At 40.2% G+C, this 115,343-nt stretch carries 110 protein-coding genes, 2 pseudogenes, 1 riboswitch and 1 other annotated feature (2 of these 114 running past the window's edge); of the genes and pseudogenes, 75 read left to right on the top strand and 37 right to left on the bottom strand.

The features are described 5' to 3' along the window. From EL081_RS05625 to EL081_RS05500, 26 genes and pseudogenes are all read left to right on the top strand, one after another. Positions 1-456 carry the 3' portion of an ABC-F family ATP-binding cassette domain-containing protein gene (locus EL081_RS05625; protein WP_126404291.1) on the top strand. 1,416 nt of this gene lie to the left of the window's left edge, so 456 of the gene's 1,872 nt are visible here — the last part of the coding sequence; its start codon lies beyond the left edge, outside the window; the stop codon is at positions 454-456. Positions 457-466: 10 nt separating this feature from the next. Then, a complete protein-coding gene (locus EL081_RS05620; protein ID WP_126404290.1) occupies positions 467-997 on the top strand; it encodes a DUF308 domain-containing protein in 531 nt (176 codons plus the stop codon). 135 nt (positions 998-1,132) lie between these two features. Further along, complete coding sequence (locus tag EL081_RS05615; protein ID WP_126404289.1) at positions 1,133-2,092, top strand: ROK family glucokinase; 960 nt, start codon at positions 1,133-1,135, stop codon at positions 2,090-2,092. Positions 2,093-2,186: 94 nt separating this feature from the next. Then, positions 2,187-3,026, top strand: coding sequence for a thymidylate synthase (locus EL081_RS05610; RefSeq protein WP_126404288.1), 840 nt, complete (start codon positions 2,187-2,189; stop codon positions 3,024-3,026). A gap of 238 nt (positions 3,027-3,264) precedes the next feature. Next, positions 3,265-10,638, top strand: a complete 7,374-nt coding sequence (locus EL081_RS05605) for a CshA/CshB family fibrillar adhesin-related protein (protein ID WP_126404287.1) — start codon at positions 3,265-3,267, stop codon at positions 10,636-10,638. 149 nt (positions 10,639-10,787) lie between these two features. Further along, positions 10,788-11,300 carry a dihydrofolate reductase gene (locus tag EL081_RS05600; RefSeq protein WP_023023315.1) on the top strand — a complete coding sequence of 171 codons (513 nt, stop codon included), beginning with the start codon at positions 10,788-10,790 and terminating at the stop codon, positions 11,298-11,300. Positions 11,301-11,510: 210 nt separating this feature from the next. Then, entirely contained in the window at positions 11,511-12,743 is a 1,233-nt protein-coding gene (gene clpX, locus EL081_RS05590) for an ATP-dependent Clp protease ATP-binding subunit ClpX (RefSeq protein ID WP_023023314.1), read from the top strand. 11 nt (positions 12,744-12,754) lie between these two features. After that, a complete protein-coding gene (gene yihA, locus EL081_RS05585) occupies positions 12,755-13,351 on the top strand; it encodes a ribosome biogenesis GTP-binding protein YihA/YsxC (protein ID WP_023023313.1) in 597 nt (198 codons plus the stop codon). A 146-nt stretch (positions 13,352-13,497) separates the two neighbouring features. Beyond that, complete coding sequence (locus tag EL081_RS05580; RefSeq protein ID WP_126404286.1) at positions 13,498-14,196, top strand: glucosaminidase domain-containing protein; 699 nt, start codon at positions 13,498-13,500, stop codon at positions 14,194-14,196. Between the two features lie 191 nt (positions 14,197-14,387). Continuing rightward, on the top strand, positions 14,388-15,185 hold the full coding sequence (locus EL081_RS05575; RefSeq protein WP_126404285.1) for a formate/nitrite transporter family protein: 798 nt from the start codon (positions 14,388-14,390) through the stop codon (positions 15,183-15,185). 62 nt (positions 15,186-15,247) lie between these two features. Next, positions 15,248-15,382, top strand: a sequence feature (ribosomal protein L10 leader region). Positions 15,383-15,420: 38 nt separating this feature from the next. After that, positions 15,421-15,921 carry a 50S ribosomal protein L10 gene (rplJ, locus tag EL081_RS05570; protein ID WP_126404284.1) on the top strand — a complete coding sequence of 167 codons (501 nt, stop codon included), beginning with the start codon at positions 15,421-15,423 and terminating at the stop codon, positions 15,919-15,921. Between the two features lie 76 nt (positions 15,922-15,997). Then, positions 15,998-16,366, top strand: coding sequence for a 50S ribosomal protein L7/L12 (rplL, locus tag EL081_RS05565; protein WP_061564003.1), 369 nt, complete (start codon positions 15,998-16,000; stop codon positions 16,364-16,366). Between the two features lie 29 nt (positions 16,367-16,395). Beyond that, positions 16,396-16,647: a hypothetical protein gene (locus EL081_RS05560; protein WP_126404283.1), complete on the top strand. Its 252-nt coding sequence runs from the start codon at positions 16,396-16,398 to the stop codon at positions 16,645-16,647. A 59-nt stretch (positions 16,648-16,706) separates the two neighbouring features. Continuing rightward, entirely contained in the window at positions 16,707-16,829 is a 123-nt protein-coding gene (locus EL081_RS10220) for a hypothetical protein (protein ID WP_126404282.1), read from the top strand. Positions 16,830-16,837: 8 nt separating this feature from the next. Continuing rightward, a complete protein-coding gene (locus EL081_RS10100; RefSeq protein ID WP_431355026.1) occupies positions 16,838-17,962 on the top strand; it encodes a CHAP domain-containing protein in 1,125 nt (374 codons plus the stop codon). Between the two features lie 58 nt (positions 17,963-18,020). Further along, on the top strand, positions 18,021-18,614 hold the full coding sequence (locus EL081_RS05545) for a type IV toxin-antitoxin system AbiEi family antitoxin domain-containing protein (protein ID WP_126404281.1): 594 nt from the start codon (positions 18,021-18,023) through the stop codon (positions 18,612-18,614). Continuing rightward, positions 18,611-18,676, top strand: a pseudogene (locus tag EL081_RS10260) (nucleotidyl transferase AbiEii/AbiGii toxin family protein); the annotation flags it as partial. The gene EL081_RS05545 and the pseudogene EL081_RS10260, both read left to right, overlap by 4 nt. A gap of 165 nt (positions 18,677-18,841) precedes the next feature. After that, positions 18,842-20,395, top strand: a complete 1,554-nt coding sequence (locus tag EL081_RS05540) for a BCCT family transporter (protein WP_126404280.1) — start codon at positions 18,842-18,844, stop codon at positions 20,393-20,395. 9 nt (positions 20,396-20,404) lie between these two features. Further along, entirely contained in the window at positions 20,405-20,566 is a 162-nt protein-coding gene (locus tag EL081_RS10255; RefSeq protein ID WP_126404279.1) for a LysR family transcriptional regulator, read from the top strand. Positions 20,567-21,021: 455 nt separating this feature from the next. Beyond that, positions 21,022-21,474, top strand: a complete 453-nt coding sequence (locus tag EL081_RS05530) for a hypothetical protein (protein ID WP_126404278.1) — start codon at positions 21,022-21,024, stop codon at positions 21,472-21,474. 185 nt (positions 21,475-21,659) lie between these two features. Further along, positions 21,660-23,396: an ABC transporter ATP-binding protein gene (locus tag EL081_RS05525; protein WP_126404277.1), complete on the top strand. Its 1,737-nt coding sequence runs from the start codon at positions 21,660-21,662 to the stop codon at positions 23,394-23,396. A gap of 12 nt (positions 23,397-23,408) precedes the next feature. Further along, on the top strand, positions 23,409-25,190 hold the full coding sequence (locus EL081_RS05520) for an ABC transporter ATP-binding protein (RefSeq protein ID WP_126404276.1): 1,782 nt from the start codon (positions 23,409-23,411) through the stop codon (positions 25,188-25,190). 120 nt (positions 25,191-25,310) lie between these two features. Next, entirely contained in the window at positions 25,311-25,865 is a 555-nt protein-coding gene (locus EL081_RS05515; protein WP_126404275.1) for a GNAT family N-acetyltransferase, read from the top strand. A gap of 195 nt (positions 25,866-26,060) precedes the next feature. Then, the gene (gene brnQ / locus EL081_RS05510) at positions 26,061-27,377 is read left to right on the top strand and encodes a branched-chain amino acid transport system II carrier protein (RefSeq protein ID WP_126404274.1); all 1,317 of its coding nucleotides are present in this window, start codon (positions 26,061-26,063) and stop codon (positions 27,375-27,377) included. Between the two features lie 162 nt (positions 27,378-27,539). Next, positions 27,540-28,247 carry a thiol-disulfide oxidoreductase-associated membrane protein CcdA2 gene (ccdA2, locus tag EL081_RS05505; RefSeq protein ID WP_023023299.1) on the top strand — a complete coding sequence of 236 codons (708 nt, stop codon included), beginning with the start codon at positions 27,540-27,542 and terminating at the stop codon, positions 28,245-28,247. A gap of 22 nt (positions 28,248-28,269) precedes the next feature. Then, positions 28,270-28,842: a TlpA family protein disulfide reductase gene (locus EL081_RS05500; protein WP_126404273.1), complete on the top strand. Its 573-nt coding sequence runs from the start codon at positions 28,270-28,272 to the stop codon at positions 28,840-28,842. 30 nt (positions 28,843-28,872) lie between these two features. Here the strand turns inward: EL081_RS05500 and EL081_RS05495 are convergent, their stop codons facing one another. From EL081_RS05495 to EL081_RS05485, 3 genes are read right to left on the bottom strand one after another with little or no spacing between them, the layout of a single operon-like run. Further along, positions 28,873-30,108: an NAD(P)H-dependent oxidoreductase gene (locus tag EL081_RS05495; RefSeq protein WP_126404272.1), complete on the bottom strand. Its 1,236-nt coding sequence runs from the start codon at positions 30,106-30,108 to the stop codon at positions 28,873-28,875. Positions 30,109-30,126: 18 nt separating this feature from the next. After that, positions 30,127-30,732 (bottom strand): NADPH-dependent FMN reductase, encoded by a 606-nt coding sequence (locus EL081_RS05490; RefSeq protein ID WP_006596326.1) that lies wholly within the window; start codon positions 30,730-30,732, stop codon positions 30,127-30,129. A 24-nt stretch (positions 30,733-30,756) separates the two neighbouring features. Continuing rightward, positions 30,757-31,650 carry an FAD:protein FMN transferase gene (locus EL081_RS05485; protein ID WP_414485342.1) on the bottom strand — a complete coding sequence of 298 codons (894 nt, stop codon included), beginning with the start codon at positions 31,648-31,650 and terminating at the stop codon, positions 30,757-30,759. A 245-nt stretch (positions 31,651-31,895) separates the two neighbouring features. Here EL081_RS05485 and nox point away from each other — a divergent pair, with 245 nt between their 5' ends. From nox to EL081_RS05420, 14 genes are all read left to right on the top strand, one after another. Next, positions 31,896-33,272, top strand: coding sequence for a H2O-forming NADH oxidase (gene nox, locus EL081_RS05480; RefSeq protein WP_126404270.1), 1,377 nt, complete (start codon positions 31,896-31,898; stop codon positions 33,270-33,272). A 107-nt stretch (positions 33,273-33,379) separates the two neighbouring features. Beyond that, positions 33,380-34,921, top strand: coding sequence for a ClC family H(+)/Cl(-) exchange transporter (locus tag EL081_RS05475; protein WP_126404269.1), 1,542 nt, complete (start codon positions 33,380-33,382; stop codon positions 34,919-34,921). 93 nt (positions 34,922-35,014) lie between these two features. Further along, positions 35,015-35,884 carry an iron uptake system protein EfeO gene (gene efeO, locus EL081_RS05470; RefSeq protein WP_126404268.1) on the top strand — a complete coding sequence of 290 codons (870 nt, stop codon included), beginning with the start codon at positions 35,015-35,017 and terminating at the stop codon, positions 35,882-35,884. 2 nt (positions 35,885-35,886) lie between these two features. After that, positions 35,887-37,095, top strand: a complete 1,209-nt coding sequence (gene efeB / locus EL081_RS05465) for an iron uptake transporter deferrochelatase/peroxidase subunit (protein WP_048691247.1) — start codon at positions 35,887-35,889, stop codon at positions 37,093-37,095. Next, complete coding sequence (locus EL081_RS05460; RefSeq protein ID WP_126404267.1) at positions 37,073-38,755, top strand: FTR1 family iron permease; 1,683 nt, start codon at positions 37,073-37,075, stop codon at positions 38,753-38,755. Before efeB ends, EL081_RS05460 begins: the two co-directional genes overlap by 23 nt. Next, the gene (gene tatC / locus EL081_RS05455; protein ID WP_126404266.1) at positions 38,745-39,464 is read left to right on the top strand and encodes a twin-arginine translocase subunit TatC; all 720 of its coding nucleotides are present in this window, start codon (positions 38,745-38,747) and stop codon (positions 39,462-39,464) included. The genes EL081_RS05460 and tatC overlap by 11 nt, the downstream gene beginning before the upstream one ends. Before the next feature lie 3 nt (positions 39,465-39,467). After that, positions 39,468-39,665, top strand: coding sequence for a twin-arginine translocase TatA/TatE family subunit (locus tag EL081_RS05450; protein WP_126404265.1), 198 nt, complete (start codon positions 39,468-39,470; stop codon positions 39,663-39,665). 254 nt (positions 39,666-39,919) lie between these two features. Further along, positions 39,920-40,045 carry a hypothetical protein gene (locus EL081_RS10215; protein WP_023023285.1) on the top strand — a complete coding sequence of 42 codons (126 nt, stop codon included), beginning with the start codon at positions 39,920-39,922 and terminating at the stop codon, positions 40,043-40,045. A 56-nt stretch (positions 40,046-40,101) separates the two neighbouring features. Then, complete coding sequence (locus tag EL081_RS05445) at positions 40,102-40,662, top strand: sugar O-acetyltransferase (RefSeq protein ID WP_126404264.1); 561 nt, start codon at positions 40,102-40,104, stop codon at positions 40,660-40,662. Beyond that, positions 40,659-41,369 (top strand): alpha/beta fold hydrolase, encoded by a 711-nt coding sequence (locus EL081_RS05440; RefSeq protein WP_126404263.1) that lies wholly within the window; start codon positions 40,659-40,661, stop codon positions 41,367-41,369. Before EL081_RS05445 ends, EL081_RS05440 begins: the two co-directional genes overlap by 4 nt. Before the next feature lie 191 nt (positions 41,370-41,560). Continuing rightward, on the top strand, positions 41,561-42,544 hold the full coding sequence (gene guaC, locus EL081_RS05435) for a GMP reductase (protein WP_048691233.1): 984 nt from the start codon (positions 41,561-41,563) through the stop codon (positions 42,542-42,544). Continuing rightward, a riboswitch (purine riboswitch) is annotated at positions 42,537-42,632 on the top strand. Its footprint overlaps the gene before it by 8 nt. 75 nt (positions 42,633-42,707) lie before the next feature. Then, positions 42,708-43,289, top strand: coding sequence for a xanthine phosphoribosyltransferase (locus EL081_RS05430; RefSeq protein WP_126404262.1), 582 nt, complete (start codon positions 42,708-42,710; stop codon positions 43,287-43,289). Beyond that, complete coding sequence (locus tag EL081_RS05425) at positions 43,289-44,551, top strand: nucleobase:cation symporter-2 family protein (RefSeq protein ID WP_126404261.1); 1,263 nt, start codon at positions 43,289-43,291, stop codon at positions 44,549-44,551. The genes EL081_RS05430 and EL081_RS05425 overlap by 1 nt, the downstream gene beginning before the upstream one ends. Before the next feature lie 116 nt (positions 44,552-44,667). Further along, positions 44,668-46,014 (top strand): MATE family efflux transporter, encoded by a 1,347-nt coding sequence (locus EL081_RS05420; RefSeq protein WP_126404260.1) that lies wholly within the window; start codon positions 44,668-44,670, stop codon positions 46,012-46,014. Positions 46,015-46,191: 177 nt separating this feature from the next. On the opposite strand, the gene EL081_RS05415 is transcribed toward EL081_RS05420, so the two are convergent. After that, positions 46,192-46,374 carry a 4-oxalocrotonate tautomerase gene (locus tag EL081_RS05415; protein WP_001117401.1) on the bottom strand — a complete coding sequence of 61 codons (183 nt, stop codon included), beginning with the start codon at positions 46,372-46,374 and terminating at the stop codon, positions 46,192-46,194. Positions 46,375-46,793: 419 nt separating this feature from the next. Between EL081_RS05415 and EL081_RS05410 the strand changes: the two genes are divergently transcribed. The 9 genes from EL081_RS05410 (at position 46,794) to EL081_RS05370 (ending at position 54,387) form a co-directional block, all read left to right on the top strand. After that, the gene (locus EL081_RS05410; protein WP_126404259.1) at positions 46,794-47,381 is read left to right on the top strand and encodes a thymidine kinase; all 588 of its coding nucleotides are present in this window, start codon (positions 46,794-46,796) and stop codon (positions 47,379-47,381) included. 9 nt (positions 47,382-47,390) lie between these two features. Continuing rightward, complete coding sequence (prfA, locus tag EL081_RS05405; RefSeq protein WP_126404258.1) at positions 47,391-48,470, top strand: peptide chain release factor 1; 1,080 nt, start codon at positions 47,391-47,393, stop codon at positions 48,468-48,470. Beyond that, on the top strand, positions 48,470-49,306 hold the full coding sequence (prmC, locus tag EL081_RS05400; RefSeq protein ID WP_126404257.1) for a peptide chain release factor N(5)-glutamine methyltransferase: 837 nt from the start codon (positions 48,470-48,472) through the stop codon (positions 49,304-49,306). Before prfA ends, prmC begins: the two co-directional genes overlap by 1 nt. Beyond that, on the top strand, positions 49,293-49,883 hold the full coding sequence (locus tag EL081_RS05395) for an L-threonylcarbamoyladenylate synthase (RefSeq protein ID WP_126404256.1): 591 nt from the start codon (positions 49,293-49,295) through the stop codon (positions 49,881-49,883). Before prmC ends, EL081_RS05395 begins: the two co-directional genes overlap by 14 nt. A 10-nt stretch (positions 49,884-49,893) precedes the next feature. Beyond that, complete coding sequence (locus tag EL081_RS05390) at positions 49,894-50,325, top strand: GNAT family N-acetyltransferase (RefSeq protein WP_126404255.1); 432 nt, start codon at positions 49,894-49,896, stop codon at positions 50,323-50,325. Positions 50,326-50,337: 12 nt separating this feature from the next. Then, entirely contained in the window at positions 50,338-51,594 is a 1,257-nt protein-coding gene (gene glyA, locus EL081_RS05385; RefSeq protein WP_126404254.1) for a serine hydroxymethyltransferase, read from the top strand. An 8-nt stretch (positions 51,595-51,602) separates the two neighbouring features. Further along, on the top strand, positions 51,603-52,577 hold the full coding sequence (locus tag EL081_RS05380; protein WP_126404253.1) for a nucleoid-associated protein: 975 nt from the start codon (positions 51,603-51,605) through the stop codon (positions 52,575-52,577). Then, complete coding sequence (locus tag EL081_RS05375) at positions 52,577-53,179, top strand: lysozyme family protein (protein ID WP_023026820.1); 603 nt, start codon at positions 52,577-52,579, stop codon at positions 53,177-53,179. Before EL081_RS05380 ends, EL081_RS05375 begins: the two co-directional genes overlap by 1 nt. 194 nt (positions 53,180-53,373) lie before the next feature. Then, positions 53,374-54,387, top strand: a complete 1,014-nt coding sequence (locus EL081_RS05370; RefSeq protein ID WP_126404252.1) for a DUF1002 domain-containing protein — start codon at positions 53,374-53,376, stop codon at positions 54,385-54,387. Positions 54,388-54,575: 188 nt separating this feature from the next. Here EL081_RS05370 and EL081_RS05365 read toward each other — a convergent pair whose 3' ends face one another. After that, positions 54,576-54,881, bottom strand: coding sequence for a hypothetical protein (locus EL081_RS05365; protein WP_126404251.1), 306 nt, complete (start codon positions 54,879-54,881; stop codon positions 54,576-54,578). Between the two features lie 181 nt (positions 54,882-55,062). Further along, the gene (gene guaA, locus EL081_RS05360) at positions 55,063-56,628 is read right to left on the bottom strand and encodes a glutamine-hydrolyzing GMP synthase (protein ID WP_006596353.1); all 1,566 of its coding nucleotides are present in this window, start codon (positions 56,626-56,628) and stop codon (positions 55,063-55,065) included. Positions 56,629-56,766: 138 nt separating this feature from the next. Here guaA and EL081_RS05355 point away from each other — a divergent pair, with 138 nt between their 5' ends. The 19 genes and pseudogenes from EL081_RS05355 to EL081_RS05260 all read left to right on the top strand — a co-directional run bounded on the left by EL081_RS05355 (position 56,767) and on the right by EL081_RS05260 (position 76,339). Further along, positions 56,767-57,465, top strand: coding sequence for a GntR family transcriptional regulator (locus EL081_RS05355; protein ID WP_126404250.1), 699 nt, complete (start codon positions 56,767-56,769; stop codon positions 57,463-57,465). 43 nt (positions 57,466-57,508) lie between these two features. Next, positions 57,509-58,777 (top strand): annotated as a pseudogene (locus EL081_RS05350) (glycosyltransferase). Further along, positions 58,774-59,751 (top strand): NAD-dependent epimerase/dehydratase family protein, encoded by a 978-nt coding sequence (locus EL081_RS05345; protein ID WP_126404249.1) that lies wholly within the window; start codon positions 58,774-58,776, stop codon positions 59,749-59,751. Before EL081_RS05350 ends, EL081_RS05345 begins: the two are co-directional and overlap by 4 nt. Then, positions 59,726-60,541: an MBL fold metallo-hydrolase gene (locus tag EL081_RS05340; RefSeq protein ID WP_126404248.1), complete on the top strand. Its 816-nt coding sequence runs from the start codon at positions 59,726-59,728 to the stop codon at positions 60,539-60,541. Before EL081_RS05345 ends, EL081_RS05340 begins: the two co-directional genes overlap by 26 nt. Further along, positions 60,519-61,787, top strand: coding sequence for a F390 synthetase-related protein (locus EL081_RS05335; RefSeq protein WP_126404247.1), 1,269 nt, complete (start codon positions 60,519-60,521; stop codon positions 61,785-61,787). The genes EL081_RS05340 and EL081_RS05335 overlap by 23 nt, the downstream gene beginning before the upstream one ends. A gap of 11 nt (positions 61,788-61,798) precedes the next feature. After that, on the top strand, positions 61,799-62,743 hold the full coding sequence (locus tag EL081_RS05330) for a 3-oxoacyl-[acyl-carrier-protein] synthase III C-terminal domain-containing protein (protein ID WP_126404246.1): 945 nt from the start codon (positions 61,799-61,801) through the stop codon (positions 62,741-62,743). 79 nt (positions 62,744-62,822) lie between these two features. Continuing rightward, positions 62,823-63,155 carry a putative DNA-binding protein gene (locus EL081_RS05325; RefSeq protein ID WP_126404245.1) on the top strand — a complete coding sequence of 111 codons (333 nt, stop codon included), beginning with the start codon at positions 62,823-62,825 and terminating at the stop codon, positions 63,153-63,155. A 2-nt stretch (positions 63,156-63,157) separates the two neighbouring features. Further along, positions 63,158-63,373 (top strand): hypothetical protein, encoded by a 216-nt coding sequence (locus tag EL081_RS10145; RefSeq protein WP_049514330.1) that lies wholly within the window; start codon positions 63,158-63,160, stop codon positions 63,371-63,373. A 17-nt stretch (positions 63,374-63,390) separates the two neighbouring features. Continuing rightward, entirely contained in the window at positions 63,391-64,962 is a 1,572-nt protein-coding gene (gene ffh / locus EL081_RS05315; RefSeq protein WP_126404244.1) for a signal recognition particle protein, read from the top strand. A gap of 66 nt (positions 64,963-65,028) precedes the next feature. Further along, positions 65,029-65,796 (top strand): alpha/beta hydrolase, encoded by a 768-nt coding sequence (locus EL081_RS05310; protein ID WP_126404243.1) that lies wholly within the window; start codon positions 65,029-65,031, stop codon positions 65,794-65,796. A 105-nt stretch (positions 65,797-65,901) separates the two neighbouring features. After that, positions 65,902-66,885, top strand: coding sequence for an acetylxylan esterase (locus tag EL081_RS05305; RefSeq protein WP_126404242.1), 984 nt, complete (start codon positions 65,902-65,904; stop codon positions 66,883-66,885). Between the two features lie 377 nt (positions 66,886-67,262). After that, positions 67,263-69,020, top strand: coding sequence for a DUF4365 domain-containing protein (locus EL081_RS05300; protein WP_126404241.1), 1,758 nt, complete (start codon positions 67,263-67,265; stop codon positions 69,018-69,020). A 133-nt stretch (positions 69,021-69,153) separates the two neighbouring features. Beyond that, positions 69,154-70,635, top strand: coding sequence for an LA2681 family HEPN domain-containing protein (locus tag EL081_RS05295; RefSeq protein ID WP_126404240.1), 1,482 nt, complete (start codon positions 69,154-69,156; stop codon positions 70,633-70,635). A 540-nt stretch (positions 70,636-71,175) separates the two neighbouring features. Beyond that, positions 71,176-71,775 carry a hypothetical protein gene (locus tag EL081_RS05285; RefSeq protein ID WP_126404239.1) on the top strand — a complete coding sequence of 200 codons (600 nt, stop codon included), beginning with the start codon at positions 71,176-71,178 and terminating at the stop codon, positions 71,773-71,775. A gap of 287 nt (positions 71,776-72,062) precedes the next feature. Continuing rightward, positions 72,063-72,764: a lantibiotic protection ABC transporter ATP-binding protein PcfF gene (gene pcfF, locus EL081_RS05280; protein ID WP_037606813.1), complete on the top strand. Its 702-nt coding sequence runs from the start codon at positions 72,063-72,065 to the stop codon at positions 72,762-72,764. 4 nt (positions 72,765-72,768) lie between these two features. Beyond that, positions 72,769-73,509 carry a lantibiotic protection ABC transporter permease PcfE gene (gene pcfE / locus EL081_RS05275; RefSeq protein ID WP_126404238.1) on the top strand — a complete coding sequence of 247 codons (741 nt, stop codon included), beginning with the start codon at positions 72,769-72,771 and terminating at the stop codon, positions 73,507-73,509. Then, positions 73,509-74,249, top strand: a complete 741-nt coding sequence (gene pcfG / locus EL081_RS05270; RefSeq protein ID WP_037606809.1) for a lantibiotic protection ABC transporter permease PcfG — start codon at positions 73,509-73,511, stop codon at positions 74,247-74,249. The genes pcfE and pcfG overlap by 1 nt, the downstream gene beginning before the upstream one ends. A gap of 72 nt (positions 74,250-74,321) precedes the next feature. Next, positions 74,322-74,981, top strand: coding sequence for a response regulator transcription factor (locus tag EL081_RS05265; RefSeq protein ID WP_126404237.1), 660 nt, complete (start codon positions 74,322-74,324; stop codon positions 74,979-74,981). Further along, positions 74,972-76,339, top strand: coding sequence for a sensor histidine kinase (locus EL081_RS05260; RefSeq protein ID WP_126404236.1), 1,368 nt, complete (start codon positions 74,972-74,974; stop codon positions 76,337-76,339). The genes EL081_RS05265 and EL081_RS05260 overlap by 10 nt, the downstream gene beginning before the upstream one ends. A 966-nt stretch (positions 76,340-77,305) precedes the next feature. Here the strand turns inward: EL081_RS05260 and EL081_RS05250 are convergent. Continuing rightward, on the bottom strand, positions 77,306-77,962 hold the full coding sequence (locus EL081_RS05250; RefSeq protein ID WP_126404235.1) for a hypothetical protein: 657 nt from the start codon (positions 77,960-77,962) through the stop codon (positions 77,306-77,308). Between the two features lie 126 nt (positions 77,963-78,088). Between EL081_RS05250 and EL081_RS10055 the strand changes: the two genes are divergently transcribed. From EL081_RS10055 to xerS, 4 genes are all read left to right on the top strand, one after another. Beyond that, positions 78,089-78,271 (top strand): hypothetical protein, encoded by a 183-nt coding sequence (locus EL081_RS10055; RefSeq protein WP_206749951.1) that lies wholly within the window; start codon positions 78,089-78,091, stop codon positions 78,269-78,271. After that, positions 78,271-78,402, top strand: coding sequence for a hypothetical protein (locus EL081_RS10210; RefSeq protein ID WP_269148387.1), 132 nt, complete (start codon positions 78,271-78,273; stop codon positions 78,400-78,402). Before EL081_RS10055 ends, EL081_RS10210 begins: the two co-directional genes overlap by 1 nt. A 103-nt stretch (positions 78,403-78,505) precedes the next feature. Continuing rightward, positions 78,506-79,030 carry a zinc-ribbon domain-containing protein gene (locus EL081_RS05240; protein WP_347231946.1) on the top strand — a complete coding sequence of 175 codons (525 nt, stop codon included), beginning with the start codon at positions 78,506-78,508 and terminating at the stop codon, positions 79,028-79,030. Positions 79,031-79,356: 326 nt separating this feature from the next. Further along, the gene (gene xerS / locus EL081_RS05235) at positions 79,357-80,427 is read left to right on the top strand and encodes a tyrosine recombinase XerS (protein ID WP_070465915.1); all 1,071 of its coding nucleotides are present in this window, start codon (positions 79,357-79,359) and stop codon (positions 80,425-80,427) included. Between the two features lie 174 nt (positions 80,428-80,601). On the opposite strand, the gene EL081_RS05230 is transcribed toward xerS, so the two are convergent. The 30 genes from EL081_RS05230 to EL081_RS05080 form a co-directional block, all read right to left on the bottom strand. After that, positions 80,602-81,363: an ABC transporter permease gene (locus EL081_RS05230; RefSeq protein ID WP_126404233.1), complete on the bottom strand. Its 762-nt coding sequence runs from the start codon at positions 81,361-81,363 to the stop codon at positions 80,602-80,604. A 1-nt stretch (position 81,364) separates the two neighbouring features. Continuing rightward, positions 81,365-82,291, bottom strand: coding sequence for an ABC transporter ATP-binding protein (locus EL081_RS05225; protein ID WP_126404232.1), 927 nt, complete (start codon positions 82,289-82,291; stop codon positions 81,365-81,367). Positions 82,292-82,521: 230 nt separating this feature from the next. Then, positions 82,522-83,655: a hypothetical protein gene (locus EL081_RS05220; protein WP_126404231.1), complete on the bottom strand. Its 1,134-nt coding sequence runs from the start codon at positions 83,653-83,655 to the stop codon at positions 82,522-82,524. Positions 83,656-83,725: 70 nt separating this feature from the next. Further along, entirely contained in the window at positions 83,726-84,352 is a 627-nt protein-coding gene (locus EL081_RS05215; protein WP_126404230.1) for a putative bacteriocin export ABC transporter, read from the bottom strand. Between the two features lies 1 nt (position 84,353). Continuing rightward, positions 84,354-86,363 carry a DUF1430 domain-containing protein gene (locus tag EL081_RS05210; protein ID WP_126404229.1) on the bottom strand — a complete coding sequence of 670 codons (2,010 nt, stop codon included), beginning with the start codon at positions 86,361-86,363 and terminating at the stop codon, positions 84,354-84,356. 373 nt (positions 86,364-86,736) lie between these two features. Beyond that, positions 86,737-87,726, bottom strand: coding sequence for a lipoate--protein ligase (locus tag EL081_RS05200; RefSeq protein ID WP_006596373.1), 990 nt, complete (start codon positions 87,724-87,726; stop codon positions 86,737-86,739). Between the two features lie 58 nt (positions 87,727-87,784). Beyond that, positions 87,785-89,491: a dihydrolipoyl dehydrogenase gene (gene lpdA / locus EL081_RS05195; protein WP_126404228.1), complete on the bottom strand. Its 1,707-nt coding sequence runs from the start codon at positions 89,489-89,491 to the stop codon at positions 87,785-87,787. A gap of 41 nt (positions 89,492-89,532) precedes the next feature. Further along, complete coding sequence (locus EL081_RS05190) at positions 89,533-90,576, bottom strand: dihydrolipoamide acetyltransferase (RefSeq protein ID WP_023918161.1); 1,044 nt, start codon at positions 90,574-90,576, stop codon at positions 89,533-89,535. 109 nt (positions 90,577-90,685) lie between these two features. Beyond that, on the bottom strand, positions 90,686-91,678 hold the full coding sequence (locus EL081_RS05185) for an alpha-ketoacid dehydrogenase subunit beta (RefSeq protein WP_023026810.1): 993 nt from the start codon (positions 91,676-91,678) through the stop codon (positions 90,686-90,688). A 16-nt stretch (positions 91,679-91,694) separates the two neighbouring features. Further along, positions 91,695-92,663: a thiamine pyrophosphate-dependent dehydrogenase E1 component subunit alpha gene (locus tag EL081_RS05180; RefSeq protein ID WP_049514824.1), complete on the bottom strand. Its 969-nt coding sequence runs from the start codon at positions 92,661-92,663 to the stop codon at positions 91,695-91,697. A gap of 310 nt (positions 92,664-92,973) precedes the next feature. Then, a complete protein-coding gene (locus EL081_RS05175) occupies positions 92,974-94,140 on the bottom strand; it encodes an ATP-grasp domain-containing protein (protein WP_126404227.1) in 1,167 nt (388 codons plus the stop codon). Between the two features lie 22 nt (positions 94,141-94,162). Continuing rightward, a complete protein-coding gene (locus EL081_RS05170) occupies positions 94,163-94,903 on the bottom strand; it encodes an esterase family protein (protein ID WP_126404226.1) in 741 nt (246 codons plus the stop codon). A 39-nt stretch (positions 94,904-94,942) separates the two neighbouring features. Next, positions 94,943-95,770, bottom strand: coding sequence for an alpha/beta hydrolase (locus EL081_RS05165; protein ID WP_126404225.1), 828 nt, complete (start codon positions 95,768-95,770; stop codon positions 94,943-94,945). Between the two features lie 94 nt (positions 95,771-95,864). Then, the gene (gene trmFO, locus EL081_RS05160; RefSeq protein ID WP_164555433.1) at positions 95,865-97,199 is read right to left on the bottom strand and encodes a methylenetetrahydrofolate--tRNA-(uracil(54)-C(5))-methyltransferase (FADH(2)-oxidizing) TrmFO; all 1,335 of its coding nucleotides are present in this window, start codon (positions 97,197-97,199) and stop codon (positions 95,865-95,867) included. 173 nt (positions 97,200-97,372) lie between these two features. Continuing rightward, positions 97,373-98,077 (bottom strand): DUF3307 domain-containing protein, encoded by a 705-nt coding sequence (locus EL081_RS05155; RefSeq protein WP_126404224.1) that lies wholly within the window; start codon positions 98,075-98,077, stop codon positions 97,373-97,375. Continuing rightward, complete coding sequence (locus EL081_RS05150; RefSeq protein ID WP_126404223.1) at positions 98,061-98,738, bottom strand: SatD family protein; 678 nt, start codon at positions 98,736-98,738, stop codon at positions 98,061-98,063. Before EL081_RS05150 ends, EL081_RS05155 begins: the two co-directional genes overlap by 17 nt. Positions 98,739-98,845: 107 nt before the next feature. Then, positions 98,846-100,933: a type I DNA topoisomerase gene (gene topA / locus EL081_RS05145; RefSeq protein ID WP_126404222.1), complete on the bottom strand. Its 2,088-nt coding sequence runs from the start codon at positions 100,931-100,933 to the stop codon at positions 98,846-98,848. A gap of 92 nt (positions 100,934-101,025) precedes the next feature. Next, positions 101,026-101,868: a DNA-processing protein DprA gene (gene dprA / locus EL081_RS05140; RefSeq protein ID WP_126404221.1), complete on the bottom strand. Its 843-nt coding sequence runs from the start codon at positions 101,866-101,868 to the stop codon at positions 101,026-101,028. 76 nt (positions 101,869-101,944) lie between these two features. Next, a complete protein-coding gene (locus tag EL081_RS05135; protein WP_126404220.1) occupies positions 101,945-102,871 on the bottom strand; it encodes an ROK family protein in 927 nt (308 codons plus the stop codon). A gap of 11 nt (positions 102,872-102,882) precedes the next feature. Next, positions 102,883-103,653, bottom strand: coding sequence for a ribonuclease HII (locus EL081_RS05130; RefSeq protein WP_126404219.1), 771 nt, complete (start codon positions 103,651-103,653; stop codon positions 102,883-102,885). Continuing rightward, positions 103,640-104,491, bottom strand: coding sequence for a ribosome biogenesis GTPase YlqF (gene ylqF, locus EL081_RS05125; protein ID WP_126404218.1), 852 nt, complete (start codon positions 104,489-104,491; stop codon positions 103,640-103,642). Before ylqF ends, EL081_RS05130 begins: the two co-directional genes overlap by 14 nt. A gap of 124 nt (positions 104,492-104,615) precedes the next feature. Further along, positions 104,616-104,954 (bottom strand): ATP cone domain-containing protein, encoded by a 339-nt coding sequence (locus tag EL081_RS05120; protein WP_006597242.1) that lies wholly within the window; start codon positions 104,952-104,954, stop codon positions 104,616-104,618. 71 nt (positions 104,955-105,025) lie between these two features. Continuing rightward, entirely contained in the window at positions 105,026-105,961 is a 936-nt protein-coding gene (gene dapA, locus EL081_RS05115; protein WP_126404217.1) for a 4-hydroxy-tetrahydrodipicolinate synthase, read from the bottom strand. Between the two features lie 88 nt (positions 105,962-106,049). Continuing rightward, positions 106,050-107,126, bottom strand: a complete 1,077-nt coding sequence (locus EL081_RS05110; protein ID WP_126404216.1) for an aspartate-semialdehyde dehydrogenase — start codon at positions 107,124-107,126, stop codon at positions 106,050-106,052. A 156-nt stretch (positions 107,127-107,282) separates the two neighbouring features. Then, on the bottom strand, positions 107,283-107,837 hold the full coding sequence (locus EL081_RS05105; protein ID WP_126404215.1) for a LemA family protein: 555 nt from the start codon (positions 107,835-107,837) through the stop codon (positions 107,283-107,285). Positions 107,838-107,839: 2 nt separating this feature from the next. Further along, complete coding sequence (locus EL081_RS05100; RefSeq protein ID WP_126404214.1) at positions 107,840-108,850, bottom strand: DUF3137 domain-containing protein; 1,011 nt, start codon at positions 108,848-108,850, stop codon at positions 107,840-107,842. Positions 108,851-109,148: 298 nt separating this feature from the next. Further along, entirely contained in the window at positions 109,149-109,802 is a 654-nt protein-coding gene (locus EL081_RS05095; protein WP_126404213.1) for a DNA alkylation repair protein, read from the bottom strand. 15 nt (positions 109,803-109,817) lie between these two features. Then, positions 109,818-111,392: a cardiolipin synthase gene (gene cls, locus EL081_RS05090; RefSeq protein ID WP_126404212.1), complete on the bottom strand. Its 1,575-nt coding sequence runs from the start codon at positions 111,390-111,392 to the stop codon at positions 109,818-109,820. 128 nt (positions 111,393-111,520) lie between these two features. Then, positions 111,521-112,033, bottom strand: a complete 513-nt coding sequence (locus EL081_RS05085) for a GNAT family N-acetyltransferase (protein ID WP_126404211.1) — start codon at positions 112,031-112,033, stop codon at positions 111,521-111,523. A gap of 79 nt (positions 112,034-112,112) precedes the next feature. Continuing rightward, entirely contained in the window at positions 112,113-113,783 is a 1,671-nt protein-coding gene (locus EL081_RS05080; RefSeq protein ID WP_126404210.1) for a formate--tetrahydrofolate ligase, read from the bottom strand. Between the two features lie 267 nt (positions 113,784-114,050). Between EL081_RS05080 and EL081_RS05075 the strand changes: the two genes are divergently transcribed. The 3 genes in view from EL081_RS05075 to EL081_RS05065 are tightly spaced (at most 5 nt apart) and all read left to right on the top strand, a layout consistent with a single transcriptional unit that may run on beyond the window. Then, complete coding sequence (locus EL081_RS05075) at positions 114,051-114,737, top strand: phosphopantothenate--cysteine ligase (protein ID WP_126404209.1); 687 nt, start codon at positions 114,051-114,053, stop codon at positions 114,735-114,737. A gap of 5 nt (positions 114,738-114,742) precedes the next feature. After that, positions 114,743-115,282 (top strand): phosphopantothenoylcysteine decarboxylase, encoded by a 540-nt coding sequence (gene coaC, locus EL081_RS05070; protein WP_126404208.1) that lies wholly within the window; start codon positions 114,743-114,745, stop codon positions 115,280-115,282. Beyond that, on the top strand, positions 115,279-115,343 hold the beginning of the coding sequence (locus EL081_RS05065; RefSeq protein ID WP_125329433.1) for an ECF transporter S component. 508 nt of this gene lie beyond the right edge of the window; 65 of the gene's 573 nt are visible here — the first part of the coding sequence; the start codon lies at positions 115,279-115,281; its stop codon lies off the right edge, out of view. Before coaC ends, EL081_RS05065 begins: the two co-directional genes overlap by 4 nt.

Genomic DNA, 115,343 nt, shown 5'->3' with positions numbered 1-115,343 from the left:
TTGACAGTGTTAGAGAACTTCCTACAAGGCTTTGGTGGACCAGTCATTACCGTTAGCCACGATCGTTATTTTCTAGATAAGGTTGCTTCAAAAATTTTAGCTTTTGAAAATGGTGGCATCCGCGAATTCTTTGGAAATTATACGGATTACTTAGATGAGAAAAAGTTTGAGTTAGAAATGGTTGCTGAAAGTAGCAAACCTGAAAAAGAAAAGGTAGTCAAAGTCCGGGAAGAAAAGAAACGGATGAGCTACCAGGAAAAGCAGGAGTGGGCGACCATTGAGAGTGAGATCGAAGAGATCGAAAACAAGATTGCAACCATCGAGGATGAGATGAATGAGAATGGTTCTGACTTCGGTAAGTTGGCTAGTCTCCAACGTCAGATGGATGAAGAAAACGAGCGGCTCTTAGCCAAGTATGAACGGTATGAGTACTTGAGTGAGTTGGCAGAAAACTAAAGGAGGAAGAATGCATCATATTAGCAAATACAGTCTGTTATTGTCATCATTTTTATTTTGTGGCATTGGTTTTATTCTCTTTGTGAATCCAATCGAAAAAATTGCCACCTTTAGTTGGTTGATTTCTCTGGGCTTTTTCTTGATTTCAGTTTCGCGCTTATCACGTTACTATCGTCTACGGGCTCAAGCGACCTTGTCGGATCCCTATTTATTTCAAAGTGTGGTCTCGCTAGTCTTTGCAGTCTATCTCTTGCTATATGGCTACAAGACCTTGCCGATTGTCTTTCCGATCACACTTGGAATTTGGCTCTTATATAAGTCTGCTTTGAGTTTGCGTAAGGCTCACTATCTTTCCAAACGATCTGAAGAATTATCCAAGAAGTTTACTTTTTGGGGGTTGATTCAACTGTTTACAGGATTGTTTCTCATTGTTAGTCCTCTATCTATTAGTGTCTTCTTGTTACATATTTTGGGATTGTTCTTTTTCATAATTGGCGTTCAATCCTTGAGACTCTTTTTAAAACTACATAACGAAGAGTAAAGAAATCTGTCTGTGTTTTTGCAGACAGGGTTCTTTTTTTGCAAATGAAATTGAGAGAATTCTTGAAAAACAATTGAAACCCTTTTCACATTTTGGTATACTAGTGTCAAGAGAATAGGAACAAAGGAGTATAAAATGTCCAAAAAAATTATTGGTATTGACTTAGGTGGAACATCTGTCAAATTTGCCATTTTAACGCAAGAAGGAGAGATTCAAGAGAAGTGGTCTATCAAGACCAACATCCTTGACGAAGGAAGCCACATCGTTCCTGATATCATCGCTTCCATTCAACACCACTTGGAGTTGTTAAACTTATCCGCAGAAGATTTTATTGGAATTGGGATGGGATCTCCTGGTGCAGTGGATCGCTTCGAAGGAACTGTCGTTGGAGCATACAACCTCAACTGGAAAACCGTACAACCCATCAAGAAAGATATTGAATCTGCCTTGGGAATTCCTTTCTTCATCGATAATGATGCCAACGTAGCTGCCCTTGGAGAACGCTGGAAAGGTGCTGGTGAAAATCAACCAGATGTCGTCTTCATGACACTTGGAACTGGTGTTGGTGGCGGTATCGTTGCGGAAGGAAAACTCTTGCACGGTGCCGGTGGTGTAGCTGGTGAGCTTGGCCATATCACAGTAGACTTCGATCGTCCATTTGATTGTACCTGTGGTAAAAAAGGTTGCTTGGAGACCGTAGCTTCAGCAACCGGGATTGTCAATTTGACTCGTCGCTATGCAGATGAATATGCAGGAGATGCGACCTTGAAACGTCTCATTGATAATGGCGAAGAAGTTACAGCTAAGACAGTCTTTGATTTGGCTAAAGATGGAGATGAGTTGGCCTTGATTGTCTACCGTCATTTCTCTCAATACTTGGGTATTGCTTGTGCCAACATCGCTAGTGTCTTGAACCCAGCCAACATCGTCATTGGTGGTGGTGTATCAGCAGCTGGTCAATTCCTCTTGGATGGGGTTCAAAAGGTCTTTGATGAAAATACCTTCCCACAAGTTCGGACATCAACCCAACTGGTGCTTGCTAATCTTGGAAATGATGCAGGTGTGATTGGTGCTGCGTCACTTGTCCTACAATAGAATCATACGGAAAGAGTTTTAAATTGTATTATTTAGAACTCTTTTTATTTATCCTGTGTTATAATGTAGGTATTAAAGTATCTAAGGAGGTTTAATGACAAAAGCAGATATCCTTTTTAAAGAAAATATTCGAAGAATTATGGAAGAAGGCGTCTGGTCTGAGCAGGCTCGGCCTAAGTACAAGGATGGCACAACTGCCAATTCCAAGTACATCACTGGGGCTTTTATGGAGTTCGATCTGGCCAAGGGCGAGTTCCCTATTACGACTCTTCGTCCTATTGCCATCAAGTCAGCCATCAAAGAGTTGCTCTGGATCTACCAGGACCAGTCCAATAGTCTGGAACTCCTAAACGACAAGTACCAAGTTCATTACTGGAACGACTGGGAAGTAGGAGATACGGGAACAATTGGAGAGCGTTATGGTGCTGTCGTTAAAAAGCACGACATCATCAACAAAATTCTCAAACAGCTGGAAGCCAATCCCTGGAATCGTCGTAATATCATTTCTCTATGGGACTACCAAGCCTTTGAAGAGTCAGAAGGACTCTTGCCTTGTGCTTTTCAAACCATGTTTGATGTACGTCGTGTCGATGGGGAAATCTATCTGGATGCGACCTTGACCCAACGTTCGAATGACATGTTGGTAGCGCACCATATCAATGCCATGCAATACGTGGCTCTTCAAATGATGATTGCCAAGCATTTTGGCTGGAAGGTTGGCAAGTTCTTTTACTTTATTAACAACCTCCACATCTATGATAACCAATTCGAACAGGCAGAAGAATTACTTCGGCGCGAGCCATCTGATTGCCAGCCTCGTTTGGTATTGAATGTACCAGATGGCACCAATTTTTTTGATATTAAAGCCGAGGACTTTGTTTTGGAAGATTATGATCCAGTCAAACCTCAATTGAAGTTTGATTTGGCTATTTAGGCTTTAAACAAAAAATCACTATATAGATAGGAAGAAAGTTTAAGTTTTTTCATAAAAATGAACCATACTTCCTATTATTTAAATTTAATGATTAGTAATATCATCAAAAATTTTAAAAATGATTAGTTTTTTGAGTCATTTCACTTTGATATTTTTAACTAATCTGATAGAATATATAAGGTTTAAAATATAGGCCAATAAATTAGCTTATTAATTGTAAAAAATTATGGAGGAAAATATGGGCAAAGATTTATTTAATGATCGCATTAGCAGATTTTCGATTCGTAAATTGAATGTCGGAGTTTGCTCTGTCCTTTTAGGAACACTCGTTATGGTTGGTACAGCGTCTAGCGTAGCAGCCGAAGAAAACGCAGAGAACCCAGCAACTGTTGCAAAGGCAACAGAAGAAGGGGCTCAACCTGCTACAACAACAGAAGCTGCTGCTTCTACGACAACTGAAGCACCCACTACAACAAGTGAAGCTCCAACTGCAGCTACAACTTATAAAGCTGAAGCTCCAGTAACTGCCGCAGGTGTAGCACCAGCTGCAGCGACAGAACCAACATCTACAGCTACTACTGAAGATAAAGCTTCTGTAGCTACTCCTGTAGCAACAGAAGCTTCAACAAACCCTAACAACAAGGCAACTGAAGCAGCTGCAACAGATAAGAAAGAAGAAGTGGCTGCAGGTGTCGTAGCACCAGCGTCAGAAAACAATGCTGTGACAGCAGAAACTTCTGGTGGTAAACGTAGTAAACGTACTCGTCGTGCTGTTGGAGACGCTAATGACGAAAGCTTGATTGGGGATGACGTTGAAGACGCAACTTCAACTCCAAAAGTTGAAAAACCAGGATTTACAACAGATCTTGATGCCAAATCTATGACTAGCCAGATTACTTGGTTGGACTTTGGAGATGTAGCCAACTGGACAGGTGCAAAAACAGTCATTGTTCCTAAAAATGACCAATTTCCTGATAAAGATTTAGAAGAAAGACTGGCTCTTCAAGTTGGGGCAACCTATACCAAGGAAATCATGCCTGGCTATGTAGTCACTGTAAAAGTTAAATCTTTGAAACCTTTCCAAGCGACTGAAATCTATAAAAAACGGATGGAAGAGCAAGGGGCTACAGAAGCTGAAAAAGCAACCTATGATCCAAATGCAAAAAATGGATATGTAAAGGGTGTTACTTCAACAGGGGCTAAAAAAGCTTTTAATGATGGCGAAGAAGCCGACGTTGTCGCTGATGCTCAAAATAATTGGACTGAAGTTAGACATGAAAACGTTGATACGAAAGCCAAGAAGACTACCATGGGTTCAGCTATGAATGGTGGAAATATTGGAGTTCAGTTTGAAATCTCTGCAACCTTCCGTGGAAAGAAAGTTAAGCCAGCTATTGTTATGGCTGATGGGGAGTCTGCTAACCCTGGTGAATTTGTTATGTTCACTACCAACGGACAAGGTTGGCAGCACCTTGGAGAATGGAAAAAGTCTACCAGACCAGCCACCTCTGTACCTTATGAACCACAAGATACAGAGAACCTTTTTGGACCTAAACCTAAATATAATAACATTAACCTAAGACAACTTCGTGATTCTGATCAAGTTGGACCAGAAAAGAAACCAGTAGCTTGGAAATATTTCGGAAATCCTGACCAAGTAACTGGTGGTCTAGGAACTGGTATCTTTGGACCAAACATTTCTGCAGGTAATTATACTGTTCCACTCGTGATGACACGTGGTGCCTCTGAAGTTGGACTTTACATCGCTTCGGGTGGTAAACAGTCTGCTATGCTAGGATTCTTCCCACTTGATGAAGGGGATGCTCCTGAGTCATACGGTAAGGCAGTTCATACCATTGCAACTGTAGATGGCGTTACTGGAGCTAAAGTAAATCAACCGTATCTTGGTAGCGTAAGCCCAGATATGGATGAGAATACGACTCTTGACTGGTTCGGTGATGATAAGGCAACTACGGCCGATGAAGGAATTAACCAATTGCTTCCAGATGAACTCAAAGGGACAACCAATGAGATGATCAAGATGGACCGTACACGTCCAGGTAACTACAAGATGTCAGTTCAAGCCCATTTGGATGGAGCTTCAGAAGCACATATTTATGGTTGGGTAGACTTTAACCAAAATGGTAAATTCGATGAGGATGAACGCTCAAATCTCGCTACAATCACACAAGATGGCACTGTTGAGTTGACCTTTGCAAACAGCAAGACTTACATCGATCCTAGCGTCAACGAGCTTGGTGCTCGTGTCCGTATTGCTAAGAAAGCTACTGAGATTGAAAGCCCAACGGGTATGGCCTTTTCAGGGGAAGTAGAAGACTTCAAGACTCAAATCACCCATCCACCAAAAGGGGAATTCAAGGAAACTTCTGGTCCTCAAGCTACTAAACAAACAGCAACAGTAACCTTTACAGCTCGTGGTGAACACAAGTATGACCGTAACTCTCAGGCAGTCATCGACGAAACTGTAGAACCATACATCGTTGATAAAGATGGCAACCGTGCAACTCTTGATGCTGAAGGTTACTATGTCGTACCAGGTCAAGGGAAATACAAGATTACTGCCAATGGTAAAGACGTAGACGTTGAGTTTATCCCAGAAGATAATTTCCTAGGAACTGCAGATGGTATCTCTATCCGTCGTGTAGATAACAATGGTTACGATACGGGTTGGTCAACAAAATTCCCAGACCAAGAACCAAACATTAATGGTCAGTTAAATACCATGGATGGTCAATACGTTCCAACAGTTACTCCTATTGAAATCGAAGGAGTTGACAAGACATCGACTGATGTTCAAGGGGCAACTCAAAAAGAAACACCTACCTTTAATACAACTGCTACTAACTTAAATGGCGACAAGATTGCAGTCACTCCAAGTGCAGAATACCCGGCTAAGTTGGTAGACCCAGCTACAGGTCTTACTACGGATGCGCCATCTGTAACAGTTGAAGGGGAAGGAACATACACGATCAATCCTTCAACAGGTGAAGTAACCTTCACTCCAGAACCAGACTTTGTTGGAACAGCCAAAGGTGTGGATGTTACATTATCAGCGCCAGTTGGACGTAATAAAGACGGTAAGGTTCAAAAGGAGTACGTTAAGACAGCTACAGCTAAGTACACTCCAACTGTAACTCCAATTGCTATCACTCCAACAGACAAGGTTTCTGAGGATATCCAAAACGTTCCACAAACTCAAACTCCTACATTTGACTTGAGCAACGATAAGACTGCGAAAATCACAAGTAAGAAATTGGTAGACCCAGCAACTGGTCAACCTACTGATGAAACTACTGTGACAGTAGAAGGTGAAGGAACATATTCAATTAATCCTACTACAGGTGCGGTAACCTTCACTCCTGAGAAAGACTTTGTCGGAACTGCTAAAGGGGTTAAAGTCCAAGCAACTGCGACTGTTACAAATGCTAATGGTAAAACTGCAACTATCACTTCTGATGCAAGCTACACACCTACTGTAAAAGCAGCTGTACCAACAGCAGATCCAGCTACATCTAAAGATATCCAAGGTGCCACTCAAACAGGTACTCCAACCTTTGCGGGTACAACTGTTTCTGTAAATGGTGAAGACAAAAAAATCACTATTAAAGATAACAGCTACACACTTTTGGATAAAGATGGTAACGAAGTTTCAACTACAACAGCTTACGCGGAAGATGGAACAACACCAATCGGTACATTCACGATCGACCCAGCAACTGGTGCTGTAACCTTCACACCAACTGATAAGTCTTACACAGGTAAAGTAACGCCAGTTAAGGTTCAAGCTGAAAGCTCAAACGGAATCAAGGTTGATACAACTTACACTCCAGAGATTGTTCCAGTAACACCAACTGCAACACCAGCTGAAACAAAAGATGTTCAAGGTGCTACTCAAACAGGTAAACCTGAATTCAAGGGTGGAACTGTAACGGTTGATGGCGTTGAAAAGACTGTTGAAATCAACGAAGATGTTCCAGCAACATTCGATGACGGTTCAACAACTAAGACAGTAGAAGGTGTTGGTACATACACAGTAGCAGCAGACGGTACTGTTACATTTGTACCAGAAAAATCATTTGTAGGAACTGCACCAGCTGTGACAGTTGTCCGCGAAGATAAGAACGGAACAAAAGCTTCAGCGACCTACACACCAACAGTATTGCCAGTAACACCTGAAGCAACACCTGCTGAAACCAAAGACATCCAAGGTGCTACTCAAACAGGTAAACCTGAATTCAAGGGTGGAACTGTAACGGTTGATGGTGTTGAGAAAACTGTTGAAATCAACGAAGATGTTCCAGCAACATTCGACGACGGATCAACAACTAAGACAGTAGAAGGTGTTGGTACATACACAGTAGCAGCAGACGGTACTGTTACATTTGTACCAGAAAAATCATTCGTAGGAACTGCACCAGCCGTGACAGTTGTCCGCGAAGATAAGAACGGAACAAAAGCTTCAGCGACCTACACACCAACAGTATTACCTGTAACACCTGAAGCAACACCAGCTGAAACAACTGACATCCAAGGTGCTACTCAAAAAGGTAAACCTGAATTCAAGGGTGGAACTGTAACGGTTAATGGTGTTGAGAAGACTGTTGAAATCAACGAAGATGTTCCAGCAACATTCGACGACGGTTCAACAACTAAGACAGTAGAAGGTGTTGGTACATACACAGTAGCAGCAGACGGTACTGTTACATTTGTACCAGAAAAATCATTCGTAGGAACTGCACCAGCAGTAACCGTTGTCCGCGAAGATAAGAACGGAACGAAAGCATCTGCAACCTACACACCAACTGTAACTCCAGTAACACCAACAGCAGAAGATGCAACTTCAACTGATAAACAAGGTCAAGAACAATCTGGTAAACCAACCTTCACACCAGGTAACGAAAACGTCCCAATGGATGATGATACACCTGCAACCTTTGAAGATGGTTCAACTACGAAAACAATTCCAGGAGAAGGAACTTACACAGTAGCTCCAGACGGAACAGTAACCTTCGTACCAGAAAAATCATTCACAGGAACAGGAACAGGCGTGACTGTTAAACGTGTAGATAAGAACGGTACACCAGTAACAGCTAAGTACACACCAACTGTAACTCCAGTAACACCAACAGCAACTCCGGCTGAATCAGAAGCACCTCAAGGTGTGGTTCAAACTGGAACTGTGACCTTCACCGAAGGTGACTCAGTTGCACCAATCGACAAAGATACCATTACTCTTCTTGATGAAAATGGTCAACCAGCAGAATCTGTAGTTGCTAAATCACCAGAAGGTAAAGAAATCGGTACTTTCACAGTTGATAAAGAAACAGGCCTTGTAACCTTCACACCAACTGATAAGTCATACTCAGGTGATGTAGTTTCAGTTAAGGTTCAAGCCAAGGATGCAAACGGCACTCCAGCTGAAACAACATACACACCTAAGATTACTCCAGTTGTACCAACTGCTGAACCTGCAACATCTACAGACATCCAAGGTAAAACACAAACAGGTACACCAAGCTTTACACCTGGTAACCCTGCAATTCCAATGGATGATGAAGTTCCAGCAACCTTTGAAGATGGATCAACTACGAAGACAATTCCAGGAGAAGGAACTTACACAGTAGCTCCAGACGGAACTGTAACCTTCGTACCAGAAAAATCATTCACTGGAACAGGTACAGGGGTAACAGTGAAACGTGTTGATAAGAACGGTACTCCAGTTACTGCAACTTACACACCAACTGTAACACCAGTAACCCCAACTGCTGAGCCAGCAACTTCAACTGACAAGCAAGGTCAAACCCAAACAGGTAAACCAACCTTCACAGCTGGTCATGAAAATGTTCCTTTGAACGACGAAGTTCCAGCAACCTTTGAAGATGGTTCAACTAAGAAAGAAATTCTTGGTGTTGGTATTTACACAGTAGCAGCTGATGGTACTGTAACCTTCACACCAGATCCACGCTTTGTAGGTGAAGCACCAGCAGTAACAGTTGTTCGTGAAGATATGAACGGAACAAAAGCTTCTGCAACCTACACACCAACTGTAACACCAGTTACTCCAACAGCAGAACCAGCTACATCAAAAGCTCCTCAAGGAATTGTTCAAACAGGCAAACCAACCTTCACTGAAGGGGATCCAATTGCTCCTATGAACCCTTCAACCTTGAGACTTTACGATGATTCTGGTAACCCAGCTGACCAATTGGATGCCTTCGCACCTAATGGCGATATCATCGGTAAATTCACAGTTGATAAAGAGAAAGGCGAAGTGATCTTCACCCCAACTAACAAAGCTTACTCAGGTGAAGTTCTTCCTGTAGGTGTTTCAATGGAAGATGCAAATGGTACCTTTGCACGTACAACGTACACACCATTCATCACTCCGGTAGTTCCAACAGCAGAACCAGCTACATCAACTGATATTCAAGGTGCTACTCAAACAGGCAAACCAAGCTTCACTGAAGGAAATCCTGCAGTACCAATGGACGATGATGTACCTGCAACATTTGTTGATGGCTCAACTACTAAGGTTGTTCCAGGAGAAGGAACTTACACAGTTGCTCCAGATGGAACTGTAACCTTCGTACCAGAGAAATCATTTGTTGGAACTGCATCAGGAATCGTGGTTCAACGCCAAGATAAGAATGGTACAGTTGTGAAAGCTAAGTACACACCAACTGTGACTCCAGTTGCACCAACAGGAGAACCAGTTACTTCAATTGGTAAGAAGGGTGCTACTCAAACAGGTAAACCAAGCTTCACCGAAGGTGACAGCCGTGTACCAATGAACGACGAAGTTCCAGCAACCTTTGAAGATGGCTCAACTACGAAGACGATTCCAGGTGTTGGTACTTACACAGTAGCAGCAGACGGAACTGTAACTTTCACTCCAGAACCTGAATTTACTGGTACTGCACCAGCAGTGACAGTAGTTCGTGAAGATGTGAACGGAACAAAAGCTTCTGCAACTTATACACCGACTGTTCTTCCAATCACTAAGTTTGTTGATAAAGAAGGTAAGGAAATCCCAGGATATCCTACAGTTGATGGAGAAGAGCCAAAAGCTGAAATTCCAGGTTACCGTTTCGTTGAAACCAAGAAATTACCTAATGGTGATACAGAGCACGTCTACGAGAAAGTTACAACTTCACACGTAGATGAAAATGGAAAACCAATTCCTGGTTATCCAACAGAAGATGGTGAGCAACCGAAGAAAGATATTCCAGGTTACGAGTTTGTTAAGACAATTGTAGATGAGAACGGTAATACTCAACACATTTACAAGAAGACGGTGACACCAACACCAACACCGACTCCTACACCAACTCCAACACCAACACCAACTCCGGTTCCTACACCAACACCAACACCGACTCCAGATCCAGTTCCAACTCCAGATCCAGTTCCAACTCCAGATCCAAAACCAGTTCCAGAAACTAAGGAAACTAAATTTATCAATCCATCTGATGAAACAGCAGTTCTTCCTGAAACTGGTACTGAGGAAACTTCTAAAACTGGTCTTGCTATTCTTAGCGCCTTGACAGGTCTCTCATTATTCGGACTTGCTAAACGCAAAAAAGAAGACTAAGATCTAGGATTTGTCTCATTAAAACCGCGAGAAATCGCGGTTTTTTTGAGGGAAAAAATGGGAAGTTTTGCTCAAGGAAGCAATAGTTAGAAACAGTCTTTTCTTGAAAAATTTGATAAAATAGAAGTATCAGTATAAAGGATGTAAAAATGAGTAAGAAAGTAATTGGCATTTGGGCTCAGACGAAGAGTGGAGTGATCGGCAAAGATCAGGTCATGCCTTGGCATTTACCTGCTGAATTGCAGCACTTTAAACAAACGACTACAGGCCATGCGATCCTCATGGGAAGAGTTACCTACGAAGGTTTAAACAAACGCGTCCTCCCAAATCGGACCAATATCATTCTCTCTAGAGATGACAAGTATGATGTAGAGAATGAAAAGGTTTTGCTAAAAACCTCAGTTGAAGACGTTTTAAACTGGTATAAGGGACAGGATTTGTCACTCTTTATTATCGGTGGTGAGAAGGTCATCCGTCTTTTCGAGCCTCATCTAGAGGAGCTCTATCAGACTGTCATCGATGCCGAATTGGAAGGAGATACCTACTTCCCAGAAGATTTCCGGTGGGACCAGTTTCAATTATTAGACGAGCGGACATTCGAAAAAGATGAAAAAAACCCTTACGACTTTACTATTAGACATTTTGAAAGAAAGGAAGACTAGTTGATGGAACGTAGTATCTTTGGCTTTTTTACAGCAGTTTTATGCGTGATTTGCCTGGTATGTGCTTCCCAGACTCTTCGGAAAAAGCGCTATGGCTTAGCCACCCTCTTCTTATTAAATGCCTTTACTAATCTTGTGAATTCTATTCACGCCTTTTATATGACTTTATTTAAATAAATTACAAACAGACTATAGAATCGGGAGAAGAAAATGCCTACAAATCAATCAAACGATATGATGGTTTATTGTTCGTTTTGTGGTAAGAACCAAGACGAAGTACAGAAGATTATTGCTGGGAACAATGCCTTTATCTGTAATGAATGTGTTGAGTTAGCTCAAGAAATCATTCGAGAAGAATTAGCTGAGGAAGTCTTGGCAGACCTTTCAGAGGTTCCAAAACCAATCGAACTTCTCAATATCCTTAACCACTATGTCATCGGTCAAGATCGTGCTAAACGAGCACTAGCAGTAGCTGTCTACAATCACTACAAACGGATTAACTTCCACGAAAATCGTGAAGATGACAACGATGTGGATCTACAAAAATCAAACATTTTGATGGTCGGTCCTACAGGTTCAGGAAAAACTTTCTTAGCTCAAACGCTTGCTAAGAGTTTAAATGTGCCATTTGCCATCGCCGATGCAACAGCCTTGACAGAAGCGGGTTACGTCGGAGAAGACGTTGAGAACATCCTTCTTAAGCTCTTGCAAGCAGCTGATTTCAATATCGAACGTGCTGAGCGAGGCATCATCTATGTTGATGAAATCGATAAGATTGCCAAGAAGAGTGAGAACGTCTCGATTACTCGTGATGTATCTGGTGAAGGGGTACAGCAAGCCCTCTTGAAGATCATCGAGGGTACTGTAGCGAGTGTTCCACCTCAAGGCGGACGCAAGCATCCTCAACAAGAGATGATCCAAGTTGACACCAAAAACATTCTTTTCATCGTTGGTGGAGCCTTTGATGGAATTGAAGAAATTGTGAAACAACGTCTAGGTGAAAAGATTATTGGGTTTGGTCAAAACAACAAAGCCATTGATGAATCCAGCTCTTACATGCAAGAAATCATTGCAGAAGATATCCAAAAATTCGGTATTATTCCTGAGTTAATCGGTCGTCTTCCAGTTCTTGCTGCATTAGAGCAATTGACAGTGGATGACTTGGTTCGTATTTTGAAAGAACCAAGAAATGCCTTGGTGAAACAATATCAGGCTCTCTTATCCTTCGATGATGTTGAATTAGAATTTGATGACGAAGCGCTAGAAGAAATTGCAAGTAAAGCCATTGAACGCAAGACTGGTGCTCGCGGACTACGCTCCATCATCGAAGAAACTATGTTGGATGTGATGTTTGAAGTTCCAAGTCAAGAAGACGTCAAAATGGTTCGGATCACCAAAGAAGCAGTTAACGGAACTGAAAAACCAATTTTAGAAACTGCCTAGAAAGAAATTCTATGAAAGTAAATACTCATAATGCGGATATCCTCTTGAGTGCTGCTAATAAAAGCCATTATCCTCAAGATGATATCCCAGAAGTTGCACTTGCCGGTCGATCAAATGTCGGCAAGTCTTCTTTTATAAATACCATGCTAAATCGCAAGAACTTGGCCCGTACATCTGGAAAACCAGGAAAAACACAGTTGTTAAACTTTTTCAATATCGATGACAAACTTCGTTTTGTCGATGTACCCGGCTATGGGTATGCCCGTGTCTCCAAAAAAGAACGCGAGAAATGGGGCAAGATGATTGAAGAATATCTGACAACGAGAGAAAATTTAAGAGCGGTTGTCAGCTTGGTAGATCTTCGTCATGAACCCTCAGCAGATGATGTCCAGATGTACGAGTTTTTAAAATATTACGAGATCCCTGTTATCTTGGTTGCGACGAAAGCCGACAAAATTCCAAGAGGAAAATGGAACAAGCATGAATCCATGATCAAGAAGAAATTGGATTTTGATAAAACAGATACCTTTATCATCTTTTCATCGGTCAATAAAACTGGAGTAGAAGAAGCTTGGGATGTAATTTTTAACTTTAGTTTTTCGGAATAAATCGTATTATTACTGATCTGTTATTTATTTGTTTGATTTATCTCGATATTGTAATTAAAACGTAATATTGAACTCAACAATTTAATGCTTTTCTGTGCTATAATCATCTTAAAGAGTTTTCATTATAACATTAGGAGATTATCACATTGAAAAAAATACTAAATAAATCGAAATTGATTGGATCCTTAGTAGCTCTGGTAGCTGCAGGAACAGTAGCAGCAGCCATGAGTGAGCACGTAGGAAACGTTGGAGCAAATGATGAAGCATATTCTCAATATGCAGATCCGACAGAAGCCTTCATCTCACAAATCGGTGAATCTGCTCGCCAACTTGGTCAAGAAAATGATCTGTATGCATCTGTTATGATTGCTCAAGCCATTTTAGAAAGTGGTTCAGGTCAATCTGGTTTGTCATCGTATCCACACTATAACCTTTTTGGTATTAAAGGGAGCTATGCTGGTCAATCTGCAGTGATGCAAACTTGGGAAGATGACGGTGCTGGAAATGCCTATACCATCAATGATGCTTTCCGTTCATACCCTAGCTACTATGAATCATTGCAAGACTACGTTGCGGTTTTGAAACAAGGTCATTTTGCAGGAGCTTGGAAGAGCAATACAACAAGCTATCAGGATGCAACAGCTGCTTTAACTGGTGTCTATGCTACTGACACTAGTTACTATGCAAAATTGAACCATATCATTGAAACTTACAACCTTACTCAGTATGATTCACCTAGTGTGTATGGTGGCTATGAAGGTACTGTCTACAACCCTTATCGCCAACAATATACAACTCAAGAAATCTTGAACTTGGATATCGCTTGGGCGAATCGTTTCTTGTAAGATATGATTTAAATTGAATTTCAAACAGACTCTCAAAGTCTGTTTTTTTATTTTATCGTTTTAAATCGATTTATTTATTTTTCTTGTGGGACTCAGGATTTTTACTTTAAATTTTTCTGAAAACCTTTTCAGAAAGTCTATTCTATGATATAATGAAGAAGTTCACAAATTCAATATATAAGGAGATTCAGATGGGAGAATCAAATTTTGTTCTTAAGGTAGAAGCAGCATGTCAGAAGAAGGAAGAATTGTATACGGCATCTAAAGCTCGTTATGCGGTTCGCTCTATGTTCGCGGGTGCGTTTTTGACAATGAGTACTGCTGTAGGGATTGTGGGGGCAGATCTTCTCAACACTTTCTTGCCAGGTTCTGGTCGTTTCTTATTCCCATTTATTTTTGCGTGGGGATTGGTTTATTTACTATTCTTAAATAGTGAGTTAACGACTTCAAATATGATGTACCTGACAGCTGGTGTTTATCTAAAGAAGATTGATTGGAAGAAAGCTTTAGAAATTTTACTCTATTGCACATTTTTTAATCTAGTTGGTGCCTTGTTACTCGCATTTCTCTTCAGTCAGACAAGTGCTTTTGCTAATTTGAATCCAAAGGGCTTCCTTGGTTCGGTTGTAGAGATGAAATTGCAACGCTCTAATCAATTGGTCTTCTTTGAAGGGATTATTGCCAACATCTTTGTTAATATAGCTATTTTGTCCTATTTATTCTTTAAAGATGAAACAGCGAAAGTTCTGATGGCTTTGTCAGCAATTTATATGTTTGTTTTCCTTACCAATGAACACATTGCTGCAAACTTTGCTTCCTTCTCACTGGCTACGTTTAATTCTATTTCTAAAGATTTGCCTCACCTAGAGTTCTTCAATGTTCTTCGTCATTACACTGTCACTTTTGTAGGGAACTGGGTAGGAGGAGGAGTCATCATGGGCTTGGCCTATGCATGGCTCAATCGTACCCAGACTATTTACAAAGATTAATTATTTTTAAAAAAAGTTTGCAAAAATACTTGCATTCTTTTTTTTTATGTGATACACTAAATAACGGTTTGAAAAAACTGCCTAAGACAGTAGGGGAGCTCGACTCATAAAGATCCTACCGAGGACAAAACGTATCATGTAAAAGAAGCGTATTGTACTTTCGTGTCTAGGTTTGGGCGCGTTTTTCTTTTGGAAAAATTCCCCAAGCAAAATAATTACGGAGGTGAACACACTAATGAGTGAAGCAATTATTGCTAAAAAAGCGGAACTAGTTGACGTAGTGGCTGAGAAAATGAAAGCTGCTGCATCTATCGTCGTTGTTGACGCTCGTGGTTTGACAGTTGACCAAGATACAGTTCTTCGTCGTGAGCTTCGTGGAAGCGAAGTTGAGTACAAAGTTATTAAAAACTCAATCTTACGTCGTGCAGCTGAAAAAGCTGGACTTGAAGATCTTGCATCTGTGTTTGTTGGACCATCTGCTGTAGCATTTTCTAACGAAGATGTTATTGCACCAGCGAAAATCTTGAACGATTTTTCTAAAACTGCTGACGCACTTGAAATCAAGGGTGGTGCAATCGAAGGCGCTGTCGCATCAAAAGAAGAGATCCTTGCTCTTGCAACTCTTCCAAACCGCGAAGGACTTCTTTCTATGCTCCTTTCTGTACTTCAAGCGCCAGTGCGCAACGTTGCTCTTGCAGTCAAAGCGGTTGCAGACAACAAAGAAGACGCAGCTTAATCCTAAGCTACGCAGCGTAGCCTAGCTACAAAACAATATAAATAAAAAATTTAAAACTTATTTGGAGGAAATAACAATGGCATTGAACATTGAAAACATTATTGCTGAAATTAAAGAAGCTTCAATCCTTGAATTGAACGACCTTGTAAAAGCTATCGAAGAAGAATTTGGTGTAACTGCGGCTGCTCCTGTAGCAGTTGCTGCAGCTGGTGCTGCTGACGCTGGTGCTGCTAAAGATTCATTCGACGTTGAATTGACATCTGCAGGCGACAAGAAAGTCGGCGTTATCAAAGTTGTACGTGAAATCACAGGTCTTGGTCTTAAAGAAGCTAAAGAACTTGTTGATGGAGCACCAGCAGTTGTTAAAGAAGGTGTTGCTACAGCTGAAGCTGAAGAAATCAAAGCTAAATTGGAAGAAGCTGGAGCTTCAGTTACTCTTAAATAATAGAGCGACTACATTTGTAGCTTAAAAACATGATTAAACCGCTATTCTTAGGAGTAGCGGTTTTTCTTTTTGTTCTAGAAGGGGCAAAAAAGGGGCAAACTATTTGTAAATTTTATCCAGGACATCAACAACTCTTAAATAAGAGTCACATCATAATTAGATTGCGGAATCCCTATTTACCAGTCTTTGAGAGCGATAAGCGATTGATAGAAACTGATAAATTGATTTGGTTTCCTGCCAAAAATCCTGCCAACAATTCTTTGGCAGGATTTTTGTTTTAATAAACTTTCGGGGGTAGACACTAGATTGTCTACCCTTTTTTTGCGTTTCGGAGGTAATTATGCAAAAGGAAGAACAGTCATCATGTCAAATCGTGAAGAGCCATATCATGACCATCATGGGAGTTGATAATCTAAAAGCAACTCAACTGGTAAATGAAATGGAACAAACAGGTTTAATCTGATTTGAGGAATTCGGGAATTTTGGAATTTTAGTCTTGGAGGGATAATCATGAAACGTATTACTGCTAATCAATTTCAGACATCAGAGCGTTATTATAAACTCCCAAAAGTCTTGTTTGAAGATTACGCTAAAAAATATGGTCACGAGAACTTTACCATGAGAAACTGGGCAGATTTTCAATACTATAAGGATAAGACGTTGGATTTGGTAATTGCGGTCACAACAGCGAAGTTTGCCCTTTTTAATATCCAATCGGTGATTGATTTGACGCAAAAAGACTCTATGGACTTGAAAACGTGGGGCACTCAGAAGACTATGGTCTATCTTGTTATTCCAGATAATGATACTACCTTTCGTTTTCTATCTGCTTTATTTTTCTCTATGGTTTTCTCCACTTTGACCAGACAGGCTGATGTGGACTTTAAAGGGCAACTGCCTATCCATGTTAGAAGCTATCTGGATGAGTTTGCTAATGTCGGAGAAATCCCAGACTTCGCCGAACAAACCTCAACAGTTAGCTCTTGGAATATGAGTCTAGTACCAATCTTGCAAAATATCGCCCAACTCTTTCTCATTTACTGGGAAGGAAATAGTGGTGATAAACTACTTGAACGTCAGACACGAGCCAGTGAGTGGTATTACCAAATTGAAAAAGGCTTTAGTCAACCCAACGGCGGGACAGCACAAAGTGATCTAAAAGCACTTGAAGCTGTACGAGGAGACTTTTTTGAAAACTCTATTCCAGGAGGTGGTGATGGTATGGGTTACGCTTACGGCCAATGTACTTGGGGAGTCGCAGCCCGTATCAACCAACTGGGTCTAAAACTCAAAGGAAAAAACGGTGAGAAGATTCCAATTATCAGTACCATGGGCAATGGCCAAGATTGGGTGCGTACAGCCACAAGTCTCGGTGGAGAGTCAGGGACAAGTCCACAAGCAGGAGCTATTCTTTCCTTTGCGGGAGGAGGACATGGTACACCAACAGAATATGGACATGTGGCTTTTGTGGAGAAAGTCTACCCAGACGGTTCATTTCTTATCTCAGAAACCAACTACAATGGTAATCCAAACTATACCTTCCGTAAATTATCTGTAGTGGATAGTAGTTTGAGTTTTGCTTATACGACGAAATAAAAAAAGTATATGCTAACAATAATCGTATTTGTTAGCATATTGTTTTGGAGGTGGTGATATGGATTTGTTAGAGAAACCCGTTTATAATTATATTAAAAATAATCATGGAGTAATAACTTTTCGTGATATGGAAGAGCTTAACTTTTCTTATCAACAACTGAATCAATTAGTCTCAAAAGGGAAAGTGGAATCAATTGAAAGAGGTATCTATCATCTGCCAGATACCTATATCGATGACTATTTTAGTTTACAGTACCGTTTTCCAAAAGGAATTTATTCCTTAGAAATAGCACTTTGGTTACATAGTCTGTCCCTTACTATTCCATTTGAGCCTGTGATGACTTTTCCTTTCGGGACAAATACGAGGCAAATGAAAGAAGCTGGTGTCAAGCCAATTGTCGCTAGAAAGTATCATGAAATCGGTATTATTAGACTGGAGCGACAGGCTGGACAGTTTATCTCAGTATATGATATGGAACGAACATTAGTGGAGTGTTTGAGAACAGCTTATCATGTCGATATTCAAGTTATTGCTCCAGCTTTTCAAGCTTACTTTAAAAAAGGAGCTGTTGATTATGCCAAGTTGTATCACTATGCACAACTATTTAAAGTAACCGAAAAACTACAATCATATGTGGAGGTCTTGTCGTGAAATTTTCAAATGCTAATAGTTTCAAAGCTAAAATCGAGAATATTGCAAAAGAAAAAGGGATCTCTTTCTCAAAAGATTAGTCAAATATTTGAAGAATACGGTGCGAATATGTTAGATGTATTCGGTTGTTATATGTATAAATTAAACAATTGTGTTACAATGAAACCATATAGAATTTTAAGTTTTCTCAAAAACTTTCGATAACTAAGAACACATAAGGAGGTAAAATGGTGAAGCATTCTAAAATAACAAAAGTTTTTCAGCTTTCGCTCGTCATCATATTTATTTTAGTCTTGTTAGGGCTCTTTGTTCCCCAGCAGTTTCAAAATATTAGTTCTTACTTAAAAAATCTCTTAACAACTAGTGTTGGCTGGTTTTACTTGTTATTGGTTACGGGGATTTTAATTTTTTGTGTCTTTTTAATTGTAAGTCCGATAGGGCAGATTCGCTTGGGTAATCCCACGAGTCGGCCAGAGCATTCGACGACGTCATGGATTGCCATGATGTTTTCTGCTGGAATGGGGATTGGTCTGGTCTTTTATGGGGCAGCAGAGCCTTTGAGTCACTTTGCTATCTCGACGCCCAATGCAGAAATAGGCAGTGCGGATGCTCTCGCAGATGCTTTTCGTTTTACTTTTTTTCACTGGGGATTTCATGCTTGGGCGGTCTATGCCCTGGTGGGATTGTCTTTGGCTTATTTTGGCTTTCGTAAACGGGAGAAATATCAGCTCTCAGTCGTCTTTAAGCCTCTTTTGGGAAAATATGCGGACGGACCAATAGCAACCATTATCGATACCATCACCATTATTGCGACAGTGATTGGGGTAGCGACAACGCTCGGCTTTGGTGCCTCACAAATCAATGGTGGTCTCTCCTATGTCTTTGGTATTCCTAATAATAGTCTTGTGCAAGTCATCATTATCATCATTGCGACAATTCTTTTTCTTATTTCTGCCTTATCAGGTTTAGGAAAGGGTGTTAAAATCCTATCTAATACAAACTTGATTTTAGCTGTTGTCTTGCTTGCTGGAGTCATAGTTTTGGGGCCAACGGTTAAGATATTTGACACCATGACAGACTCTATCGGCCTTTATTTTCAAAACTTCTTCCGTATGAGTTTTCGGGCGGCGGCTTTTGATGAGACCAAGCGGGCTTGGATTAACCAATGGACCATTTTTTACTGGGCATGGTGGATTTCCTGGTCACCTTTTGTGGGCGTCTTTATTGCCCGTATCTCAAAAGGTCGGACTATTCGCGAATTTTTGACAGTAGTGCTTTTGGCACCAACAGTCCTTAGTTTTATCTGGTTTTCTGCTTTTGGTACCTTATCTACTTCACTACAAGATTCGGGGGTTGATTTGATACGTTTTGCCACAGAAGAAATTCTTTTTGCCTCTTTTAATGAATATCCTCTGGGAAGTGTCCTTTCACTCCTGGCAATTACTTTAGTTTTAACCTTCTTTGTGACCTCGGCGGATTCTGCCACCTATGTTTTGGCCATGTTGTCTGAAGATGGCAATCTAAATCCAAGTAATCGTAATAAGGTGATTTGGGGTGTCATGCTGGCCTTGATTGCTATTGCACTCATGTTTTCTGGTGGATTGACAGCTTTACAAAACACGCTCATTATTGTCGCTTTTCCATTTTCCATAGTACTAGTGTTGATGATGTGGTCGCTTATGAAAGAGTTATATCACGAAAAAGAGCAAATGGGACTCGCCATTACACCAGACCGATATCCTGAGAAGAATCAACCGTTTAAATCTTATGAGGAAAATTAGGAGGATGGCATGGAGTTAAGAGTGCTTCGTTATTTTATTACTATTGCTGAGGAGGGGAGTATCTCCAAGGCAGCTGAGAAGCTGGAGCTTCAGTTACTCTTAAATAATCGAGTTTCCAATCAAAATGAAAACCGAGGTTTAGACCTCGGTTTTTTTTGTGTACAATTTTGAAATTAGATCTATATTTGTACAGATTTACTTTTGTCCTATGTCGAGTGTATGACCCTTGTTATAATTTTCTTTAATGAAAAGCTATATTTCTAGATAGTATCTAAGTCTTATTGGAGTATATATAGCATTTTAACAATTTGAAATTATTAATAAGTAAAAGGAGAGTATTAATCTTTGTCTTTAGAATGATCGTTTACTTTCATAAATAAACTGCCTTAAATTTAAATTCTATTATTCAATATATTGGAAATATTTTATATTTACAAGAAAAAGTATTGTACTCTTAAAATACAGTTTTTAACTCATACAATAAACTTTCACCTTTAAATCTCGTTTAGCGATTCTATAATCACAAGCCACTTCCATATCTTTTCAAGTTCTTACTAATTTATTATGTTGTTAGACTTCTATTTTTTTGCTAAAATAGTTCCTATAAACAAAAAAGGAGATTTCTGATGAAATACTTTAAACGTCTTGTCTTTGCTGCTTTGTTGGCAGTTGGTGCGTTTTTCCTTGTAGCTTGTGGCTCTACAACTAGCGATAATGGGAAATATGTCTATAAAGCTGAGAAGGATCAAATTAAAAGTATCCTTAAAAAGCAAGGGGCTACTGAAGAGCAACTTGAGCAGGTCATTGATCAATTATCATTGACAATGACAATTGAAATTAAAGATACAAAAGCTAAGATGATTATCAAAATGGATGCTCTTGGTGAAAGCAAAGAGAAAACAATTGACCTGAAAGCTGATCAGAATGGTAAAACTCTTGAATCAGCAGAAGGTGGTAAAGATAAAGTCAAGTATAAGATTGATGGTGATGTTTTGACTTTGGATGTATCAAAAGCAGAATCTAGTGATTATGAAGTTTTTGCTTTCTTCAAAGATGCAAAATTCAAACGTCAAAAATAATCGTATCTAGAAGGGATAGCTGAGTCTATCCTCTTTTTTATTCCTTGCTTTTCATCTGCTCTTTTCCTTGCTAGCCTAAGGGGGTTCTGATATAATAGGGATGAATTAAAGAAGGCAACGTGCTTTCTAAAACAGCTTAAAAAGTACTTAAGGGTGCTTTTTTATTGTATAGGGAGGAGAAAGGTATGGGATATATTTGGTCTTATTTGAGAAAATATCCAAAATGGTTGTGCTTGAATTTTACAGCTGCCATCTTTTTTGTGATTGTTAACCTCGGTCTGCCAACTGTTCTGGCTCGTATGATTGATGAGGGGATCAATCCGAGAGATATAGAGCGAGTTTATTTCTGGGCCTGGGTTATGTTTGGTGTGATCATCATAGGGATTCTCGGGCGAATCGTTCTAGCCTATGCGGTTGGGAAGATTACTACAACCATGGTCATGGATATGCGCAATGACCTTTATGAGAAGCTTCAGGAATATTCTCACCATGAGTATGAAAAGATTGGTGTTTCTTCCTTAGTGACGCGGATGACGTCTGACGCTTTTGTCCTGATGCAGTTTTCTGACCAGATGTTAAAACTTGGGGTCATTACCCCTATCATGATGCTGTCAAGTATTCTGTTGATTTTACAAACGAGTCCATCGCTTGCTTGGATTGTGGCGATTTCGATGCCATTTTTGGCCGTGGTCGTCTGGTATGTAGCTATCAAGACCAGACCTTTGTCAGAGAAGCAGCAGGAAACCTTGGATAAGCTCAATCAATATGCGCGAGAAAACCTCACAGGCCTTCGGGTTATTCGTGCCTTTGCCCGTGAGGAATTCCAAGAGGAAAAATTTGGCCAAGCCAATGCAATCTATGCGGACAACTCGAATAGACTCTTTAAATTGACCGGCTTGACGGAGCCGCTCTTTGTTCAAATCATCATCGCCATGATTGTAGCTATTGTATGGTTCGCCTTGGATCCTCTAGGGGATGGAAGTTTAGAAATCGGGAATCTTGTCGCCTTTATCGAATACAGTTTCCATGCCTTGCTTTCTTTCCTATTCCTAGCTAATCTCTTTACCATGTACCCACGGACGGCTGTCTCTAGTCATCGTTTGAAAGAAATTATGGACATGCCGATTTCTATCGATCCAAATGAAAATGGAGTTACTGAGACTGAAACCAAGGGGTATTTGGAGTTTGACAATGTAACCTTCGCCTATCCTGGTGAGACAGAGAGTCCAGTCCTTCATAATATTTCCTTTAAGGCTAAGCCGGGGGAGACCATTGCTTTTATTGGATCGACCGGTTCTGGGAAATCCTCTCTGGTCCAGCTCATTCCTCGATTCTATGATGTGACCTTAGGGAAAATCTTAGTGGATGGTGTAGATGTGCGTGATTTTAATGTTAAAGCCTTGCGCCATAAGATTGGATTCATCCCACAGAAGGCCTTACTCTTCACGGGGACTATTGCCGAAAACCTTCGTTACGGAAAAGAAGATGCCAGCATTGAGGAGCTAGACAAGGCAGCAGATGTGGCCCAAGCTAAAGAGTTTATCGAAAGCAAGGAAGAGCAGTTTGACACTCATTTAGCAGAAGGGGGAAGCAACCTTTCTGGTGGACAGAAACAACGTCTATCCATTGCGCGTGCAGTTGTTAAAGAGCCGGATATCTATATCTTTGATGATTCCTTCTCGGCTCTTGACTACAAGACAGATGCTACACTGAGAAAACGTCTCAAGGAAGTAACAGGAGATGCGACCGTCTTGATCGTAGCCCAGCGGGTTGGGACCATCATGGATGCGGATCAAATCATCGTCTTGGATCATGGAGAAATCGTCGGTCGTGGTACCCACGAGGAACTTCTAGCAACCAATGAAATCTACAGTGAGATTGCTCGCTCTCAGTTGAATAACCAATCATTAACAGAAGAATAGGAGGGGGAGAAAATGAAAGAAAAACGTTCCAGTTTTGTACGTCTTTGGGGCTATCTAAGAGCTTATCGTTTTGCCGTTATTTTCGCTACACTCCTAAAGATTCTGAGTGTGGTTATGAGTGTTATTGAGCCCTATATTCTTGGACTCGCTATCACAAAATTGACAGCTAACCTGACAGATATGGCTAGAGGAGTAGCGGGAGCTGAGATTAACGCTGGCTATGTTGGTTGGGTTATGATTGTCTATCTCTTCCGTGGAGTTTTATATGAGCTTGGATCTTATTATTCCAACTATTTCATGACCAATGCCGTCCAAAGCATGATCGAGGATATGCGTAATGACCTATCTAAAAAGATCAATCGCATCCCGATTTCTTACTTTGATCAGCACCAATTTGGGGATCTTCTGGGTCGCTTTACCAGCGATGTCGAGACGGTTTCAAACGCCTTGCAGCAGTCCTTCCTTCAAATTGTGAATGCCATTTTCACCTTAAGCTTGGTCATCGCTATGGTGCTCTATCTCAACCTCACTTTGGGTCTAATTGTGATTGCTTCTATCCCGATCACCTTCTTCGGTGCCCAGTTGATTATGAAGAAATCCCAGCCTTACTTTAAGGAGCAGGCTGATGTCCTTGGAGCTCTAAATGGTTTTGTTCAGGAAAACTTGAGTGGTTTCAACGTCTTAAAACTCTATGTACGGGAAGAATCATCGCAAGAAGACTTCCGTGACATTACCCGTCGTCTGCAGCAAGTTGGATTTAAAGCGAATTTTATTTCTGGACTGATGATGCCTATTCTGAATGCAATCTCTGATTTGACCTATCTTTTGGTCGCAGTTATCGGAGCCATTCAAGTTCTTGCAGGTCGTTTGACAGTTGGGAACATGCAGGCTTTTGTCCAGTATGTCTGGCAGATCAATCAGCCTATTCAAAACTTGAGCCAGTTAGCTGGAACCTTGCAAAGTGCTAAATCTTCACTGGACCGGGTCTTCCAAGTACTTGATGAACCAGATGAAGTACTTGGTAAAAATGAAGCTCTGGACAAGGAATTGACTGGACAGGTTAGCTTTAATCATGTGGACTTTCAATATGTGGAAGATAAACCATTAATCCGTGATTTTAACCTAGAGGTCAAGCCTGGTGAGATGGTGGCCATTGTCGGACCTACAGGTGCAGGAAAAACCACGCTCATCAATCTGCTGATGCGTTTCTATGACGTGACCAAGGGGGCTATTACGGTAGATGGACATGATATCCGCGACCTATCTCGCCAAGATTATCGCAAGCAGTTTGGGATGGTTCTTCAGGACGCTTGGCTTTATGAAGGGACCATTAAAGAAAATCTGCGCTTTGGAAACTTGGATGCAACAGACGAAGAGATTGTCGCTGCTGCCAAAGCTGCCAATGTAGACCACTTTATCCGGACGCTTCCGGGGGGCTACAATATGGAGATGAACCAAGAGTCTAGTAATATCTCTTTGGGACAGAAGCAGTTGTTGACTATTGCGCGTGCCCTGCTAGCTGATCCTAAAATTTTGATTTTGGATGAAGCGACATCCTCAGTGGATACCCGTCTGGAACTCTTGATTCAAAAGGCTATGAAGAACTTGATGAAGGGACGGACTAGCTTTGTCATTGCTCACCGCTTGTCTACAATCCAAGAAGCGGATAAGATTTTAGTTCTTAAAGAGGGGCAAATCATCGAACAGGGGAACCATGAGTCTCTTTTGGAAGCAAAAGGATTCTATTACGACTTGTACATGAGCCAATTTTCCAAGAAAGTAGAAGCTCAATAAAAACGTCAAAAAAGAGCCGTCGCTCTTGTTTGTTAGGCAAAACACTTCATTTTGTTAGAAGTCGGATTTCTTGAAGGTGGTTGTTTTATTTGCTATAATCGTAGCAGAAATGGAGGCTTTATGCGCTTAACCAGCCAATTAATCACTGAAACGTTCCCAGATTTGGATAAGGTCGAAAGGCTTAACATTGAAGCTTTTCCAGAAGAGGAACGGATTCCTTTATCGGAGTTTTTACGCTATACGGATAATGACGACGCTCACTTTTTCGCTTTTTACAATGAGGATGAATTTGTCGGATTTGCCTTTGCTATTTCAAATGCTAAGGCCTTTTACGTCAGTTTCTTTGCCATTATGCCTCACTTGCGGAGTCACGGCTATGGTCAAGAAATTATTGAAAAATTAGTGGAATTTTACCAACGGACCATGTTGTTAGAAGTTGAGCGATTGGATGAAGAATGTGATAATCTAGAGCAACGTCAAGCTCGGATGGATTTCTATATTCGAAATGGCTTTAAAACAGCCAATGCTTTTCTTGAATACGAAGACCTTAGTTTCGAGATTCTCTACCGAGGAGAGGGCTTCGATGAGGAGGCCTACCGTGATATCTTCCGTAAACTTCAGGAAGAGAATTATTTTGATTTTCGCATCCAATACCGACGCTTTAGTGAAGATTAAAAACAAAAAGTGCTTCTCTGTTAGATTGCAGAGAAGCACTTTTTTAATTAATGGATGAAGAAGTATATAAGAATCTACAGTAGAGTCTTCTTTGTCTTAAGTTATTTTTAAATGCAATTATTCCAGTAAAAAGAATTGCCGTGGTGGAAGAAAGCTGTTATACTAGATAAGATTGAAAAATGTAAAGGAGAACACATGTTACGAAAAGGTTCCTTAACAGGTTTACTGTTATTTGGTATTTTCTTCGGTGCAGGGAACTTAATCTTTCCGCCTGCACTGGGTGCCCAATCGGGTAGCCATTTTTGGCCAGCTATTGCTGGATTTGTCTTATCAGGAGTAGGAATTGCGATTATTACCTTGATCATTGGGACGCTCAATCCTAAAGGCTATATTCATGAGATTTCACGTAAAATCGCACCTTGGTTTGCCATCGTTTATCTGGTAGCTTTGTATTTGTCTATTGGTCCTTTCTTTGCCATTCCGAGAACGGCTACCGTTTCCTACGAAGTTGGGATTGCGCCCTTGTTAGGAAATTCAAGTGGAAAACTTAGTCTCTTCGTTTTCACCTTGGTTTATTTCTGTTTAGCCTATTTGATTGCCCTTCACCCTTCTAAAATCTTAGATAGTATTGGTCGGATTTTAACTCCTGTTTTTGCTATCTTGATTGTTGTATTGGTTGTCCTCGGCACCTTCAAATACAGCGGACACGCGCCACAAGTGGCAACAGAAGCCTACCAAGCATCTGCCTTTGGTCAAGGTTTCCTTGAAGGGTATAATACCTTGGATGCCCTCGCTTCAGTAGCCTTTAGTGTGATTGCGGTAACTACCCTTAATCAACTTGGTTTCACCAGCAAGAAAGAATACATTAAAACCATCTGGATCGTTGGGATTGTCGTAGCCATCGGCTTTAGTATTTTATACATTGGCTTGGGTTACCTTGGAAATCATTTCCCAATTCCAGCAAAAGTAATGGCATCTGATGCCAATAAAGGGGTCTATGTCCTTTCAGAAGCAACCAAGGCTATCTTTGGACCAGCTGCTCAAATCTTCCTTGCGGGTATGGTGACGGTGACTTGCTTCACGACAACAGCCGGTTTGATAGTGTCAACCGGGGAATTCTTCCATAACACCTTCCCTAAAATCTCTTACAAGGTCTATGCGACAGTCTTCACTTTGATTGGTTTTGCGATTGCCAATCTTGGCTTGAGCGCCATTATTGCCTATTCATTGCCTGTCTTGATGATCCTCTATCCAATCACCATTACTATAGTGTTGATTGTGATTGTAAACAAATTTACTCAACTATCAAAACCAGGAATGCAACTGACTATTTTCTTAGTTAGCTTGGTGGCGATTGCAGATGTTCTTGCAAGCACCTTCAAACTTACAGGTCTGGCAAACGTCATTAAAACTTTACCATTTGCCGCCCAGTCCCTTCCATGGTTACTCCCAGCAGTAGTTGGTATTGTCCTCTCTCTTTTCTTGCCAAATAAACAAAGCGCAGAAGAATAATAAGTCGTCAATTGAACTCCAAAGTGATATGCTTTGGAGTTTTTGTTTGGCTTTGAAACTAGTTTCTAAATGATCCATTAGAAATCAAAGCGTAGCAGAAATTTTTAATTTAGGAGTTGGAGTGTTATACTAGTTGTAGCATATCAATATACGGAGTGTTTTATGAATCAAATCGTTTTCTCCTTCACAGTCTTTCTGGCAGGGATTCTCTCCTTTTTCTCTCCCTGTGTATTTCCTTTGCTTCCAGTTTATATCGGTGTCTTGTTAGGAAGTGATCAGGAAAAATCCATTCAGATTTTTGGGAAGAAGATTCGCTGGCATGGTCTTGTAAAGACCTTGTGTTTTATCGCAGGGATTTCTGTCATTTTCCTCATTATTGGTTTTGGGGCAGGTCTACTTGGGCAAATTATGTACACCAACTGGTTCCGATACTTGATGGGAGCGCTGATCATTATCCTTGGTCTTCATCAGATGGAAGTCTTTCACTTTAACTTCTTAGAAAAGCAAAAGACAATGGATTTTGGAGCCAACAAACACAAGAATGAATTACTTTCAGCTTTTTTGCTTGGGCTTGGTTTTAGCTTTGGCTGGACGCCATGTATCGGTCCGGTTCTAGGCTCTGTCCTTGCCTTAGCAGCGTCCAATGGTCAAGATGCCCTCATGGGTGCTCTCTATCTCTTTATCTATACACTAGGGATGGCTATTCCGTTTTTACTTTTGGCCTTAGCGTCTGGGATTGTTCTCCCATACTTTAATCGTCTAAAACCCCATCTCTTGTTACTGAAGAAAATTGGTGGCTTGATCATCATCATTATGGGGATTTTGTTACTCTTGGGACAATTGAATAGCTTGTCTGCTATCTTTTCATAAATTAAATGGAGGTTTACTCATTATGAAAGTTATTAAATACGCCAGTTTTTCGCTTCTTTCTCTGTCTATCCTGACTGCTTGCTCTATGAATCAGTCCGAAAGCGGCATGAATAATCAATCCATGAATAATCAATCAATGACCAATACTAGCACAAGTAAACATCCTTTAGTAGGAAAAGAAGCTAGTGACTTCGAGCTAAAGGATATGAAGGGGAACACGGTTAAACTTTCAGACTATAGAGGCAAAAAGGTTTACTTGAAATTCTGGGCGACTTGGTGTGGTCCTTGCCGACAAAGTATGCCTGAACTGAATAAACTGGTCGAAGAAAAGGACCGTGACTTTGAGATTCTCACAGTTATGGCACCAGGGATGCAGGGTGAAAAAACTGAAGAAGAATTCGTTGAATGGTTTGCCCAACAAGACTATCAATCAGTGCCTGTTTTGTACAATCCAGATGGATCTGCCTTTATGAATTATCAAGTTCGTTCCATTCCTACGGAAGTCTTTATCGATAGCCAAGGAAAGATTGGACATGTTCAATTAGGGGTAATTTCAAACGAAGATGCTAAGAAGATTATCAAAGAGTTGAAATAAAAAAATGAAGCATAAAGCTTCATTTTTTTATTAGTTGCTTGCACCAGATGTAGCATCAGCAGCTGCGTCACCGTGTCCTCCAGCATCTGAAGCACCTGAAGTAGCGTCTGCATCCCCATGGCCGCCAGCAGGAGCGAATGGTCCGCTACCGCCTACTAAGCGTTGACCAGTTGTTTGAAGGTACCAGTCCAACCATGGCTGGAAGTTAAAGACGATTTCGTTGATACCAGCATATGAACCATCTGGATAGTACATAGCTTGATAGTTGTGAGTATTGATCACGCCTTCAGGAGAGCCTGGAACAATGGTACGAACATATTCTTGGTTTCCGTTGCGAAGAGTACCAATGACCCATTCAACGTTTTTCATACGTGCTGGTGGAAGAGAACCGTGAACGGTTGACATCCGGCTACCTGATTGAGGTGGCACGCGTTTCGCAAACATGGTATCTGGATCTTGGTGGGCATTGTTGTAGTAGAGGAACTGGTTGTTGTCATCTGCGTATGTCAATTCGAAAGGCATAGCTTTTAAGAACATATCGATTTGATTAACAGTCAGGATACCGTGGTCCAATTTGACATAAGTATCGCCTGATACAGCACCTGTAATTTCTGCAACTTTTTCTACCCAATCTGGATCATCTGGGTCAACCTCAGTGATGGTAGTAGCGATTGGTTTTCCGCAATCCAAATCTTCTGGTTCAATTGGTTTTGGTTTTTTCAATTTAGAAACGACTCCTACGTATTTCACAAAGTTATCTAAACAAGTTTCAAGGAATTTAACTGTTCCTTCGTTCGTGATGTTGCCATCTGCATCAAAAGCTTCTTTCGCTTTTCCTAGAAGGAATTCGTTCCCTGGAAGGGTATAGGCATTGACACCTGGAGCATCAAGTATTTTACGAAGGTGAACTTGAGCACGAGAAGTCCCTTGGTCGTAGTAAGAAGCACCTACAATCATGACAGGTTTGCTTTCAAAAGGATGCACTTCATAGGAAAGCCATTCTAAAACAGATTTTAGTCCTGCTGAAATGGTGTGGTTGTGTTCAGGAGTTGCAATAATCACACCATCGGCACGAGTGATTTTATTGTTAAGGAGACGCAATTGGAAGCTTTCGTCCCATTTTTCATCTTGGTTGAACATTGGAACTTCGTCGATTTCAAGAACTTCTAATTCAAATTTGATCTTAAAATGACGACGGATGAATTCCAAAAGTTTGCGGTTATATGATTGGTCGTAGTTAGATCCTACAAGTCCTACAAATTTCATGCTAGTATGTCTCCTATCTTACAAGTTTTCCCAGTCGAAGTCTTCGGCATCTTTACGAAGTAATTCTTGAGCGTTGCGCAATTTTTCAGTAACTTTAACAAAGATACGGAAGTCATCAAAGATAGCATCCAATTTCTTGATGACGTCAAGATCTACTAAGTCACCATTTTGATCAAATGCTTGAAGAGAGTGAGAAAGCAAGAATTCGTCTGGAAGGACAGTGGCTTTAATTTCTGGTGAGTTCAAGATTTGACGCAGTTGCAATTGGGCACGAGATGAACCAAGTGTACCATAAGAAGCACCAGTAATCATCACTGGTTTGCTTAATAATGGGTAGATCCCATAAGATAGCCAAGCAAGTGCACTCATCAATACAGCAGGGATGGAGTGATCATATTCTGGTGTGCCAATGATGACGCCATCAGCTTCCTCAATTTTCGCAGCAATCTCTAAGATAGCTTCAGGAACTTGTTTGTTGGCTGGTTTGTTGAAGACAGGGATATCTTTGATCTCAACTAACTCAATCTCTGCCTTGTCAGCAAAATGCTTTTGCATGTATTGAAGTAGTTGGCGGTTTGTTGAACGTTTGGAGTTTGTTCCAACGATCGCAATAAGTTTTGTCATGGAAATTCCTTTCTGAAATTAAAATTATAAATAATCATGTAGCCCACTGGTATAGGCGAGGCGACCTGACTGATAGACTAGAATAGCATCCATGCCAGGTAAGGTTTCAACAATGTTTAAAATGTTGCTCGGTTCTTCACCGAACAAGCGGGTGGTCCAAATCTCTCCGTCAACTGATCGATCAGAAATAATCGTGAGACTTGCCAGTTCCGTTTCGACAGGATAGCCGGTTTGGGGATCAAAAATATGATGGAAGGACTGGCCGTCAACTTCGAGGTGTCGAACATAGGTACCTGACGTCACGACGGACTTATCTGTTACAGATAGAACCAGTAAATGTTCTCCTCTTGGAAGATGAGGATCTTGAATCCCAATTCTCCAAGGGCGATGACTGACAGGGTTTTGACCAAGGGTAAGGATATTGCCTCCCAAATCAATTAAAGCCTGTTCAATCCCCTGACTCCTGAGATAGTTAGCTAGTAAATCAGCACTAAACCCCTTAGCTAAAGCACCTAGATCAATTTTCATCCCTTTTCTTTTGAGAAAAACAGTTTGTTGATTCGGATCTAAGCAAATCTGATGAGGGTCAATGACTGTTAGGGCTTGTTCAATTTCTACTTGATCAGGCTTCCTAGCATCTGAAAAACCAATTCTCCAGGTTTGGACAAGTGGACCAATCGCAATGTTTAAATGACTTCCTTGCGCCTGACTATGGCTAGTTCCTAGAGCAATCAGTGAAAAAAGATCTGGATGAACCTTTACGGGTTCAATGCCAGCTTTTTGATTGACCTCCATCAATTCAGAAGAAGAGTCATTGGCACTAAAGCGATGCTCATAGGATCGCAGGAGACTAAAGCAATCGGCCAGTATTTGGTCAGCTTGTTGATGAGAAATCGAAACGGTTATGGTGGAGCCCATTAGGCGTTCAGATCGACTAGTTAGTTCCACAAATAGTAAACCACCTTTCCAATATTCACCTACTTCAAGTTTATCAAAAAGAAAGCCATTTCACAATCCCCCCAAGCAAAATTATTGACATTTTTCAGGACTTATGCAAATTGATTTGAAAATAATATCACAAATTGTAAGCAAAAAATTTGGAAACGATATCATTTTCATGTTATAATTGTATGGTAAATAAAATTAAAGGTAGGATTTTTTCTATGAGTAAAATCGTAGTTGTGGGTGCTAACCACGCTGGAACTGCATGTATCAACACAATGTTGGATAAATTTGGAAACGAAAATGAAATCGTTGTATTTGACCAAAACTCAAATATTTCATTCCTTGGATGTGGAATGGCTCTTTGGATCGGTGAGCAAATCGACGGTCCTGAAGGCTTGTTCTACTCTGATAAAGAAACGCTTGAAGCTAAAGGTGCGAAAATTTACATGAACTCACCTGTACTTTCAATCGACTACGATAACAAAGTTGTTACTGCAGAAGTTGAAGGAAAAGAACACAAAGAATCATACGATAAGTTGATCTTTGCTACTGGTTCTACACCAATTTTGCCTCCAATTGAAGGTGTTGAAATTGTCAAAGGGAACCGTGAGTTCAAAGCAACTCTTGAAAACGTACAATTTGTTAAGTTATACCAAAATGCTGAAGAAGTTATCAACAAACTTGCTGATAAGAGCAAACACCTTGAACGTATCGCTGTAGTTGGTGGTGGTTACATTGGTGTTGAGCTTGCTGAAGCTTTCGAACGTCTTGGAAAAGAAGTTGTCCTTGTTGATATCGTTGACACAGTATTGAACGGATACTATGACAAAGACTTCACACAAATGATGGCTAAAAACTTGGAAGACCACAACATCCGTTTGGCTCTTGGACAAACTGTTAAAGCTATCGAAGGTGAAGGTAAAGTTGAACGCTTGATCACTGACAAAGAAACATTTGATGTGGATATGGTTGTTCTTGCAGTTGGATTCCGTCCAAACACAGCTCTTGCTGACGGTAAGATTGAACTCTTCCGTAACGGTGCCTTCCTTGTTGACAAGAAACAAGAAACATCAATTCCAGGTGTTTATGCAGTAGGTGACTGTGCGACTGTTTATGACAACGCTCGTAAAGACACTAGCTACATCGCGCTTGCTTCAAACGCTGTTCGTACCGGTATCGTAGGTGCGTACAACGCTTGTGGACATGAACTTGAAGGAATCGGTGTGCAAGGATCAAATGGTATTTCTATCTATGGTCTTCACATGGTTTCAACTGGTTTGACACTTGAAAAAGCAAAAGCTGCAGGCTACAATGCAACTGAAACTGGATTTAACGACCTTCAAAAACCAGAATTTATGAAACATGATAACCATGAAGTTGCTATCAAGATCGTTTATGATCAAGATAGTCGTGAAATCCTTGGTGCTCAAATGGTATCACGTGATGCTGCAATCTCAATGGGTATCCACATGTTCTCATTGGCAATCCAAGAGCATGTTACAATTGAAAAATTGGCATTGACAGACCTATTCTTCTTGCCACACTTCAACAAACCATACAACTACATTACTATGGCAGCACTTACTGCTAAATAACTAAGTCCAAAAAACGCTCATGAGGGCGTTTTTTTGCTGTTGTCTTACTCAAAAGCTATAAAAAATAGTATAATTAAAGCAAGAAATCTGGGAGTTGAAAAGAATATATGAAACAAAGTCAGCAAATCCAAAGAGAATTTCAATCGACCTCGAGATCTATTTTATCTCAGGTTAGCAGAGGTGTTTTAGTAGGACTTGTAGTCGGCGCGATTGTCTCGAGTTTTCGATTTTTTATTGAGCATCTCTTTCATATTGTACAGGGATTGTATAAGGATCTTGGAAGAAGTCCGATCAATTGGATCATCATCCTTTCGATGTATCTTTTTATTATTTTGCTAGCTAGCCAGCTCATCAAAAAGAACAAAAACGTTAAAGGATCTGGTATTCCTCAAGTAGAAGCGGAATTAAAAGGACTGCTACAGATAGACTGGTGGGCTACGCTTTGGCAGAAGTACATTTTAGGGATTTTAGCAATTGCTAGTGGTCTGATGTTGGGGCGTGAAGGTCCCAGTATCCAACTTGGCGCCATGGGAGGAAAGGGGCTGGCTAAGAAACTTGCGCTTAGTCCAGTAGAAGAAAGAGCCTTGATTGCTAGCGGTGCTGCAGCAGGTTTGGCAGCAGCCTTCAATGCACCGATTGCGGGTCTACTCTTTGTAGTAGAAGAAGTCTACCATCATTTTTCTCGTGTCTTCTGGGTATCGACCTTGGCTGCGAGTTTGGTCGCAAACTTTGTCTCCCTCAATATTTTCGGTCAAACACCTGTTTTAAACATGCCGGACCACATCCCCCATATCGATTTATCCAGTTATTGGATTTTCTTAGTCATGGGAATTTTTCTGGGCCTAACTGGTTATTTCTATGAAGTTGCTGTTTTAAATATTGGTCGTGTTTATCAAAAGCTCGGTAGCTGGTTCAAAGTATCTGCCCCCTATTTTCCACTCTTTGCTTTTCTTTTGATCCTACCGATCGGTTATTATTTCCCACATTTACTTGGCGGTGGTAACCAGTTGGTTTTGAACTTAGCGCATGTCCCTCTTGGTATCCAAACACTAGTCTTTTATTTTGTGATACGGTTTATCTGGAGTATGATCAGTTACGGCAGTGGCCTTCCTGGTGGCATCTTCCTTCCGATTCTAGCTCTTGGATCTGTTTTAGGAGCCTTGGTTGCGGCTGTTTTATTGAAGTTTGGTCTCATACATTCTAATCAACTCCCCTTGTTTGTTATTTTAGGAATGAGTGGTTATTTCAGTGCCATATCAAAAGCGCCTTTGACAGCCATGATTCTAGTGACTGAAATGGTAGGAGATATACGAACCTTGATGCCGATTGGCTTGGTGACTTTGACAGCTTACATTACCATGGATCTGCTAAAAGGAGCCCCTGTCTACGAAGCCATGCTGGAGCAATTGATGCCTGAAGTGACCAGCGGTTCAGATGTCTTAACCCTGATCGAAATTCCAGTATCGGAGAAACTAGCAGGCCGTCAGGTTCGAGATTTAGACCTACCGAGAGACCTCCTGATCACAACTCATCAGCATAATGGCAAAAATAGTACGGTGCATGGCAGCACCCGCCTCTATCTAGGAGATAGTATCTACCTAGTAGTAAAAGAGACAGATATCGGTCGAGTGAAAGAATTACTTCTTTAATTCATTTTATTAAAGTTTTCTGACAATTGTTGAAAAATGAGAAAATCTTTGCTATAATAGTCCACGTAAAAAAGAATTCAGGAGAAAATTCCCATGAAAAAACTTGCAGTAGCACTCTTATCAGTCGCTTTATTAGCGGGCTGTGCCAATACATCTTCAAAAAACACAACTACAAATAGTTCCACTTCGACAGTGAAATTGTCAAAAGAGGACCAAAAAGCCTTGGACCAGGCGACAAGTGAATACAAGGAGTTTGTGCAAGGCCAAATCGACCAGTTGTTAAAAGATACAGAGGAATTTCAAAGAGTCCTCAAAAGTGGTGATTTAGAAGAAGCTAAGAAGGTCTATCCTTTGATTCGGATGTCTTATGAACGCTCTGAACCAATTGCTGAAAGCTTTGGGGAGTCTGATGTCAAGATTGACTTCCGTTTGGTTGACTATGTCGATGAAAACAAATCAGAAGAAGGATGGTCAGGCTTCCACCGTATCGAACGCATCCTCTGGGAACAAAATACAACCGAAGGCACTGAAAAATATGCGGAGCAATTGGTAAATGATATCAAAGAGTTGAAAGCTAAGATTGCGACAGTAGAAGTGACGCCAGATTTGATGTTGACAGGTGCGGTTGACCTCTTAAATGAAGTGGCGACACAAAAGATCACTGGGGAAGAAGAAATTTTCTCTCATACAGATCTCTATGACTTCCGGGCCAATATCGAAGGGGCTGAGAAGATTTTTGCACTCTTCAAACCTCTCATTGAGAAAAAGGATGCCAAACTAGTGAAAACCCTTGAAACAGAATTCAAGGCGGTGAATGACTTGTTAGACAAACATATGACTGATGATTCCAACTATAAATCATATACAGACCTAACAGAAGAAGATACCAAAGAACTAGCAGAAGCAGTTACAAAATTGGGAGAACCACTCTCTCAAATGGGAATCATTTTAAACGGTAAATAACAATGACAAAAGACGAAAAATTTTTTGAAAAGAAGATGGATCGTCGCGAATTTCTGAAAAAAGCAGGTATTGGGGGAGCAGGCTTAGCACTTGGTCTATCCGGTGCTTCTGCTTTTTTCGCTAATAAGGAGCAAGGCTCCAAAAATATCGCAGACGGTCAAGAAGAAATTAGCTTTTACGGCAAGCATCAGGCTGGAATTACCACCCCCATGCAGAAGAATATCTATTTTGTGGTGCTCGATCTCCGGACGACAGATAAAAACGAATTGATTCAGTTGTTTAAAGACTGGACAGATTATAGCCAGAAATTAGTCAATGGAGAACTGGTCAAAAAAGATGGATCCAACGCTCTCTTGCCTCCAAGTGATACTGGGGAAACAGTCGGACTAAATCCTTACCGCCTCACCCTAACCTTTGGTGTTTCGGCAAGCTTTTTGACCAAACTAGGCCTTGAGAAGAAACGTCCTAAACTCTTCCGGGATCTGCCAGCTTTTCCTAAGGAACAGTTGAGAGAGCAGTATACGGGTGGTGATATCGTTATCCAAGCATGCGCAGATGATGAGCAGGTGGCCTTTCATGCCGTCCGTAATCTGATCCGTAAAGGACGCAATAAGGTGACCATGAAGTGGAGCCAATCAGGATTTGCTGCTATTGGGGATCGCATGGAAACGCCCCGGAACCTTTTTGGCTTTAAGGATGGGACTGCCAACGTTACAACGGAGAAAGATTTTGATAAGGTCGTCTGGGCTGATAGTCAAGACTGGATGAAAAACGGCTCTTACATGGCTGTCCGCAGGATTATCATGCACCTAGAGACCTGGGACCGGACCAACCTGCAGGAGCAAGAAAATACCTTTGGACGCTATAAAGAAAGTGGCGCACCATTTGGAAAGAAAAACGAGTTTGACGAAGTGGACCTCTCCCTCTTACCAGTTGACTCACATGTCCGTTTGGCTAAAGAAGTGGATCTGCCAATTTTGCGACGCTCTTATTCATACTCTGATGGGATTGATCCGAAAACGGGGCAGTTTGATGCAGGATTGCTATTTATTGCCTTTCAAAAGGATCCAGACCGCTTTGTGAAAATCCAAACCAATCTTGGGGCAGACGATAAGATGAATGAATATGTAACCCATATTGGCAGTGGCCTCTTTGCCTGCTTCGGAGGTGTGAAGGAAGGAGGATACATTGGTCAAGACTTATTTGAATAAATTATTAGTTGTCTTTGTAGCCTGCCTCTTTTTCAACGTATCCCCTGTCCAAGCTGAGTCTTATAGTGATCTCTTTATCAAAATCACGGATGCAACGACAGCAGTTCGGGATAAGGATCAAGAAAAGGCTCACATTCTTGTCGCAGAGATAAAAGAAGAGTTTCTAAAGAAGGCCAATCATGATTCCAAAGCAGGAAAAGAGGTCCAGAAGAGTCTGGACTTGGAAGGTGAGATCACAGAAAAGCAATTGGTGACTGTCTCCACTTCCTTGCTAGCCTTTGAAAAAGAGCAAAATCCAGTCGATCTGGATGCTGAAAAGGAGAAGCTAGAAACTCGCTTGCAACCTTACTTTGAGAAGCTACAAGAGGCAATCACAGCAAAGGATCTCCAAGCGACACGAAAAGCTTACGCTGATTTAAACAACACCTGGACCCGGAATGAAGCGGTTGTCAGAGATCACAGTACCGCTTATTACGGAAAGGTAGAAACAGCCATTTCCTTCTTGAGAAGTGCGATCGAAACAGAGCCTACAAACTTTGACTCCATCCAATCTTCTTACAATGACCTAAAAAATGTCTTGGATCAGTTTATCAGTGGGGAAAAGATTGAGGAAACAAGTTCCAATCTGACCCTTTCAGACGGGATTAAGCTCCTCAAGAAAGCTCTTAGTCTCTTTCAAGCCAATGAGACTAGCCAAGCTAGTCAAGTCATGAAGGAGTTCATTACCATTTGGCCAACGATCGAAGGAGATGTCAGCACGACCAATCCTAGTCTCTATACGCGGGTAGAAAGTCAAAGTCCAGTTATTATGGTCAAGGGGAAGGAAAGCAAGTACCAAAAGCAACTGGAAGCTCTGATTAGTGATCTATCAGCTATTGATACCACCGCTTCTTATTCGGCGGTTGATGCTATGTTGATCCTCTTACGCGAGGGAGTCGAAGCTCTATTGATTATCATGGCTTTAGTGACCGTTCTCAAGTCAGCAAAACTATTCAAAGGATTGAAATGGGTTTATGCAGGTGCTCTTCTGGGTATTCTAGCCAGTGCAGCCATTGCAGTCGCTCTTCAATTCTTATTCCCAGCTGTGACCTCGGCTTCAAACCGCGAGGTGATCGAAGGGGCAGTAGGGATTATCGCAGTAGGCATGATGATTGTCATTGGGATTTGGCTACATCGTAAGTCCTCCGTTCAAAAATGGAACCAATTCATGGAAAGTCAGATGAAGGCTGTGACAGCAACTGGAAGTTTCATTTCTATGTTTGCCCTCAGTTTCTTAGCTGTCTTCCGTGAGGGGGCTGAGACTATCCTTTTCTATGTGGGGATCCTCCCTCGTATTCGCTCCTTTGATTTCTTCCTAGGGATCGGCTTGGCACTTGCAGTTTTAGCCATTCTCGCTATTCTCATGACCAAGGCAAGCCATCTAGTCAAGCCACATAAGATTTTCTTCATCCTGACTTGGATGATCTATGCCCTGGCCTTTAAGATGCTGGGGGTGAGCCTGCACGCGCTTCAATTAACCAATATGCTTCCCAATCATATCTTGAGTAATTTCCCAACCATTGATTGGGCGGGGATCTATCCGAGCTGGGAAGTTCTTGCTTGCCAAGTTCTATTCGTTCTTATTGTCGGGATTGTGACGGTGAAGCAGCATGAAAAATGAAGATAGAAGGCTCACTATTGTAGAGCATTTAAGTGAGTTTAGACGACGCTTCATCGCTTGTATCCTTTGTTTTTTCATTGTCTTTTGTGGAGCCCTCTTGTTTTCTGACCAGCTTTATGCCTTTTTGACGGCTGGATTTCGAGAGAAACTCTTGGTCCTTGGCCCTAATGACATTTTAAGCATCTACCTTCAGTTGGCAAGCTTAATAGCCTTTACCATCACCCTGCCCTTCACCCTCTTTCAAGTCTGGCAATTTGTAAAACCAGCTTTGAGAAAGGGAGAAGCAGGAGCTATTCTGCTCTATGTGCCGGCAAGTTTGATTTGTTTCTTGCTAGGCTTACTCTTCGGCTATTATCTGGTTAGTCCAGCTATTCTCGAGGTGCTCTTGAAGTTGGGACAAGGCCAGTTTACCATCCAGTTAACGGCACAGAACTACTTGGCCTTCATCTTTCATACGACAGTACCTTTGGGTGTCTTGTTTGAATTGCCGGTCCTTGTAGCCTTTTTGACCTCGATTCATATCTTAACGCCAGACTGGTTAAGGCGCTATCGTCGAATAGCCTACTTTCTATTGCTAGTACTAGCAGTCGTCCTGACGCCAGCTGATTTCATCAGTGATTTAGCAATGACCGTGCCCCTTATCTTGCTCTATGAAGTGAGTCTGGGCATCAGTCGCATCATCTATAACCGTATACAAAAAAGGAGATAAATTATGGGAATTTTACGTGATATCGGTGCACCAGGACTGATTATTATCATCCTGGGAGCCCTCTTAATCTTTGGACCAAAGCGTTTGCCTGAGCTAGGGCGCTCACTTGGGAAAATGTTCTCTGAATTCAAGTCAGCCGTCAACAATGGTGCTACTGAAAAAGAAGAGGACAAAGAAAAGACTGGTAAGACTGAAGAATAATAGCTTGCCTTTCATGATATTTTCTGACAGAACTATCTTTTGTTCTTTCATTTTCAATAATAGCAAAAGCAGGAGTAGATCGTTAAAACGATATCTAAGTATGAATCCTGCTTTTTGTTATTATTGAACCGTCTGAAAATTTTTGTAAATTACAAATTGAAAACAAATCAACTTTTGATAGCGTTTTCCTTGAATCTAAATTTGGCCAGGAGTATAATAGAGGGTGGAAAAAGTACATTAAAAAGGAGTGTGTCATGATGATCATTAGTGTGATTTTTGCTGTAGCTTACTTCTTGCTGGTTGCCCTTGTTGCGGCTCTTGTTTTCCGAGCGATAGGAAAAATATTTGAGCTCTTCGATGGCTACCTGATGTACCATTAAGAGATAAACAAGCCCACTCACTATGAGTGGTTTTTTACTATATGACGGAGATAATTATGAAAACGGAATATGAAAAGATGATTGCTGGCGAGTTTTACAGTCCCATTGATCCAGAATTGAGGAAGTTAGCACAAGAAGCTCGGACAAAGCAATTTGCCTTTAACCAAGAAGCAGACGGTGAGAAGCGGAGTCAACTTATAAAAAGTTGGTTCGGATCTACTGGAGAAAATCTATCCTTGCACCCCTTCTTGGCTTGTGACTATGGGGTCAATATCCACTTGGGAGAGAACTTTTATGCCAACTGGAACCTAACTATGCTGGATGTCTGCCCGATCAGGATTGGTAATAACGCCATGATCGGTCCCAATTGCCAATTTCTTACCCCTCTCCATCCCCTAGATCCGCATGAACGGAATGCAGGAAAAGAATATGGAGCTCCGATAACGATTGGAGATAACTTCTGGGCGGGTGGTGGAGCTATCATCCTTCCAGGCGTTACCTTAGGCGATAATGTCGTCGTTGGAGCAGGAGCAGTGGTGACCAAATCCTTCGGGGATAATGTAGTCCTAGCTGGTAATCCAGCCAGAATCATTAAGGAAATAGAGGTGAAAGAGTGAAGTTTTACTTTATCGGAGGACTCGGAAGTAACGAAAATCATATAAGCGCATTTGCTCACTGCTTTCCATACCCCATCACCTATCTAGATCCCTATAAGGTAAAGCTGGAATCTTCCCAAGATTTAGTAGATTGGTTTGAAGCACATGCGGATTCTATCGAAAATACTTGTATCATTGCCCATTCACTGGGTGGAGATTTGGCGCGATACCTAGCAACCAATATGCCTCAAATTACCAATCTGGTTCTGCTAGATGGTGGCTATCTTGACATGGACCAGATCTTACCACTAGAGCAGGAAATCGAAGAGACTCTCTCTTATCTGAAGCAACAGGTATTTCCATCTCTAGAGGAAGCTGTTGCAAGTGAACTTGGAGACAATGACAACCCTTCGCCAGCAACTATAAAGGCCATCCAATCCAGTTATCGTTGGAATCCTGACCTCCATCACTATGAACTGGATTTGGATCCACAAGATGTTCTTTCCTTGTTAAGACTCAGACGGGAGCTCCGATCTTTCCAGTATCCACTAACGGATAGCAAGGTCATGTTCATCGGTCCTAAATACCAGGATGAGCCTGAATGGAGAGCTAGTGCACTTGAAAATTTAGATCCTTCTATTAAGAAGGTGCTCTTAAAGGATCTAGGCCATGATTTTTATACAGCAGTTCCCGAGCTTGTCAGTAAAGAAATCATCAATTGGATTTAAATTTGTTCATAAATAACTCATATATAGAAGTTGTTCTATCCATTCGTCTAGTAATTTCCGAACATTATTTATATAATCAGCATTCTATTTGAATCGCCTCCGTATCTTTGTTATAATCTTGAATGGAAACGTCGGAAGACGAAGTGATGATCCATCACGATTTAAAATTTAGAAACGAGATTTCAATCCGTATGTTAAACGAATTTCCAATCTTTGATTACGAAGATATTCAACTAATCCCTAACAAGTGTATTATCAAAAGTCGTGCAGAAGCAGACACGACAGTTCAGTTTGGTAAGCACACCTTCAAGCTACCAGTCGTACCTGCCAACATGCAGACCATCCTGGATGAAGATGTGGCCGAACAACTGGCTAAAGGGGGCTATTTTTACATTATGCACCGCTTTGACGAAGCTGGTCGCATTCCCTTTATCAAACGGATGCACGATCAGGGCTTGATTGCTTCCATCTCAGTTGGAGTAAAAGACTATGAGTACGACTTCGTGACTCAACTCAAGGACGATGCACCTGAATACATCACCATCGACATCGCTCACGGTCATGCAGATAGTGTGATCCAAATGATCCAGCATATCAAGAAGGAATTGCCAGATACCTTTGTCATCGCAGGAAATGTCGGAACTCCAGAGGCCGTTCGTGAGTTGGAAAACGCTGGAGCAGATGCTACCAAGGTCGGGATCGGTCCTGGTAAGGTCTGCATCACAAAAGTGAAGACTGGCTTTGGTACTGGCGGTTGGCAGTTAGCCGCCCTTCGTTGGTGTTCAAAAGCAGCTCGCAAGCCCATTATTGCAGATGGTGGCATTCGGACCCATGGAGATATTGCTAAATCCATTCGTTTTGGTGCCAGCATGGTCATGATTGGTTCTCTCTTTGCAGGTCACATCGAAAGCCCAGGGAAAACGGTTGAAGTAGATGGTGAATCCTTTAAGGAGTATTATGGATCTGCTTCCGAGTACCAAAAAGGGGCTTATAAAAATGTTGAAGGCAAGAAAATCCTCCTACCAGCCAAAGGTCATCTGCAAGATACCTTAACAGAGATGGAGCAAGACTTGCAAAGTTCTATTTCCTATGCTGGAGGCCGCAAGGTTGCTGATCTCAAGCATGTCGATTATGTCATCGTTAAGAATTCTATCTGGAATGGTGACTCTCATTAAAACTACAATTACTTATTTATCTTGCGGATTGGCGCAAGGTCTCTACAAGGTACCGGAACACCTAACAATAAGTAAGTCTTAGATTAATCCAGGGATACTTGGATTCTGTAGAGGCTTACTAGGTAAGTCTCTATTTTTTGTTCCAAACTGTTTAGGAGAAAACATGAAATTATTAGAAGAACGCATATTAAAAGACGGAAATGTCCTGGGAGAAAACATCCTCAAGGTCGATTCCTTCTTGACCCACCAAGTGGATTACCAGTTGATGAAAGAAATTGGGAAGGCTTTTGCGGAACGCTTTAAAGATGCTGGTTTGACCAAGGTTGTGACCATTGAAGCTTCCGGGATCGCTCCTGCCCTCTATGTGGCAGAAGCTTTGGAACTTCCCATGATCTTTGCCAAAAAAGCCAAGAATATTACCATGAATGAAGGGATTTTGACAGCAGAAGTCTATTCCTTTACCAAACAAGTGACCAGTACGGTTTCCATTGCTAGCAAGTTTTTAACACCTGATGATCGCGTCTTAATCGTCGATGACTTTCTAGCAAATGGCCAAGCAGCTAAGGGCTTGATCCAGATTATCGAACAAGCGGGTGCGAGTGTAGAAGCAGTCGGTATCGTCATCGAGAAATCCTTCCAAGATGGCCGTGGATTGCTAGAAGAACTCGGCTACCCAGTTGTTTCACTAGCTCGTTTGGACCGTTTTGAAAACGGTCAGGTTGTATTTAAGGAGGCAGACATCTAATGCAAAAACAAGAAAACCATTCACAGGCGGCCATTCTAGGCTTGCAGCACCTATTGGCTATGTATTCGGGCTCTATTTTAGTACCGATCATGATTGCAGGTGCTTTGGGTTATAATGCCCATCAATTGACCTATCTCATCTCTACAGATATCTTTATGTGTGGGGTAGCCACTTTCTTGCAATTGCAATTAAACAAATACTTCGGGATTGGTCTTCCGGTCGTTCTTGGGGTAGCCTTCCAGTCTGTGGCACCTCTCAGCATGATTGGAGCTAGTCATGGTAGTGGTGCCATGTTTGGTGCCTTGATTGTTTCCGGGATTTATGTGGTTCTGGTTTCAGGTTTCTTCTCTAAAATCGCTAACCTTTTCCCATCCATTGTGACGGGTTCTGTCATTACGACTATTGGTTTGACCTTGATTCCAGTAGCGATTGGGAATATGGGGAACAATGCTGAAGAACCAACAGTTCAAAGTCTGATCTTGGCCGTGATTACCATTCTCATCATTCTGGTGGTCAACATCTATACAACTGGCTTTATCAAATCCATCTCTATTTTGATTGGGTTGATTGTTGGGACAGCCATCGCAGCTTCAATGGGCTTGGTGGACTTCGCACCTGTAGCACAAGCTCCAGTTGTTCACGTTCCGACGCCATTCTTCTTTGGAGCTCCTAAGTTTGAAATTACTTCAATTGTCATGATGTGTATCATCGCAACTGTTTCCATGGTCGAATCAACTGGTGTCTATCTTGCCCTTTCAGATATTACAAAAGATCCAATTGATAGCACGCGCCTTCGTAATGGCTACCGTGCTGAAGGATTGGCCGTCCTTCTCGGTGGTATCTTCAACACCTTCCCATACACTGGATTCTCACAAAATGTCGGCTTGGTGAAATTGTCTGGTATCAAGACCCGTCTTCCAATCTACTACGCGGCTGGTTTCCTCGTTCTCCTTGGTCTCCTTCCTAAGTTTGGAGCTTTGGCGCAAATCATTCCAAGTCCAGTACTTGGGGGAGCTATGCTAGTCATGTTTGGTTTTGTGTCTATTCAAGGGATGCAGATCCTTGCGCGTGTTGATTTTGAGCACAATGAGCACAATTTCCTCATCGCAGCTGTATCGATCGCAGCAGGGGTAGGATTGAACAACAGCACCCTCTTTAATGGCCTACCAAGTGCCTTTAAAATGTTCTTTGCAAACGGAATTGTTGTTGCCAGCGTCTTGGCTATCATTCTGAACGCCATCTTGAACCGCAATAAAAAATAATCTAAAAAAACTGAGGATCCGTTAGATCTTCAGTTTTTTAATTTTTTTGACATTTAAGGAGACATATAGTAGAGTGGTAAGAGAAAATTTCACCATGATAAGAAGAGAGTCCTACCATGTATCTAACCCATCATTTTAAAGAGCGCTTACGCTTGTTTATCAGTCTATTTATCCCTCTCCTGGTCTATCAACTCGCCAACTACTCTGCTAGTTTTGTGGATACGGCCATGACTGGTCAGTATCGTACCCTTGATTTGGCTGGTGTTTCTACGGCTACGAGTCTATGGAATCCCTTTTTTACTTTCCTGACAGGAATTGTCTCTGCCCTAACGCCGATTGTCGGGCATCACCTAGGCAAGGGAGACAAAGAACGGATTGCTGGCGATTTTTATCAATTTCTTTATATGTCATTTGGTATGGCTGTTCTCTTAATAGGCTTTGTCTGGGGGATTGCACCAATCATACTCAAGCAGATCGGCTTAGAAGATGTTGTTGCTCAGATAGCCATTCGCTACTTATATTTCCTTTCTTTAGGAATCCTACCCTTGTTGCTCTTTAGTATCGTGCGAACCTTCCTGGATACGTTGGGAATGACGCGTCTATCGATGTACTTAATGCTCTTGCTCTTGCCTTTGAATGCCTGTTTTAACTATGTCCTTATCTATGGAGCCTTTGGTGTTCCAGAGATGGGAGGAGCAGGAGCAGGCCTGGGGACCTCTCTGGCCTACTGGGTTCTACTAATTATTGCAGTTTTGATCTTATGCAAGCATCCCAAGGTAACTCCTTATCAATTGTGGAAGCCACAACCTTATGATCTTAAAGGGGTCAAAGAAGTATTGCACCTTGGCCTTCCAATCGGGGGAATTGTTTTTGCTGAAGTCATCATCTTCTCACTTGTTGGACTGCTCATGGCAAAATTCCCATCACTCACCATTGCTAGTCACCAATCTGCTATGAACTTTTCAAACATGATGTATGCTTTCCCAGTTAGTATCTCAAGCACCATGGCCATTATTGTATCTTACGAACTAGGAGCCGGAAGACCGGAGGTAGTGAAACAATATTGCCGTTTGGGACGATTGACAGCCTTTGGCTTTGCGATTATTACCCTTGTCTTTCTATATACATTCCGCTACCAACTGGCTGGATTGTATGGCAAGGATCCAATCTTTGTTCAGCAAACAGCTATATTCATGACCTTTAGTCTCTTTTTCCAAGTAGCCGATACCTTTGCAGCCCCCCTACAAGGAATTTTGCGAGGCTATAAGGATACAACCGTTCCTTTCTTATTAGGAGTCTTTAGTTATTGGAGTATCTCTATTCCTCTAGGGATTTTCTTTGATCATGTGACTGACCTCGGTCCCTATGCTTATTGGATTGGCCTCATTTCTAGCCTTGTCGTGAGTGGAATCTGCTACCAACTTCGACTATGGCAGATACAAAAGAAATACCAAAATTCCTAAAAGAGGCTGGGACAAAAGTCCTAGCCTCTCAATTATCTTTGGATTATCGAGCAAAACGCAGTGGTTGAGTGGGCTCTCCTACGCTGATTTCATCAGCTTTTACAGCCCTACTCAACTGTGCGGAGGTGGGACAACGAAATCGAATTCTAACGAATTACCGATTTCTGTCCCACTCTCTTATTTAGTGCGCATTTCACCTTGAGGGAAGTAGGTTCCTTCAGGCATATCATTGATAATGACATGAACAGCAGATTGCGGAGCACCTGTATTCCGAACGACAGCCTCGGTTACTTCCTTGGCCAAAGCTTTCTTTTGCTCCAAGGTGCGCCCTTCGAATAAATCAATACGTACAAATGGCATTGCGCCACCTCCTTTATAAATCTTAACCTTATTTTATCACATTTTATATGAAAAGGAGGAGTCTATGTAGATGTTGCGAGTATAAGTTTAATAACCATATAAAAATTTTTTACCAATATTTAGTACTACCTACTTACATAACTTCACTTATTATGGTATAATTAATTTGTGAGAAGTGGTCTCTCACTATGCGTTTGTCATTTTGTCAGGGAAATGATAGACGCTTTTTTTATTCTCAAATAACAAAAATGAAGTGGCAACAGAGTGAAATTTTTGCTAGTGCAAACAGGAAAAACAAGGCTTCGTAGAACTCTACGTCCATAGTCCATCATCCAATGGTGAACCTCTCTATAAGTTGCCCTAATTTACTGCCCGTGTTATAATATAATGAAACACATTTTAGAGAGAACAGAAGGAAAATGGCACAATTATATTATAAATATGGGACCATGAACTCAGGGAAAACCATTGAAATCTTGAAGGTGGCCCATAATTATGAAGAGCAAGGCAAGAGCGTCGTCATCATGACCTCGGCAATCGATACACGAGATGGAGTTGGAGTAGTTTCTAGCCGGATCGGTATGAAACGAGAAGCTATGGCCATTGAAGATGAGACAGATATCTTCGGTTATATCCAAAGTTTGGAAGAGAAACCCTATTGTGTCTTGATCGATGAAGCTCAGTTTTTGAAACGCCACCATGTCTATGACTTGGCTAGGGTTGTTGATGAACTGGATGTGCCGGTGATGGCTTTTGGCCTCAAAAATGATTTCCGAAATGAACTCTTTGAAGGTTCCAAACACCTCATCTTGTTAGCGGACAAGATTGAGGAGATCAAAACTATCTGCCAATACTGTTCCCGCAAGGCGACTATGGTCTTGCGTACCCAAGCGGGAAAACCCGTCTACGATGGAGAGCAGATCCAGATCGGTGGACACGAGACCTATATCTCGGTTTGCCGCAAGCATTATTTTAATCCAGATATTAAGCAAGAAAAGAAATCTTAAGGAGCAAACATGAATATCTATGATCAACTACAAGCTGTAGAAGACCGATACGAAGAGTTAGGAGAGTTATTGAGTGACCCAGATGTGGTCTCTGATACCAAACACTTTATGGAGCTTTCAAAAGAAGAGGCTTCCACTCGTGACACGGTGACAGCTTACCGTGAGTACAAACAAGTCCTTCAAAATATCGTCGATGCTGAAGAAATGATTAAAGAATCAGGTGGAGACGCTGATTTGGAAGAAATGGCCAAGCAAGAACTTAAGGATGCTAAGGCTGAAAAAGAAGAATACGAAGAAAAACTGAAAATCTTACTTCTTCCAAAAGATCCAAACGATGACAAGAATATTATCTTGGAAATCCGTGGGGCAGCAGGAGGAGACGAAGCCCAGTTGTTCGCTGGTGATCTATTGCAGATGTACCAAAAATACGCAGAAAGCCAAGGCTGGCGCTTTGAAGTCATGGAAGCATCCTACAATGGCGTTGGCGGGATCAAAGAAGTCGTAGCCATGGTCTCTGGTCAATCAGTCTACTCGAAACTCAAGTATGAATCTGGTGCCCACCGGGTACAACGCGTTCCTGTGACTGAAAGCCAAGGTCGTGTCCATACCTCTACAGCAACCGTTCTGGTCATGCCAGAAATCGAAGAAGTTGAGTATGATATCGATCCAAAAGATCTTCGGATTGACATCTACCACGCATCTGGTGCGGGTGGACAGAACGTCAACAAGGTCGCAACAGCCGTTCGTATCGTCCACTTGCCTACCAACATCAAAGTAGAGATGCAGGAAGAACGGACCCAACAGAAGAACCGTGAAAAAGCCATGAAGATCATCCGTGCGCGTGTGGCTGACCACTTTGCTCAGATTGCCCAAGACGAGCAAGACGCTGAGCGGAAGTCCACTATCGGTACTGGTGACCGTTCAGAGCGGATCCGGACTTATAACTTCCCTCAAAACCGTGTGACCGATCACCGGATTGGCTTGACCCTTCAAAAACTGGATACTATCTTATCTGGTAAACTGGACGAAGTGGTCGATGCTTTGGTCTTGTATGACCAAACACAAAAACTTGAAGAGTTGAACAAATAATGTTGTTGGGACTATTATTAGCTCAGTATGAAGAAGCATTAATAGCCGTTGGAGAGGAAGCAGAAAGCCTCTCCTTCGCGTATCGAGCTTTAAAAAACTGGACCTTTACAGACTTTGTCTTTGCCTTGCAAAAAGAAGTGGAAGCAGAGGACCAGGCCTTGCTTGAATCCATCTTTGAGCAGCTGAAACATCACGTGCCTGCCCAGTATATTATTGGCAGTGCAGACTTCTGTGGCCATGTTTTTACAGTTGACAAGCGCGTGCTGATCCCACGACCAGAGACAGAGGAGTTGGTGGATCTCATACTGGAGGAAAACGATGAGGAAGCCTTACGAGTTCTAGATATCGGAACTGGTAGTGGGGCCATTGCTATTAGTTTAGCTCTTGCTAGACCTAACTGGCAGGTTCAAGCTAGTGATGTGTCAGAAGAAGCTTTATCCCTGGCTCAAGAAAATGCCAAACAGTTAGGAGCAGTCGTTTCCTTCAAGTCTTCAGATGTTTTGGATCAGTTATCAGGTCCTTATGACCTGATTGTGTCCAACCCACCCTATATTTCTCGGGATGATGTAGAAGAAGTCGGAGCAAACGTACTAGCCTCTGAACCCCACTTAGCTCTTTTTGCGGATCGTGATGGATATGCCATCTACGAAAAGATTGCCAAGCAGACACCAAGTGTTTTAACAGCAGATGGAAAGGTTTATCTAGAAATTGGCTATAAGCAAGGAGCTAAAGTAAAAGAACTCTTTCAAGAGGCATTTCCCAACAAACGCGTTCGCGTTCTGAAAGATCAATTTGGACAAGATAGAATGGTAGTAGTAGACAATGGATCTATTTGAGAAAGAATTAGAAGCTGGACATGCAGTTATCTTACCAACAGAAACCGTCTATGGCCTCTTTGCCAAGGCTCTGGATGAAGCAGCAGTTGATCATGTATATGCTCTAAAGCAACGCCCTCGTGAAAAGGCTATGAATTTAAATATTTCCAGCGAAGCAGAAATTCGATTTTATTCGAAAAACCAACCATCCTACCTATCCAAATTAATTGCAAGTTTTTTACCAGGACCCTTAACCATTATCCTTGAGGCTAATAAAGAAGTGCCAAACTGGATCAATTCTGGGATGGCTACGGTTGGCTTTCGGATGCCAGCCCATCCAAAAACATTGGAATTAATTCGTAAAACAGGTCCCTTGATCGGACCTTCTGCCAATCTATCTGGGAAAGCTAGTGGAACCCAGTGCCAGCAAATTCTTAAGGAACTTGGCCATGGTGTTTTAGGACTTGAAGACGATAGCTTTCTAACTGGACAAGACTCAACTATTCTAGACCTTTCGGGTTCTAAAGCCCGAATCTTGCGTCAGGGTGCCATTACACGTTCGGAGATCCTTGAGCGTGTACCAGAGATTCCTTTCTAGGAGGAAGAAGATGTTACGTAACCTTTTATTAACGGATGTGGAGTCTTTAAGTCAGATTAACGAGCAAGCATTAGGCTACTCTTTTTCTACTGAGAAAACAGCCCAGCAACTAGCTAAATTGATCCAAGATTCCCACCATTTTTTCATCGGGTTTGAAGATAGCGAGACCCAGCAACTGCTTGGTTATGTTCATGCAGAAGTTTACCAATCTCTTTACTCGGATCCAGGTTTTAATGTTCTGGCTCTTGCTGTTTTACCTGATCAGCAAGGGAAAGGCATCGGGAAAATTTTGTTTCAAGGATTAGAAGAAGAAGCCAAACGAAGAGGATACGCTTTTATTCGCTTAAACTCTGCTGACTACCGCACTGAGGCTCATGCTTTTTACGAGCATGTCGGTTATAGCTCTGATAAGCTACAAAAACGTTTTATAAAATTTTTTTAAAGGAGTAGATCTATGATTTTTGACAAAGAAGATTACAAAGCCTATGATGCTGACCTATGGAATGCCATTGCCAAAGAAGAAGAGCGCCAGCAAAACAATATTGAGTTGATTGCTTCTGAGAATGTCGTCTCTAAGGCGGTTATGGCTGCTCAAGGATCTATTCTGACCAATAAATATGCCGAAGGCTACCCTGGTCGTCGTTACTACGGCGGGACAGATGTGGTCGATGTGGTTGAAAGCTTCGCCATCGAACGCGCTAAAGAAATCTTTGGAGCTAAGTACGCTAATGTTCAACCGCATTCAGGAAGTCAGGCCAACTGCGCTGCCTATATGGCCTTGATTGAGCCTGGCGATACTGTTATGGGTATGGATCTGGCTGCTGGTGGACATTTAACTCACGGTGCCTCTGTGAGCTTCTCAGGGCAAACCTACAACTTTGTATCCTACAGCGTGGATCCTGAAACAGAACTCTTGGATTTTGACGCCATTTTAAAACAAGCCCAAGAAGTGAAGCCAAAACTCATCGTTGCTGGTGCATCAGCCTACTCTCAGATTATTGATTTCTCAAAATTCCGTGAGATTGCGGATGCAGTAGGAGCCAAGCTCATGGTTGACATGGCCCATATTGCTGGTCTAGTAGCAGCAGGTCTTCATCCAAGTCCAGTTCCTTATGCCCATATCACGACCACGACCACTCACAAGACCCTTCGTGGCCCTCGTGGTGGCTTGATTTTGACCAATGATGAAGACTTGGCTAAGAAGATCAATTCAGCTATCTTCCCTGGTATTCAAGGAGGACCTTTGGAGCATGTCATCGCAGCTAAAGCAGTAGCCTTCAAGGAAGCACTGGATCCAGCCTTTAAAGAGTATGCAGCGAACGTCATTAAAAACAGTCAGGCTATGGCGGATGTCTTCTTACAAGATCCTGATTTCCGTGTCATTTCAGGCGGAACTGAGAACCACCTTTTCCTTGTCGATGTGACGAAAGTCGTTGAAAATGGGAAAGTGGCGCAAAACTTGCTAGATGAAGTCAATATTACTCTCAACAAGAACTCCATTCCTTATGAAACTTTGTCGCCATTCAAGACCAGTGGGATTCGGATCGGTGCAGCAGCCATCACCGCTCGTGGTTTTGGAGTAGAGGAAAGCCGTACAGTGGCTGAACTGATGATCAAAACCTTGAAAAACGCAGAGAACCCAGCTGTATTAGAAGAAGTGCGGAACCAAGTCAAAGCCTTGACAGATGCCTTCCCACTTTACGAGGACTAAACCATCTTATGGATATTTACGTAAAAAAAGCCATCATTCATCAATTTAGCCCAGATGATACCGATATTTATCTGGCAGACAAATTCCTGAATATCACCCCCAAAATTGAGGAATACTTGCGCAAAAAGATTGAGCGGGTCTATTCCGATGAGGCGAAAACCGGCATTTTTGAGGAAGACAATCCATTCCTTGAGATGATAACGGATGATCTCCTAGAAACTTCAGTAGTCTTAGCCAATCGCTGGAAAGAAGAATTTGTCGTCTCTGAGAATCAAAAGACCAACGACTTGGTGTTTATCCAATTCTCAAAAGAAGGGGTGGATCATTTTGCCTTTCTTCGGATCGCCTTACGGGAAACCTTGACCCATCTTGGAGGAGAAGTAGATAACCCAATCAAGCTAACGCAAAACAATCTACCTGGCTTTGGAACGGGGGCCGATGAAGCCTTGGTCATCAATCTTCAAAGTCGCAAGTACCATTTGATTGAAAAACGAATCAAGTACAATGGGACTTTCTTGAACTATTTCTCTGAGAATCTCCTCCAGGAGCAACCCAAGATTTCACCTAAAAAATCGATCAAAGAAATCGAAAAAACGGCCCAACGGATTGCTGAGAACTTCCAACAAGATGATTTTCAGTTCCAATCCAAGGTCAAATCAGCAATTTTCAACCAACTGGAAGAAGAGAATGAATTGTCACCTGAAAAGTTAGCCAATGATTTGTTCGATAACAACTTAACAGCTCGACTCAGTTTTGTCGATCAGGTGAAAGAGACTATTCCAGATCCTGTTCGCTTCGATGAGATTGATGCCAGCCGCCAATTGAAAAAATTTGAAAACCAAAAGCTCTCCCTTTCAAACGGAATTGAGCTTTTGGTTCCCAATCATGTTTACGAAGATGCTGAATCGGTAGAGTTCATCCAGAATGAGAATGGGACTTACTCGATCCTCATCAAGAATATAGAGGACATTCAGAATAAATAATGATGAAACGAATAATAAAAATTTTCTTTTGCCTCTTGCTCGTCTTTTTCATATACAAGGGCTATCAGATACACCGGGATGTTAAACAGGTCATGACTTATCGTACCTTAGTGCGTGAAGTACTGGCTGAGGAAGACACTGGTACCAATGAAGACCTGATTCTTGCTATGATTTATACAGAGACCAAGGGCAAGGAAGATGATGTCATGCAGGCCAGTGAAAGTGCAACCGGCCAGACAAATTCCATCACCAATAACAAAGAAAGTATCCGGCAAGGGATTCAAACCCTCTCTGAGAATCTGCGAAAAGCAAAGGAGAAGGGTGTTGATCCTTGGACAGCTGTCCAGGCTTATAATTTTGGACAAGATTACATTGAATATGTGGCTAAAAATGGCGGGAAAAATAGTCTTGAATTAGCCCGTAAATACTCAAAAGAAGTGGTTGCACCGAGTCTTGGAAATGTCACTGGTAAGACCTATCTTTATCTCCATCCTATTTCATTTTTACATGGCTCAGAGCTCTACGTTAATGGGGGAAATTATTATTATTCACGTCTCGTTGAAATGAATCAGTTCATCATGAAACTCTTTTCTTGGTTCTAATACAAACAATCACTCTAAACAAGGGAGGAAACCCTTGTTTTTTTATGGAGGAAACTGTCATCTGTTTTTAAAGAAGCTGTAAGCCAGTCTTAAGATAAAAAGGATAAACTAAAAAGGAGGCAAAGGGATAAAACCTGCTTCCTTTTTATTGTCCGAAAACGTATTAGTATTCTAGAAGGGGTTATTGAGAAAGTATGAAACCAGTCAGGAAATTTATTGGAATCTTTATCGCAAGCTGGTTTGCACTCCTTGCAAGCTCTTCAACAGTTTTTGCCAATTCAAGCGTACAGAAAGTTATTGATCAAAAATACAACCAAGCCGACTATGTCATTGGCTCATCATTGGATGAATTTCAAGTCGAGCAAACCCTTAGTCTCTTGATGTATAACGAGGAAATAGATAAGGAATGGAAAACCATGGATCCTTCTGCTTATACAAGCTTTACGATTGATGAGAATGGAGATCATTATTCCTCCGTTAAACTACAGAAACAAGCCAAGAAAGCGCCCGTTAGCGTGCACATTGTCACTCCTCAAAATATAACAGAAGTGACCGCAGATATGAACAGAAATGCTCTAACCACTCTTGGTATAGAACGTGCAGATGTCACGATTGCCTCCCCAACAGAAGCCTCAGGTTTAAGCGCACTTGCATCGGTCGCATACTCCCTTGAGCAAAATGGTAGCACGATTTCTGATGAAAATAAAACACTCGCTCAAGAAGAATTATCCCTGCTTGCATCGATCTATAAAGAGAGTGCCCGTAAAAAAGCCTTCCATGAAGATAAACTCAATGTAGCTGTCATCGATCTTAAAATCGCAGCGCTAACAGAAAGCAATCAAGACAAAAAGCTCGGAAAAAAAGATTTTCAAAAGCTGGTTACAAAGATTCTAAAAAACTACCAACTAGAGGGCGCTATAACGGATAAACAAGCCAAACAATTAGTTGAATTTGCTAACAAGCTTTCGAATAGTCAGCTAGGCTCTGATAAAAAACTAGTCAAGTCCCTCAAAACTCTAAAACAGGATATTATTGAGAAGGCAGGAGATAGCTTTAATACGATTGATACCAAGTTCGATACGGAGACACTATTGAAAGATACCAACAATATTCCTCTATATCCTATGATTGGACTGGGAGTTCTGGCGCTCCTAGGGATTGGGTTAATGGTCTATCATGTTCATCGTCATCAAATCAAGAAGAAATAAAGCTTACAAAAAAGAGGCTGGGACAAAAGTCCTAGCCTCTCAATTATCTTTGGATTATCGAGCAAGACGCAGTGGTTGAGTGGGCTCTACTAAGCTGATTTCATCAGCTTTTACAGCCCTACTCAACTGTGCGGAGGTGGGACGACGAAATCGAATTCTAACGAATTACCGATTTCTATCCCACTCTCTTAATCTGTTACTTCGATTGTGAAATAGGGGATTCGTAAAATTGTTCCCAAGAGGCCTAAAAATGGAACCCAAGGAGAGGACTTAATTACAGCTGTTTGACCAGCTTTTACAATAACCTCCTTTGTTGGAGTAACAGAACCTTTTTGATTAACATGAACTTTAACGAAATCAAGACCTTCAGGAAGAGGAAGTGTCACAGTTTCATCTTTACTTAACCTAGCAACACATTCACCATTAAAATAAACGTTTGCCTTTTGAACAACACCAACAAGCCCTGTTTGACGCGAAACTGTAATTTCAGACATTTGATTCTCCTAACTTTATGAATTCCTTACTTAAAAGGAATAGTTTTAAACTATCATAACATAAGCGCTAGATTCATACAAGAGGGTTTTTCATTTGGGGCATTTTGATTATAAATGTTGTCTTACTTATATAAAAAAACGCTGAAATCAATGATTTCAAGCGTTATGTTGTCAAGGCATTCTATTCCCACTCAACAGTTGCAGGTGGTTTACTTGTAATATCATAGACGATGCGGTTAACGTGGTCAACTTCGTTTACGATACGAACGGAGATTTTTTGGAGAACTTCCCAAGGAATCTTAGCGAAGTCAGCTGTCATACCATCGATAGAAGTGATAGCACGGATGGCAATGGTGTAGTCGTAAGTACGACCGTCGCCCATAACACCTACTGAACGAACGCCAGTATTAACAGTGAAGTATTGCCAGATGTCACGGTCAAGACCAGCTTTAGCAATTTCTTCACGAAGGATAGCGTCTGATTCACGAACAGTTTCAAGTTTTTCTTCAGTGATTTCACCCATGACACGAATCGCAAGTCCTGGGCCTGGGAATGGTTGGCGCCATACGATGTGGTCTGGCATACCAAGTTCAGTTCCAAGAGCACGAACTTCATCCTTGTAAAGAGTGTTGAGCGGCTCGATCAGTTCAAACTGCATATCTTCTGGAAGACCACCCACGTTGTGGTGAGACTTGATAGTTTGAGCAGTATCCGTACCTGACTCGATGACGTCTGTATAGAGTGTTCCTTGTGCTAAGAATTTCACATCTTTCAGCTTGCTTGCTTCGTCGTCAAAGACATAGACAAACTCGTTACCGATGATTTTCCGTTTTTGTTCAGGATCAGATACACCTGCCAACTTGTCCAAGAAACGTTTGGCAGCGTCAGCTTTGACAATGTTCAAACCAAACTTACCACCAAGCATATCCATGACTTGGTCAGCTTCTCCTTTACGAAGAAGACCGTGGTCTACAAAGATACAGATCAATTGATCCCCAATCGCTTTTTGGAGGAGAACTCCAACAACAGAAGAGTCAACACCACCAGAGAGACCAAGGAGGACACGTTTGTCTCCAACTTTCTCACGGATTTGTTTGATTTGCATCTCGATAAAGTTATCCATTGTCCAGTCACCTTTGGCACCACAGATATTCAAGGCAAAGTTGCGAAGGATATCATATCCGTGTACTGAGTGGCGAACTTCAGGGTGGAATTGGATACCATAGATTTTCTTGTCAGGATTCTCAATCGAAGCATACGGACAGTCAGCAGAAGTACCTGTACGGACAAAGTCAGCGGGGATTTCTGTTACAGCATCACCGTGGCTCATCAAGACCAACTGTTTATCAGGTGTTCCCTCAAAGAGGGCAGAAGATTCAGCTAAGTTTAGCTCAGATTGACCATATTCACGGTTACCAGCGTCCCCTGCAGGTACAACCTTTCCTCCGAGCTTGTGAGTCAATAGTTGCATTCCATAACAGATCCCAAGAATTGGAATGCCAAGTTCAAAAATTTCAGGATCAATATCGAAAGACCCTTCTTCATACACTGAGTTTGGTCCGCCTGAAAGAACGATCCCAACTGGATTGATTTCACGAACTTCAGCTGCAGTAATTTTGTGGCTCTTCAATTCTGAAAAGACACCAATCTCACGAATACGACGTGAAATAAGCTGATTGTACTGGCTACCGTAGTCAAGCACGATAATTTTTTCAACATCATGCAAATCAGTTGATAGGTTTGTCATCTTTTCCCCTTCTTCTAGAAAAATCTTTTCCTCTATTCTAACACAAAAGGCCCTTCATTACCAATCAAGACTGACTAGGATTGAAGATTTGATAAATTTGCGCTACAATAGGTTGTAACAGATAGAAAGAGTAGCAATATGATCCCAGCATACATTCAAATTCACGACCAAATCAAGGCAGAGATTGACCAGAAAATCTGGAAAATCGGACAACGCCTACCAAGCGAACGAGACCTGGCAGAAAAGTTCCAGGTGAGTCGGATGACCCTCCGTCAAGCCATCACTCTCTTGGTAGAAGAAGGAGTACTGGAGCGTCGTGTAGGCAGTGGGACCTTTGTCGCTAGCACGCGCGTCCAGGAAAAGATGCGGGGGACAACCAGTTTTACTGAAATCATGAAGGCCCAAGGAAAGATCCCTTCGACACAGGTTATATCATACAAACGCACCATTCCAAGCCTACAAGAATTAGATAAGCTTGGTATCGACAAGACTGAAACCATCGTACGTATGGAACGGGTTCGTTATGCGGATGGTGTACCAGTCGTTTATGAAGTCACCTCCATCCCAGAGAAATTTATCAAGAACTTCAAAAAAGAAGAAGTGACCAGTCATTTCTTCCAAACCTTGGAAAAACACGGCTATCGTATCGGGAAATCTCAACAAACCATCTACGCTCGCTTGGCTAAAGAAAAGATTGCTGAATATCTAGAAATCCCTAAAGGACAAGCCATCCTTGGGCTGACGCAAGTTTCTTACTTAGATAATGGCACAGCCTTTGAATATGTAAAGAGTCAGTATGTTGGAGAGCGGTTTGAATTTTACTTAGAAAATAATTAGATGACACAATCCCTATCATGTCAATTCAACACACGGAGGTTTTATGTCTCGGATTAAAATCGATGCTGTTGTGGTGCCTCTCAGTGGCCATCTTTATCCTGTTCTTCTACTTTTAGCCCCATTATTGCATGATCCTAACTTTGAGATTCGAATTTTTACAGGATCACAAAAGCAAAAAGTAGCTGAAGATATGGGCTTTACTGTTGTCCCAATTATGAAAGACCAGGTGGATTTTTTCGATAAAATATCTACTAACCATCGTCAATTAAATTTGCTGACTGCCTATAAGTAGCTTTCTAATGGATTAGATTTAATGAATATCGTTTCTGACCAGTTACGAGAAGAATGGACTGCTCATCGTCCAGATCTAGTCATTGCGGACTATGTGACACTTTCTGGTGGTTTGATTGCAGAGGAATTGGAAATCCCTTGGATGACCAGCATGGCGACCCAGTTTGCAATGGAAACACCTCTTGGCCCACCTTGCTTTTTTGCAGGGATGGGAAGTGAGAAAACTAGGTTTGATCAACTGAAACATAGCTTAGCTAGAAAATTGACCAGACTTATCAAGCGTCTAGCGACTTTCTCTTTGAGAAGTCGTTTAAAACAATATCATTTCCGTCTCTACAATAAGGACGGATGGGAAACCATCTATTCTCCCTACTCTATCCTTGGCATCGGAATGCAAGAAGTGGAATTAAAAAAAGGCTTTCCTCCCTACTATCATTGGGTAGGACCAGTTGGCTCTTCTGTTGAAGAAGCATCCAATTATAACTTTGATCTCACACTTTTTTTGGATAAAATCAAGGTTCTAGTCTCCTTAGGCACTCAACTTGCCTGGGCGCAGGATAAAATCGTTCAGCAAACCCTAATCTTGGCTCAACAACATCCAGAATGCCAGTTCTTTGTTACCTTAGGCAAAGGGGCTGAATCTTTCCAAACAGAGAAGCTCTTAGACAATGTATCCATTCTTACTTATCTCCCTTATGAAAGTTATATCCCTCAAATGGATTATGTTATCCACCATGGTGGAGCAGGGATTTTCTTTCAATGCATCAAAAATGGGATTCCAGCTTTAATCCTTCCGCATGACTATGACCAATATGATTATGCTATTCGTGGAGTAGAAGCAGGAGTAGCCTTGCAAGCTCCCAAGGACAAGAGTCAAAAGATTGCCCAAGCCTTTGAGCAATTACTTGCAAGAAAAGACTGGGCCCAACTCAAAGAGCTCCAAAAGAGAGCTCTAGCCTATGATCCCACCAGCATTTTAAAGAAAGAAATTCATCGCTTAATTAAAAAGGAGGCGCCATGAAAGTACTCGTAACAGGAGCAACAGGTTTTCTCGGAAAATATGTGGTAAAAGAGTTAGTAGCAGAAGGCTACTTTGTTCGCGCCTTTGGTCGGAATGAGGCAGTAGGGCAAAGCTTGGTTTCAGACAAGGTGGAATTCTTCAAAGGAGATCTGAGTTCCAAGCAAGCAGTAGAAGAGGCATGCAAGGGAGTTGAAATGGTCGTCCATGCTGGAGCTTTATCAACGGTTTGGGGGCCTTGGGAAAGTTTTTACCAAGCCAATGTCCTTGGTACCCAGCATGTTTTAGAAGCTTGTCGCACTAATAAAATAAGCCGCTTGGTCTATGTTTCTTCACCAAGTATTTACGCTGCACCAAAAGACCAAATCGACATCAAAGAAGAAGATGCTCCAGCTGAAAATCATTTAAATAACTACATCAAAAGTAAGCTGCTATCAGAGAAGCTCTTTCCTTCTTACCCGGATGTTCCAAGTATCATCCTTCGTCCACGTGGGCTCTTTGGCATTGGGGATACAAGCATCCTTCCGCGAGTTCTCAAGCTAAGCCAGAAAATTGGAATCCCCTTAATCAAAGAGGGCAAGCAATTGATGGACATGACCTGTGTCGAGAATGTTGCCTTGGCCATCGCTTTGGCTCTGAAAGCAGATAGGGCAGAAGGGCAAGTCTATAACATTACCAACGGCGAGCCGACTCCTTTTAAAGAACTAATAGAAGAAGCCTTGCAGGGCTTGGGATTTCCTATTCGTTATAAAAAGCTACCTGCCTTTCTTCTAGGTGGCTTAGCTTCTAGCTTAGAGGTTCTTTATCAGGTCTTACCTCTAAAGGGAGAGCCACCATTAACTCGCTATACCTACTACCTATTGCGTTATAGTCAGACTCTTGATATTTCAAAAGCAAGACAAGAGTTGGGCTATGAGCCACGCATCAGCATCAAGGAGGGAATTGCCCAGTATGTCCAAGATTATCGAAAGCATTAAGTACTTCCCTGCTGGCTTTTGTACTAGCAATCTCGCCTTGCTCTTTAAAGGGCAGAAAAGAAAGAAGATGGTTTTTCCAGCAGGCGTCTATCTCCTCAAACACCGAGAACACGGTTATATTCTCTACGATACTGGCTATCATTATGAGATCAAAAGTAAACTCCGTTATCTTTATTACCGTCTTGGAACTCCTATGCAGATGAAAAAGGAAGACCAGATTGATTGCTTGCTTCAAGCGACAGGGATTTCACCAGATGACATTTCTTATGTCATCCTCTCGCATTTTCATCCAGACCATTTAGGAGGAGCGGGTTGTTTCAAACAGGCGCGCTTCTTGGTCACCGAGAAAGCTTATCAGGTCTACCAGAAGCCCAGCTTTAAGGATTTAATTTTTAAAGAGTTTTTGCCGGATCATTTTGAAGAATCCGTCCAAATCATGCAACCTCAAGAAACCAATCCTCTTTTTCCTTATACGGCAACAGAGGATATCTTTGGAGACGGCAGTATTCTCCTTAGTTCCCATGATGGGCACGCTAAGGGACAGGGTTGCCTATTCCTTCCAGAGTACCAATTGTTTATCGGGGCTGATCTCTGTTGGGGAATTGACCTTCTTCCCTTGACAGAGCAGATGCGCTGGATTCCTAGTCAAGTTCAGGATAATGTTGAGGCCTATTTAGAAAACGTCAATTTCTTGCGGTCATTGCTACATCAAGGGATCGATGTTCTTGTCAGTCATGATCCAATGGATCGGGTAGAAAGGATACTAGATGAAAAAATGGACCTTTCTTAAAACCTTTTGCCAGACCCGCTGGGGGCACCGCTTTAAGAACCGAGAGGACCTCGAGCGCTACCAAGATAAAGAGCTGCAAAAATACCAGGACTTCTTACTCCAACATTCGCCCTATTTCGCTCAAGACGTTCCAAAGGACTTCCGCTATATGGACAAGACCTTTATGATGGAGCATTTCAATGAGTTAAACACCCAAGGAATCGATCGGGACAAGGCTCTTGAAATGGCCATTCGCGGAGAGCAGTCTCGTGATTTTACAGAGATGCAAGGAGAAGTAGCAGTTGGTCTTTCCTCTGGTACCTCCGGCCACCGAGGCATTTTTATCACGACAGAGACAGAACGTAGTATGTGGGCAGCCGCTATTCTCGCTAAAATGCTTCCCAAAGGGAAGCTCTTTGGGCACCGCATTGCCTTTTTCCTCCGTGCTGATAACGAGCTCTATCAAACCATCAATTCTCCCTTGATTCGCTTAGAATATTTTGATATTTTCAAAGATAGCCAAGAGCATATCGGGCGTTTGAATGACTACCAGCCGACTATCCTTGTGGCTCCAGCCTCTACCTTATTGGATTTAACCAAATATCTAGAGAGTCAGGCCCTACAGATTCAACCCCGAAAGGTCGTTTCCGTCGCTGAAATCTTAGAGGATCGGGACCGGGACCTCATTCGTCAGGCATTTCATCTGTCTAAGGTTGATCAGGTCTACCAAGCGACAGAAGGTTTCTTAGCCTGTACCTGTTCTGAGGGGAACTTGCACCTCAACGAGGACATTTTATCAGTGGAAAAAGACTATTTGGATGACCACCGTTTTTATCCTATCATTACAGATTTTAAACGTAGGAGCCAACCTATTTTCCGCTACCGGCTCAATGATATTCTGGTAGAGGATCCTGAACTCTGCAGTTGTGGTTCTGTCTTTACACGGATTGCTAAAATTGAGGGGCGATCAGACGATATCTTTTATTTCAAGAAAGCAGACGGCGAGCTACAGATGGTTTATCCAGACTTCATTCGGCGTTGTATCCTCTTTGTCGAAGGGATTCAAGACTATCAAGTGACTCAAACAGAAGATGGACAAGTTCAGGTTGCTCTCAGCAAACGTTCACCTGAGATAGAAGAGGCTATCCGCAACCAATTTCAAGTCTTAGCAGATCAAAAGGGCTTTATCATGCCCACTCTTACCTTTATTGACTACCAATGGGACACAAGTCGCAAACTCAAGCGCGTACAACGTCTTCAAAAATAGGAGGAAGCATTATGACAAGTGTACAAAGACACGTTCGTATTAAAGGCTATGGAACAGCCTTACCCAAGCATCAAGTCACCTTTAAGGACCAGACACGTTACCGCGTAAAAGAAGATGAAGAATCTCAGATCGACCTAGCCGCTCGTGCTATTGAACAGGCTCTAAAGCAGGCAGAATTGACCATGGCAGATATTGACTGCCTAGTTTCAGCGAGCGCCGTTGGGGTTCAGCCGATTCCATGTACGGCAGCTCTAATCCATGAACGAGTGGCCAAAGACTTGACCATTCCAGCTATGGATATCAATACCACTTGTACCAGCTTTATTTCAGCCCTCAGTACCATTTCTTATCTGATCGAAGGTGGCGAGTACAAGCGTGTCCTCATTGTTTCAAGTGAGGTGGGAAGCCTAGGTCTTAATCCAAAGCAGAAAGAAAGCTATGAATTGTTTAGTGATGGGGCAGCTGCTTTTATCTTTGAAAGCACGACGGAAGATTTAGGAGTGATTGCAAGCCTTCAACGGACCTGGTCTAAGGGGGCCCATGATACAGAGATTCGCGGCGGTTTAACAGCCTACCATCCAAAACATTATAGCGAAGCGACCAAAACCGACTTCATGTTTGACATGAAAGGGAAGAAAATTCTCTTACTTTCTGCGCGTGTTATTCCAGAAATGTTCCAAGAATTTCAAGACAAGGTTGGTCTATCGCTTGCCGATGTAGACTATATCATTCCTCACCAAGCCAGTCGTGCTCTTCCTTTGGTCATGGAGAAATTAGGAGTACCAGACCATCGGTATCTTAACATCGTTAGCGATTACGGAAACATGGTTTCTGTTGCGGTGCCTTTTGGCCTAGCTTACGCCCTAGATCATGGCCTTGTCAAAGAAGGAGATACCATCTTCTTAATGGGAACTGCCGCAGGGATGACGGTTAATATGTTAGCTCTGAAACTCTGATGATCAATCCTCTTATTTCAACTCAAAAAGCATCAAGTCCCGCTAGTCTTTAGTGGGCTTTTTTGATATAATGAAAGGTATGGAAATTGAGAAAACCAACCGAATGAATGCTCTCTTTGAGTTTTACGCAGCTCTTTTGACAGACAAACAGATGAACTATATCGAGCTCTATTATGCAGATGATTACAGCTTGGCTGAGATTGCGGAAGAGTTCGGTGTTAGTCGCCAAGCTGTTTATGATAATATCAAACGTACAGAAAAGATACTGGAAGATTATGAAATGAAGCTTCATATGTATTCTGACTACATTGTTCGCAGTCAGATTTTTGATCAGATTTTAGAACGCTATCCGGAAGATGCTTTTCTACAAGAGCAGGTTGAAATTTTATCAAGCATTGACAATCGGGAGTGATTATGGGCAGTCTCGTCATTTATCAAGGAATACCTTGCAAACTATTAGTCGCAGAGGGAGTATTTCCTACTCGACTACAAATTATCTCGCCCAATGATATCTCCAAAGCTATGCAAATAGGTTTTAGCTGTTGGGGATATCCAAATGAAATCATGAAAGAAGTCACACCCGAAGAACTAGAATGTTTGCAACATTTCGGACGATTTCCACTGAATTGAAAAATTAGGAGAAAATAATGGCATTTGAAAGTTTAACCGAACGTTTACAGAACGTCTTTAAAAATCTTCGTAAGAAAGGGAAAATCTCTGAAGCGGATGTCCAAGAGGCAACCAAAGAAATTCGTCTAGCCCTCTTAGAGGCCGACGTTGCCCTTCCTGTTGTAAAAGACTTTATCAAACGCGTCCGCGAGCGGGCCGTAGGGCATGAGGTCATTGAAACCCTCAACCCTGCCCAACAAATCGTGAAGATTGTCGATGAAGAATTGACAGCCATTTTGGGTTCTGAGACAGCAGACATTATCAAGTCGCCTAAGATTCCAACCGTTATCATGATGGTCGGTCTTCAAGGGGCTGGTAAAACAACCTTTGCTGGGAAATTGGCTAACAAATTGGTCAAGGAAGAAAATGCACGTCCTTTGATGATTGCGGCCGATATCTATCGTCCAGCTGCCATCGACCAGTTGAAGACTCTTGGTCAACAGATCAATGTCCCTGTCTTCTCATTGGGAACAGAAGTCCCTGCAGTCGAGATCGTACGTCAAGGTTTGGAGCAAGCAAGAGCCAACCACAATGACTATGTCTTGATCGATACGGCCGGTCGTCTGCAAATCGATGAAAAACTCATGGGCGAGTTGCGCGATGTCAAAGCTCTTGCTGAGCCGAACGAAATCCTCTTGGTTGTGGATGCCATGATCGGTCAAGAAGCAGCCAATGTGGCGCGTGAGTTTAACGAACAACTCGAAGTGACCGGGGTCATCTTGACCAAGATTGATGGGGATACTCGTGGTGGTGCAGCCCTTTCTGTCCGTCAGATTACTGGGAAGCCAATCAAATTCACTGGTACTGGTGAAAAAATCACTGATATCGAAACCTTCCACCCAGACCGCATGTCTGGCCGGATCCTCGGTATGGGGGATATGCTGACGCTGATCGAGAAGGCTTCTCAAGAATACGATGAGAAACGCTCCATTGAACTCGCTGAGAAGATGCGGGAAAATACCTTTGATTTCAACGACTTTATCGACCAGTTAGACCAAGTTCAAAACATGGGACCAATGGAAGATCTACTCAAGATGCTTCCAGGTATGGCCAACAATCCAGCCATGAAAAACCTCAAGGTAGATGAACGAGAAATTGCTCGAAAACGCGCCATTGTATCTTCTATGACCCCAGCTGAACGCGAAAATCCAGATTTGTTGAACCCTAGCCGTCGTCGTCGGATTGCTGCTGGTTCAGGAAACAGCTTTGTCGAAGTGAACAAATTCATCAAGGACTTTAACCAAGCCAAACAGATGATGCAAGGTGTCCTCTCTGGTGATATGAACAAGATGATGAAACAAATGGGGCTTAATCCAAATAATATGCCGAAGAATATGCCTGGTGGTATGCCTGATATGTCTGCCCTCGAAGGCATGATGGGACAAGGCGGTATGCCTGACTTATCAGCTCTTGGCGGAGGCGCTGGGATGCCTGACATGAGCCAAATGTTCGGTGGTGGTCTTAAAGGAAAAGCCGGCGAATTCATGATGAAACGGGCGATGAACAAGATGGCCAAACAAATGCGCAAAAATAAGAAAAAACGGAAATAATCGTTTCTAATAAGGGCCTGGAACACACTGTTCTGGGTTCTTTTAGAAAATAGTACTAGAGGAAACATGTTAAAAAAACTATTTCAACAAGTCATTCGTTTCTTTATAAGACTGTTTTCTTCCCACAGAAAGCCCTTTGAATTTCCTAAAGGGTCGAAGAAACCACCGATCAGACCGATCATCTTTGTACCTGGAAGTTCAGCTAGTATTCAGCGTTTCAATGGAACAATTCGTATGCTCCATCGCTTTTCTAGAAAAAAACAGAGTCTCTTAAAAATAAAAGTCAACAAAGATGATTCTATAGAGATGGAAGGAAGACTGAATACGAAAGAGCCGAATCCGATGATTGTGATTGGCTTTGAGAACAATCGAGATGGCTACAGCAATATCAAGCAGCAAATCGAATCCCTTAAGATAGCTTTAACCTATCTTCTTGATCACTATTATTTTACAGAGTTCAAGGCAGTCGGGCACTCCAATGGGGGACTGGTTTTGACTGGTTTATTGGAAAGTGGTTTTTTAGAAAAGAAAAAACTGACTGTAAGCAAGCTGGTTATTATTGGTAGTCCATACCAATTCAATCAAGAAATGTATGACGATTTTCAGACACGGAAGCATCGCTTAGAAAAAGAAGTAGAAGTCCTTAATTTTGTCGGTAGCTTTGCTGGGAAATCAGACGGGATCGTCCCTCTTTCTAGTGCTCAAGCAGCAAAATCTATTTTTGAGAAACAAGCCTATACAGAAGTCAATTTAAAAGGACGCAAGGCTCATCATTCAGCTTTACCCACTAATCCAGATCTAGTGAAACAATTAAGTCTATTTTTGAATCTATAAGTAAATTACATAATTTCGGTTATGTAATTTTTATTTGTCTCTTGCAATCCTTATGCAAATATGGTACATTTTTGGTAGCGATTACATATACCTAAGGAGGGTTTTATGAAAGATCCTAAATTACTAGAATTAATGAAAGATTACAGGGGACGGGATGAAGTGCCCGCAGACTTTGATACCTTTTGGAATCAAGCCCTAGCAAACATTGCTGAACTTCCTGAATACAAGCTCGAAGAGCAAAATTTCAGCATTCCAAATGTTGTTTGTTATGAATTAACCTTTAAAGGGACACGAGATGGTCTTGTTTATGCGCGAGTTGTTTTCCCAAAAACAGATCAAAAGGTTCCAGTTATTTTCCATTTTCATGGCTATATGGGCCGTTGTTGGGATTGGGCTGATATGCTGGCTTATACAGTAGCCGGCCATGGTGTTGTATCTATGGACGTGAGAGGTCAGTCAGGTTATTCAACAGATGGAGATCGATCACCACTTGGAAATACTGTAAAAGGACAGATTATCCGCGGAGCTGTGGAAGGTCCAGATGAGCTATTTTATAAGGATGTCTACTTAGATCTTTACCAGTTAATAGAAATTGTAGCTAGCTTTCCTCAAGTTGACAACAGCAAACTCGCCAGCTATGGAGCCTCTCAAGGTGGTGCCTTGGCCCTGGTAGCTGCCGGATTGAATCCCCGAATCCAACAAACGGTAGCCATTTATCCATTCTTATCGGATTTCAGACGTGTATTAGAGATTGGAAACACCAGTGAAGCCTATGACGAGCTTTTCCGTTATTTCAAATTCCATGATCCATTCCATGAAACGGAAGACCAAATCATGGAGACATTAGCCTATATTGATGTGAAAAATTTTGCCCACCGCATTAAAGGACAGGTTCACATGATTACAGGATTAGATGATGATGTCTGTTATCCTGGGACACAGTTTGCCATTTATAATCGATTAGAAGGTCCAAAAGAGCATTTCATCATGCCAGAATATGCCCATGAAGCTATGAACGTCCAAGTCAATGATCGTGTATACAATTGGCTCTGTGGTAGCAAGATTTCCTTTCGATATGTAGAAAAATAAGATACAGAAGAAAAACAATCAGTAGATCCGTGAAATTTGCTGATAAAACTAAAAGTTTATGTACAATTGACTAAAATAGACTTAAACCATTGATACAACTGAATTAGAAGCATAAAGTACATTCTTTAAAAAGTGTACTTTATTTTTGTTTTGTACATTATTCTGGAGTGGTATTTTGTATGTTTTCTAGTACATAATATACTCTAATCTGAGAAATTGATTTGTACATTTTATACTCAAGTAATAGCAGAAGAAGTGGTGGTTCAATTGTACATTTTTTGCAGCTTATTTAAGTTTCTATTGAACGCAAGATATAGATTTTTATTCCGTTGATGGTATAATAAATAATACATAGTGTTATGTTATGAGGTGATAATTTGGCAAATAATAGACAAATTGAAACGTTAGGTGTTTCATATCTGACAACATTTATTAATCGAAATAAGTTGCTTCAGACTTATTTCGAGAACAATGATAAAACTCCAGCGTGGGATGGAGAAATTCATGTTCTTAAAAATGCTAGTGAGAAAAAGAGCGAAATATTTGGGAAAGTACCTGTCCAAATTAAAGCAACTAAACGGAAGAACAATTCAATGAAATCTTTCCCAGTAGATATGCGTGATCTAGAATTGTATTCAAAAAATGGAGGTGTAGTTTTATTCGTAGTTTGGTTAGATGAGAACAATAATCTAAAAGATATTTTTTATAAGTCACTGCCACCTTTTTCTATAAAGAAACTAATTAAAATAAGTAAATTGAAAAATAAGTCTGTAAATAAAAAAACACTTTCGGTACAGATTCATAAACTAGATGAACAAAAACTTTATCCGATGTTAGTTAATTTTGTTACTAATAGTCAGAAGCAGTATAGCTTTATAAATATCGATGGGATGTCAATTGAGAATATTCCAAATGATAAAGAGTTCAAGCTTTACTTTTATGGTCAGGGACATGAAGGAATATTTAATTACCAGAAGGAACACGACCTCTTTCTTTATCTTAGGGATCCTGAAACTGACATCGAAATTCCACTTGAAAATTCAATAGAGATTGTTGAAACTTTCGAAGCAACAGATTTAATTATTGAGATAGGAGATTATATTTTTGAAGATGTAGAGAGACATTATTTTCCTGACGGAAGTGTACAGCTTCATTTTGGTGAAGGTTTTAAAATATCCTTTAATAATGGGAAGGCTCAACCCAAATTTAATTATTCAAGACCTAATATGCTGTCAGATGCTATAAAGTGTACTCAGGCACTTAAAGAACTAGGAAAAGTAGGATTTTTCACACTCAATGGTATTAGTATAGAACTAGATGAACGGTCTTTATCGGATATTAATTCGCTTGATTTAGATAGCCATATAAAAGAATTGTCGAAAATATCAAATTTCATAAAGAAAATGGGGATAAAAAAAGAGCTAGATTTATCCCTCTTTAATGAACAATCTCAAAGAAATTTAAATATCCTTAATTCAGGTCTAGTATTAAAAAACAAGGTGGCGTTAAATTACGAGGAATCGAAATTGTTTAATCTTAAGATTGCTAACATACATATTAGTACTCTATATGCATTTCATGAAGGTAATAATGGAACTATGATAGATATTTTCACTGAAACTCCTTGGTGCAGGAGAGGCGAGGATGAGGATATTTCTTTATTTGAGGTTTTTAGGCCCGAAGATTGGTTAACAATTGATAACTGTAACTTTGATTCGGTTATTGCCTCATACCAAAGATTAGTTGACTGTAGTGTAGAAAATGTGTGTGCTGACGATACCATAATAAAAATAGTTGCTGCAGCCGATATGACAGAAGAAGTTTCAAAAAAAGAACAGTTGCTTAACTGGGCTCAACGTCTTTCTGACTGGAACATGAACCATATAAAAGAAAATAGCATAAGCATCATAAATGATCTTCAAATTAAATATAGAAATCGTGAATTAGATAATACTGAAATAGAGAAGCTTACTAATATTTTATTAAATAATAAAGATAATGATGAAATTTGTTTTGGTGCATCAGTGTTATTAAAATCAAAACCACAAGCTGATTTATTTTGGACTAAGTTAGATAAAGAAACTCAAGAAAGATATCAGGTTTACCCTATTTATAATTTATATAAGGTATTATAACTTAAATTTATTGCAACTCGAATTTTTCTTAATCTTAATATGATAAAAGAGTTTTTATCTGATATATTAGTTGAAGAACAAGAAAATAAAGGAAAATCAAATTTAAAATCGAAATATTTAGTTTGGGATGAAGATGTTAACAAATAATCCAATTAATCATAGTGTACTTAAATTGTCAATGGATTTCGATAATGCTTTTAAAGATAAAAATATAGAGGAAATCCATAGACTAATAGAATTTGGAAAAAATATGGAAAATACTATTGATGATATTTCCAAAATTCATTTATTTTATTCTATTGGGACAGCATATGGTGATATATTTGAACTAAGTGATAACCTAGTATTCAACATAGATACCGATTGTATAGTTCAACAAATTTATTACTTTAGAAAAGCTATCGAAATTTTAAATAATATTGATATAAATCCTGAGAACAATAGATTTGTTCACCCATTATTATGTTCACTATACACCAATTACGCAAATCTATTAGATGCTTGTGGTAGAAAACAGTTAGCTATTAAGATGTATTGTAAATGTATACAAATCAATCCAAAATTCACAATGGCTAGTGGTAACTTGGCTATTTGTTTACATCATTATCGTAATTTTTTGAGTGATAACGAACACCTTCACTTTATTAAAAAAATTAAGAATTTAATAGAAACAAGCATAACTGTTTCAGATCCAAACAGAGTTGATAATGCAGAAAAGCAATTTATTAAACTTTACGAACAATATCTTGATTATAAAGATTTAGATGAATGTTCTTGTAAAACAATCGATTATAATCCTAATTCACAAAAGTATCGTGAATGGTGTTGGAACAACGGGCTGTATCTTAATCCACTTAATGACTTACAAGCTGACGATATAAATAGATATGATGACAATCTTTTACTACCAAGTTTATTATTTCAATCGGATGAAGATTTAAACAAATATATTTCTATGTTTAATCAAATTAAGCAAGAATATGTTTATGCGCGTTACCTCTGTTTTGATAGCATTGAGATTGATTCGGTTCATTATGCTGACGAGAATGTTAATCTTATTGATTGTCTAGACTACGTACAATACTCTATCAGAGTTGAAGGTTTAAAAGCTGCTTTTAAAACACTATATTCATTATTAGATAAAGTTGCAATGTTTATAAATGAATATTATTCTCTAAAAATTGAGACTAGACAAGTAAATTTTCATTCAATTTGGAGGCCTAATAGCGATTTAAATAAATGTTTGAATAAGAATATTGGTCTGTCATCTATATTTTGGATAGAGAAAGATTTTGATAATGGTGATAATTCTTTAACAGCTAATCCAAACTCAAAGCGATTGAAAATTATTAGAAATTATTTAGAGCACAGATTTACTAATATAACATTGAATTTTTTTGATGGAAGTGATGATAATAATGAAACTAGACTGTATCTAACTGAATTTGAACTTCAAGAGTTTGCATTAGATTTATTAAATCTTGTAAGAGAAGTTATTTTTTCACTCAAAAATGCCATTCAAATAAGTGAAAATGAAAAACAAACTAGTCTAAGCAGTGAAGTTGCTTTAATTCCGATAAATTATGAAGAAGTAGATTTGGAAGATAAATTATAGCATTGAGCATACAATTTATAGTCGTTATAAAAAGCAATAGTCTAAATTCATTTAACTAATCGACTTAACTAGAGCTAAACCATTGATAAAACTGAATTAGAAGGATAAAGTACACTCATTAAGCAGTGTACTTTATTTTTGTTTTGTACATTATTTGTTGATTGCTTAATCAATACTACATCTCTATCAGGCAATTCAGACTCCATTTAGTCCTCTAAAACCCACGTTGAGGCGGTATCACTGCTTGTAAAAGATTAGAAACCTTTGAACGAAAGGGAGAATGAAAAGCGTGAAGGTAGCTTCTCTAATCGAATAGAGGGTAAGAATCAGAGTAATAGTTCAAGTATGGCTTCTGGATACTATAGTCTGACATGCTATCAATCTATTTCAGAAGCTGGACAAATTGTAATAACTTTCCTTGAAGGAACTGAGGTAGATTTATAAGAGACTGTGACTGGGAAGTTGCAGTCTTTTTAGGGGTTTAATGGTATAATGAAATTATAAATGTGGATATTGTTTAAATTCTCTTGAGGACGCATAATGTTGAATTTAGTAAAAGGTCACCGAGTTAGCTTGGTAGAAAACCTGTTTGAATCATTTACAAAGTTAACTGAACATCATTTGATGGCGAATGTACACGCAGAAAAAATATTAGAGGTTTTTCAACACTTTATTGCGATTCATGACGAGCCCTTATTTTTTATTTTGGAATTGCCTGTCAGTATTGATAGAGAAAAAGTGATAGCAAAGAATATTATCAAGGAATCCCATAAGGATGTTTATTATATTGATGGTTGTTCAAGAGAGGAATGTCTAGCACTGTTGATTAGATACGGTGATTTGCTTGTTAATGATGGACTAAGTAAGTTTGGATTTGGTGGGCATAAAAGTCATGATGAGATCATGCTTGATAGCTATAATGTTGTGATAATTTATAGTAAAGAACTATCAAAATTTAATGACTTTTTTGAACCTCATAATATTCAATTTGTAGAAGAACTAGTGACAGCTTGGAATACTTTTTCTAAGACCTCACTAGGAATCTCTGAAATCTATGAAAGTAATGGAAAAACTGTTTATGACTTGCCTGAAGAGTTAGCTGAATGGGGAATATATTTAGCTGAAACGCGAACAGAATAGGCATATCTATAGGATTAGAAAGAGAATACTTCAATTCCTTAAAATTTGATTTAGAGCAAGGTGGAGATTGAAGTTGTAAGATAAATAATTGTTATTTATGGCAGAACTCTGGCTCTGCCTTTTTTATTTATAAAGTATATGAAATATGGCATAAAAGACTAAAGAAAAAAATGCTAAACGTTTAATATATTAGAATTTTCTTGCTACTTTTTGAAAAATATTTTTTCCTTACAGAATCCTTAAAAATATTTTTTATACTATTTACAAAATTAAAGGAGGAACAAAATATGAGCAAATATATTTTGGAAACAAATGAGCTAACAAAAGTTTTTGGAAAACAAAAAGCTGTAAATAATGTGTCATTAAAAATTGAGGAAAATTCAGTATATGGATTACTAGGACCTAATGGTGCAGGTAAATCTACGACATTAAAGATGATTACAGGTATGTTACACAAGACGTCAGGTGAAATTATGTTTGAAGGACATGAATGGAGTAGAAATGATTTATCAGATATTGGTGCTTTAATCGAGATGCCACCCTTATACGAAAATTTAAGTGCAAGAGAAAATCTAAAAGTTAGAACATTATTACTTGGATTGCCTGATGCAAGAATTGATGAAGTTTTAGAAATTGTAGATTTAAAAAATACCGGAAAAAAGAAAAGTGGTCAATTTTCTTTGGGGATGAAACAAAGATTAGGTATTGCAATTGCTTTATTAAATAATCCTAAACTATTGATACTAGATGAACCGACAAACGGATTAGATCCATTAGGAATTCAAGAATTACGAGATTTAATACGAAACTTTCCAAAAAAAGGAATAACAGTAATTCTATCTAGTCATATTTTAGCAGAAGTGGAACAAACAGCTGATCATATAGGAATTATACATGATGGAGAATTAAAATATCAAAACACAATTAATCATAATGAAAATTTAGAAGAACTTTTTATGGATGTTGTAAAGAATGGAAAGAGGGTGTAGCTTAATGAAAAATTATATTTTTGCAGAAAATTTGAAACATAAACATAGCTTTTTGTTGAAGATATTACTCATTGCCCCGATTATAGCTTTACTAAATGCATTTGTATTAATGCCATCATATTTTAGCACAAACGCATACAATTGGTGGTATGTGATTTTAATGCCGGCAACTTTCGCTTTAATACCTGCAATGATGCATAGAAAAGAAGAGAGAAAATTAAACTACCGAGCAATTTTTCCACTCAATATTGATTTAAAAAAGATATGGATTTCAAAAATATTAACAGCTTCAATTTATCTAAGTATAACTGCTATTTTGCATATGCTAGGAGTATTTGTTTTTCAATTTTTCATTGGAGAACAATTAACAGGAAACTATGCATCCACGACATTATTATTCGCAAGTGTATTATTGGTTATAACTAACATATGGCAAGTTCCATTTTGTTTTTTCCTGGCTAAAAAGTTTGGGTTTATAGCAAGCATTGTAGTAAATGCTGTATTAGGTCTTGTGTTAGGAATTTTGTTAGCTGACGGTTCTATGTGGATTTATTGCCCTTATTCTTGGGGGATTAGATTGATGGTACCCGTTATGCGTATTTTACCGAACGGTATCCCAACAGAAGTATCAAATCCAATGATTTTAAACACATCCTTACTTGTTCCTTGTATTTTATCAATATGTTTGTTTACATTATTGACTTTCATTACTGCAAAATGGTTTTCTAAGCAAGAGGTGAAGTAATGATGAATATATTGAAATCAGAGTTTTATAAATTGAAGCATACATGGATTCCGTTTGCTCACTTTATCTTACCTGTTTTATATGCTCTAATATTTTATGGGGCAGCAACTATGACAAGTCTAAAAAATTTTTCTGATATGGATATCATAAAAAATTATTTTGTACTTTTAGGAGCGGTATTACCAATAATCTGTGGTGTTATTACATCTAAGGTTGTTGACATGGAAGCCAGTGCGGGACGATTTCAAGTGCTTCTATCAACTACAAAATCCAGAAGCAAGGCTTATGGTGGAAAACTTATAATGCTCTTATTGAGTTTCCTATTTTCTATAAGTTTAGCAGTTTTTATATTTGCAATGCTATTTGGTAATCAAGGGACTATGGCTTGGTTAATTGAATTATTATTAGTTTTTATAGGATGTTTATCTACATATATGATTCATTTGTGGGTATCAATTATGTTAGGTGGTGGTGCATCTATTGGATTGGGATTTGTAGAAACATTGATTGCTTTACTTTCAATAACCAATTTAGGTGAAAACATCTGGTATTTTTTACCTTGTACTTGGGCATCGAGATTATCTGCAACATATATTGTTGGAAGTGAATTGGCTGGTAGCTCATATTTAATTAAAGAGTTTACCATGTGGGGATATGTAGCAATACCTATTACAGTAGTCATTTTTACTGGCTCTTTATTATGGTTCAATAGGTGGGGTGGAAAGTCAATCAGTGAATAATAGCTCTAAATGTATTTGTAAATGGAATATGGTATAATAATAAAATATTTATAAATATGGAGGTGGTTTGGTATGGCAAGAATTCTTGCTATAGATGATGAATTAGATATGCTGACTCTAATCAAGAATATTTTAATAAAAGGAGATCATATTGTTGAAATTTACCAAACCACGGTAGATATTGATGAAAATAGTTTGGGGAAATATGACTTAATATTACTTGATGTAATGATGCCAGAGGTTGATGGAATCAGCTATTGTAAAAATATACGTAGTAAAGTGGATTGTCCGATTATCTTTTTAACTGCAAAAGCAATGGAAACGGATATAGTAGATGGCTTATTAAGTGGAGGAGATGACTATATTACCAAACCATTTGGTGTTGGTGAATTGTTAGCAAGGGTAGAAGCTCATCTGAGAAGAGAACAAAGAGAAAAACATTCGAGTTTAAACCTAGGGAATATAAGATTTGATTTATCCTCCAATCAAGTATTTGTGAAGGAGGAAGAAATTCATCTGACAAAGTCTGAATATCAAATTTCGAAGCTTTTAGCAAAGAGAAAGGGACAAGTTTTTTCAAGAGAACAAATATATGAAATGATTTTTGGATTTGATGGGATTGGTGATTCTTCTTCCATATCAGAACATGTAAAAAATATTAGAGCAAAGTTCTTAAAATTTGGTGAAAATCCAATTTCTACAGTTTGGGGGATTGGTTATAAATGGAATTAATTAGAAAAGGACAATCGCTCAAAATAGTATTTCTTAAATACTTAATGACTGTTGGAGTTGGTTTAGGATGTGCCATCGTACTAGCTTTATTAACTTTTACAGCGTTTTATAGTGTTGGTTTGATTCTTCCGGCTAACCATACAGAAAATTTATTACAAGAAAATAAATATAAAATTTTAAATAAAATAGACTTTGATGAAGCATTGATACCTAAAGGAGCTAGCTATATGTTTTTATCGCCAGATGGTGAAGTGATAAAAACTAATATGGATGAAGCTATTCAACTGAAAGCTAAGAATTTTCACAATCATGAGGGATTTTCAACTCCATATTCTTCATTTATAGAATTTAAAAGGAATGATGGATATGTATTAATCCATTATTCACTAGAGCCACACTACAATAATGATTGGATGGAAAAATATTTCCCTAGTGTAGATTTACTATTAATATTTTTATTAATCATTTTCTTTTTAATGAGTGCATTTGTGGCTACTCTAATCTGGGCAAAACGAATAACAAGGCAATTATCGCCAATGCTAGAGGCATCAGATAAAATCGCCAACCAAGAATTAGACTTTGAAATAGGAAGTTCAAATATCAAAGAATTTAATGATGTCTTAAATAGCCTTGATATAATGAAAAAAGCCTTAAGTGATTCATTAAGAGAAAATTGGATTAAAGAAGAGAATAAGAGAAGTCAGATATCGGCATTAATGCATGACTTAAAAACTCCGGTTTCTATTGTCCAAGGTAATGCTGAATTGTTAAAGGTAACTGATCTAACTGATGAACAAAAAGATTATGTAGAGTACATTATAAAAAATTCAACACGTATATCAGATTATACAAAAGCTCTGATGGAGATGAATCAGTCAATTAAATTAAACTCGTTGAATTTAAAAAAAGTAAAGGTGTCAGAAATAATCGAAAGAGTTAGTGAAATAGCGAGAGAGATTACACTAATACATGACCGTACTATATCTAAATCTATTAATTGTGAAGATTCAAATGTAATGATAGATGTACAATTATTTGAAAGAGTCATTCAAAATATATTTAGTAATGCTATTCAATATTCACCAGACAAATCCAACATTGAATTACTAATAATGACTACAGATAATATACTTTCAATATCTGTGATAGACGAAGGCCCAGGATTTTCTAATGAGGATTTAAAACGAGGAACGGAGCAATTTTACCGTGGAGATAAAAGTAGACATTCAGCTACAAACTATGGTTTAGGTTTATATAATTCTTGGAAAATAATGTTATTACATAATGGACGCATCATATTAGAAAACAACTCGAATAAACATGGTGCATGTGTAAAGTTAGAATTACCATTACTATAATAGAACAGGAATTGTTTTCAAATGGAATTTATTAAAAATATATCCTTTTTGCTTTTGGTGTAGAATAGAAAATTTACTCCGCTATCAAGCAAGAATCGTACATAGTAGAAAGCTAAATTCGACAAACAAGCTTCAGTTTGTTGGATTTAGCAAGATACAAGTTTTTATGAGATGAAGCCTATAAAATTTGTACGGATACTGTAGGGTAAGAAAAGAAAAAATATTTTCATTCTAAAGTTTAAGTTTAAACATTAACTCTATCCCTTTCGTTCTATAATATAGAAGTTTACTAGCACCACATGAGGAGAAATCATGAGGGATATTCTCAGTTGAATAAGTAAGAGTATAATCTACATCTCCAAAGTAGGAGTGGCCAGTTCCAGCAGAAAGACCTTCATAAGTTTTATAACTGAATAGATCGACTACTTTGTTGTCGAATTTTTCCTGTTCTTCAAGTAATCCTGAGGAATAGACGACAACTTTAAAATCAAATAAGCTAAAAACGCTCTAAAATCATTAAATTGATATTAAAGTGTTTTTTATTTTCAAAATATACAATTGAAAAAATTTCCAGCTTTTTTAAAATCACTGTAAGTGTCTAGAGTTTTGGGAAAATGAAAAATTAAATATCATATATCTTGAGAGAGCGAGAAAATCGCTCTCTTTTTTCGTTGAAAAATTAAAGAAAGGAGAAAAAATGTCAGATAATCCAGAATTGATGAGATATATTTAGGGAAATAAATTATATATCTTAATTTTACAATTTGTTGATATCAAAAAACCTGGTATCTAACCAGGTAAAGGGGGTACGAATGAAACTATTAGTAAGAATCTTTACTAAAGTGACCATGTATACTTTTTTAGGCTACGCCTTGTTTATGATTAGGTTGGTAGGTGGAGGTCAAACTTTATTGTCTTTATTACTAATTAGCTTCACTGTTACCGCTTTAATTTATTGTTGTGCAGTTATTGAATCATTTTTAAAACAAAGAAAAAAATCCAATAGGCAATAGTGAATACATAAGCGGGATAATTCTTAACAGATTTCTTAAAGAATGCATTAAATCCAATCAACAAAGGACTAAGAATGGTTGAGAGGACTAGAACGATATAGCATACTGTAAGAAGGATAGTATTACTAGAGTGTTGAGAGATGAGTTCAAGGGCTTTTGGTATAAAGCTGTTGAAAAAACTATTTACTATATTTTCCCAAGAAGATAAATCAGGAGTGGTACTCATCTTATCCAGTATTGATTGAAAGTTAGCTGGGATTTGATTATTAACCGAGAATATTGTCGTTAGAATGCTTAGGACAGAAGGAACCATTTCAGTGATTAGTAGCTTCATGTCTTTTGATTTGAAATAAACATAGCAATTGACAATGATAAGTAGAATGATTTGAGTCATAATAATTACTTGTTTATGTTCTTTAATAAGACCAAGAAGCAGATTTCCTAAAGATAGTGTAACTATTAAAAAAATGATGGCCCATATCCCAGGATTATCTGATGAGCTACTGGGTTGAGAGTCGCCGTATGTAAAAAATATATTGTTTGTAACACTTTGATCAATGTATTGATCTCCCCGTCCATAATGAGTTTGGTTATTATTTTTGTCTAGCATGTCACCTCCATGACCACCTACCAAAAAATATTATAACACAATATATATTTGAGGAATAGCTATGTCTAATAGACTTTAAAAATTAAGAAAAGAAAAAGGACTAATCAAGTAAAGAAAGGATTGCCTATGAAACAAAACCGAACAAAGGTCTCAAGTTTGTCTAGAGATATAATGATTTACGATTTGATGAAGACGATGGGATGGACCAGAAAGCGTGCTATTGCAGCTATTGAAGAGTTAGAGCAAACTCATCTTGTTTATTTTCCTGAAGCTGGTGGCTTGAGGTTACAAGTTGTAGGAGGCTACTAATGGCGGATATCACAATTGATCAACTAGCTACTCTAACTTTTTATCAAATTCCAGAAATATTTTTCACCCGTATTCAATACAGTGAGAACGGCTATGTCAAATTGACTAGTTCTTATCTGATGCTAAGTTAGCATATGGCACTCTTTATAATCGTTGTAAATTAAGTATCAGTTCATTCCAGAAGGGAAATAGAGATTACGTTGATGAAAATGTCACAGGAATTTTAAAGCGAAAATTTCTGAACGCTACGAAAACGACCAATGTTGTCCGTATTGTTCTTTTAAAAAAACTGTAAGGGGTTATAATGATCTAGAAACAACACATCCTTGGTTAATTAAAGAATGGTCTACATTAAATAAACAAGAAATGTCTTCAGTAAAATCTAATTCAACATATAACGCATGGTGGAAATGCCCTGTATGTACTGGAGAATATCAGCAAATCATTAAAGAAAAATTTTACAGAGATAATTCTTGTCCATATTGTAGAAATCAAAAAGTTTTAAAAGGATTTAACGACTTAGCAACAACTCAACAAAGTCTAATGAATGAGTGGGATTATGTAAATAACCTTCTAATAGCAAGGCCAACTGAAATCACAGAGTTGAGTTGGTGGTTATGTCAGGAAAACCAAGATCATCGTTATAAAATTCAAGTTAGAGAAAGAATGGCTTACAGAAAGCGAAATAAAAAGGCATGTTCGATTTGCAAAGGTCACAGAAGAAAGCAAGAACATTTTGTACAGTTTAAGAAGATATAACAAAAATAAGAACACTTTAAATAATATAAAGTGTTCTTATTTTGTTAAAATGTACATTTGAAAAATTTTTAGTTTTCACTTAAATAAGTACATTTTACAGAAGATGAACATCTTTAAAAATTTCCAGTGTTCACTTAAATAAAGTACATAATTGTCAATGATTAGCTCAAAAAAATTTTTTGGTTACGTACTTTGTTTTGTTTAAAAAGGCATATAGAAAACAGTTCTATGGATCCCCTATAACATCTTTCCGAAAAACTATAATTTTCTTGAAAAATATATCTGGCTATGCTATACTACTAGTATAGAAAGATTTGGAGAAAAACATGAAACGCGAGATTTTATTAGAACGGATTGATAAACTCAAACAAGTCATGCCTTGGTACGTCTTAGAATATTACCAATCAAAACTGGCCGTTCCATACAGTTTTACGACCTTATACGAATACTTAAAGGAATACGATCGATTTTTCACCTGGGTCTTGGAATCTGGTATATCAGATGCTGACACCATGGCCAATATTCCCTTAGACGTTCTAGAGCACATGACCAAGAAAGACATGGAATCCTTTATCCTTTACTTACGTGAACGTCCTCTGCTCAATGCCAATACGACGAAAAACGGGGTTTCTCAAACAACCATTAACCGTACCCTTTCTGCACTTTCTAGTCTTTATAAGTATTTGACTGAGGAAGTTGAAAATGAGCAAGGGGAACCTTATTTCTACCGTAATGTCATGAAGAAGGTTGCGACCAAGAAAAAGAAAGAAACCTTAGCTGCTCGAGCTGAAAATATCAAGCAAAAACTCTTTTTAGGTGACGAGACAGAAGGTTTCCTTAACTATATCGACCAGGAATACCCTCAAACACTCTCAAATCGAGCCTTATCGTCCTTTAACAAGAATAAGGAGCGAGATTTAGCCATCATTGCACTCCTTCTTGCATCTGGTGTCCGTCTCTCTGAGGCAGTTAACCTAGATCTTCGAGATCTCAATCTTAAGATGATGGTGATTGACGTCACTCGAAAAGGTGGAAAACGAGACTCAGTCAATGTTGCTGCCTTTGCTAAGCCTTATTTAGAACAATATCTCGCTATTCGAGACAAACGTTATAAGACAGAAAAAACCGATACAGCCCTCTTCTTAACCTTGTATCGAGGGGTTCCAAACCGAATTGATGCTTCTAGTGTTGAAAAGATGGTGGCCAAGTATTCAGAAGACTTTAAAGTCCGCGTAACCCCCCACAAACTGCGCCATACTCTTGCAACCCGTCTCTATGATGCTACCAAATCCCAAGTTTTGGTCAGCCACCAGCTGGGACATGCTAGCACACAGGTAACGGACTTGTATACGCATATCGTTAATGACGAACAGAAAAATGCCTTGGATAGTTTATAAGATACATAATATAAATTATGTAATATTTTAGTGTTAGAAAAAGAGCGTAGGATTTTTTATGAAATCTTACGCTTTTTTATTCTTTATTTTCTTTAACTTCATTAATTTGTATGATTTCTTACTCCAATTGGAAAACCATTTTCCTGATTCATGAATTTGATTTTGAGTCAATCTTTAGAATTCTTTGTTTTCAAATAGTTTAGTGTCAATGTAAAAAATTACTATTGAATAAATAACAGTTAAAAGTAGTTGAATGGTATAGCTAATTATCGAAATATTCTTTGAAACAGGGTTTAAAATATTCAATACTCCTAATGGGCTAAAAGATAATAACAAGTTATTTTGGTCTAATAAACTTCTTGAAATCAGTTCTCCTAAACCTCTTAACAAAACAACTCCAACTAGGGTACTCGATAAAGAATTTGTTATCAAAAATAAACAAATAATTGTAGTACTATAAAAAATAGTCGTAAAAAACGTTGTAATAATTTGAACTATTCCGGCCGTAAAAGTAAGCATATTATCTGCAGATGAAGAGTAAGCTCCAACTTTAAAAAATCCAAATAGTAATGTTGTCACTATAAAAGATGTTAGACATAAAACAACTAAAATTAAGAATGAGGTAAAAATAGATGCTAACAATTTTGAAAACAAAATTTCTACTCGTTTAACCGGTGTGACTAACAATGATTTAATTGTTTTTTGCTGAATTTCTTGATAAAACGGTACTAATGCTACTATAACTCCTACTATCAAAGCAAATATCGAAAATGTATCGCTGGAGGTTTTAAAAACATTTCCAAATGAAGATTCTGGTGCAACCATTCTTAGATACAGTATCAATAGAGAAATGACACAAACAAACCCTCCAAAAACATAGAAAATCTTTTTCCCAGCAAATAATTTGAACAACTCAATCTTTATTAATTTAAGCATATCAAACCTCCATATCTCTCTGCATTTTGATAAAAATATCTTCAAAATTATTTTGTTTCTCAGAAAAATATATGATGGAGATATCCTGACGTAATAACTCTGTGAGTAGTTTCTCCTTTACCTCTTTCATTGATTCTATATCTAAAGATAACTCAAGTTGCTCTATTCTCTCAGTAAAAACAATGTTTAAGTTATTTAAGATAGACTTTGTAAGTTCTAAGTTATCAGTTTTCAACAACCAAACGTTCTTTATAGATCCAAGTGATAAAAATTCTGTCTTTTTCCCTTGGAAAATTACTTTCCCTTGATTGATAATTGTAACTGTATCCACTAACTTACTTAATTCTTCCAATGAATGACTCGAAATTACAATCCCAACTCCTTTTTTAGACAATTCAATGAGCAAGTCTCTAAATTCTTTCATTCCTATGGGATCTAGTCCATTGAATGGTTCATCTAATAATAAGATAGTTGGCTGATGAATTAAGGCTTGAGCAAGTCCCAAACGTTGTTTCATACCTAATGAAAAACTAGATACTTTACAATCCACACTATTGTCTAAACCTACTAAATGCAGATAGTTTAAAAGATCTTCTTTTGATAAGTTTACTTCATCATAAAGACTAGAAATAAGCATTAAATTCTGTCTAGCTGTTAAAGATTCATAAAATGTAGGATATTCAATAATCGTACCAATAGTATTCAAATAGCCCTTTGATTTCCCTTCAATTAGTTTCCCATTGATTTTAATTCCACCAGATTCTTTTTTTACTAAACCTAAAATCGTTTTGAATATTGTAGTTTTCCCAGAGCCATTTTGTCCAATGAGTCCCATTATTTCGCCACTCTGCAACTCAAATGACAAATCTTCAATTACTTTCTTTTTGTTATACGATTTATTTAGACCAATAATTTGTAATAGTGCCATTTCGTCTTCCCTTCTTTATTTTTAATCACTCATCACTTCTGCTGTCATTGGTACGGTATTCCTTACAATCCTTTGTTTTTACAATGACTGTTGTTGATGAAGAGGAAGTTACTTTACGAGAGATGGAAGAAATTATTTGGCTTTCTATTTGTGTCTCTGTATAGCCAGATAAACAAAGAAAAGTCAGAAATACAATGAATAGATAAACTTTTTCAAGTTTTTTCTCCTTTCTACCATTCTTGATAGCGCATTACAGAGTTTTCATTTCGATAGATTTCACCTTTTGGAATCTCATTATCCTTCTTTTTGAATTGAATCCATAAAATTCCTTTATCTGATAGCAAAATGGGGCCATGATCATATAAATAATGAATCTGATGTCTTAAATCCCACAAATAATACTGTGATTTAACACGCTCCTCACTTCTTCTTTCTCCCATATAAGTGAGATAAATATTGCGATATATGAAGGTTTCTGCCTGTGAAGTAGAAAATATCTTCTTATGGTTTTTATTTTCAAAGGTAAATGAAGCGTCTTTATTATTTGCAACCAAGTAAAGAAGATTGTGCCCATTCGTCAATAAATCGACATAATAGCGTTGATCATCCTTTGTTTGATCTATAACCTTTTTCTGCCCATCACTTAAGGAGTAGGCTACAATTTTTGTGGTTAAAGCTGTGTTATTAATTTGTACATAATACAAGTAATCTTTAAAGACATTCGGAAAACCGCTATTTTCTGATTCAATCGTCTGATGAGACCCTGTTTCAAGGTCAAATTCTTCAATTTGATATAGGCTATCGCCTACTTCATAATTTATAAAGAGTTTCTGGTTGGATCGAGCTACTTGAGTAACTGGAACCGTTCCGATAGGTCTCCTATCGATCAGTGTCGTTAAAGATTTGTCTTTTATCTTCCAAAGATAGTAAATCCCTGTCTGATTGAGTTGATCATACTCTTCAAAAACAACAATATCATGATCTACATAGCTAACAGCCACATGAGTCAGATTAGATGTCTTTTCAACATCTTTTATCTTTTGAAAGTCCTTGGTATGTAAATTCATACAGGCAAGATAATTCTGATCTTCGTGTCCTTGGTCAACAGCCTCGCCATAAGCAATCCCATCATTTGACAGCGCGGTAGGTGTAAAGATTTTCCCATCTGGATAAGGGATAGAAATAGAATTTTTTAATAAATCTTCTGCCCTTCTTTCCTCGAACCTTATTTTCCTAGACACATTGGTACTACCGGAAGGAGATTTTTGGGGTGGCCCTACAAGAGTGCAGGCTGATAAGAGAATGATAATCCCAATGATGAAAAATCTTAAAAATTTTTGTTTGACATGATCTTTTTTCTTCATCAGCCTATACCTCATGAATAGCTAGCTATAAAAGATAATGTAGAAAATCAAACCATTCTTCAGCCATGGACTAGTTGAGTTTTACCACTTCGTCAGCTTTTTCCCAAATTACTGGATTATGGGTTGCGATAATGATTATACGCTCTTGATTCTTTAACATTAAGAGCAAGTCCATCACCTCTTGTGAGGTTTCTGGATCCAGTGCTGCAGTTAGTTCATCTGCCAAAATTAAAGGTGGATCTTTTAAAATAACTTTAGCTAATGCGACACGTTGCGCCTCTCCCCCAGATAATTCATAAATCTTTTGATCCAGAGCAAGGTAAGCCAATCCTACTTTTTTGAGCACTTCTTCCTCTTGCTGCTTCTTCTCTTTTTTCGTTAATTTTTGCCCAATCAATCCCAAATCTAAATTTGTAGCGATAGTCTCGTTTTCAAGCAGGCCAAAGTTTTGAAAGAGATAACCTAATTCACGCTTAAAGAAGTGATGCTGTTTGATTTGTTTCAGTTCTTGCCCTTGATAGCTTATATTCCCTTCTTCATAAGGCTCTATCTTCGCCAAGATATTGAGCAAGGTTGTTTTACCACACCCACTATTTCCGATCAGAGCATAGACCTTACCTTCTGTAAATTGCAAGCTCAAATCTTGAAAGACCGTTCGTTGGCCAAATGATTTGGTTAAATGTTCTACGGTAATCATATTAGGCTCCTTTCAGTACAGTGGCTAATAAGTGGTCTTCTTTATGAGACCGGTACAGGAGAATGAACCAAGCATTAGTAATAAATAGCAAGAGAGTGACAAGAGCAATCCACCATTCCGAAGTGAGAATGAATACCAAGAGGCTTCCTAATAGCAAGAGGCTACTTTCTGAGAGCAAAATCATTTGGTGAATGTTTACAAATCCCAGACCTGCAATCTTCTTCAAGAAGATTTGTTTTCTAAACTCTTCAAAATATAGGAAATTCATAGTGTTAAAAAGAAGAACAGAGGTTGCTATACCAAAGACTCCTCCTGCAATCGCCATGAGATTTTCTATTTGTATTTTTTGGGCCATTTGCTGGTAAACGTCCACTGCATAGTCGTACTGACTAACACTTTTTTCAAGATTATACTCAGCGATTAGCTTCTTACTATTCTGAAGTCCATTAAAATAAAGGTAGGGATTTAGAACGGTGAAATATGGATTCACATAGCCTCCAAAACTTTCAGGTTGAATAACCACTAAAACCGGATCGGTAAAGAATTGCTTATAGCTAATTGGTGTGTTGTTGTAGATAAAGCGTTTTTGATGATTCGGAATATACGTTACCTGCGCCTTCATTGATAAGGTGATATTTCCTTGATCATCTCGAGGAGATAGATAATCTTCATATCGTTTGATCATCTCCTCTTCTCGACCTTTTAATTTTTCCGGAAGTAAGAGTCCAAATTCTCCAGCTTGCAAGTGATTCAAGCTCTCTTTTAACTCAGGGGAAACTGAGATCCTTTGGATATCAAGATAATTTGGAGTGACATACAGGCTATTGGCAAGAGGATCGTAATCTGTGATTGAAAACTCTTTACCTGTACTAGGATCCGTCATAACTCCTTTTGAACTAAAAGATACGAGATTATGATAAGCTAAAAGACCACCATTTTCAATACCAGACTCGATGAGCTTAGACCATTTTGCTCTGTCCTCAATTTGCGTCTCTTTGTTTGTTTTCTGTGAAAAATCCTCCCGACTTGTACTAATTTGGACCCAATTCGACTGTTTTAACCAAGCCTCACTTCCCTCTTGGTGAGTTTGCCAGACTGATCCATAAATACTGATTCGATGAATCGCAAGGCCAATTAATGCCACAGCGAGAAATTGACAAATAAAGAGGAAAACCAATATGCGCTTCAATGGAACCTTCCCTTTTAAAAGGGGGACTAAATGAATCGTTTGAATACTATATGCAAAGAGGAAAGATAAGAAAACAGACAAAATTAGTAAAATCCCATTGTAAATAATACTACTGAAAATGACGATGGAATAGGAAAAAGGTGTCAATTGAAAACAATAAATCAGAACAGCACCCATTATACTTGCGCCAATACATCCCAAAAGCAACTCTATACTATCATCTTTTAGAGAATGTCCGAAAACTTGCAAGCGTCTCATTCCTGAAATATATCGAATCCCAGCACTTCTCATTTCAAGTGTTTTTTGTATAATCGTCAAAGAGCTAAAACTAATGATAAAAATAACCAAGGCAAGTGATTGTGAACCTGAGCCAAAAAAGGCAATAAGGGTCTGCAGAGGATTCGGTTTCTCAATAAAAGTTTGTGAGAAACCAAGAGTATGAAGAGTTTGATCCAGCTTTTCAGTTTCCAAATCACCTGTTAATATATAATAATTCTTTAGCAGGCTTTCTTTGGCAGCCAGTTCTTTCTTCTCTCTTTTAATCCCAAGAGGAAGTTTTCCCTCTCCGTAGATTTCATAGGTGAAAACAACCTGCCCCTTAGAGTCTGTTCTTTGTATCTGACGGGCAATTATACTATGATTATCCCTTGCCAAGCGGTCTAAACTGGAAGATAACTCTTCATATGTGACGCTCTTTTCTTGTCTCACCACACCTACTACCGGAAGACTGCGGTGGATAACCGTATTTGGAGAAATAAAGGCAATCCAAATCAAAAAGCTAGAGATGAAAAGGTTTGATAAAATAATAAAGACACGTTTCATATCATCACACTTTCTAAAGCAGAAAAGGAAAGTAATACCTAGCTAGTCAATTAATTTCGTTGTTTAATAATTACTGAGTTTTACAAATTACAGTTACATTCTTTGTAAGCGAATACACTTTTCCACCTTTACTATACTACAAAATCCTTAGTAAAACAATAATTTTTATGTGAAACTAGTTTCAAAAAAAGAGGCTGGGACAAAAGTCCTAGCCTCTCAATTGTCTTTGGATTGTCGAGCAAGACGCAGTGGTTGACTGGGCTCTACTACGCTGAATTCGTCAGCTTTTACAGCCCTACTCAACTGTGCGGAGGTGGGACTACGAAATCGAATTCTAACGAATTACCGATTTCTGTCCCACTCTCTTATGACTTTATTCCACCACTGCTTCAGCAATTTCTTCTGCAGTGATTCCTGCGAAGTAACGACCTAGGTTAATGGTTTGTAGGGCTTTAAGAACGTCTTCGCGTTCGTATTTGACACCACGAAGGACATCTTCTACTGCCGCTACGTCTTCGATACCAAAGAAGTCACCGTAAATCTTGATATCTTGAATTTTTGATTCAATGACGTTAGCGAAGATTTCAACCTTACCGCTAGGGAATTTAGTGCCACGACGGACATTGTATTCAGGAGACTTTCCATAGTTCCAATCCCAGGTACCAAACTTGGTTTCCTTGATACGATTGATTTCAGCCAATTCTTCATCCGAGAAGACATATTCTGTCATCTCAGGGTATTCTTTCTTCATGTAGTCCAAAAGTAGGTCCCGGAACTCTTCAACCGTGATTTTTTCTGGCAACTCATCGATAATATTAGTTACTCGAGCACGGACTGATTTAACCCCTTTTGATTCAAACTTATCTTTAGAAACTTTAAGTGCGTTAGCTAGGACTGACAAATCCACGTCAAAGAGAAGACAACCATGATGCATGATACGGCCATTGATATAGGCTTGGGCATTGCCACAGAATTTCTTACCGTCGATTTCTAAGTCGTTTCGGCCTGTAAATTCAGCTTTAACACCAAGTTCAGCCAAAGTATTGATAACTGGAGTAGAGAAGCTCTTGAAGTCAAAGGCCTTGTTTTCATCTTCTTTTGAAATAATGGTGTAGTTTAGGTTGTTCAAATCATGGTAAACAGCTCCACCACCACTGATTCGACGGACTACTTCAATTCCATTTTCACGAACATAGTCACGGTTAATTTCCTCGATGGTATTTTGGTGACGTCCTACAATAATAGATGGTTTGTTAATCCAAAGAAGGAAGATTTGGTCCTCGTCCAAAAGGTGTTTAAAAGCATATTCCTCTAAAGCAATATTAAAAGCAGTGTCGTTTGAATGATTGATAATGTATTTCATAAGATACCTTCTAATACGATAGAGACTGGAAAATAATTCCAGTCTAGTCTATCTATTTTTATTTTTTCTTAGGTGAGTGAACTGCCAAGCCAAGTACATCCGCAAAGGCTTCGTACATCACTTCTGAGAAGGTTGGGTGCCCATGGATGGTCTTGAGCATTTCTTCTACAGTGATTTCCATCTCAATGATAGTTGAAGCTTCGTTGATCAATTCAGCTGCTGCTGGACCAATGATGTGAACCCCAAGAACTTCACCATATTTCTTGTCTGCAATGACTTTTACAAATCCTTGAGCCGCATCTGATGCAATGGCACGTCCGTTAGCCGCAAAGTTGAATTTACCGATTTGGACATCATATTTCTCACGAGCTTGTTCTTCTGTCAAACCAACAGCCGCAACTTCTGGAAGTGTGTAGATAGCTGCAGGAGTTAAGTTCAATTTGGCAACAGCGTGGTTTCCTTTAAGGGCATTTTCAGCCGCTACTTCACCCATACGGAAGGCGGCGTGAGCTAACATCTTCGTACCGTTGATATCACCTGGCGCATAGATACCTGGAACAGATGTTTCCATGTATTCATTGACCTTGATGCGACCACGATCCAATTCAAATTCCACTTCACCAATTCCTTCAAGATCTGGAACACGTCCGATTGAAAGAAGAGCTTTGTTTGCAATGATATCGTCTTTTCCTTCAACCTTGATACGGAGTTTACCATCTTCTTCAATGATTTCTTGCAGTTTAGTATCTGTCAAGATAGTCATACCCTTGCGCTCAAGGATCAAACGAAGGTTCTTAGATACTTCTGCATCCATGGCTGGCACGATCCGGTCCATCATTTCGATGACCGTAACCTTAGAACCAAAGGTCATGAAGGCTTGACCAAGTTCGATACCGACAACTCCACCACCAATGATCACAAGGCTTTCTGGGACTTCATTCATATCCAAGATGTCATCACTCGTCATCACAAGGGATGATTCCATGCCAGGAACGTTAATCTTGCTGACTTTTGAACCACCAGCAAGGATGATCTTCTTAGTTTCAAGCAATTCAGAACCATTTACCAAGACATTCTTATCTTTCGTAATGGTACCGATACCCTTATGAACATCAACTCCGTAGCTACGAAGAAGTCCTGCAACACCACCAACCAAAGTATTTACGACCTTGTTCTTAGTTTCAAGAACCTTGTCCATATCCACTGTGAAGCTAGGATTGTCAATGATGATCCCACGGTTTGCCGCATGACCGATATTTTCAATGATTTCAGCGTTGTGTAGGTAAGTCTTAGTTGGGATACATCCGCGGTTCAAGCAAGTTCCACCAAGTTCAGATTTCTCAACAAGAGCAACCTTACCACCCAATTGAGCTGCCTTGATAGCAGATACGTAACCAGCAGGACCACCACCGATCACTACGATATCATAAGCATCATCGCTCTTATTGTCATCATTTGAACCACTTGCTGCAGCTGGCGCTGGACTCGCTTCTGGTGCTACTGCTCCAGCTGTTGGGATGTTTTCCCCTTCCTCACCAAGATAACCGATAACTTCTGTTACAGGAACAGTCTCGCCGTCCCCTTTTAAGATAGCAATCAAGTATCCATCTTCTTCAGCTTCCAATTCCATGCTGACTTTATCTGTCATGATTTCAAGGAGAATTTCTCCTTCTTTTACAAATTCGCCGACTTTTTTATTCCACTGAACGATTTGTCCTTCGGTCATATCTACGCCGGCTTTTGGCATAATTACTTCTAAGGCCATTTTATTTCCCTCTTTTTCTTGTTTCTATTCTCTCTCGTTGATTAGACCAACATTGAAATCGGGTCTTCAATCAAGGCTTTCAAGTCTTTCATGAATTTGGCACCAGCCATACCATCGACAACGCGGTGGTCAATGGTCAAGCCCAAGCTCATGATTGGACGAATGACGATTTCACCATTAACTACAACTGGTTTTTCAACAGTTGCGCTAACCCCAAGAATGGCAGAGTTTGGCTGGTTGATAATCGGTCCAAAAGATTGAACACCAAACATCCCCAAGTTACTGATAGTAAAGGTTGAATTTTGCAATTCGCTTGGTGCTAATTTACCGTCCAAGGTCCGTCCGATAACGTCCTTGAAGGCTACCACCAACTCTGATAAAGTCATCTTTTCTGCGTTATAGACAACGGGTGTCATCAGCCCATTGTCCATCCCAACCGCCATAGCCAAGTTGACATAGTTGTGAGTGATGATAGTTTTGCCATCTTCCGTCAATGACGCATTGATGTATGGATGTTTCATCAAGGTCTTAACAACCGCAAGAGAAAGCAAATCTGTTACAGTGACTTTCTTGCCAGTTGCCTCCATGATTGGATCCAACACCTTCTTACGAAGGGCCAACATTTGAGACATATCGACGTCATAGTTCAATGTAAAGGTTGGTGCTGTCAAATAGGATTCCACCATCCGTTGAGCAATCACCTTACGCATTGGTGTCATCGGAATTCGCTCGATTTCACCATAAGGTGTTACATTATCAGGAGCCTCTTCTACCTTCTCAATTTGAGCAGGTGACTTAATGGTATCCTTCTCAATATTCTCAGGAAGAAAAGCAAGGACGTCCTTCTTCATAATCTTACCACGATGACCAGTTCCTTGGATCTCTTGCCAAGCAATATTGTGTTCTAAAGCAATTCGTTTTGCAAGTGGTGAAATGCGAACCACATTTGTGTCTTTATATGTTTCCACGTCTTCTTTGTGGACACGACCGTTTGCGCCTGAACCAGAAACATCATAGAGGTTGATCCCAAGATCATCCGCTAATTTTCTAGCCGCAGGAGTCGCTCTTAGCTTATCATCAGCCATGACCTCTCCTATTCTATTATAAGATACTAAGGACGCAGAGAACTTTGCATCGATAGATACAAAGTTTCTTCGTCTGATTCAATATAAGTTACATAATTTAAATTATGTCTTATTCTTTATTATACGTTTTCCGAATGGCATCTTTGATGCTTTCAACTGTTGGAATCATCGCATTCTCAAGATTTTGTGCGTAAGGCATTGGCACATCTTCCCCCGCACAACGGCGGATGGGTGCATCCAGGTAATCAAATGCTTCTGATTCAGAAATGATAGCTGAGATTTCACCGATATAACCACTTGTTTTATGGGCGTCATTGACAAGGACGACTTTTCCTGTTTTCTTAACAGAATTAATAATAATCTCTTTATCAAGTGGAACCAAGGTACGTGGGTCTACTACTTCTACTGAAATGCCTTCTTCAGCTAATTCTTCAGCTGCTTGCATGACACGACGAAGCATTTTCCCGTAAGTTACGACAGTGACATCAGTACCCTCACGTTTGATTTCTCCGACACCAAGTGGAATGGTATAGTCGGGATCAACAGGAACTTCCCCTTTTTGGTTGAATTCTGATTTGTATTCAAGAATGATAACTGGGTTGTTATCACGGATAGAAGACTTGAGAAGTCCTTTCATATCCGCTGGAGTTCCTGGAGCAACAACCTTCAAACCAGGAATATGGGTGAACCATGATTCCAAAGATTGGGAGTGTTGAGCTGCAGATCCAACTCCGTTACCGGCAGCACAGCGAACGGTCATCGGTACTTGCCCTTTTCCACCAAACATGTAGCGCGTCTTCGCAGCTTGGTTGACGATAGCATCCATGGCAATCACTGAGAAATCCATGAAGGTCATATCAACGATTGGACGAAGTCCAGTCATGGCTGCACCAGCTGCTGCACCTGAGATAGCTGCCTCCGAAATTGGACAGTCACGAACACGTTCTGGACCGAATTCCTCTAGCATGCCTACGGAAGTTCCGAAGTCTCCACCAAAAACTCCGACATCTTCCCCCATCAACAATACGTTTTCGTCGCGACGCATTTCCTCAGACATAGCAAGGATAATGGTATCGCGGAAAGACATTAATTTAGTTTCCATAATTCTCTACTCCCCCTTAGTCTGCGTAAATATCTTCGAAAGCTGATTCGAGTGGAGGGAATGGGCTTTCTTCCGCAAATTTCACTGAAGCTTCAACGGCTTCTTTCACTTCTTCTTGGATCTGATCCAGTTCTTCTGCGCTCGCAATCTCATTTTCAAGAAGATACTTGCGAAGGTTTTCGATTGGATCTTTCTTCTTCCACTCTTCGACTTCTTCACGTGTCCGGTATTTACCAGGGTCTGAAGATGAGTGACCAAGCCAACGATAGGTGACACTTTCAATCAAGACAGGGCCTTTACCAGAGCGGACGTGTTCAACAGCCTTTTGGAATCCTTCATAGACATCGATAACGTTGTTTCCATCAGGAATAAACATTCCAGGAATGCCGTAAGCAGCACTACGCTCGTGGATATGCTTGACATTGGTCATTTTTTTGATGTCAGCAGAGATTCCATAACCATTATTAATACAATAAAAAATTACTGGAAGATTCCAGATTGAAGCCATATTGACCGCTTCGTGGAAGACACCTTCATTGGTTGCACCATCCCCAAAGAAGCAGACAACAATCTTACCAGTCTTATGCATTTGTTGAGTAAGGGCAGCCCCTACAGCAATCCCCATACCACCACCGACGATACCGTTGGCACCGAGGTTACCAGCATCAAGGTCAGCGATATGCATAGAGCCTCCCTTCCCTTTACAAGTACCAGTATACTTGCCAAGGATTTCAGCCATCATGCCATTCAGGTCGATACCTTTAGCGATCGCTTGACCGTGACCACGGTGGTTAGATGTCAGCAAATCGTCATCATTTAAAGCCAGCATCGCTCCAACGTTTGCTGCTTCTTCACCAACAGAAAAGTGCGTCATTCCTGGCACTTTCCCTTTTTTTACTAACTGTGCAATTTTTAAGTCCATGCGACGGATTTCTTCCATTTTACGGAACATTTCCAATAAGAGACTTTTGTCTAATGTTGCCATTATTTCGCCTTTCTTAGCATTTATTCATTCTCTTCTATTCTAGCCAAAAATGTAAGCACTGTCAAAGAATTTGCTCATTTCCCTTCACAAACTAAATCGCCTAACATACTGATAGAGATGATTTTCCAAACTGTTATATAAAAGATTCACAAACTTTCACATGATAAGCTAGTCACATCAAAAAAGAAGCTGGGACAAAAGTCCTAGCCTCTCAATTGTCTTTGGATTTTCGAGCAAGACGCAGTGGTTGAGTGGGACGACGAAATCGAATTCTAACGAATTACCGATTTCTGTCCCACTCTCAATCATTTTATTGATGACGTTGGCCAAAGTCATGAATCATTTGTTCTAACTCCTTACGGCTTGGAGTTGTTAACATGTAGAGGTAGTCCCCTTGAAGCTCTGCAAAGGCTGCAGGCATATCCTTCTTCACGCGGAACTGGTCTTGGTATTTGGCCAAAACTTCTTCCTCTGAAAGGACATAGGCTGCATTGGCACGGCGAGAAGTCGCTAAGCAATAAAGAGGCTCAAATTCAGAAGTTGGGAAAGGTTCTCCGGCTACAATAGCTGCATAACCTCGGTACAAGTCGATGGAATGAGCATAATTGTAGACATCGATCGTAAAGCCACCTGCTGGACGATTATTGTACTCGATTGCAATATAGTCATCCCCATCACGGAAGAACTCAATGTGGAAGAAACGTTCCTTCATGCCAAAGGCTTTAACAATCGCTTCCCCATACTGACGCAATTTTGGATCCATCTCTTTGAGGACATAATAAGAATTGTCCATTTTGTAGAGCATCAAGTCAAGTGGCGTATAGGCATAGTCAAAAGTAGTTGAGAAGACAATGTTACCATCGCGATCGACCAGACCATCGAAGGTACAAATCTCGCTAGAAGTGACGAATTTCTCAAAGAAGTACTCCGTATGTCCATCCCATTCTGCTTTGAAATGATTGACATCTTCTGGTGTTTCAAGTTTAAAGGTCGCTGCTGCACCTACTCCATTATCAGGCTTGGCAATCAATGGCAACCCAATCTTCTTCACAGCCTTGTCGATATCTTTTTCTGCTTTTACCACAGCACCAGGAACGACAGGAACTCCTGCTTTCTTGAAGAGTTTTTTCATTTCTGATTTAAACTTGGTTTTCTTCAAATCTTTAGGTTTGGCACCAAAGACATTAAATTGCTCACGAAGTGCCGCATCCAATTCCAACCAGTATTCATTGTGAGACTCGATGCGATCGATTGGGCCGTGTTTATAGAACAGAAAGGCTACTGCACGCTTCACTTCATCTAAGTCTTCCATATTTTCTACACGGAAATACTCTGTCAAACTATTGCGCAAAGGCTCATCTAACTGTTCGTACGGCTCTTGACCAATCCCCAAGACAGTGATTCCTTTGTTAGCTAGTTCAATGGTGAATTGTTGGAAATTTTGTGGATAATAAGGTGAAATAACAAGATAATTCATAGAGGTCTCCTCCCTTTTTGACTTATAGATACATTTGTCCTAAGAAATATGGCATTTGCTTGCGCCACCAGTCCCAATCATGGGCTACATCGTGTCCCCATTCAGCAAACCAAGCAGGGATATTTTTGTGGTCAAAGGCTTCTTTCAGTTTGTAGAAAGATGGTAGACCATCTTGTTCCCAAGCTCCAAGACCGGTACAAACGACAATTTCCGCCTGACGGTAACGGTCGATAAACCAGCCATCATTTTGATGCCAAATGTAATCAGATGGAGAGTTTTGGTAAATCGCTTCATCCCCACCAAATTCACCAACAAAGAAACGAGCATCATAGATACCACTCAAGGCTACAACTTTGTTAAAAACATCCGGATGTTGCAAGAAGAAATTAAGGGCGTGGTAGGCACCCATAGAACAACCAGTCGTCATCATCGGATCAAACCAGCCTGTTTTGTGCTTAATGAAAGGAATGGCTTCTTCAATAACGTAGCGTTCATAGGCCCGATGCATTTCTGCACGGTCGTGAGGGTTTTTCCAATTACAAAGCCAGCTTTCACTATCGACACTTGAAAGGGTGAAAAATTGAACCCGTCCTTCTTCGATAAACTGAGCACAGGCATCAATCATACCAAAGTCATAGTACTCATTATGGCTTCCACCTGATGAAGCGAAGACCACTACAGGAATCCCTGCATGTCCATAACGGTTTAGATACATTTCTCGGTTAAGTTGGCCACTCCAGTGGCTAAGATGTTCAATATTCATAGGTTCCCTCTTTCTTTATTATAAAATTTTTAAAAGCTTCTAGTCCCACTTCTCTGCTAAAAAACGAAGACATTCCGGTAAATGCTCTGCCCAGGCTTCTTCATGGTGGATAGCCCCAGATTGAATCCGAATGGCGATATTTTCTAAAGCTACTCCTTGTTGAATGACATCATGATAGTAACGAAGAGATGAGTCAATATAGGCTTGCTTGATATTCCCCGCCATCAGCGTTTTATCTGTATCATCAGCCTCTTCAGTGCCCACATAGATGTAAATGCGTTGATCTGCATATAATTTTTTACGCTCGATATAACGGTCAAAAGCCTCTTGGTGCAACCAGTTGGCAGAGGAGAAGACTCCCAGACAACCGATTTGATCTTGGTATTCTAGGCCCAAAAATTGGGTAATATTTCCACCAAGCGAAGAGCCAATCATGGCTGTATGTTCTCGATCAGCAAGCGTTCGGTATTCTTGATCAATGAAAGGTTTGACCACTTCCATAACGAACTCTCCGTACTCAATACCCTTGGCACCAAATTGCATACCAGGAATATTGGACTCCTTATACTTCCAGGCAGAGTATTCATTCATCCGCTGTAAGCCATCATTATCAATCGCAACCACAATCATGCGACTAATGTCAGGATTTCGCTTAATGGCTGGAATGACTTTCCAAGAGTGACCTACATAGGCTTCCTTGCTATAGAAGACATTTTGCCCATCGTGGAAATAAACTACGGGGTAGCGTCGATCAGTATCTGTTTCATAATTCTTGGGTAATAAAACCCGCACACGACGGAGTTTTCCGGTATAAGGCACTTTCAACTCGTGTGTCTTCATCTCTAAATAAAAATAGGATTTATTCATTGTCAGAAAACTCTCTATATTCTAAATTTTTATTCATTATACCATTTTTATAAGAAAAAGTCTGAATTTCTCCAAACTTTTTCATTAATTGACTTTATTTTCCAATAAATGTTGCCAGATCTTGTAAAGAACGTTCGGCAATTTTCTCATAACGTTCCTTTTTATCCCGAATGCGTAGGCCTTCTAGCTCTTTGATAATTCCAAAGTTGACATTCATCGGTTGGAAGTGCTTGCTATCAGCATGGGTGATATAGTGGGCCAAGCTTCCGATAGCTGTTGTTTCAGGGAACACAGCTGCTTCTTCACCTTTAAAGAGACGAGCTGCATTAATCCCAGCAACCAAGCCTGAAGCTGCCGACTCGACATAGCCTTCTACCCCTGTCATTTGCCCCGCAAAAAAGAGGTTGGCTTGTTTCTTCGAACGGTAGGTTTGTTCAAGCAGGTTCGGAGAATCCATGTAAGAGTTGCGGTGCATGACTCCATATCTCACAAACTCCGCATTTTCTAAACCTGGAATCATTTGGAAGACCCGTTTTTGCTCGCCCCACTTGAGATGCGTTTGGAAACCAACGATATTGTAGAGACTTCCTGCCGCATTGTCTTGGCGAAGCTGGACTACTGCGTAAGGCGTCTTAAACTCCCCATCACGAGGCCCTTTGTAGTCATCCGGATACTCGAGTCCAACTGGTTTCATAGGACCATAAAGCATGGTTTTGATGCCTCGTTTAGCCATGACTTCAATTGGCATACAACCTTCGAAATACTTTTCTTTTTCAAAAGAGTTAAGTGGGGCTTCTTCTGCATTGATCAAAGCCTCATGGAAATCCATAAATTCCTGTTTGGTCATGGGACAGTTGAGATAGGCTGCCTCGCCTTTATCATAGCGAGACTTAAGATAAACCTTACTCATATCGACGGTATTGACATCGATGATGGGAGCTGCTGCATCATAGAAATAGAAGCCATCTCCACCATTGAGCGCGTGGATCTTTTCCGCCAAGGCATCGCTGGTTAGGGGTCCTGTTGCGACCACTGTGATGGCATCCGTCGGCAATTCAGTGATTTCATCGCGAATCACTTCAATCAGTGGGTGTTGGGACACCTTCTCAGTTACCCGACTAGCAAAGCCTTCGCGGTCCACTGCCAGCGCTCCACCAGCCGGTACCCGAGTCGCTTCTGCTGCTTCAAGGATAACCGAACCCAAGCGACGCATTTCTTCTTTGAGGAGCCCGACAGCATTGGTTAACGAATCCCCACGAAGAGAGTTGGAACAGACTAACTCAGCAAAGTTGTCTGTTTTGTGTTGCGGAGTGGATTTGACCCCACGCATTTCATAAAGCTTCACCGGGATTCCTTGTTGGGCAATCTGGAAAGCCGCTTCCGAGCCAGCAAGGCCTGCACCGATAACATTGATATAAGATTGAGACATGACACTAATACCTCTTTGGGTGAAAACTAAGGCCAGATTAAAACAAGCCACTGGATTGTTAGCCACCCACAAATCTTTCTAAATTCATACTTGGTACATTATACCAAAAAGACAAGCAAAAAGACAGGGAGGATAGTCCTTCCTGTCTGGACTTTCGTCTGTTAGTTGTTTTCTTATAAGCACAACCAAGCAGCAAAGAGGGCAGATAGAATACTGAATAAGGATCCAATCAAGTAATACTCCGCAAAGGCTGGGTTCTCCGAAATTTTATTGTAGCGGGCGATGGATTTGGCCGTAAAGACTAGGCCGATAGAAGCAAATTGGCCGTACACAAGACAGGAACCGATAACCAACCGCTCTAAGAAGCCAATCATGGAACCAGCCCCAGTGATGGTATCCATTTTATCCGCCATCGTCGGCTGGTACTTGGCAAAGAGAATTTTAAAGACGATATTGGTCGGCTTTCCTACTAGGAGGACATAAAAGATTAGCTTTAGGATATCAGTAGGCAGATAGGTCGTGCCATTTTTTGCTCCCCAAAGGACTAGGAAACTAATGATACCGACATGCAAGACTTGATCCAGCGCAAAAGTCCATGCGGCTGATAAATTCAATTGCTTTTGCACCCAAGATTTTCCGTAATCAATCACTGCATGAGTCAGCAAAATAATCAAGCAAATCCACCACAAATCCAGATGACAGAGGGAAACGACAAACAGAGGCAGAGCTACATACAGAATGTGAAGACCTAACACTTTCCTATCCTGATCCTTGCGATCCGCCATCTTTTGGCTTTGAAAATAATAATCCGATAACAAATGACAACTCAACAAGAGAAGCAAGTATGGATTCATTACGATACTAGACAATCCGGTCATAGGCTTCTCCTTTCGCTAAGCTTTGAATACTAGCTAGTGCTGCTGCTCTTCCTCGTAAATAAACCCGAATACTACTGCTTTTCAATCGTTTTGAGAGAGCACTTGGGTTGATCTCCAGTGATTGGGCTAAGTCCTGCTGGCTAAAATTCTCACTATATACACATCTCTTAAGAAGATCTAGCAGGATTTCTTCCTGACTGCCACGCCAACCCGAACGAATGGCTTCTCCTGAAGCAATGAGCGCGTTCACAAAAAAGTCTTGGTTTTCCTTCCCACTTGAAAAATAAATCTGGGTATTACCGTAGTCATTTTTCTGATGAACCAGATTGATGGCTGCGCGTGCATTCCAATAGGCTGGCCCATCCGCTCCAATACTTTGCAAGGGATCAATAGCTGTTACAATCTCTCCAAGTCCAATACCAAAACGAAGTTGAGTCGGGGTTAGTTCTGAACGCAGGGTATCTATGATTTGAAAAACCGGAGCATCCACTTTCAAAAGCGCCTGAAACTCATCCCCCAAGGTCAAAGTGAAACGGGATGCCAGGTAATCCCCGAATACTTCGTTCATCTTTTGAAGCGTTTTTTCTACCTGTTTTTGCAGGTCAAAACGTTCTTGAACCATTTTGGAATCAATGACATCTGCAATCAAAGCAAGATACATAAGCCCACCTCCTTGTGTCTATTATAACGAAAAAAAACAAAAATGTCTATTATAACAGACATTTTAAAAAATTGCCGTTATAATAGACATCGAATCATTCTAAAATCTTATTTCACTTTTTCTTCTTCGTAGTCGCCATTGCTACATACGACCTGCTTCCCGCCACCACGAACTTTTTTCTCAACTAGGTAGTGACCACATTTCGGACAGTCACGGCCAATCGGTTTGTCCCAAGAGGTGAATTCACACTCCGGGTAGCGATTACAGCCATAGAAAATACGGTTGCGCTTTGTTTTACGCTCGATGATTTGACCTTGGTGACAATTTGGACACTCCACCCCGATTTCTTTGACAATGGCTTGAGTATGACGACAATCTGGAAAATTACTACAAGCATAGAACTTACCAAAACGTCCTAATTTAATCACCATCGGGCTACCACAGACTTCACAATCAAAACCAGCTGGTTCGTCTTTGATTTGGATTTTTTCCATCTCTTCTTCAGCCTTCGCGACTTCTTTAGAGAATGGTTTGTAGAAGGCATCAATGACCTTTTGCCACTCTTCTTTTCCGAGTTCGACATCATCGAGTTTCCCTTCCATCTCCGCTGTGAAGGTCACATTAACGATATCTGGGAAGAATTCAACAATTAGTTTATTGACGATTTCCCCTAACTCGGTTGGTTCAAAACGTTTGGCTACAAGCTTCACGTAATAGCGTTTTTGAATGGTCTCAATCGTTGGTGCGTAAGTTGAAGGACGGCCCACGCCATTTTCTTCTAGCGTCTTAATCAAGGTCGCTTCAGAATAACGGGCTGGTGGTTGGGTAAAGTGCTGTTCAGGTTTGCTATTGACCTGAGTGACGGTATCCCCTTCTTCCATATCCGGTAGCATCTTGTTCTTATCCGAATCATTGTAAATTGCTAAATAACCGTCAAACTTCACCTGACTACCATTGGCTGTGTATTGAACCCCATTTTGCCCTAAACGGACATTCATGGTATCAAACACGGCTGCTGTCATCTGGCTAGCGACAAAACGATTCCAAATCAAGGTGTAGAGCTTGAGCTGGTCCTTGTCTAGGTACTTGGCAATTTTCTCAGGCGTATTGTAGACGCTAGAAGGACGAATCGCTTCATGGGCATCTTGGGCACCAGAAGCATTCTTGATCCGGCTACCGTGCTTGGAATACTTCTCTCCAAATCGATCAACGATAAAGCTAGCTGCTTCATTTTGAGCGACTGGACTAATCCGAGTCGAATCCGTACGCATATAAGTGATCAAACCTTGAACACCTGATCCAATATTGATTCCTTCATACAACTGCTGCGCCACCATCATGGTCTTACGAGTACGGAAGTTAATCTTATTGGCTGCGTCCATCTGCATGGAAGAAGTTGTGTAAGGAAGCGGTGCATTGCGTTTACGTTCCTTTTTCTCAACTTTTTCAACGATATACTCTTTCCCATCGAGATGCGAAAGAACAGCTTTCACATCCTCCTGGTTTTGCAGTTTCATCTTCTTGCCATTCATTCCATAGAAATTGGCTTGGAATTGCTTGGTTCCCTTTTTAAAGGTCCCATCAATTGTCCAGTATTCTTCTGGTTGGAAGGAATTGATTTCTTCTTCCCGGTCAATGATCAATTTAAGGGCAACGGACTGCACCCGACCAGCAGAAAGTCCCTTCTTCACCTTTTTCCATAGAATTGGTGAAATAGAGTACCCTACAATCCGGTCCAAGACACGACGCGCTTGTTGAGCATCTACCAGATCCATATCAATCTTACGAGGTTCTTGAAAGGCGTTTTTTACCGCATCCTTGGTAATTTCGTTGAAAACGACACGGTTCTTATCTTCTTTATCCAACTGAAGAATATGCGCCAAGTGCCAAGAAATCGCTTCTCCTTCACGGTCCGGGTCACTTGCGAGAAAGACTTGTTTAGCCTTTTTAGCCTCTTTTTTCAAATCATTGATCAAAGGACCTTTTCCGCGAATATTGATGTACTCTGGTTCGTAGTTGTTCTCAAAATCAATAGACATGGTAGATTTTTTCAAGTCACGAATATGACCCACGCTGGCCATGACCTTATAATTTCTACCAAGATACTTCTCAATCGTCTTCGCTTTCGCAGGAGACTCCACAATAACTAAATTCTTTTTAGCTGTTGTAGTTTTCTTTTTTGTTTTAGTAGCCACTTTTTTACCTCTATTTTGTAATAAACCTCATAGAGTGTAAACTATTTTTTTCGTGATGTCAACCGTGAAGTTCTCCTATAGAGAAACTCATTTTAAAATTCAAACTCATCTAGGACATCTTTTCCACTGGTGATCAGCTTTGCTCCTTCTTGAATGAGGTGATGACAGCCGTCTGAACGTCCATCCAAGATTGAACCAGGAATAGCAAAAACATCCCGCCCTTCTTCCATAGCACGCTCACAGGTGATCAAACTTCCAGACCGCATCCGCGCTTCAGCTACAATAACTGCTCTGGAAAGCCCAGCAATAATCCGATTACGCTCTGGAAAATGGTGCTTTTGAGGGCCTTGTCCAGGACCGTACTCTGTTAAAACTAAATGGCTCCCACTCATGTACTTCTGCAATTGTTTATTGGATCTAGGATAGAAGACATCTAACCCAGTACCAATCACCCCGATTGTTTTTCCTCCATTCCGAATAGTAGCATAATGGGCCGCTGCATCAATCCCCTTTGCTAACCCACTCACCACAATTAATTCGTTGTTTAATTCGTTAATGATTTTTTCGACAGATTGAATCCCTGTACGGCTACAGGATCGACTCCCTACAACCGCAATCTTTGGCTGTTTAAGAAGATCAATATTTCCTTCATAAAACAACAAAACAGGTGGGTTATGCATCCAGAGAAGTTCTTCAGGATATTCTGGATCCATAATAGAAATCGAATCAAACTCCTTGAACTCTTCTCTTAAGACCTTGTCATCAATGCGAATGTACCGTTCCATAAATAGTGTTTGATTGCGACAACCTGCAATTTTTGCCATTAATTCTAAAGAGGGCCACTCCCCATTCATTTCCCAGTAATTGACAATGTTAAAAACCTGTATATTTGACAGGCCAGCAACCTTTAATTTATAAAGTTCATATTTGTTCATTTGTAAACCTCAATTTCTACTATCTATTTATAATATTCGTAAAAGAAAACAAAAAAAGCTCTAAAAATAGAACTTTTTAATGATTTTCTAAGATGTTAAAATGACAAACTGCCCCCAAAAGATTACTTGAGTTGTGGTAACGAGCTGATTGAATCTCCACTAAAGAAAATCGTTGCTCCCCACTTTCCTCCATCAAGCTTTTATACTGATGGTTGATCTCTTCTAAAAGAAGGGATTGACTACTAATTCCCCCACCAATCGTTACTTTTTCAAGCCGAACCAAAGACTGAAGGTTATAGATTAGGATCGCAATTTCCCGACAATAAGAAGCAAATAAGTCTTGCAATTCCTCATGATGACCGGCTTCAAGGACTTCAAAAACTTGAACCCCATCTTCTTCTGGAAATTCTAAGAGCTGACTAGCATTAGCCACAAAATTAACTGCAGAGCCTGAATTTTGAACCAAACTGGAAATCCCATGTTTCAAAATCTCGGTCTGATATTGCTTTTGTCCAGGAGTCACTTGCTTCTCCCCTAAGCTTGGCCAACGAAGATAATCCTTGAGATTCCAGGTGGAAATTAAGGACCCATTGGAAGTCAAGGCTAGACCTACTCCAGTTCCTAACACAAAGGTGGCTCCACAGCCACAATCCTGGAGGTTCCCAATTCGAGCTTCCGCCAAACCTGCAGCATCCCCATCGTTGAGGACGGTCACTGGGACTTGAAACGCCTTGTTTAAACGAGAAGCTAAAGGAATATTCCTTAAATAAGGAATGAGGCCACCTTTAAAGACAAAACCAAGTCGACTATTGATTTCACCCGGAGAAGAGATGGCAATCCCAGTCATTCGATTTTGGAACGAGCAAATCACGCGCTCGAGAGCTTCCCAGAATTCCTCAATAGTATCTGGTGTCGGGACTTTAGAAGAATCACTCACCTGATAGGCTTCATCGACTAAGGCATATTTAATAAAAGTTCCTCCAATATCAAAGGCTAAGAGCATTTCCTTCCCCCCTAGTCATTATCTATCATGGATTTAATGGGTTCGAAGCTTCGGCGATGGATAGGAGTAACCCCATGTTTTTCCAATCCTTCAAGATGCTTGGTTGTCCCATACCCCGCATTCTGACCAAAATCATAGCCTGGATACTCTTGGTCATATGCCGCCATCATCTGATCACGGGTCACCTTCGCCACAACAGAAGCTGCCGCGATAGACAGGGAATTAGCATCTCCTTTAATAATGGAAGTCTGTGAAATAGGCAAATCTAATTTCATAGCATCGATCAAGAGATGTTGAGGCTGTTGGTCCAATTCTTGAATTGCCTCTAGCATGGCTAATTTGGTTGCTTCATAAATATTAACCTGATCAATGACCTGATTGTCTTTAACCCCAATCCCGACCGAAAGAGCCTGATCTAGAACTACTTGGTAAATAGCTTGATGCTTCGATTTAGGGATTTTCTTGCTATCATTCAAACCTGGGATTTTACAATTTTCAGGCAGAATAACGGCTGCAGCAACTACAGGGCCAGCCAAAGGGCCGCGCCCTACTTCATCTACTCCTGCAATGAGTTGAATCCCTTGAGCATAAAGTTCTTTCTCATAGGCTAGCATTTTTTCTAAACGCAAGTCTTCGTCTACTTGTTTTTGGAGTTCGCGTTTTCGTTTACTAATAGCAGCCTGAACACCTGCTCGACCATCAGCAATCAACTCTTCAAACAAGGGATGATCCAGCCTATCAATCGTTGCCAAACACTCTTTGATTTCTTTAATCGTTGGCATCCACTTCACCTACACGATCAAGGGTATAGCGACCCAAACGACCATCTCGTACATCCTTGACAAACAAACTGTAGAAGCGATCATAATCATCTCGGAAACCTAAGCGTTGGGTCATCTCCATGATGATTTCCGGTGCTTCCTGTTCCAAATCCATTTGCTTATAGCGTTCTTGTAACTCTTTTGGGTAGTGGGATTTAAAATACTCCAGACCAAAAATAGTCACCTCATCCATAGGCAATAACTGATCCTTAATAGCGCCCGTTAATGCTAATTTTAGAGCTACATCTTCATCTTCAAATTTTGGCCAAAGAATCCCTGGGGTATCCAAGATTTCGAGGTCCTTATTGGTTTTCAACCACTGTTGCCCCTTGGTCACCCCTGGTTTATTCCCGACGACGGCAATCTTTTTCCCTGCTAAGCGGTTCATCAGCGTTGATTTCCCAGCATTGGGAATCCCAATAATCATGGTCCGAAGGGTTTCGATTTGAATTCCTCGTTCCTTCTGACGGGCAATTTTATCGGCCATCAAAGACTTAGCAGCATCTGTAACCTTCTTAACCGTAGATTGCTCTTTGGAGTTAATAGCCAAAGTTTTGATTCCTTGTGACTCAAAATACTCCTGCCACTCTTTTGTGGCGACAGGATCAGCCAAGTCTACCTTGTTCAGAATCATCAACTTAGGCTTGTCACCAACAATTTTTGTTAACATAGGATTTTGACTTGATAGAGGCAAACGCGCGTCCACCAAAATTGTCACAAAATCCACAAATTTAATATTTTCTTGTACTTGTCTTCTAGCTTTGGACATATGTCCAGGAAACCATTGAATAATCGCCATGAAATGAAATCCTTTCAACATTCAATCCTATCTATTATACCATGAAATATAGTATTTTCTTTTAAAACTGCTTCCCATTTTTGCCATAAAAAAACGAAGCTACATCCGTAACTTCGTTCCTTTTTTAGCGAATTTGCTCAAAATGCAAGTGAACAGCAATGTGATCACCATAACCACTTCGTTCCAAATCTCGTTGCAAACGATAAGAAATATAGTGTTCAGCAATGGTAATATAACCAGCACCAAGTAAGCGGTGCTCAACCATTGACTGGATCATGCTGATAGTGGCACGTTCCACTTTAGCTTCTTCCAAATCCATCACAACTTTCTTGGTCACTTGCGCCAAGTTTTGGCGAAGATCATCCGTCAAGACATAGACTGTTTGTGCTGCCTTCAAAACAGCTTGATAGATTTTATCTGGGTCAAATTCTACAACTTCACCACTACGTTTAATGACTTCCATCTTATTCTCCTTGATCATCAATATACTTCTATTATCTTAATAAATAGGGGATTTGTCAAGAATCTAAGACATCAATAATCCGGACGAAGAACTCCCGTAATGATTTCTTTGGTCGCATGGTAATCCCCATCAACTACTACCTTGATAATGCGCTTAGCTTCCTCAGCGGGTGCTGGCACTAATGGCAAACGAGTTGGCCCAGCTTCAAAGCCCATATAGTTTAAGACTGCTTTGACAGGAGCTGGGCTTGGATAAGAGAAGAGAGCATTGACTTTAGGGATAAATTGGCGCTGGATAGCCGCTGCCTTTTTAATATCATTATTCTCAATAGCTTGGAACATTTCGTGCATTTCATCACCATTCGTATGAGATGCTACTGAAATCACACCGTCTGCTCCAAGATTCATAGCGTGGAAAGCATCCCCGTCTTCCCCCGTATAGATGAGAAACTCCTCTGGCTTATGCTCGATTAAGTAAGCCATATTGGCAAGAGTCGTACACTCTTTAACACCGATGATGTTTGGATGTTCGGCCAAGCGGAGCATGGTTTCAGGAGTCAGTTCAACAACCACGCGCCCAGGAATATTATAGATTATGATCGGCAAGTTAGAAGCATCTGCAATAGCTTTAAAATGCTGGTACATCCCTTCTTGAGAAGGTTTGTTGTAATAAGGAACAATCGCTAACCCGGCAGCAAAACCACCAAATTGGTCTACTTCCTTTACAAACTCAATGGAATCTCGGGTCTCATTGGTCCCGACACCAGCAATCAAAGGAACCCGTCCGTTCACCACCTTTTGAACTGCAGCAAATAATAAGAGCTCTTCATCGTGTGTCAGAGTTGGACTTTCGGCCGTTGTACCAGCTAAGAGAATTCCATCTGTGTGATGGGCTAATAAATGCTCAATTAAGGGCGGAATGGCCTCAAAGTTGATCGAGCCATCTTCATGAAAGGGGGTGATAAAGGCAGTAATCATTTTACAATCTTTTAAATCTTGATAAGACATTGATGCTCCTTCTCGATTCAATCATAGGGAAGAGGGACAGCACCAAAAGTTGATGACTGTCCCCATTACATATTATTCAGTTATAGAATTATTTCAACTCAAACTTCAACTCAGTTGTTGGGCGTACCAATCCACGTTCGTGAAGAGTTTCTGCGATTTGCACTGAGTTCCAAGCAGCCCCTTTAAGAAGGTTATCGGAAACAACCCACATATGGATCCCTTTTTCAGCATCCAAGTCTTTACGGATACGACCAACAAAGGTATCGCGAGAACCGACAGCGTTAATCGCTTGTGGGTATACTTGATGAGCAACATCATCTTCCAAGACAGCACCAGGAAAGGCAGCAATGGCCCCTTTCACTTCTTCGATTGGAGCTACTTCCTTGGTCTCGATGTAGACAGACTCTGAGTGAGCTGACAAGACGGGGATACGCACACAAGTTGCAGAAACGGCGATGCTATCGTCTTCCATGATTTTCTTGGTTTCATTGGTCATCTTCATTTCTTCGTAAGTGTAGTCATTGTCAGTGAAGACGTCGATTTGTGGAAGAGCATTAAAGGCGATTGGATAGTGCTTCTTATCTCCACCTGAAGGTAAGATTTCCGCATGTAAATCACGTGGAGCCACGCCGTCATTCAATACTTCACGCAATTCACGTTGGGTTTCAAGAATAGCACCCATACCAGCACCTGAGACAGCTTGGTAAGTAGAAACGATGATCCGGTCCAAGCCCCATTTCTGACGAACAGGCTCAAGAGCTACCATCATTTGGATCGTTGAACAGTTTGGACAGGCGATAATCCCATTATGAGCATCAAGCGCATGTGCATTTACCTCAGGAACAACCAATGGTACATCTGGATTTTGACGGAAATAAGAAGTGTTATCTACTACGACCGCACCAGCTTTAACTGCATATGGTGCGTATTTTGCAGAAGTAGAACCACCAGCTGAGAAAAGAGCGATATCTACCCCTTCAAAAGCATTTTCAGTAGTTTCTTCAATGGTCACGTCTTGCCCTTTGAATTGCAAGACTTTCCCTGCTGAACGCGCAGATGCAAGATAGCGAATCTTATCGATTGGAAGACTTGATTCTTCCAACATTTTAATCATTTGTGCACCAACGGCACCTGTCGCACCGACAACAGCAACTGTATATCCCATAATAAAACCTCTTTCGGAATTTTCTAAAAATTTGTGAATTTCATCTATTATACTATTTTTCCAGGTAAATGAAAAGCGTATTTTGCATTTATAAAAACAAAAATCCCGATCTAAGACCGGGATAGTTTCTAGATATAAAATAGCATTTTATAAAAATTAATGGATCTCATAATCCAAATCACTCAAATCCTTCTTACCTTGAGTATCTTCCAATAGGAACTGGACCTGTTGCATCCCTTTGATACCTGCAACTATTGAAGTTGGGAAGGTTACAATGGCTTGGTTGATTTGACTAATATTGCTATTGACAATGCGTTTAGAAGCCGCCAAATCTTCATTTTCGTCTGCAATTTCTTTTTGCAAGGCCAAGAATTGATTAGAAGACAAGAGCTCTGGATAATTCTCACCCACTGCTCGGATTTGGGCCAAAACATCATTTTGATTGGAAATAACTTGGTTGGATTCTTGAATAGAAGCACCTTGGCGAAGGGCTACCAATTCACTAAAGACTTTCTCCTCATGTTTAGCATAGGCCTTAGCTGCCTTCAACATTTCGGAAATGGTATCGTAGCGTTTGACAAGAGTAATATCAACCGTTCTCTTTGCTTCTTCAATCATGACTTGATAACGGTTCAATCGATTGCTTTCTCCGATAAACCACATAACAACTACTAAAGCAAAAACAATAAGGGCAATCAATAAACCTGACATAGTTATTCTCCTTTAAAAATATTGGTTAATTCATCAATGAGATCAATCTCTCTACAGAGCTTTTGATACTCTGCAGCAATCGAAAGACTTTCGATTGCCTCTTTTCTATTGGGGGTTGGGAAAAGGTAGCGGTTAGTATATAAGGAAATATAAAGTGTATCTTGTACTAAATACACACACATATCATTCTGAGAAATTTGCTGATCAAACCATTCTAGTATTTTAGGTTTTAAGAATTTTCGAGCCGCCAATTCATCTGTACAATAGATATTGTAGTTTTCATTGTTTTGGATATCCTCTGTTTCAATCTGAACTTCATTAGGTCCAGCACCCGGATAGGCTCCTTTAACTTCTCTTTTTAAAAACAAAGATTTCTTGGTTGGAACAACTCTCAAGTGCCCTGGAAATGAGATGGGAGCTTTTAAAGAGAAAATCTGACCAGAAAAATCTTCAACTTCTTCTCTGACCGTATGAGTATGCCCATTAGAGTCTCTCTTGGTTCGCGTCTCAATGTGATAGGCATAAAGATTGGCTACTACGAGATTCTTTTCATCATGGAAAGACAATTGATGAAAGAGATCAAACTTAGTCGACCTTGGACTAATGACTTGCAAAACAGTCATAGGGTAGTTAGCTGTCAAAGTTAGCTCTGCTTGAGGAAAAACTTCTTTCAAAATAGGACAAAGAAAATCAGTAATATAAATTTCGTCATTGGATCGAACCTGATCTCTGAACAAGGCCTTTCTTTTTTTGTATGCTGGTAAATAATAAAATACCACTACAAGAAAAATGATAACAATCGCTGCTCGCAATCCAAAAAGTGGGAAAGATAGTATAGCTAAAATAATACCAAGTAAGATAGCGTTTCTCCAGTGAAGGTTATTCTTCATTTGTTCCTTCATGATGAACAGCTTAGCCTGATATTGTTCTAATTTCTCCAGTTCACTGATACGTTGAAACGTTTCTTGTGACCACTTGTTGTTTGGACTGTTTTGATCATACACTATAACCATCTCCTTTCAAACACAAATGAAACCATTTATTTACATCATTATATCACCGGTAGTCATAAGTGGCAAACAAATTTATGTATTTGCTTGCAATGAATTTCTACAAAAAAATCCCTTACCAAATGGTAAGGGATCGAGGCATCTCTCGATGAGAACAGCCGGTTCACACAACTGTTCAAGGTCCGCTCCTGCGTTACAATTGAATGTAGACCTCCTCAGCACAAAAGGCTCCTAAGAGCCAATCGACTCATCGCATGTGACTATTATAGCATACTAGATCACAGAGTCAAGTGGTTGATTTCTACAAATACTTTCTTGCTTCCCTAATGCTAAGAGGTGCCATTTGACTAGCATGTTGATCAATAAAAATACGAACCCAATCAGGATTCACCTTTGAGTAATTGCGCAAGCTCCAACCGATAGCCTTGTTAATAAAAAACTCAGTCTGTCCAAAGTTATTACAAATAACCTCAGCTAAGAGATCTGTATCTGTCAATTCTTTACGCATAAGCTGGTGGTCAATGGCGATACGTCTCAACCAAAAATCCTCATCCAGACTCCATTGACGCATGATATTCTTGGTTTCTGGATAGTGAAAAGTGATCTCCCCGATAATAAGGTCTAATTGATCTATACTGTCCCACCATGATTTGGTTTGAGCCAATTCCTTTAGCTTTGGAAAATCTTCAGGTCTAAGTTCTTTCTTCTTTTTATCCAGATAATCCATAGCAATATATTGAAACTCACGGTAGGGTTGCTGCCAACACTCTTCCACAAAAGTCCAATCAATTGGATCCTTTATGAAAGGCTTAAAAAAATCTCTTTCAATCTTTTTGAGAATTGGTTTTTGAACGCCAAGAAAGCTGAATCTATTTTTCATATAAGCTTCCATTGCTGAGAGTTTCTCTGGATCAGCTTGGTCTTCTAACAATTTCAAAAGAATTTTTGTATCCATATGATTCCTCCTTTTTTACATCAAAGGCCCAATCAAAGAAAAGAGATAGCCACCTAGACGATGAGCCATAGGCATTTTAGACAAACTTTCCAGAGTGACTTCCTCTGAGAGGGCTTGGGTTCTCTCAAAATCTTGTTCAATATGAAGCACTTCTGGATTTTTATAAAGATAAATACCATCTTCAAAATTTTGATAGAGACTTCGATAGTCTGTATTAATGGTTCCTACCACAGCTTGTTTGGCATCAGAAACATAAACTTTTGCATGGACAAAACCTGGGGTATAGCGGAAAATACGGACGCCAGCATCCAAGAGCGCTTTAAAATAGGTCAGCGCAATATCAAAGGCATACTGTTTATCTGGAATCCCTGGCATGATGATCCGAACATCTACTCCTCGTTTGGCCGCAAAAGTCATGGCCCGAACCAATTCGTCATCCAAAATCAGATAAGGCGTCATGATATAGACATAATTAGTTGATGTATTTAGAATATGTAAATAAACATTTTCTGCAACCTTGTGGTAGGTCAGCGGTGAATTGCCATAAGGGAGTACAAAGCCCTGACTCTTTCTTTGTTGAGGTTTTTCTTGTAGATAGTACTCCACATCCGTTTTATCCTCTATTCCAGTCACTGTCCACATGGTCAAAAAGAGAGCTTTTAGCGTTTGAACTGCTGAACCATCTAATCGAAGGGCTGTGTCCTTCCAATGACCAAAGCGTTCTCGTTTATTGACATACTCATCAGCAATATTAACGCCACCAGTGTAAGCAACTTGACCATCAATCACTGTAATCTTTCGATGGTCTCGGTAATTGTAATAGGTTGATAGAATGGGCTTGACTGGTGAGAAGGTCTGAGCTTTTATCCCAACCTTGTGCAAGCGCTCGATATAATCATAGGACAAGGTAGTCATCTCATTCATTCCATCAAACATAACACGAACATCCAGACCTGCCTTGGCCTTCTCCTCCAAAATAGCTAAAATCTCACCCCACATGATCCCTTCGTCAATGATGAAATATTCCATGAAGATAGAACGCTCTGCCTTTTTCAAATCTTCCAGCAAGGCTGGAAGCATGTCATCTCCAAGTGGGAAATAGGTAACCTCAGTGTCTCTGTAGATAGGAAACTGTGCTGGACTATGCTCCAAAAAATAAGCTAATTTCTGTAATTGGCAATCACTTTGGGATAAATAATCAGCAACTTCTGGATCGGTGCTTAAATGGTCGGATGCCTGCACTGTAGCTTCCTCAAGCCGTTTCTTCAAGCGTCTTACACCCAAATCGGCAAGTGAAAAGTAAAGCAGAGCCGTCCCAAAAATTGGAAAGAGGGCAATGATAATCACCCAGGACAGTTTGGAACGAGAATCCATGAAACGATTGAGCAAGTAAAAGAAGGTAAAGACACTCAACAAGTGTTCCCATAAGATAATGGATGGGAAATGCTCTTGTAAGCTGAGATATGAAAAGACAAGAAAGGCCAATTCAAGTAAGAAGAACAGGAGAATAGGAACCTTTCGGTTAAGTAGAATTTGGGCCCATCTAGAGGGCTTTTGAGGTAACAGTCTAGCACTGCTTACTTGAGACATATAGGCTCCTTTCATGACGGGGAGACCATCACAACTGTCCGGTCTCTTTCAGTAATTTTATTTGTATCGTTTTAACCTATGAAAAAGTCAGGGATAATTAGCTATTGCGATTAGGATTGGCGTTGTTTCTACCGTATTTTTCTGACAGGTCCATCCAAGGTCTTTTGCATCCAGATGATATCATGCCATTGATCAAATTTATAGCCAATTTTAGGAAAATGAGCAACTTTCACATAGCCTCGTTTCTCATGCAGGGCAATACTAGCTGGATTTGGCAGGGCAATGCAAGCTAAGAACCGCAAATAACCACGCGCCTCCAACGCCGACTCTAACGCCTCATACAATCGAGAACCCAGTCCTTGCCCACGATGATCTTGATCCACATAGACGGATACTTCCACCGCCCAATCATATGCTGATCGATCATAATAGGTTGAGGCATAGGCATAAGCAAGGACTTGACCGTCTACTTCAGCTACTAAAAAGGGAAAACGTTGAAGGATCTTTTCGATACGCCCTTCAAATTCCTCTATCGTCGGAACCTGGTATTCAAAAGTGATGGCTGTTTTCTCAACATAAGGGGCATAAATCCTGACAAGTTCAGGAGCATCTTCAAGGGTGACTGGTCGTATCTTCAGCATGGTCTTCTCGCTTTCTATCTCTCTATTATACCCCAAAAGCACAAAAATAGAGGTTGTCCGCCAACCTCTATATATTTTTTTAGAACAATCCTAAAGCAGTACCATCTTCTGCCACACCCATGTTCAAAGCAGCAGGACGTTTTGGTAATCCAGGCATAGTCATCACTTCACCTGTCAAAGCAACAATGAAGCCTGCACCAGTCTTAGGTACCAATTCGCGAATGGTAATGTCAAAACCAGACGGCGCCCCGAGGAGACTTGGATCATCTGAGAAACTATATTGGGTCTTAGCCATACAAACTGGCAACTTGTCCCAGCCATTTTTCACGATCTGAGCAATCTGAGTTTTGGCTTTCTTCTCAAAGACAACATTGTCGGCCCGGTAAATTTCTTGGGCAATCTTAGTGATCTTTTCTTCAACAGAAAGGTCATTATCATAAAGACGACTGTAATTGGCTGGACTTGTTTCAAGTGTCTCCACTACTGTTTCTGCTAGGGCCAACCCTCCATCAGCACCATCAGCCCAAACGCTCGCCAATTCAACAGGAACTTGAATAGAAGCACAGAGTTCTTTCAGAGCTGCAATTTCAGCTTCTGTATCTGTGACAAATTCATTAATAGCCACTACTACAGGAACTCCGAATTTACGCATATTTTCTACGTGGCGCTCCAAGTTAGCAAAACCTGAACGAACAGCTTCTACATTTTCTTCAGAGAGAACATCTTTGGCAACTCCACCATTCATCTTCAAAGCACGAATCGTTGCGACAATCACCACTGCAGATGGACTAACAGGAAGATTTGGTGTTTTGATATCCAAGAATTTTTCAGCTCCCAAATCCGCCCCAAAACCTGCTTCTGTCACTACGTAATCGGCTAAACGAAGAGCGGTTGAGGTAGCTAAAACAGAATTACATCCATGAGCAATATTAGCAAAAGGTCCACCATGAACAAAGGCTGGAGTTCCATAGATGGTTTGGACCAAGTTTGGCTTGATCGCATCTTTCAGAATCAAGGCAAGCGCCCCTTCCACTTCCAAATCACGGACATAAACTGGACTACGATCATAGCGGTAACCGATCACAATATTAGCCAAACGACGTTTCAAGTCTTCAATATCTGTCGCCAAGCAAAGGATGGCCATAATCTCAGAAGCAACGGTGATATCAAACCCGTCTTCACGAGGAATCCCATTGAGCGGTCCACCGAGACCGACCGATACGTGACGCAAAGCACGGTCATTCAAGTCCACTACCCGTTTCCAGATAATCCGACGTTGGTCAATGCCTAGCTCATTTCCTTGATGCAAATGATTGTCGATCAAAGCTGAAAGTGCATTATTTGCTGTTGTAATGGCATGCATGTCACCCGTGAAATGAAGGTTGATGTCTTCCATTGGTAGAACTTGGGCATAGCCTCCACCAGCTGCGCCACCTTTAATCCCCATAACAGGACCTAAAGAAGGTTCGCGAATGGCAATCATGGTTTGTTTGCCAATTTTATTTAAGGCATCTGCCAAACCAATGGTGATGGTAGACTTTCCTTCCCCTGCTGGAGTCGGGTTAATCGCTGTTACCAAGATGAGTTTCCCTGGTTCTTCTTTCTGAACGGCTTGGATCTTGTCAAAGGTTAATTTCGCCTTATACTTTCCATAGAGTTCTAGGTCATCGAAGTGAATACCCAATTTCTCTACCACATCTGTGATTGGTTTCAATTCAATACTTTGTGCAATCTCGATATCTGTCTTCATCTGAATCTCCTCACTATTTAATAATCCTATTATACAGAAATTTCACAAGGATATATATTTTAACTCTCAAACTTTTCCCGTTCGTTCGGTTTTTGCTTAGTAATTCTGCTTTTTCAGCCTTTATTCCAATTTCTTATACCCCTCTATATGAAATAACTATGAGTCGCTTAATCGTCTATTCTACCGCCTTTGTATCCCCTTGACCAACAATCGTAAGAGCCATGTTCTTGGCTTTACTACAATATAAAATTCTTGTATAATAAGCCTATGAATATTTTGATTACTTCCGGTGGGACGAGTGAAAAGATCGATCAGGTTCGTTCGATTACCAACCATTCCACTGGTCAACTTGGAAAAATCATTTCCGAACGTTTTTTAGAGGCAGGATTTTCTGTGACTTTGGTGACAACCCCAACTGCGGTTCAGCCCAAAGAACATCCTCATTTAAGAAGGATATTCATCAAAAATGTCGCTGAACTTCAAACCGTCCTTGAGAAAGAAACTCCAACTCACCAGGTGCTCATCCATGCCATGGCCATCTCTGACTACAGCCCTATCTATATGTCAGGTTTCCAGGCTGTCAAAGAAGCTAGCAATTTAGAGCATTTTCTTCATCAATCCAACAAGGAATCGAAAATTTCTTCAGAGGAAGATTACCAAGTTCTCTTTTTGAAGAAAAATCCTAAGTTGATTTCCTTAGTAAAAACGTGGAATCCAGACATTCGCTTGATCGGCTTTAAACTGCTGGTTGGTGTAGCACAGGATCAACTCCTAGCCGTTGCTCGTGCAAGTCTCGAAAAGAATCAGGCAGAAATGATTGTTGCCAATGACTTAAGCGAAATTCAAGACGGAAAACATCGAGCTTACTTAGTTACGAAAGATGCTACTCAAATAGCCGAAACGAAATTGGATATTGCTCAAAAAATTTACCATCACATTAGGAACAAAGGATAAAACCTATGGCGAATATACTACTGGCTGTAACAGGGAGCATTTCTGCCTATAAGGCAGCGGACCTCACCAGTCAATTGACCAAGCTTGGTCACCAGGTAAAGGTTCTGATGACTCCTGCAGCTACAGCTTTTATTACCCCTCTAACCCTTCAGGTCCTCTCCAAACAAGCTGTCCTGGTAGAGATCATGACAGAAGACGATCCAAAACAAATCCAACATATTGACTTGGGGAAAGAGGCCGATCTTTTTCTAGTCGCACCTGCTAGTGCCAATACCATTGCAAAATTAGCCCACGGCTTTGCAGATAATATCGTAACAAGCACTGCTTTGGCCCTCCCGTCTGAGGTGAAGAAATTCCTAGCACCCGCTATGAATACCAAGATGTTGGACCACCCAGCTACACAAAACAATCTTGAAACCCTAAAAAGCTACGGCTACCAAATCATCCCACCGCGCGAAGCTTTACTAGCTTGTGGCGATCAGGGATCTGGCGCTTTAGCTTCCATCGAAACCATTCTAACTACTATACAGGAGTCGCTCTCATGAGAAAATCTTCTTCATCCATTGCACAAATTTCTATCTTCTTCGCTATCATGGTGACCATTCA

The organism is Streptococcus viridans (assembly GCF_900636365.1).
Classification (GTDB): domain Bacteria; phylum Bacillota; class Bacilli; order Lactobacillales; family Streptococcaceae; genus Streptococcus; species Streptococcus viridans_A.
Note: the sequence above shows the minus strand (reverse complement) of the source record. Positions and strands in the feature narration are given on the sequence as shown.

Excerpts from the sequence above, each read along its gene's own strand:
- EL081_RS05620 (WP_126404290.1), top strand. The coding sequence starts at position 467 with ATGCATCATATTAGCAAATACAGTCTGTTATTGTCATCATTTTTATTT.
- EL081_RS05615 (WP_126404289.1), top strand. The coding sequence starts at position 1,133 with ATGTCCAAAAAAATTATTGGTATTGACTTAGGTGGAACATCTGTCAAA.
- EL081_RS05610 (WP_126404288.1), top strand. The coding sequence starts at position 2,187 with ATGACAAAAGCAGATATCCTTTTTAAAGAAAATATTCGAAGAATTATG.
- EL081_RS05605 (WP_126404287.1), top strand. The coding sequence starts at position 3,265 with ATGGGCAAAGATTTATTTAATGATCGCATTAGCAGATTTTCGATTCGT.
- EL081_RS05600 (WP_023023315.1), top strand. The coding sequence starts at position 10,788 with ATGAGTAAGAAAGTAATTGGCATTTGGGCTCAGACGAAGAGTGGAGTG.
- clpX (WP_023023314.1), top strand. The coding sequence starts at position 11,511 with ATGCCTACAAATCAATCAAACGATATGATGGTTTATTGTTCGTTTTGT.
- yihA (WP_023023313.1), top strand. The coding sequence starts at position 12,755 with ATGAAAGTAAATACTCATAATGCGGATATCCTCTTGAGTGCTGCTAAT.
- EL081_RS05575 (WP_126404285.1), top strand. The coding sequence starts at position 14,388 with ATGGGAGAATCAAATTTTGTTCTTAAGGTAGAAGCAGCATGTCAGAAG.
- rplJ (WP_126404284.1), top strand. The coding sequence starts at position 15,421 with ATGAGTGAAGCAATTATTGCTAAAAAAGCGGAACTAGTTGACGTAGTG.
- rplL (WP_061564003.1), top strand. The coding sequence starts at position 15,998 with ATGGCATTGAACATTGAAAACATTATTGCTGAAATTAAAGAAGCTTCA.
- EL081_RS05560 (WP_126404283.1), top strand. The coding sequence starts at position 16,396 with ATGATTAAACCGCTATTCTTAGGAGTAGCGGTTTTTCTTTTTGTTCTA.
- EL081_RS10220 (WP_126404282.1), top strand. The coding sequence starts at position 16,707 with ATGCAAAAGGAAGAACAGTCATCATGTCAAATCGTGAAGAGCCATATC.
- EL081_RS05545 (WP_126404281.1), top strand. The coding sequence starts at position 18,021 with ATGGATTTGTTAGAGAAACCCGTTTATAATTATATTAAAAATAATCAT.
- EL081_RS05540 (WP_126404280.1), top strand. The coding sequence starts at position 18,842 with ATGGTGAAGCATTCTAAAATAACAAAAGTTTTTCAGCTTTCGCTCGTC.
- EL081_RS10255 (WP_126404279.1), top strand. The coding sequence starts at position 20,405 with ATGGAGTTAAGAGTGCTTCGTTATTTTATTACTATTGCTGAGGAGGGG.
- EL081_RS05530 (WP_126404278.1), top strand. The coding sequence starts at position 21,022 with ATGAAATACTTTAAACGTCTTGTCTTTGCTGCTTTGTTGGCAGTTGGT.
- EL081_RS05525 (WP_126404277.1), top strand. The coding sequence starts at position 21,660 with ATGGGATATATTTGGTCTTATTTGAGAAAATATCCAAAATGGTTGTGC.
- EL081_RS05520 (WP_126404276.1), top strand. The coding sequence starts at position 23,409 with ATGAAAGAAAAACGTTCCAGTTTTGTACGTCTTTGGGGCTATCTAAGA.
- EL081_RS05515 (WP_126404275.1), top strand. The coding sequence starts at position 25,311 with ATGCGCTTAACCAGCCAATTAATCACTGAAACGTTCCCAGATTTGGAT.
- brnQ (WP_126404274.1), top strand. The coding sequence starts at position 26,061 with ATGTTACGAAAAGGTTCCTTAACAGGTTTACTGTTATTTGGTATTTTC.
- ccdA2 (WP_023023299.1), top strand. The coding sequence starts at position 27,540 with ATGAATCAAATCGTTTTCTCCTTCACAGTCTTTCTGGCAGGGATTCTC.
- EL081_RS05500 (WP_126404273.1), top strand. The coding sequence starts at position 28,270 with ATGAAAGTTATTAAATACGCCAGTTTTTCGCTTCTTTCTCTGTCTATC.
- EL081_RS05495 (WP_126404272.1), bottom strand. The coding sequence starts at position 30,108 with ATGAAATTTGTAGGACTTGTAGGATCTAACTACGACCAATCATATAAC.
- EL081_RS05490 (WP_006596326.1), bottom strand. The coding sequence starts at position 30,732 with ATGACAAAACTTATTGCGATCGTTGGAACAAACTCCAAACGTTCAACA.
- EL081_RS05485 (WP_414485342.1), bottom strand. The coding sequence starts at position 31,650 with ATGGGCTCCACCATAACCGTTTCGATTTCTCATCAACAAGCTGACCAA.
- nox (WP_126404270.1), top strand. The coding sequence starts at position 31,896 with ATGAGTAAAATCGTAGTTGTGGGTGCTAACCACGCTGGAACTGCATGT.
- EL081_RS05475 (WP_126404269.1), top strand. The coding sequence starts at position 33,380 with ATGAAACAAAGTCAGCAAATCCAAAGAGAATTTCAATCGACCTCGAGA.
- efeO (WP_126404268.1), top strand. The coding sequence starts at position 35,015 with ATGAAAAAACTTGCAGTAGCACTCTTATCAGTCGCTTTATTAGCGGGC.
- efeB (WP_048691247.1), top strand. The coding sequence starts at position 35,887 with ATGACAAAAGACGAAAAATTTTTTGAAAAGAAGATGGATCGTCGCGAA.
- tatC (WP_126404266.1), top strand. The coding sequence starts at position 38,745 with ATGAAAAATGAAGATAGAAGGCTCACTATTGTAGAGCATTTAAGTGAG.
- EL081_RS05450 (WP_126404265.1), top strand. The coding sequence starts at position 39,468 with ATGGGAATTTTACGTGATATCGGTGCACCAGGACTGATTATTATCATC.
- EL081_RS10215 (WP_023023285.1), top strand. The coding sequence starts at position 39,920 with ATGATGATCATTAGTGTGATTTTTGCTGTAGCTTACTTCTTGCTGGTT.
- EL081_RS05445 (WP_126404264.1), top strand. The coding sequence starts at position 40,102 with ATGAAAACGGAATATGAAAAGATGATTGCTGGCGAGTTTTACAGTCCC.
- guaC (WP_048691233.1), top strand. The coding sequence starts at position 41,561 with ATGTTAAACGAATTTCCAATCTTTGATTACGAAGATATTCAACTAATC.
- EL081_RS05430 (WP_126404262.1), top strand. The coding sequence starts at position 42,708 with ATGAAATTATTAGAAGAACGCATATTAAAAGACGGAAATGTCCTGGGA.
- EL081_RS05425 (WP_126404261.1), top strand. The coding sequence starts at position 43,289 with ATGCAAAAACAAGAAAACCATTCACAGGCGGCCATTCTAGGCTTGCAG.
- EL081_RS05420 (WP_126404260.1), top strand. The coding sequence starts at position 44,668 with ATGTATCTAACCCATCATTTTAAAGAGCGCTTACGCTTGTTTATCAGT.
- EL081_RS05415 (WP_001117401.1), bottom strand. The coding sequence starts at position 46,374 with ATGCCATTTGTACGTATTGATTTATTCGAAGGGCGCACCTTGGAGCAA.
- EL081_RS05410 (WP_126404259.1), top strand. The coding sequence starts at position 46,794 with ATGGCACAATTATATTATAAATATGGGACCATGAACTCAGGGAAAACC.
- prfA (WP_126404258.1), top strand. The coding sequence starts at position 47,391 with ATGAATATCTATGATCAACTACAAGCTGTAGAAGACCGATACGAAGAG.
- prmC (WP_126404257.1), top strand. The coding sequence starts at position 48,470 with ATGTTGTTGGGACTATTATTAGCTCAGTATGAAGAAGCATTAATAGCC.
- EL081_RS05395 (WP_126404256.1), top strand. The coding sequence starts at position 49,293 with ATGGATCTATTTGAGAAAGAATTAGAAGCTGGACATGCAGTTATCTTA.
- EL081_RS05390 (WP_126404255.1), top strand. The coding sequence starts at position 49,894 with ATGTTACGTAACCTTTTATTAACGGATGTGGAGTCTTTAAGTCAGATT.
- glyA (WP_126404254.1), top strand. The coding sequence starts at position 50,338 with ATGATTTTTGACAAAGAAGATTACAAAGCCTATGATGCTGACCTATGG.
- EL081_RS05380 (WP_126404253.1), top strand. The coding sequence starts at position 51,603 with ATGGATATTTACGTAAAAAAAGCCATCATTCATCAATTTAGCCCAGAT.
- EL081_RS05375 (WP_023026820.1), top strand. The coding sequence starts at position 52,577 with ATGATGAAACGAATAATAAAAATTTTCTTTTGCCTCTTGCTCGTCTTT.
- EL081_RS05370 (WP_126404252.1), top strand. The coding sequence starts at position 53,374 with ATGAAACCAGTCAGGAAATTTATTGGAATCTTTATCGCAAGCTGGTTT.
- EL081_RS05365 (WP_126404251.1), bottom strand. The coding sequence starts at position 54,881 with ATGTCTGAAATTACAGTTTCGCGTCAAACAGGGCTTGTTGGTGTTGTT.
- guaA (WP_006596353.1), bottom strand. The coding sequence starts at position 56,628 with ATGACAAACCTATCAACTGATTTGCATGATGTTGAAAAAATTATCGTG.
- EL081_RS05355 (WP_126404250.1), top strand. The coding sequence starts at position 56,767 with ATGATCCCAGCATACATTCAAATTCACGACCAAATCAAGGCAGAGATT.
- EL081_RS05345 (WP_126404249.1), top strand. The coding sequence starts at position 58,774 with ATGAAAGTACTCGTAACAGGAGCAACAGGTTTTCTCGGAAAATATGTG.
- EL081_RS05340 (WP_126404248.1), top strand. The coding sequence starts at position 59,726 with ATGTCCAAGATTATCGAAAGCATTAAGTACTTCCCTGCTGGCTTTTGT.
- EL081_RS05335 (WP_126404247.1), top strand. The coding sequence starts at position 60,519 with ATGAAAAAATGGACCTTTCTTAAAACCTTTTGCCAGACCCGCTGGGGG.
- EL081_RS05330 (WP_126404246.1), top strand. The coding sequence starts at position 61,799 with ATGACAAGTGTACAAAGACACGTTCGTATTAAAGGCTATGGAACAGCC.
- EL081_RS05325 (WP_126404245.1), top strand. The coding sequence starts at position 62,823 with ATGGAAATTGAGAAAACCAACCGAATGAATGCTCTCTTTGAGTTTTAC.
- EL081_RS10145 (WP_049514330.1), top strand. The coding sequence starts at position 63,158 with ATGGGCAGTCTCGTCATTTATCAAGGAATACCTTGCAAACTATTAGTC.
- ffh (WP_126404244.1), top strand. The coding sequence starts at position 63,391 with ATGGCATTTGAAAGTTTAACCGAACGTTTACAGAACGTCTTTAAAAAT.
- EL081_RS05310 (WP_126404243.1), top strand. The coding sequence starts at position 65,029 with ATGTTAAAAAAACTATTTCAACAAGTCATTCGTTTCTTTATAAGACTG.
- EL081_RS05305 (WP_126404242.1), top strand. The coding sequence starts at position 65,902 with ATGAAAGATCCTAAATTACTAGAATTAATGAAAGATTACAGGGGACGG.
- EL081_RS05295 (WP_126404240.1), top strand. The coding sequence starts at position 69,154 with ATGTTAACAAATAATCCAATTAATCATAGTGTACTTAAATTGTCAATG.
- EL081_RS05285 (WP_126404239.1), top strand. The coding sequence starts at position 71,176 with ATGTTGAATTTAGTAAAAGGTCACCGAGTTAGCTTGGTAGAAAACCTG.
- pcfF (WP_037606813.1), top strand. The coding sequence starts at position 72,063 with ATGAGCAAATATATTTTGGAAACAAATGAGCTAACAAAAGTTTTTGGA.
- pcfE (WP_126404238.1), top strand. The coding sequence starts at position 72,769 with ATGAAAAATTATATTTTTGCAGAAAATTTGAAACATAAACATAGCTTT.
- pcfG (WP_037606809.1), top strand. The coding sequence starts at position 73,509 with ATGATGAATATATTGAAATCAGAGTTTTATAAATTGAAGCATACATGG.
- EL081_RS05265 (WP_126404237.1), top strand. The coding sequence starts at position 74,322 with ATGGCAAGAATTCTTGCTATAGATGATGAATTAGATATGCTGACTCTA.
- EL081_RS05260 (WP_126404236.1), top strand. The coding sequence starts at position 74,972 with ATGGAATTAATTAGAAAAGGACAATCGCTCAAAATAGTATTTCTTAAA.
- EL081_RS05250 (WP_126404235.1), bottom strand. The coding sequence starts at position 77,962 with ATGCTAGACAAAAATAATAACCAAACTCATTATGGACGGGGAGATCAA.
- EL081_RS10055 (WP_206749951.1), top strand. The coding sequence starts at position 78,089 with ATGAAACAAAACCGAACAAAGGTCTCAAGTTTGTCTAGAGATATAATG.
- EL081_RS10210 (WP_269148387.1), top strand. The coding sequence starts at position 78,271 with ATGGCGGATATCACAATTGATCAACTAGCTACTCTAACTTTTTATCAA.
- xerS (WP_070465915.1), top strand. The coding sequence starts at position 79,357 with ATGAAACGCGAGATTTTATTAGAACGGATTGATAAACTCAAACAAGTC.
- EL081_RS05230 (WP_126404233.1), bottom strand. The coding sequence starts at position 81,363 with ATGCTTAAATTAATAAAGATTGAGTTGTTCAAATTATTTGCTGGGAAA.
- EL081_RS05225 (WP_126404232.1), bottom strand. The coding sequence starts at position 82,291 with ATGGCACTATTACAAATTATTGGTCTAAATAAATCGTATAACAAAAAG.
- EL081_RS05220 (WP_126404231.1), bottom strand. The coding sequence starts at position 83,655 with ATGAAGAAAAAAGATCATGTCAAACAAAAATTTTTAAGATTTTTCATC.
- EL081_RS05215 (WP_126404230.1), bottom strand. The coding sequence starts at position 84,352 with ATGATTACCGTAGAACATTTAACCAAATCATTTGGCCAACGAACGGTC.
- EL081_RS05210 (WP_126404229.1), bottom strand. The coding sequence starts at position 86,363 with ATGAAACGTGTCTTTATTATTTTATCAAACCTTTTCATCTCTAGCTTT.
- EL081_RS05200 (WP_006596373.1), bottom strand. The coding sequence starts at position 87,726 with ATGAAATACATTATCAATCATTCAAACGACACTGCTTTTAATATTGCT.
- lpdA (WP_126404228.1), bottom strand. The coding sequence starts at position 89,491 with ATGGCCTTAGAAGTAATTATGCCAAAAGCCGGCGTAGATATGACCGAA.
- EL081_RS05190 (WP_023918161.1), bottom strand. The coding sequence starts at position 90,576 with ATGGCTGATGATAAGCTAAGAGCGACTCCTGCGGCTAGAAAATTAGCG.
- EL081_RS05185 (WP_023026810.1), bottom strand. The coding sequence starts at position 91,678 with ATGGAAACTAAATTAATGTCTTTCCGCGATACCATTATCCTTGCTATG.
- EL081_RS05180 (WP_049514824.1), bottom strand. The coding sequence starts at position 92,663 with ATGGCAACATTAGACAAAAGTCTCTTATTGGAAATGTTCCGTAAAATG.
- EL081_RS05175 (WP_126404227.1), bottom strand. The coding sequence starts at position 94,140 with ATGAATTATCTTGTTATTTCACCTTATTATCCACAAAATTTCCAACAA.
- EL081_RS05170 (WP_126404226.1), bottom strand. The coding sequence starts at position 94,903 with ATGAATATTGAACATCTTAGCCACTGGAGTGGCCAACTTAACCGAGAA.
- EL081_RS05165 (WP_126404225.1), bottom strand. The coding sequence starts at position 95,770 with ATGAATAAATCCTATTTTTATTTAGAGATGAAGACACACGAGTTGAAA.
- trmFO (WP_164555433.1), bottom strand. The coding sequence starts at position 97,199 with ATGTCTCAATCTTATATCAATGTTATCGGTGCAGGCCTTGCTGGCTCG.
- EL081_RS05155 (WP_126404224.1), bottom strand. The coding sequence starts at position 98,077 with ATGACCGGATTGTCTAGTATCGTAATGAATCCATACTTGCTTCTCTTG.
- EL081_RS05150 (WP_126404223.1), bottom strand. The coding sequence starts at position 98,738 with ATGTATCTTGCTTTGATTGCAGATGTCATTGATTCCAAAATGGTTCAA.
- dprA (WP_126404221.1), bottom strand. The coding sequence starts at position 101,868 with ATGAACAAATATGAACTTTATAAATTAAAGGTTGCTGGCCTGTCAAAT.
- EL081_RS05135 (WP_126404220.1), bottom strand. The coding sequence starts at position 102,871 with ATGCTCTTAGCCTTTGATATTGGAGGAACTTTTATTAAATATGCCTTA.
- EL081_RS05130 (WP_126404219.1), bottom strand. The coding sequence starts at position 103,653 with ATGCCAACGATTAAAGAAATCAAAGAGTGTTTGGCAACGATTGATAGG.
- ylqF (WP_126404218.1), bottom strand. The coding sequence starts at position 104,491 with ATGGCGATTATTCAATGGTTTCCTGGACATATGTCCAAAGCTAGAAGA.
- EL081_RS05120 (WP_006597242.1), bottom strand. The coding sequence starts at position 104,954 with ATGGAAGTCATTAAACGTAGTGGTGAAGTTGTAGAATTTGACCCAGAT.
- dapA (WP_126404217.1), bottom strand. The coding sequence starts at position 105,961 with ATGTCTTATCAAGATTTAAAAGATTGTAAAATGATTACTGCCTTTATC.
- EL081_RS05110 (WP_126404216.1), bottom strand. The coding sequence starts at position 107,126 with ATGGGATATACAGTTGCTGTTGTCGGTGCGACAGGTGCCGTTGGTGCA.
- EL081_RS05105 (WP_126404215.1), bottom strand. The coding sequence starts at position 107,837 with ATGTCAGGTTTATTGATTGCCCTTATTGTTTTTGCTTTAGTAGTTGTT.
- EL081_RS05100 (WP_126404214.1), bottom strand. The coding sequence starts at position 108,850 with ATGGTTATAGTGTATGATCAAAACAGTCCAAACAACAAGTGGTCACAA.
- EL081_RS05095 (WP_126404213.1), bottom strand. The coding sequence starts at position 109,802 with ATGGATACAAAAATTCTTTTGAAATTGTTAGAAGACCAAGCTGATCCA.
- cls (WP_126404212.1), bottom strand. The coding sequence starts at position 111,392 with ATGTCTCAAGTAAGCAGTGCTAGACTGTTACCTCAAAAGCCCTCTAGA.
- EL081_RS05085 (WP_126404211.1), bottom strand. The coding sequence starts at position 112,033 with ATGCTGAAGATACGACCAGTCACCCTTGAAGATGCTCCTGAACTTGTC.
- EL081_RS05080 (WP_126404210.1), bottom strand. The coding sequence starts at position 113,783 with ATGAAGACAGATATCGAGATTGCACAAAGTATTGAATTGAAACCAATC.
- EL081_RS05075 (WP_126404209.1), top strand. The coding sequence starts at position 114,051 with ATGAATATTTTGATTACTTCCGGTGGGACGAGTGAAAAGATCGATCAG.
- coaC (WP_126404208.1), top strand. The coding sequence starts at position 114,743 with ATGGCGAATATACTACTGGCTGTAACAGGGAGCATTTCTGCCTATAAG.